This is a genomic window from Actinomycetospora chiangmaiensis DSM 45062 (assembly GCF_000379625.1).
GTDB classification, from domain to species: domain Bacteria; phylum Actinomycetota; class Actinomycetes; order Mycobacteriales; family Pseudonocardiaceae; genus Actinomycetospora; species Actinomycetospora chiangmaiensis.
Genome location: NZ_KB903225.1, coordinates 1 through 97,290, shown reverse-complemented (window position 1 = coordinate 97,290; position 97,290 = coordinate 1). Strand labels below are relative to the sequence as shown.

The window sequence follows — 97,290 nt, the reverse complement described above, 5'->3', positions numbered from 1 at the left end:
TGGCCCTGCTGATGCGGGCCGAGCTCGCGCAGCCGGGTCTGCAGATCCTGTCGGTCGAGCAGTACAACCAGCTGTTCACCATGCACGGCACGATCATGCTGCTGCTGTACGCGACGCCGATCCTCTTCGGCTTCGCGAACTACATCGTGCCGCTGCAGATCGGCGCGCCGGACGTGGCGTTCCCCCGGCTCAACTCGTTCTCGTACTGGCTGTTCCTCTTCGGCGGCACGATGGTCGTCTCCGGGTTCTTCACCCCGGGCGGCGCCGCCAGCTTCGGCTGGTTCGCGTACTCGCCGCTGTCGGACTCCCTCTACACCCCGGGCTACGGCGCCGACCTGTGGATCGTGGGCCTCGCGGTCTCCGGTCTCGGCACCATCCTCGGCGGCGTCAACTTCGTGACGACGATCGTCTGCATGCGCGCCCCGGGCATGACCATGTTCCGGATGCCGATCTTCACCTGGAACATCCTGGTGACGGTCGTGCTCGTGCTGCTGGCCTTCCCGATCCTCACCGCGGCCCTCTTCGGCCTGCTGGCGGACCGGCACCTCGGCGCCCACATCTTCGACCCGGCCAACGGCGGGGTCATCCTGTGGCAGCACCTCTTCTGGTTCTTCGGGCACCCCGAGGTCTACATCGTGGCACTGCCCTTCTTCGGCATCGTCTCGGAGATCTTCCCGGTCTTCAGCCGCAAGCCGATCTTCGGCTACAAGACGCTGATCTACGCGACGCTGTCGATCGCGGCCCTCTCGGTCGCGGTGTGGGCGCACCACATGTACGCCACCGGCGCCGTGCTGCTGCCCTTCTTCTCCTTCACCACGTTCCTCATCGCCGTGCCGACCGGGATCAAGTTCTTCAACTGGATCGGCACCATGTGGAAGGGGCAGCTGACCTTCGAGACGCCGATGCTGTTCTCGATCGGATTCCTCGTCACGTTCCTCTTCGGTGGCCTCACCGGCGTCCTGCTGGCCTCGCCGCCGCTGGACTTCCACGTCTCGGACTCGTACTTCGTGGTGGCGCACTTCCACTACGTGCTGTTCGGGACGATCGTGTTCGCCACCTACGCCGGCATCTACTTCTGGTTCCCGAAGATGACCGGCCGCATGATGAACGAGCGCCTGGGCAAGTTCCACTTCTGGGCGACCTTCGTCGGCTTCCACACGACGTTCCTCGTGCAGCACTGGCTGGGCAACGAGGGCATGCCGCGGCGCTACGCGGACTACCTGCCCTCGGACGGCTTCACCACGCTGAACACGATCTCGACGGTCGGCGCGTTCATCCTCGGCGCCTCGACGCTGCCGTTCATCTGGAACGTCTTCTCCAGCTACCGCTACGGGCGTCCGGTCGAGGTGGACGATCCCTGGGGCCACGGCAACTCGCTGGAGTGGGCCACGTCGTGCCCGCCGCCGCGGCACAACTTCACCGAGCTGCCCCGGATCCGTTCGGAGCGGCCGGCGTTCGAGCTGCACTACCCGCACCTCACGGAGCGGATCCGGCTCGAGGCGCACATCGGTGGCGGCCACAGCATCGGTGAGGCGGTCACCGGCAAGGTCGGTCAGGAGAACCTCCCCGGCAGCGACCCCCGGAACAAGTGAGCCGTCCGTCGGGGGACGGTCACGCGCTCGACGCCGCCGGGGCGGACCACGTGTCCGCCCCGGCGGTGGCGCGTACGACGCTCCTCGTCACGGTCACCGGCCCGGACTTCCCGGGCGTCTCGGCGACGCTGTTCACGGTCCTCGCCGAGCACGGCGCCGAGATGCTGGACGTCCAGCAGGCGACGATCCACGGCCACCTCACGCTGTCCGCGCTGGTCGGCGTCACCGGTGACCCGAACCGGCTCGCCCGCAGCCTGGACGTCGCGATCCCCGCTCTCGGTCTCGCGGTCACGGTCGAGACCGGGGGCGACGCGTCCTCGGTGCACCCCTACTCCACCCACGTGGTGTCGGTCCTCGGGCGGCCGATCACGGCCGCGGACTTCGCCGAGGTGGCCCGCACCCTCGCGTCGCTGCGCGTCAACATCGACCGGGTGCGGCGGGTCGCCGACTACCCGGTCACCGGGCTGGAGCTGCGCATCTCCGTGCCCGGCGTCTCCCCACCGACCGACGCGGCGCTGCGGCAGGCCCTCGTCGGCGCCTCGCAGCGGGCGGGTGTCGACGTCGCGGTCCAGCGGGTGGGCATCGCCCAGCGGGCCAAGCGGCTGATCGTGTTCGACGTCGACTCCACCCTGGTGCAGGGCGAGGTCATCGAGATGCTCGCCGCCCACGCGGGGCGGGAGGCCGAGGTCCGCGCCGTCACCGAGGCGGCGATGCGCGGGGAGATCGACTTCGCGGCGTCCCTGCACCGGCGGGTGGCGACCCTGAAGGGCCTGCCCGCGTCGTGTCTCGACGACGTCGCGGCGCAGATCCGGCTGACGCCGGGGGCGCGCACCACCATCCGCACCCTCAAGCGGCTCGGCTACCGCTGCGGCGTGGTGTCCGGCGGGTTCACGCACGTCATCGACTACCTCGTGGCCGACCTCGGGCTCGACTACGCCGCGGCCAACGAGCTGGAGATCGTCGACGGGTACCTGACCGGGCGCGTCGTCGGCGAGGTGGTCGACCGGGCCGGCAAGGCGCGCTCGCTGCTCGACTTCGCGGCGCGCTACGAGGTGCCGATCGAGCAGACGGTCGCCGTCGGGGACGGCGCCAACGACCTCGACATGCTCGCGGCCGCCGGGCTCGGGATCGCCTTCAACGCGAAGCCGGTGGTGGCGGCCGCCGCCGACACGGCGCTGTCCTCCCCGTTCCTCGACGCCGTCCTCTTCGTCCTCGGCGTGACCCGCGACGAGATCGAGGTCGCGGACGCCGCGGAGGGCCTGCTGCGCCGTGTCCCACTCTGATCTGACCGCGCTCGCGCCCCTGGCGGCGCGGGTGTGCCCGTGGGCGACGGACACGCCGGCGCCCGAGGTCGACGAGGACCCGGACGGTCCGGTCCGCGCGATGCCGGTGATCCTGCGCCTCGAGAAGCAGGACCCCCCGACACCGACGGCCCTGCTGGAGGCCGCTGCCGCGGCCGCGCTCGCGCTGTGTCTGGACGAACGCTCCGCGCCGGGCGGGGAGTGGTTCGACGCGGTCGCCGCGTGGTGCGGGGCCGGGCGCATCCGCAAGCTGGCCCGTCGGGCGCGGACCTCGCACTGGCGGGCGGTGCAGGACGTCCCCGGCGTCACCGTGTCCGAGCTGGTCCGGGCGCTCGTGCCGGGTCCGGTGGACGACGTCCCGCACGAGGTTCGGCGACTGCAGATCGGTGGGACCGACCTGCCGGACGACGAACCCGGGCCCGTCGAGCCCGGCCGCCCCGTGATCTGGCTGAACCCGCGGGTCGAGCAGTCCACCGGCAAGGCGGCCGCCCAGGTCGGGCACGCCAGCATGATCCTCGCGACGGTCCTGGCCTGGACCGGCGGCGACCCGGTCCAGGTCGCCGCACCCGCCGTCCGGACCGCCCCGACGTCGGACTGGGACGTCTGGTGCGCGGCGTCGGACGACGCGCGGGCGGCCTGGGAACGGTACGGCGTGGCCGCGGTCCGGGACGCGGGGTTCACCGAGGTGGCTCCCGGCACGGTCACCTGCATCGGGCAGGTGGCGGCGGGCGGCTGATGGTTGGGCGGGCGCGGCGACGGGGACGATGATCACGTGGCCGCCACCGTGATCGTCGCCAGCACCCGGGTGCGTTCCGAGCGCATCGACGCGGAGAACCAGCCGTTGGTCGCCGCGCTGGCCGACCGTGGGGTGCAGGCCCGGGTGGAGCCGTGGGACACCCCGGACGACGTGGCGGGCTGGTCGGCGGCCGACCTGGTGGCGGTGCGCACGACGTGGGACTACACGGGGCGGCGGGACGAGTTCCTGGCCTGGGCGCGCTCGGTGGCGTCGCGGACGGTGCTGCAGAACCCGCTCGAGGTCCTGGAGTGGAACTCCCACAAGCGCTACCTCGTGGAGCTCTCCGAGGCCGGGGTGCCGGTGGTGCCGACGCGGCTCGTGCCGGCCGGGTCGACGCCGGAGCCGCTCGGACCGTCGCGGGTCGTCGTCAAGCCCGCGGTGTCGGCCGGCGGCCGGGAGACGTTCCGCGGGACCGGCCCGGAGCTCGAGGGGACCCTCGCGGGGCTCGCCGCCGCCGTGGACGTACTGGTGCAGCCCGCCGTCGAGTCGATCGCCTCCGAGGGGGAGGTGTCGCTGATCCGGCTGGGCGACCGGTGGTCGCACGCGGTGCGGAAGTACCCGGCGGCCGACGGGTTCCTCGTGCACGAGCGCCACGGCGGACGGCTGGAGGACCACGAGCCGACCCTGCGGGAGCTCGCCGTCGCCGAGCGGGCCCTCGCGCACGCCCCGGCCCCGGTGCACGCGGCCCGGGTGGACCTGGTGCGCATCGACGGCGAGCCGGTGGTGATGGAGCTCGAGCTGATCGAGCCGGAGCTCTTCCTGCGCCGGGCGCCCGCCGCGGCCGGAGAACTCGCGGACGCGCTGCTGGCGACGCTGTAGGGCCGGTCAGTCGCCCCGGAGGCGCTCGAGGGCCCCGCGGACGACGGCCGGGTCGCTCGTCGTCCAGAACGGCGGCAGGGAGCCGCGCAGGAAACCGCCGTACTGCTTCGTCGCGACCCGGGAGTCGAGGATCGCGACCACCCCGCGGTCGCCGGTGCCGCGCAGGAGCCGCCCGGCGCCCTGGGCCAGGAGCAGCGCCGCATGTGTGGCGGAGACGGTGAGGAAGCCGTTCCCGCCGCGGGCGTCGACCGCGCGCTGTCGGGCGGCGACGAGCGGGTCGTCCGGGCGCGGGAACGGGATGCGGTCGATCATCACGAGCTGCAGCGACTCGCCCGGGACGTCCACGCCCTGCCAGAGCGAGATCGTGCCGAAGAGCACGCTGCCGGTCTCGGCGGCGAACTTCTGCACCAGCGTGTTCGTCGAGTCCTCGCCCTGGCACAGGACGGTGCCGTCCCAGCGGCCGCGGAGGTCCTCGGTCGCCTGCTTCGCGGCCCGCATCGACGAGAACAGCCCGAGCGCCCGGCCGCCGGCGGCGCGCACGAGGCCGTCGATCTCGTCGAGCACCGCGGGGGAGAGGCCGTCGCGTCCCGGGGGCGGCAGGTGCCGGGCGACGTAGAGGATCCCGGCCTTGGCGTGGGCGAACGGCGAGCCGACGTCGAGGCCGTGCCACACGAGATTGGTGGCCGGGTCGTTGCCGTGGCCGGACCCGTCGTCGGGAAGGTCGCTCTTCTTGTCGACCGGCAGGCCCCACTGACGGGCGAGGGCGTCGAAGGAGCCGCCGAGCACGAGGGTCGCGCTGGTGAGGACCACGGTCGACTGCCCGAAGAGGCGGCTCGCGAGCAGACCCGCGACCGACAGGGGTGCGACGTGCAACGCCCGCACCGTGCTCGACCCGAGCTCGCGCTCGGAGAGCCACACGACGTCCGGCCGGGTCGCCGGGTCCTCGCGGTCGAAGGCCGTGAGCAGCCGGCCCGCGACGTCGTGGACCTCCTCGACCATCGCGGTGGCGAAGCGGCGGTTGGCCGCGTCGGTGTCGTTCTCCTTCGGCCCCTTCTCCCGCTCCGGGCCGAGCGCCTGCTTGCACGCCCACGCCGCGTTGCGGATCGCCGCCAGCATCCGACCCACGGGCTCCGGGAGGTTCTCCCAGCGGCCGACCGGCGTGTCCAGCAACACCGCGTCGAGGCCCTCACCGGCGTCGACGAGCTGGTCGGCCAGCGCCTGGTCGATCAGCTTCGCGCAGCGGCGGGCGGCGGCGGTGGCGCTCGAGCCGGTGAGCTCGCCGGTCGCCACCGAGGTGACGCGGTCGACCAGGTTGTGGGCCTCGTCGACCACCACGACGTCGTGCTCGGGCAGCACCGCGCGCCCCTCGATCGCGTCGATCGCGAGCAGCGCGTGGTTGGTGACGACGACGTCGGCGGCGCCCGCCCGGTGCCGGGCGAGCTCGGAGAAGCAGTCCTCGGCGACCGGGCACCGGGACGCGCCGAGGCACTCGCGGGCGGTGACGCTGACCTGGCGCCACGCGCGGTCGGGCACGCCGGGGACGAGTTCGTCGCGGTCGCCGGTCGTCGTCTGCTCGGCCCACTCGTGCAGCCGGGTGACCTGCCGGCCCAGCGCCGAGACCTGGAACGGGTCGAAGAGCTGCTCGTCGCCCGGGTCCTCGGCCTGCGCCCCGGACTCGATCTTGTGGCGGCAGAGGTAGTTCCCGCGTCCCTTGAGGATCGCGAACGTCGGCTTCCGCCCGAGGACGGGCTCGAGGGCCTTCGTCAGCCGCGGCAGGTCGCGGTCGACCAGCTGGGCCTGCAGCGCGATCGTCGCGGTGGACACGACCACCGCCTGGTCGGCCTCCAGCGCGTGCCGGATCGACGGGACGAGGTAGGCCAGCGACTTCCCGGTGCCCGTGCCGGCCTGCACCGCGAGGTGCTCACCCGTGCGGAGGGCCCGCTCGACGGCGGCCGCCATCTCCTGCTGGCCCGTCCGCTCGGTCCCGCCCAGCGCCTCGACCGCGGCGGCGAGCAGGTCCGCCACCGGCGCGGTGTCCGTGACCGACTCCGTCAGCTGCGCCATGCCCGCACCCCCTTCGCGGGCTCAGACTACGGACGCGCCCGATCGGTTCCCGGCACCGCCACGATTGCTCCGGTGGGGTGATCCGTGGATCCGGCGCAGGCCCGCGCGAGTTGGTGGAGGTGAAGGCACCTCACCGGCTCGGGAGTCCGCATGCGCCGTCTGCTCGTCATCGTCATCGTCCTCGTCGCCGGGGCCGTGCTCGTGACGGAGGGGTCGGCCGCAGCCGCTCCACGGCTCGCCGCGTCGGAGGACTGCGGCGTTCGCGTCAACCGACCGCACTTCAGCCGGGCGTACGACGAGGTCCACACCCGTATCGAGAGCTTCTGCCGCACGATGCCGGTCGTCACGAACACCGTCTCGGGTGCGACGTACCGGTCGCGCTTCTGGGGCTGGGAGCTGGTCGCGGAGCTCCCCGCGACCTCCACGAAGGGACCGGCCGTGTTCGCGCAGGACCACCGGGAGACGGTCGCCGCACGCTGCGAGCCCGGTTCCCTCCACCGCTGCCGCACCGAGGTCCATGGGACCGTGACGTTCCCGCACGGCACCTTCTCGGCCTCCGCCTACGAAGAGAACGACCAGGAGATCCTCTGTGGACGACCCTGAGCCCGGAACCGCGGCCCGTGCGACACCTCGTCGACCCGACGCGGCGCTGGTGGGGCGCCTGCTCGCGAGCGTCGTCGCCGCGCCGATCGGGGCGTTCCGGGCGACGGCGGACTACGAGACCGTGCAGGGACCGCCGCCCGGCGAGCTACCGCGCCGGTTCTCGCCCTTCCGTGAGGCGGGGCCGCCCCCCACCGGGAACGCACACGACGAGTGCGTCATCGTGCTCGAGGACCGGGACCGCTGGCGGGTCACCACGTCCGGCGGTGGGGAGTACGGCCGGGCGGGAGACGTCCTCACCGTGCAGTACCCGGGTCACGCCGCCCACGAGATGGATGTCGAGAACGTCCGCGCACCGTCGACCGACTGGCCCTACTACGCCGGGCACTGGGCGGAGGAGCTCGTCCTGCCGCACCGGTTCCTGGGTCTGCTCGACGAACTCGTGGTCGTCGACGACCGACCGGCCCGACCGAGGTTCGGGGCCGCCGTGTCCCTCCGGCAGCCGGAGGCCTACCAGGGGATCGCCGGTGCGGAGGTGCTCGAGGTGGAGTTCACCGTGGACGTGGCCCTCGCCGTGATCGTCGAGGCCGTCGCGACGACCTGGGACCGGCGGGTGTCCACCTACGCGCTGGAGGTGCTCGGCTGACTCACGCGCGCAGCGGCGCGGACACCTCGTGGAGGTGGCGCAGCACCTGGCGGTAGGAGTCCAGCGCGCCGACGCGGGTGTACGGCAGGCCGTGCTCGAGGCAGAAGGCCTCGACCAGTACCTGCCCACGCGCGAGGTTCGGCCGCGGCATGCGGGGGAAGAGGTGGTGGGTGACCTGGTGCTCCAGGCCGCCGAGCAGGTAGCCCAGGACCCGCCCGCCGCGTACGTCGCGCGAGGTGAGGACCTGCTTGTGCAGGTGGTCGAGCTGCGTGCCCCGGGGGAGCACCGGCATCCCCTTGTGGTTCGGGGCGAACGCGAGGCCCATCGCCACTCCCCACACAGCCTGGTGCACGAGGACGAAGGCGACGGCCTGCCACGGCGTGAGCACGAGCAGGACGGCCGCGAGGTAGCCGAGCACGTGCGCCGTGAGCAGCGCGATCTCCAGCCTCGGTCGCGGCACCCGCCGGCGGAGCGCCTCCTGGAACGCGACCAGGTGCAGGTTCCAGCCCTCGAGGAGCAGGAGCGGGAGGAACAGGAACGCCTGGTGGGCGACGGCCCACCGCGCGAAGCCGCGCCGATCGGCGGCCTGCTCGACGCTGAACGCGAGGACCGGGATGTCGATGTCCGGGTCGGCGTCCGCGTGGTTCGGCGACGCGTGGTGGGTGTTGTGCTTCACCACCCAGGCCCCGAAGCTCATGCCGACCAGCGCACCGTGCAGGTGGCCGACGACGTCGTTCGCGCGTCGGCCGGCGAAGATCTGGCGGTGGCCCGCGTCGTGGCCGACGAAGGCGAGCTGGGTGGTCACGACGCCGAGGACCGCGGCGGTGACGAGCTGCCACCACGACGGGCCCAGCAGCACGAAGGCCGTGACGGTGCCGGCGAGCAGCAGCACGTTCGTGCCGAGCACCGTCGCGTAGACGCCCGGCCGGCGTCGCAGGAGGCCGGCGGCCTTGATGCGGGCCGTGAGCTCGGCGAAGGTCGGCTCGGTGCGCGAGCCACTGCTGCGGACGGTCATCGGTCCTCGATCCGGTCGCCGCCGCGGCGGTGCCGCCACGGTCGTTCCTGGTCGTCGAGGAGGCCGACGGCCTCTCGCGCGGGGCCCGACGAGGTACTCCCCACGGTGATGCCCGGACGGGCCGGGACCCACCCGGCGAGACGGAGATCACCGCCGACCGGGCCGGACCCGTCGTCGGGAAGGGTCAGGCCGCGCGGGCGAGCACGACCCCCGCCTCGCGCATCGTGCTGCAGGCCGCCTCCGTCGTCTCCGGGGTGACGCCCGCGGTCAGGTCGAGGAGCACCGTCGTCGCGAATCCCGCGGTGGCCGCGTCGACCGCGGTCGCCCGGACGCAGTGGTCGGTGGCGATGCCGACGACCTCGACGAGGTCGACACCGCGGTTGCGCAGCCAGTCCACGAGCCGCTCGCCGGACTCCGACGTGCCCTCGAACGCGGAGTACGCGGCGGTGTGCCGGCCCTTCGAGAAGACCTCCTCGATGCGCGACACGTCGAGCTCGGGGTGGAACGCCGCCCCGGCCTCGCCGACGCGGCAGTGCGCAGGCCAGCTGTCGACGAAGTCGGGCTGCTCGGAGAAGTGCGCGCCCGGGTCCTCGTGGTAGTCGCGACTGGCGACCACGTGGGCGTAGCGGCCGTGCTCGGCCGCGAGGAAGCGCGTGATCGCGGCAGCCGTCGCCGCCCCACCGGCGACCCCCATCGAGCCGCCCTCGCAGAAGTCGAGCTGGACGTCCACCACGATCAGCGCGCGCGCCATGGCTTCAGCCTATCGGGTGACGGCACCCCCGGGTCGCCGTCCCGGCGCCGTTGCCGCGCACCGCGGAGCGTGATCTCCTCGCCCCGTGTCGCGTCTCGCCGTCAGCGCATGGCTGAACACCACCTGGTCGACGACGGACGTCGTGGCCGTCGCGCACGAGGCGGAGGCCGCGGGCTACGACGGCCTCTGGGTCGCCGACCACTTCATGGGCAACACCGGGACCGAGGAACGGTCCGACGTCGCGCTCCGGGACTGCTTCTCGGTGCTCGCGGGACTCGCCACCGCCGTGCCGCGCGTGCGGCTCGGCAGCCTGGTCGCGGGCATCACCTACCGGCACCCCGCGGTCCTGGCCAACATCGCCGCGACGACGTCGGACCTGTCCGGCGGCCGCCTCGTCCTCGGGGTCGGGGCCGGGTGGCAACTCAACGAGCACGCCGCCTACGGCATCCCGCTGGGGCCGGTCCGGGAGCGGATCGACCGCTTCGAGGAGAGCCTGGCCGTCCTCCACGGCCTGCTGCGCACGCCCCGGACCTCCGTGTCGGGCCGGCACTATGCCGTGACGGACGCCCCGCAGGTGCCGGCCGCAGACCGGATCCCGCTGCTCATCGGCGCCTCCGGCGAGCAGCGGATGCTCGGCGTCGTCGCGCGGTGGGCCGACGAGTGGAACACCTGGTCCACGCCCGAGGTGTTCGCCCGCAAGACCGCGGTGCTGGACGAGCACTGTGACCGGATCGGCCGCGACCCGGGGGAGATCCGGCGCTCCACCCAGGCGATCCTCGCCATCGACCGGAAGCCCGAGGACGTCCGGGCGCCGGTCGCGGTCGCCGGGTCCGTGGCGCAGATCGTGGACACCATCGGGCGGTGGCGGGAGGCCGGGCTGGACGAGCTGATCGTCCCGACGATCCGGGGTGACGTCGCGGAGGGCCGCGAGCTGCTCGGCCGGTTCGCCACGGAGATCCGCCCGCAGCTCGACGACTAGGTCAGGGCACGAACGTCGTCGGGATCGCGGGTTCGCCCCGGGAGAGCTTGAGGCCCTCCCACGGGATCGCGACGAGGTTGCGGCGCAGGTGCTCGCGCGCGTCGGCGAGCGAGGGCAGGCCCGCCACCGGCTCGCCGGACTTGACCAGGTCGACCGGCACCACGCGGTCGTGCTCGCCGACCTCGACGGTGTGGTCGAGCCGGTGCACGACCTCCTCGACCGCGGTGCCCGTCGGACGGTGCCGACGCACCGCGGACTTGGCGCCGCCGCGGGACTCCTTCGACGACGAGCGCTTCGCCACCGGTCGGCCCTCGACCTCGACGAGCTTGTAGACCATGCCCGCGGTCGGCGCGCCGGACCCGGTGACGACGGAGGTGCCGACGCCGTACGCGTCGACCGGCTCGGCCCGCAGGCCGGCGATCGCGTGCTCGTCCAGGTCGCCGGAGAGCACGACGCGGGTGCTCGTGGCGCCGAGCGAGTCGAGCTGCTGGCGCGCCCGCTGCGCCATCACGCCGAGGTCACCCGAGTCGATCCGGACGGCGCCGAGCTCCGGCCCGGCGACGCGCACCGCGGTCTCGATGCCCTCGGTGATGTCGTAGGTGTCGACCAGCAGCGTCGTCCCGACGCCGAGTGCGGCGACCTGGGCGCGGAAGGCCTCCTCCTCGGTGTCGTGCAGGAGGGTGAAGGCGTGCGCCGAGGTCCCCGTCGTCGGGACCCCGTAGCGGGCCGCGGCCTCGAGGTTCGAGGTGGCGTCGAAGCCCGCCAGGTAGGCCGCCCGGGCGGCCGCGACGGCCGCCTCCTCGTGCGTGCGGCGCGAGCCCATCTCGATGAGACGGCGACCGGCCGCCGCCGTCGTCATGCGGGCGGCGGCCGAGGCGATGGCGCAGTCGTGGTTGAGGATCGAGAGCACGAGGGTCTCGAGCAGCACGCACTCGGCGAACGTCCCGGAGACGGTGAGCACCGGTGATCCCGGGAAGTACAGCTCGCCCTCCGGGTAGCCGACGACGTCGCCGGCGAAGCGGAAGCTCGCGAGATGGTCCAGCACTCGCGCGGAGAGTGCCCCCGTCGCGTGCAGCGCCGCGAGCTCCTCGTCCCCGTAGGAGAAGCGCGCGAGCGACTCGAGCACCCGCGCGGTGCCCGCGACGACGCCGTAGCGGCGGCCGTGCGGCAGCGAGCGCGCGAAGACCTCGAAGCTCGCCCGGCGGCCGGCGGTGCCGTCGGCCAGGGCCGCGTCGAGCATCGTCAGCTCGTACTGGTCGGTCATGAGCGCGGTGCCGCCCGTCATCGGCTCAGCCTAGATGCAGCACCCGTCGTGCAACTGAGACGATGGGGACATGCGCCGTGCCATGGGGTCGAGCTCCGCTGCGCTGCGTCCCCCTGTGCTCTCGGCGCCGGTGGAGCCGGCGCCCACGGTGGAGGAGCTGCCCGACGAGCTCGTCGGCGCGGACACCCCGTGGCAGACCATCGTGTGGAACGACCCGATCAACCTGATGTCCTACGTGACCTACGTGTTCCAGAAGATCTTCGGCTACGACAAGCAGAAGGCCACCGCCCTGATGATGGACGTGCACCAGAAGGGACGGGCGACCGTGTCGTCGGGCAGCCGCGAGAAGGTCGAGGGCGACGTCGCGAAGCTCCACGCGGCGGGGCTGTGGGCGACGATGCAGCGGTCGTCGTAGCCGGTGCGCGCCTGGAAACGGCACGGGCGGGGCGAGCGCGCCCGCTACGTCGCGGTGCTCGACCCCGCCGAGGCCTCGGTACTGCGCGGGCTCGTCGGGCAGGTCGACGACATGCTCTCCGGGCGCGCGGACGCCGGCCCGCAGGACGAGCTCGCGGAGCTCACCGGCATCCGGACCGGCCCGTCCACCGCCCCGGACGACCCCGTCCTGGCGCGGCTGCTGCCGGACTTCCACCGTCCCGACGCCGAGGGCGGCGCGGGCGCGGACGGGGTGGCCCTGTCGGCGGCCATGCGCTCGGTCAACGAGCCCGAGCTGATCGCGGCCAAGCGCGACGCCATCGCCACGTTGCTCGCCTCCTGCCCCGGGGGCGGCGGGCGCGTCGAGCTGACGGTGCCGCAGGCCGAGGCGTGGCTGACCGCGGTCAACGACGTCCGGCTCGCGCTCGGCACCGCCCTCGAGGTGACCGAGGACATGCCCGAGCGGCTCCCGCCGGACGACCCGCGGACCGACCACCTGCCCGTCTACCACTGGCTGACGTGGTTGCAGGACTCCTTGCTCACGGTGCTGCTGCCCTGAGCGCCCCGTAAGGTGGTCGCCGTGCTCGTGATCCGCCGGGACCTCGTCGAGGAGATGGTCGCGCACGCCCGCCGCGACCACCCGCGCGAGGCGTGCGGTCAGCTGCTGGGCCCGGAGGAGAGCGACCGGCCCGAGCGCTACGTGCCGATGACGAACGCCGACGACGCCGGCGCCCAGGGCAGCGACTACCGCTTCGACTCCCGCGAGCAGTTCGCCGTCTACAAGGACGCCGCCACGCGCGACGAGGAGACCGTGGTGGTCTTCCACTCCCACACCCGCGTCCCGCGCCGCCCGCTGACCGACAGCGGGCTCCCCGAGGCCTACCCCTCGGTCAAGGACATCGAGTTCATGGGCCTGCAGCCCGGCGTCCACTTCGCGATCGTCGCCATCACCGGGCCCGACTCGTCCTACGACCTGCGCTCGTTCCTGCTCGACGACGCCGGTGAGGTCGTCGAGGACGAGGTCCAGGTCGTGGAGAACTACATGTTCTCCCACACCGGGCCCAACGACATCCCTCCCGTCGCTCCGCTGGGCTGAGAAGACGTGCCGGACCGTCCCCGACGGTCCCGGAACAACCCGGCGTCGTGCGACGCTGTCCCCTGCAAGTCCGACCCCGTTCTCCTGGAGGAAAGCCGTGTCCGCCACCGTCTCGATCCCGACGATCCTGCGCACCCACACCGGTGGGGAGAAGCAGGTCAAGGCCGAGGGGTCGACGCTGCAGGAGGTCATCTCCGACCTCGAGGCCAACCACCCCGGCATCAAGGACCGGCTGGTGACCGACGGCGCGCTGCACCGCTTCGTCAACGTCTACGTCAACGACGAGGACGTCCGCTTCGCCGGTGGCCTCGACGCGCAGGTCCCCGACAACGGCACCGTGACGATCCTGCCCGCGGTCGCCGGCGGCCGCTGAGCCCCGTTCCCCGGGCCGCCCAGGCCCGGGGGCCGTCTCTTCTCTGGAGCACCCGATGGCGCGGTACGACTCGCTGATCCACGCCCTGGGCGACACCCCTGTCGTGGGGCTGCCGTCGTTCTCGCCGGCGCCGCACGTGCGGCTGTGGGCCAAGCTCGAGGACCGCAACCCGACCGGTTCCATCAAGGACCGCCCGGCCCTGCGCATGATCACCAAGGCCGAGGAGGACGGGCTGCTCACGCCCGGCTGCACGATCCTCGAGCCGACCTCGGGCAACACCGGGATCTCGCTGGCGATGGCGGCCAAGCTCAAGGGCTACTCACTGGTGTGCGTCATGCCGGAGAACACCTCGGCCGAGCGGCGGCAGCTGCTCGAGATGTACGGCGCGCGGATCATCTTCTCGCCGGCCGCGGGCGGCTCGAACCAGGCCGTGGCGACGGCCAAGGAGATCGCGGCCCAGAACCCGGACTGGGTCATGCTCTACCAGTACGGCAACCCGGCGAACCCGCTGTCGCACTACGAGGGGACGGGTCCGGAGATCCTCCGCGACGTCCCGACGATCACGCACTTCGTCGCGGGCCTGGGCACCACCGGCACGCTCGTCGGCACCGGGCGCTACCTGCGCGAGCACAAGCCGGACTGCCAGATCATCGCCGCCGAGCCCCGCTACGGCGAGCTCGTCTACGGGCTGCGCAACATGGACGAGGGCTTCGTCCCGGAGCTCTACGACCCCGACGTCCTCACCGGCCGCTACTCGGTCGGCGCGCAGGACGCGCTGCGGCGGACCCGCCAGCTCGTCGAGCAGGAGGGCATCTTCGCCGGCATCTCGACGGGCGGCATCCTGCACGCGGCGCTGGCCCAGGCCGAGAAGGCGGCCGGGAGCGACGACGAGGCCGACATCGTCATGATCGTCTGCGACGGCGGGTGGAAGTACCTGTCCACCGGGGCCTACGCCGGCACGCTGGAGGAGGCCGCGGAGGGGCTCGAGGGCCAGCTCTGGGCCTGATTCTCAGCTTCCGTCGCTATCGTCGGAACGGTGAGCAGTCCGACGGTCCCCGCGAAACCCCGCATCGTCCCGGCGCACCCGGCGCGGGCCGCCGTCGGGATGATCCTCTTCCTCGCCGTGCTCTGGGTGATCGAGGCGTTCGACCAGTTCGTCTTCCACGGCGCGCTCGACCGGGACGGCATCGTGCCGCGCTCGGTCGACGGGCTCTCCGGCATCCTCTGGGCGCCGCTGCTGCACTACGGCTGGCCGCACCTGATCGCCAACTCGCTCCCGTTCCTGGTGCTCGGCTTCCTCGCGCTGGCCGGCGGGCTCGGCCAGTTCATCGCGGTGACGGCGCTGGTGTGGCTCCTCGGCGGGTTCCTCACGTGGCTGACCGGCTTCGGCGTCACGGTCGGGGCGTCCGGGGTGATCTTCGGGTGGCTCGCGTTCCTGCTCTTCCGCGGCTTCTTCGCCCGCTCCGGCCGCCAGATCGTGCTCGCCGTCGTCCTCCTCCTGGTCTACGGCGGCGTGCTCTGGGGAGTCCTGCCGGGCACCCCGGGTGTCTCCTGGCAGGCTCACCTGTTCGGGGCACTGGCCGGAATCCTCGCCGCGCGACTCGTGGCGACCGCCGATCGGCGGGGATCTCGGGGAAGCCGTCCGTCCGACGGAGTGTCGCCCTCTCCGATCGGCCCGTAGGGTGCCCGCGTGGAACTGATCGTCCTGGGGTGTTCCGGCAGCGGGGCCGGACCCACCTCGCCCGCGTCCGGGTATCTCGTGCGCACCCGCTCCACGACCCTGGCGCTCGACCTGGGCAACGGCACGTTCGGCACGCTGCAGCGCCACATGGACCCGTTCGATCTCGACGCGGTGGTCCTCTCGCACCTGCACCCCGACCACTGTGCCGACGTCTCCGGGCTGATCGTCCACCGTCGTTACCACCCGGACGGTCCCGGCAAGGTGCTGCCGCTGCACGGGCCGAGCGAGTCCGAGGTACGCCTCGCGGTGGCCTACGCACCGTCGTCGGACGAGCGGGTCGCCACCGATCTCACCGACGTCTTCGACTACCACGTGTTCGCCGACGGCCCGGCGGGCGTGGGCGACATCGCGCTGTCGAGTGCCCCGGTCGACCACCCCTGCGAGGCCTACGGCGTGCGCCTCGAGCACGAGGGGCGGACGCTCGTCTACTCCGGCGACACGGGACCGTGCGACACGCTCGTCGAGCTCGCCCACGGCGCGGACGTGCTGCTGTGCGAGGCGACGTGGACCGACTCGCCGGACCGTCCGCCCGGCGTGCACCTCTCGGGCAAGCAGGCCGGTGAGGTCGCCCGCGAGGCCGGGGTGAAGCGGCTGCTGATCACGCACGTGCCCGCCTGGTACGACGGCGAGGAACTGCTCGCCGAGGCCCGGGCGGAGTACTCCGGACCGACCGAGCTGGTCCGCCCGGACGGGCACTACACGGTCTGATCTCCGGCCGGCTCAGCGCGCCGGTGCCCCGTCGGCCGGTTCGTCGACGAGCTCGGCGGGGGACGCCTGCGTCGTCGGGCGGATTCGCGGGAGCAGCAGCGCGACGAGCCCGGCGACCATGACGACCACGGCCGCCACCGCGAACGCCCGCGTGGTGCCGGCCGTCGACGCCGCGGCCGGGGAGGCGCCCGCCGCGAGGAGTCCGTCGGCGCGGGACGTGGCGAGGGTGGACAGCACGGCGAGGCCGATCGCCCCGCCGACCTGACGGGAGGTGTTGAGCAGCCCGGACGCGAGGCCCGCCTGCGTGCGGTCGACCCCCGAGGTGGCGGCGCCCGCGAGCGGCGTCAGGGCGATGCCCATGCCCAGCCCGACGGCGATACCCGGACCGAGCACCCCGCCCACCCACGTCGACTGCGGGGTGAGCTGTGCGAACCACGCGAAGCCGGCCGCCGTCAGGAAGGCACCCCCGACGAGCAGCGGGCGGGCACCGATCCGGCCGAGCATGCGTGAGGGGAACTGCGAGCCGAGCACGATCGAGCCGGACTGCGGCAGGAACGCGAGCCCGGCGGTGAGCGCGTCGAAGCCCAGGACGCCCTGCATGTGGATCGAGACGAAATACCACATGGCGAACATCGCCGAGGCGATCAGCGCCATGGTGCCGTTCGCGACGCTGACGGGCCGGATGCGGAAGATGCCGAGCGGGACGAGCGGCGAGGCGATCCGGGTCTCGAGGACCACGAAGCCGGTGAGCAGCACCGCGGCGACGACGAAGCTGCCCCAGCTCAGCGGTGCGCCCCAGCCGGCGGTCTCGCTGGTGACCACGCCGTGGACGAAGGCGACCAGCCCTCCGGTGACGAGCAGCGCGCCGCCCGCGTCGAGGCGGGGTCGGTCGTCCGCGCGGGTCTCGGACACCGCGATCCGGGCCAGCACCGCGGTGAGCACGACGACCGGCACGTTGACCAGGAAGATCCAGCGCCAGCTCAGGAAGTGCACGAGCACCCCGCCCGCGATGCCCCCGACCGCGCCACCGACCCCGCCGATCGCGGCCCACGCGCCCAGCGCGCGCGACCGGGCGGCGCCCTCGGTGAACGTCGTCGTGAGGATCGTCAGGGTGGCGGGGGAGAGGACCGCGCCGCCGAGGCCCTGCGCGGCGCGGGCGGCGAGGACGAGCCCCTGGGAGTCGGCGAGCCCGCCCACCAGGGACGCCGCCCCGAACAGCACGAGCCCGGCCAGGAACATGCGGCGTCGACCGAACAGGTCCGCCGCGCGGCCGCCGAGGAGCAGGAAGCCGGCGAAGGCGAGCGTGTAGGCGCTGACCACCCACTGCAGCCCGACCGCCGAGAAGCCCAGCGCCTCCCGCATCGCGGGCAGCGCGACGTTCACGATCGACACGTCGAGCACGACCATGAACTGCGCGAGGCAGGCGACGAGGAGAACGAGACGGTCCCGGGGCACGTGCTGCACGCTAACGAAGGGGTCCGACGACGTCGCCCCGGAGCGGCGCCTCCTAGGGTGGGTGACCGTGGCACGCAGTGACGGCAGGTCCGACGACGAACTCCGCCCCATCGAGATCCGTCGGGGGTTCCAGCAGCACCCCGCCGGGTCCGTGCTGGTGTCCTTCGGCAACACCCGCGTGCTCTGCGCGGCGAGCGTGACCGAGGGCGTCCCGCGCTGGCGGCGCGACTCGGGGCTCGGCTGGCTCACCGCCGAGTACGCGATGCTGCCCTCGGCCACGCACACCCGCTCCGACCGCGAGTCGGTCAAGGGCCGGGTCGGCGGGCGCACGCACGAGATCAGCCGGCTCGTCGGCCGGTCGCTGCGCGCGGCGATCGACCTGAAGGCCCTGGGCGAGAACACGATCCAGCTCGACTGCGACGTGCTCCAGGCCGACGGTGGGACGCGGACGGCCGCCATCACCGGCGCCTACGTCGCGCTCGCCGACGCCGTGACGTGGCTCGGGGCGAAGAAGAAGCTGGCCGACCCGAACCCGCTCTCGTGCTCGATCGCAGCGGTCTCGGTCGGGGTCGTCGACGGCCGGGTGCGCCTCGACCTGCCGTACGAGGAGGACAGCCGGGCGGAGGTCGACATGAACGTCGTCGCGACCGACGCGGGCACCCTCGTCGAGGTCCAGGGCACCGGCGAGGGCGCCACGTACACCCGCGACACGCTCGACAAGATGCTCGACTCGGCCCTGGCCGGCATCGCGCGCCTCACGGAGATCCAGGCCGCCGCGCTCGCCGAGCCGTACCCGGGGGAGCTGCCCTGATGCAGGTCCTCCTCGCCACCCGCAACGACGCCAAGCTCGTCGAGCTCCGGCGCATCGTCTCGGACCTCGGGGTCGAGGTGATCGGTCTCGACGAGGTGCCCGCGTTCCCCGAGGCGCCCGAGACCGGCGCGACGTTCGCGGAGAACTCGCTGGCGAAGGCCCGGGACGCGTGCGCGGCGACCGGGATGCTGGCCGTCGCCGACGACTCCGGGCTCGCCGTCGACGCCCTCAACGGGATGCCCGGGGTGCTCTCGGCGCGGTGGTCGGGCTCGTCCGGCGACCGCCGGGAGAAGGACGCGAAGAACCTCGCCCTCGTGCTCGACCAGATGGCCGACGTCCCCGAGGAACGTCGCGGCGCGGCCTTCGTCTGCGCGGCTGCGGCCGTGCACCCGGACGGGCGCGAGGTCGTCGTCACCGAGCGCTGGCCGGGGCGGCTGATCCGCACACCCCGCGGGGTGAACGGCTTCGGCTACGACCCGGCCTTCGTTCCCGACGGCGGGTCGCTCACCTCCGCCGAGATGTCCCCGGAGGAGAAGAACGCGGTCTCGCACCGGGCCCGGGCGTTCCGGGCACTGGCGCCGGAGCTGCGGACGCTCGTCGGGGACGCCCCGTCGTCGTGAATGAGCAGTACTTCGCCGAGGAGCCGACCACGCCGTCGGCGCCGGAACCGGCGCGCCTCGACGTCCGGGGCCTGTCGTTGCAGGTGACGACCGACTCCGGGGTGTTCGCCCGCGGGCGGCTCGACAAGGGCACGCGGGTACTGCTCGAGCACGCCCCGGAGCCCGAGCGGGGCGGCGACCTGCTCGACCTCGGCTGCGGCTGGGGCCCGATCTCGCTGTGGCTCGCGTCGATCCGGCGGCGCTCGACGGTGTGGGCGGTGGACGTCAACACGCGGGCGCTCGGGCTCGTCGAGCAGAACGCGCGCGCCGCGGGGCTGGGCAACGTGCGGGCGTGCCGTCCGGACGAGGTCCCGGACGACGTCCGCTTCGCCGGCATGTGGTCCAACCCGCCGATCCGCGGCGGCAAGGAGGCGTTGCACGACCTGCTCCTGCAGTGGCTGCCGCGGGTGGACGGACCCAGCCACCTCGTCGTCGCGAAGAACCTCGGATCCGACTCGCTCGCGCGATGGCTGGGCGGTCAGGGGTACAGGGTGTCGAGACTGTCGTCGAACGCGGGGTTCCGCGTGCTGGAGGTCGTCGTCGATGCTGGCGGTGGAACGGAGCGGTAGCGGGGCCCCGGTGCTGTGCCTGCACGGGTGGCCGGGCGGGGCGTCGGACTACCGCCTGCTGACACCGCTGCTGGTGGACGTCGCGGACGTGGTCGTGCCGCACCTGCCCGGGTTCGGGCGCTCGTTCGCCCCGGGCGACGAGCTCCGCCCGCCGTCGGACTTCGACCGGGCGCACCTGGTGTCGGCGCTCGGGGAGCTGGACCTCGGCCCCGCCGTCGTCGTGGGCTACGACGTCGGCATCACGACGGCGGTCGCGTACGCGCGGGAGTATCCCGACCGCGTGCGCGCCCTCGTCCTCGGCAACACGCTCGCGCCGTCGGTGACGGTGGAGGCGGTGCTGTCGGACGAGTACCGCCCGGAGTTCTGGTACCAGGACTTCCACCAGCTGGAGCTGGCCCGTCAGCTGATCGACGGCAACCCGGCCGCCGTGCGGACGTACCTGGAGCACTTCTGGTCGCACTGGGGCGCGCGGCCCGAGGCCGTGGTGGACGAGCAGCTGGTCGAGGACTACTCGCGGCCGGGAGCGTTCACGGCGTCGGTGAACTGGTACCGGTCGGGCTCGTCGTCGCTGTACACGGCGCTGGGGCTGCGCGGCGTGACGGAGTTCCCGCCGCCGCTGGACGTGCCGGCCACCGTCATCTGGGGCGCGCAGGACCCGATCTTCCCGGCCGCGTTCGCGTCCGCCGTCCCGGACCTGCTGCCCCGCGCGGACGTGCGTGTGCTCGACGACGTCGGCCACTTCACGCCGGTCGAGGCGGCGCCGGAGATGGCGGAGGCGATCCGGTCCTACCTCTGATCAGGGGTCGGGGGACCACTCGGACTTGTGTGGCGTGTCGTCGCCCTTCTTGCGCGCGTCGCCACACAAGTTCGGTGGGCGACCCGACATCGCTAGAGTGACCGCATCCGCCGTCCGGAACGAGTAGTCCGAATGGCAGGCCGGCGTACTCCAAGTGGCAGAGAGGGCGATTTTAGGGGTCGCACAGTGTGGGTTCGAATCCCATCGCCGGCACCACCTACAGCTTCAGATCACGCAGCAACCGGCCCACGTGGCCGGTGGCCTTCACCCCGTACTGGGCGACCTCGACCTTGCCCTCGGCGTCGACGACGAAGGTCGAGCGGATCACGCCCGTCGAGGTGCGTCCGTACATCGTCTTCTCGCCCCACGCGCCCCAGGCGGGCATGACCGTCTTCTCCGCGTCCGACAGCAGCGGGAACGTCAGGCCCTGGTCGGCGCGGAACTTCGCGAGCTTCGCCGGCTTGTCGGGGGAGATGCCGACGACGTCGATCCCGGCGTCGTTCAGGGTGCCGAGGTTCTCGGTGAAGTCGCAGGCCTCCTTGGTGCAGCCCGGGGTGTTCGCGGCCGGGTAGAAGTAGACGACGACCCGTCGGCCGCGGTAGTCGGCCAGGGACACCGTCTCGCCCGTGTCGGAGGGCAGTGAGAAGTCCGGAGCGACGTCACCGGGGGTCAGACGGTTATCGGCAGCCACGGCCGGGCACGATACCGCTCACATGTCGTGGGCCACCGTGCGGCGCGTCGTCCCAGGACTCGGCGCGCGGGGGCGACACGATGCCGCCACGATGGCGGCACCCGAGGTGCTGCGGCACGTACCGAGAAGGACGAGGGAGGCTCCGTGGCACGCGACCCGGACACCATCGAGCGAGAGATCGAGCAGGCCCGCGAGGCGCTCGCCGGGGCGCTGGACGAGCTGTCCGAGCGGGCGAACCCGCAGCGACTCGCCGACCAGGGCAAGGAGATCGCCGCCGAGAAGTGGGCGGACCCGAAGATCAAGTACGCCGTGATCGCGGCGGGGACGTTGATCGGGCTGCTGGTGCTGCGCAAGCTGCTGAAGTAGTTCTCGTACGGCTGTGGGCGGGTGCCGCGAGGTGATAGGAACCTCGCAGCGCCCGCCCGTCGTCGTTCCTGGAGGTCCTCGTCGTGTCGTCGTCGTCACTGACTCCCGCCGCGCAGGCGTTCCGCGCCGCGCGCGACCTGCTCGTCGAACGACAGACCGACTACGACGCCGCCCGCCGCGACTTCTCCTGGCCCGAGCTCGAGGAGTTCAACTGGGCGCTGGAGCACTTCGACGCGATCGCGCGTGACCCGTCGTCGGCCGACCGCGCCGCGCTGTGGATCGTCGAGCAGGACGGGTCCGAGGCGAAGTACTCGTTCGCGACGATGACCGAGCGCTCCAACCGCACCGCGAACTGGCTGCGCTCCCTCGGCGTCCGCCGGGGTGACCGGGTCATCCTCATGCTCGCCAACCAGGTCGAGCTGTGGGACACGATCCTCGCGGCGATGAAGCTGGGCGCGGTGCTGATCCCGTCGACGCCGATGCTCGGCGCGGCCGACCTGCGCGACCGCATCGACCGCGGCGCGGCCGGCCACGTCGTGGTGCGCGACGCCGACGTCGACAAGTTCGCCGACGTGCCCGGCGACTACACGCGGATCGCCGTCGGGTCCGCCGTGCCGGAAGGGTGGCAGGACTTCGCCTCGGCCGCCTCCGAGTCCGCGGACTTCGAGCCCGACGGCCCGACGAAGGCCGACGACACGCTGCTCCTCTACTTCACCTCGGGGACGACCTCGAAGCCGAAGCTGGTGCAGCACACGCACGTGTCCTACCCCGTGGGGCACCTGTCGACGATGTACTGGATCGGCCTGCAACCGGGCGACGTGCACTGCAACGTGGCCTCGCCGGGGTGGGCGAAGCACGCCTGGTCGAACGTGTTCGCGCCGTGGTGCGCCGAGGCGACGATCTTCATCTACAACTACGCGCGCTTCGACGCGGACACGATGCTGAAGACGCTGGTGGACCACGGCGTCACCACGTTCTGTGCGCCGCCGACCGTCTGGCGGATGCTCATCCAGGCCGACCTCGCGGCGTGGAAGGTGCCGATGCGCGAGCTCGTCGGCGCCGGCGAGCCGCTCAACGCGGAGGTCATCGAGCAGGTTCGCGAAGCGTGGGGCCTGACGATCCGCGACGGCTTCGGCCAGACCGAGTCGTCCCTGCAGATCGCCAACACCCCCGGCCAGAGGGTGAAGGACGGGTCCATGGGCCGTCCGCTGCCGGGTTTCGAGATCGCGCTGGTCGACCCCATCTCCGGGCAGGTCGGCGACGAGGGCGAGATCTGCGTCGACCTGTCGAAGCGGCCCGTCGGCCTCATGGTCGGGTACGCCGACGACGAGGAGCGCAACGCCGAGGTCATGCGCGGCGGCTTCTACCACACCGGTGACGTCGGCTCCCGCGACGCGGACGGCTACATCACCTACGTCGGACGCTCCGACGACGTGTTCAAGGCCTCCGACTACCGCATCTCGCCGTTCGAGCTCGAGAGCGTGCTGATCGAGCACGACGCGGTGGCCGAGGCGGCGGTCGTGCCATCGCCGGACCCGCTCCGCCTCGCCGTCCCGAAGGCCTACGTGGTGCTGGCGCGCGGTTTCTCGCCGGACGCGGACACGGCCCGGTCGATCCTCGAGTACTGCCGTGCGAACCTGCCCGCCTACAAGCGGGTGCGGCGCCTCGAGTTCGCGGAACTGCCGAAGACGATCTCCGGGAAGATTCGCCGGGTCGAACTGCGGGGTCGGGAGAACGAGCTGCGCCCCGGTGGGGAGGGGACTCCCGAGGGCGAGTTCTCCGACGAATCGCTCGGGCTCCGTTCGTGAGCTTCGCGTTCCCGGTCGTGCCCCGGTACGCCGAGATCGACCAGCAGGGCGTGGTGTTCTTCGGCCACTACCTGACCTGGTGCGACGAGGCGTTCACGGCCTTCCAGGCGTCGATCGGCTATCCCTATCCGGAGATGATCGCCGACGGGGTGGACATCCAGATCGTGCACGCCTCCCTCGACTACGGGTCGTCGGTGCGGTGGGGCGACGACGTGTCGCTGGTCGTCGAGAACGAGAAGGTCGGGACGACATCGGTGTCCTCGCGGGTGGTCGTCCGTCGTCGGGTGGGCTCCCAGGACTGGGAGGACGCGGTGACCGTGCAGCTGGTGCACGTGTGCGTCGACGCGACCGCGTTCACGAAGGTGCCCGTGCCGGCGCGCCTGGCGGACGGGCTCGCGGCCGCGCGAGGCTGAAGTCTGCCGTGTCCGACGGACACGGTTCGGGACGTTCTGTCTCGTTCGGCCCCGCTCGGGCGGGTCGTCCGGCTAGCGTGCTCGACGTGACCACGCCCTGGCCGCCGGAGCCGCCCGTCCAGGCGTCCGACCCAGCACGCCTGTGGAACGGCCAGCTCGTGCAGCGGCCGGTCGTGGCGATGCCGACCGGGGGCTCCTTCACAGTCGACCTCGACCGGGCTCCCGACGCGGTGCGGGAGTTGGAGACCGCGCGGGACGAGTTGCGGTTCCTGATGCTCGAGGCGAAACGCCTGGGTCGTGTCGACCCGGGCACGACGGACCAGGTGAGCCTGGATGCGGCTGCTGTGTTCGGCGCGGTGGCGGATGGTGGCACCGGTTCACTGGTTCGCGCGCTCGAGGCCGGTGCGCAACGCCTGGATCTCCTCATCGACTCGATCGAGGCTGAACTCCGCAGCTACCGACTCGCGGACGGGGACGCCTCGGCCGCATTCCTCGACATGGACGCGTGACGTGGGCTCGCACGCGGTGCGAGTCGCTCTGACGTTCGCGACGTGTGTCGGTCTCTGGTTCGTAGCAGGTTGTGCTGGTGGTGCTCCGGTGCCGGCGGAGCCCTCGCCGATCTCGGAGCGTTTCGGCGCGCCGACCGTGCACTCGCCGGTGGATGTCGCCGCCCAGGCAGCGGACCCGTGCCGGACGCTCCTGACGGACAGCGAGCTCCTAGCCCTCGGACTCCCGACCACGGGGAGACCGCGGTCCTATCTCGGGGTCCAGGAGTGTTCATGGACGGCGGAGGACGGACAGAGTCTCGCTCTCGCAGCAGATCACGATCGGGATCTGCTCGCTGACGCGTACCGCGCGCGGCGACGTGGAGTCTTCCGTGCGATCACCGTGGCGGGTTTCCCGGCGGTCCTCGAGAAGACCGGTACTGGCGACCTGAATTCATGCACCGTGACCACCGGGCTGGGCCCCGGTCAGGCACTGACGGCCCAGTGGTTCGGCAAGGAACCTCTCGCTTCCAATCCGGATGCGTGTCAGCTCGCGGAGCGGGCCACGGCCACGGTGGTCCGCAAGCTCCCGCCTGCTTGAGCTCGCTCGGCTGGAAGAAGATCCTGCCGCGCCGCGCGAAGTGATCGCTCAGCGAACGCTTCGCGCGGCGGGCGAGGATCTTGGGTAGCGGCCAGGGCCCTCCGACAGGTCGATCGGCGTCGGCACCGCTAACGTCACGGTCTCGTGGACCTGACGACGCTCACCCGGGCCGTCGTCATGTTCGTCGCCACGAACGTCGACGACCTCCTGCTGCTGTCGCTCTTCTTCGCCCGCGCGCGGCGTCGGGGTGCCGCGACGCGCATCGTCGTCGGGCAGTACCTCGGGTTCGGCGCGATCCTGGCGCTGTCGGTCGCGGGGGCTCTGGGCGCCGAACTGCTCCCGCACAGCGTGATCCCCTTCCTCGGGCTCGTCCCACTCGCCCTCGGGCTCCGGGCGGCGTGGCAGGCGTGGCGTGGCGACACCGACGACGAGGAGGTCGGCCCGACCGCCCCCGGCGTGGTGGCCGTCGCCGGGGTCACCCTCGCGAACGGCGGCGACAACCTCGGCGTCTACGTCCCCGTCTTCACGACGACGGGTCGGGCCGGGCTGGCCCTCTACGTCGCGGTCTTCCTCGTGCTCGTCGGCGTGTGGTGCGCCCTCGGGCGGTTCCTCGCCACCCGGGCTCCCGTCGCCCGGGCGCTCGCCCGCTACGGGCACGTCGTCCTGCCGGTCGTCCTGATCGGGGTCGGGCTGCTGATCCTCCTCGGCACCTGACGTCTCCCGAACCGCCCCTGCTCTCCTGGTGTACGGCGACGAGGGCGACGCGGTGGTCGCGGGTCCCGGTCGACCACACAGTTGATCAGCGACGGGAGCGCACGGCCGCGTCCTGTCGCGGGCAGTCGGCCCGCCGGACCACCTTGTCGTTGTGAATCAGAACGACAAGGTGCGACCCGACGTCAGGAGCCCGCGACACGGCCTCGCGACCGGCGCGAGACGTCACCCATCAGCCCGAGTGACGTCCCGGCCGAACAGCCTCAGTGGCGCACCGCGAACGGCAGGATCGACCCGCGCAGCAGCGCCTCGGCGTCCATGGAGGTCAGGGACGGGAAGCGCGACAGCCGCGAGGAGGCCAGGGACACCGGGTCCTCGACCGTGTCACGGCGACCCGTCAGGTAGGCCCACTCGTGCTCGTCGGAGCAGTAGGGGAGCACCGTCGGGAAGACCGACGAGAACCGCTCCGACATGCGCCTGAGCGTGTCGTTGCGCCACACGGTCGGACAGCCGGCCTGCGTGCAGACCACGCCACCGTCGGCGAGGACCGAGGCGCACCGCTCCAGGAACGGGGTGCCGTAGAGGCGGGCGTGCTGGGCGGGGTCGTCGACCTCGACCGGCTCGTCGGGCAGGTCGACGATGACGACGTCGTAGCGGTCACCCCGCTCGGCGGCCGCGGCGAGGAACTCCCAGCCGTCGGCGTAGTGCACGCGCACCGGACCGTCCCCCGCCTCCGCGGCGGCGAGTTCGGACGGCGAGTACCCGTAGGGCAGCAGCTCGGCACAGCGGCGGACGCACTCGGTGTCGATGTCGACGTGGTCGACCAGGCTCGCCCCGGCCGTCACGGCGAGCTGGGAGACGACCCCCTCGGACGAGCCGACGACCAGCACCCGGTCCAGCTTGTCGGCGAGCAGCAGCGGGGGCACGGCGAGGGCCTCGTGGTAGACGAGCTGGGTCTGCTCGGTCGACTGCCGCTCGCCGTCGCAGAACAGCGAGATGCCCTGCGCGGTCCGCGCGATGATCATGTCCTGCCACGCCGTGCGGCCACGGAACAGCACCTCGTCGATGCGCCAGCGGCGTCGCATCCCGGCCGCGAGCGGCTCGTCGACCTCCCGCTGCCCGACGACGTCGGGGGCGAGCCCGGCGCCGCGGGCCACGATCTGCGCCCGTACCTCGACGGCGCCGACCTCGCGGCCGAGCACCTCCACGATCCGCTCCGGGTCGGCGTGCTCGCCGCACGTGAACACGTCCACGAACGCCGCGCCCGCCTCGGGATAGGCATGGACCGAGGCGTGGGACTCGGCGAGGAGCGCGAGCACCGTGGTGCCCTGCGGCTCGAACCGGTGCGCGACGACGTCGAGGACGGTTGCACCGCCCGCGTCGAGGGCGGTCCGCAGCGCACGCGTGACGGCGGCGTCGTCACCGAGCAGCGCGGCGGACACCCCGCGCAGCTCGGCGAGCACGTGACGCCCCGCGAAGGACGGAGCGGGAGCGGTCGGGGTGACGGCGGAGGTCGTCAATCAGGGGTCCTCTCAGGGGTAGGAGGGTTCACGATCACGGTCGGCAGCGGAGGGAGTCCGTTGAAGCCGACCGAGGCATAACTGGACGTATAGGCGCCGGCGCCGAGGAACTCGACGACGTCGCCCGGGACCAGATCGAGGGGCAGGCGCACGTCGGCCCGCCGGTACAGCACGTCGTCGCCGTCGCAGGTCGGCCCGGCCAGCACGACGGGCCCCCGCGGCGCGTCCTCGGGATGCCCGGGGGTGCGCAGCCGGTAGACGATCATCTCGCCCTCGGTCTCGGCGAGGCCCTGGTAACGCCCGACGTCGAGGTAGACCCAGCGTCGCCCGGCCCGCTCGGTCACGAGCACCACCTCGGCGACCAGCACCCCGGCGTCCGCCACCAGCGCCCGCCCGGGTTCGGCTACGAGGTGCGGCCGCCAGTCGCCCAGCTCGGCGTCGACGGCGTCCGCGATCTCCCGCAGCGCCGGCACCCGGCCGGCGCCGTGCCTCGTCGGGAAGCCGCCGCCGAGGTTGAGCTCCTCGACGGCGAGGCCGGACAGCTCGGCCGCGCGGCGGGCGGAGGCGATGCCCCGGCGCCACGACGACGGGTCGGTCTGCTGTGACCCGGGGTGGAAGCCGAGCCCGTGGGCGCGGAGACCCACGTCGCAGGCGCGCCGCAGCAGGGCCGCGGCCTCCTCGGGCGGTACGCCGAACTTGCCGGCGAACGGCGTGGCGGACCCGTCGTCGTCCACCGCCAGGCGCACCGTGACCGCTGCTCCCGGTGCCTCGCGGGCGAGCAGGTCGACGTCCGCGGCGGAGTCGGTGGTGAAGCGGGTGACACCCGCGGCGACCGCGGCCGAGACGTCGGAGGCCTTCTTGACGGGGTTGCCCCAGGTCATCCGCCGCGGTTGCACCCCCGCGAGGAGGCACGCGTCGAGCTCGCCGACGCTCGCGAGGTCGGCGCTCGCACCCAACTCCGCCAGCAGTGCGAGCACCTCGGGGTGCGGGTTCGCCTTGATGGCGTAAGCGGGCTCGACGTGCGGGAACGCGTCGCGGAAGGTGAGAAAGGAGGCGCGAACGACCCGGAGATCCAGCTCCAGAAGAGGGCTCGTGCTGGCCCGATCGGATGACGGGTGCGGCGGGGTCGGTGCACGTTCGTGCGCCTGCACCGTGCGCTGTGCATCCACGCGCCCCATCGTGCCCGGAACCGCCTGCGGGCGACGCACGAAACGGCTGACGTGAGACCTATCGGACGCGTACTGTCCGAGATCTCCCGATCTGACGGGATCGGGAGTGGTGGTCGGGGAGAAAGCGGGAGACGTATGCCTTCGGGCTCCCAGGGTGGGTGGGAGACGGGCCGGCGGCGCCAGCAGCGGAGGTGGCCGCGCTGGTCGGCCCGCAGCACGGCCGTCACGGGATTGTTCGCGGTGGCGGTCACGGCGGCGGTCCTCGGGGTCGGCCGGACGGTCGTGGCACCGCCCGGGGCCGGCGAGCAGGCGGCGGGGACGTCCGCCAGCTCGCGCACGCTCGTGCCCGAGCCGACCAGCGACGACGACGGCTACGGAGCCGGCACGCGCGCCTCGTCGGCCCCGCGGCAGACGCAGGCTCCCGGCCTCGGCGTCCCCGGCGCGTCCGATCCCGACGATTCCCTCGCCCCGCCCCTCACCCCCATCCCGCTGCCCGGGGCACGGCCGCAGGGCAGCGCTCCGGCTCCCGCGACGAGCACGCCCGCGGGCTGGGACCCACCGCTCGCGCCGATCGTGCCCGGCGGGGCGTCCTCACGGGCACCCGCGAGCACTGCGCCGCCGGCGACCACGGCACCTCCGGCCGCTCCGCTGATACCCGCCCCCGTGCCGGGAGCGCCGGCCCCGGGAGCGCCGACCCCGGGAGCGGCGTCCTCGAGCGCGGCGTCCTCCGGCGCGGCGGGTCCGGTGGCGCCCGCGAGCCCCGCGCCGGCGGCCACCCCGGACCGTCCCGGCGTCCTCGACCTGCCCGATCGGGTGCTCGGTGGCGGCGGCGAGCCTCCGCCGACCCGCGACCGGGACGAGACCCGGGCGCGCACACCCCGGGGCGACGGCGCGGCCCCGGCCGACACGGCCCCGACGGAGCCGAAGACACCGAAGGTCGAGCAGAAGGCCCCCGACGAGGCCGCCCCGACCGGTCGTCAGGACGCGCCCCGCACCGCGGCCCTCCCGGCGGTCGCCCCGGCCGGCTGGCCGATCCCGATGCTCGGCCCGAGCAGCTCCGACGGACCGTCGTCCTCGGCAACCACCGCCGACCTGCCCGGCGAGGCCACCTCGACCGGCACCGGATCGACGCTGACGCCGACCCGCACCCCGGCGGGCACCGTGGCGGGCGGAGCGCTGCCCGACGGCTGGCCCGTCCCCACCCTCGGCTCGGCGGCCACCGACGCGCCGCCCGGATCGTCGGACGCCGTCACCACGACGACGGGTCCCGGCACCCGAGCGGGCACCGACACCACCGGGACCGCGCCGAGCGCCACCCGCGCCCCCGGCAGCAGGACCACCGCGAACGACGAACCGACGGCCACGCGGCGCCAGGTCCCGGGCACCGGGCCGACGACCACGCCGTCGGCCGCCGACGAGCCGGAGACCACGGCGACCGACCCGACGACGGGCGTGACCACCACGCGGAGCCGCAGCGTCGACCCGGGCACCGGCGCGGTGACCACGCGCTCCACGCAGACCGACCCGACCAGCCGGTCGCGCACCGTGCAGACCACGACGCGGTCGGCGGACGCGACGAGCGTCGAGGTCACCACCACCCGCGAGTCTACCGACGACGGGGACGCGACGACCACGAAGGCACCGTCGTCGAGAGCACCGTCGTCGAAAGCGTCGTCGTCGAAGCCGTCGTCGTCGAAGCCGTCCACCTCGAAGCCCACGTCGCGGTCGTCGAGCTCGTCGGTCAGGTCGAGCACCTCGAAGGGCTCCGACGGCTCGACGGTGAAGGAGACGACCACGTCCGACGGCGACGGCAACAGCGTGACCAGGCGCAGCGTCACCTCGTCGAGCGGGGAGGAGAAGACGGTGTACTCCGCCCGGTCGTCCGACGGCCAGAGCTTCGAGTACGAGACGTCGAGCGCGGTCACCGACACGTCCGGCACGGAGAGCTGGTGGTCGCGACTCTGGCCGTGGTGACCGGCGACGGTGATCGGGTACAGGGCCGGGATGCCACTGCCGCCTCCCGGTCCCGACACCCACGTCCTCGTCACCGGCGCCTCGTCCGGGATCGGCGCCGAGACGGCGCGCGCCCTCGCAGCGCGGGGCTACCCCACGATCCTGGTGGCCCGCCGTGAGGACGCCCTGACCGAACTCGCGGCGGAACTCCGGGAGAAGAGCGGTCTGCCGAGCGAGGTCCACACCGCCGACCTCGGTGACGACACCGCCCGCGCCGGCGTCCGCGACCTGATCCGGCGCGACGACCGCGTCGTCGGCCTCGTCAACGCCGCCGGGTTCGGGGTGACGGGGCGGGTCGTCGACGTCGAGCCGGACGCGCTCGACGGCCTCATCCGGGTCAACGTCCTCGCGCTCCACGACCTGTCCGTCGCCGCCGTCGACGCGTTCGTCCGCCGCACCCGCGGGACCGGCCGGCCCGGCGCGATCCTCAACGTCTCGTCGATCACCGCGTTCCAGCCGCTGCCCGGCGTCGCCAGCTACGCGGCGAGCAAGGCGTTCGTGCAGTCGTTCTCCGAGGCGGTCCACACCGAGCTCGCGGGCACCGGGGTCACGCTGACCACCCTGAGCCCGGGCCTGACGCGCACCGGGTTCGCCGACGCCGCCGGTACCGAGGCCTTCGATCGCGCACCGGGGTTCACCGTCGGCGAGGCCGCGGACGTCGCGGAGGCCGGGGTCGCGGCGATGGTGGCCGGGCACCGCAGCGTCGTCCCCGGGCTGGTCAACCAGCTGAGCGCGCTCTCCGGGCGGCTCACCCCGCGCAGCGTGCTGCTGCCCGTCGTCCACCAGGCGATGGACTGGTTCGGCGGGCGGGGATGATCATCGTATGACCGTCACCCCGGCCGACCTGCACGCTCGCGGCGAGGAGTTCGCGGAGTTCTGGCGGGAGTACCACCTCTGCACCCTGACGACGTTGCGCCGCGACGGCAGCCCCCACGTCGTGCCGGTGGGGTGCACGCTCGACCTCGACACCGCGACCGCCCGCATCATCACCTCCGGCCCCAGCCGGAAGGCCGCGCACGTGCGCCTCGGAGGCGAGGCCGGCGCCCCGGTGGCGGTGAGCCAGGTCGACCGCGGCCGGTGGTCGACGCTCGAGGGCCTCGCCGTCGTCCGGGACGACCCGGCGTCCGTCGCCGACGCCGAGGCCCGCTACGCCGCCCGTTACCGCACCCCGCGCGAGAACCCGCTCCGCGTGGTCCTCGAGATCACGCTGACCCGGGTCCTCGGCTCCCGCTGAGGCCGCGAGCGGTGATCAACGGCCCCCTGGCGGGGTCCGGCGGGCCCACGGAGCCCGCTGCGGGTCCGGTGATCACGTCCCGACGGCAGGTGTCGTCAGGTCGTACACGGTGGTCCCGCCGACGGTCGTCGCCCTGTAGTGCTGCTTCACCCAGCGCGTGATCTGCACGGTCGCGTCGGAGCCGCCGGTGTCGGGCACCGAGGAGAGGCCCTCGCCGAGGAAGTAGTGCACCTTCCCGGCGGCGACGAGCTGCTGGAAGGCGGCCAGGGTGGGGGAGGGGTCGGTGCCGTTGAAGCCGCCGAGCGGCATCACCGGGTCACCGCTCGCGAGCTGGTAGCCGGCCGCGGGCATGGACCCGACCGTCGCCGCCACCCAGGTGTAGCCGCCCGCCCCCGCCTGCAGGAACGACGTCAGCTGCGCCGACGGGTCCGACGCCCGCAGCAGCTGCATGGCGCCGCCGGGACCGCCGCGCCCGGTCCCGGCGGGGCCGCCCCTCCCACGTGACAGCGACGGGTCGTTGCCGCCACCGGGAGGGCGACCGAGAGCGCCCCGACCGGGGCCGCCGGGCCCACCCGTGCCGCCGGGCCCACCCGGACCACCCCGTCCGCCGAAACCGCCGAAGCCGGACGAGGGACCCGCCGTCGGGATGATCTCGGTGTGCGCGGTGGCGGCCGTGACGCCGGCGTACGCGGCGGGCGCGCCGAGCCCCGCGACGAGAGCGGCGGTGAGGACGCCGAGCGTGAGGCCGCGGCGGCCCGCACGCCCCGCGAGCAGGACGCCGAGGACCGCGACCGCCCCGGCCACGAGCACGACCACGCGCAGCCACGGCAGGAAGGTCGGGGTCTCGTCGAGGAGGTACCAGCACCAGACGGTGGTGACCGCGACCGCCGCGGCGAGCGTCCACCGCGCCCGGGCACGCCACGCCTCGACCACGCCGACGGCCGCGACCGCCGCGATCCACGGGGCCAGCGCCACCGCGTAGTAGGGGTGGATGATGCCGGCCGCGAGGCTGAAGACCCCGCCCGTGACCAGCAGCGACCCGCCCCAGAGGAGGACCGCGGCCCGACGGCGGTCGGTGCGCGCCGCGCGCCCGATCCACACGAGCAGCGCGACGCCCAGGATCAGCGCGAGCGGCAGCAGCCAGGACACCTGGTTCGCCATCGAGCCGGTGAACAGCGCCGACCAGGAGTCGGTCGAGGTGGCCCCGCCCATGCCGCGGCCGCCGCCCATCCCGCCGCCGCCGAACCCGCCGCCCCCGCCGAGCTGTCCGGTCTCGTCGCCGGTGAGGCGCCCGACCCCGTTGTAGCCGAAGGCGAGCGACAGCACGCTGTCGTCCTGCGAGCCGCCGACGTAGGGCCGGGACGACACGGGCCACAGTTCGACCACCGCGACCCACCAACCGGCGGCGAGCAGCAGCGCTCCGGTCGCGGGGAGGAGCGCCACCAGCCGACGACGCCAGGTGCCCGGACCGGCCACCAGGTGGACGGCCGCGAGGGCGGGCAGGACGAGGAAGGCCTGCAGCGACTTCGTCAGGAACCCCGTTCCCACGCAGGCCGCCGCCAGCACCAGCCACCACGTCGACGCGCGCAGCGTGGCCGCGTCGACCGACCGCACCGTCGCGTAGGTGGCGGCCACGAGGAGCAGGCAGAGCAGGGCGTCGGGGTTGTCGAAGCGGAACATCAGCACCGCGACCGGAGTCAGTGCGAACGCCAGCCCCGCGAGCAGCCCGGCCACCGGACCCGACCAGCGGCGCACGCCCGCCGTCAGGAGCCCGACCGCGGCGACCCCCATGAGCGCCTGCGGCACGAGCACCGACCACGACGACAGCCCGAACAGCCGCACCGACAGCCCCAGCACCCACAGCGAGGCGGGCGGCTTGTCCACCATGATCGACGCAGGGGCGTCCGAGGCGCCGAAGAACCAGGCCTTCCACGACTGCCCGCCCGCCTGCGCGGCCGCCGCGTAGAAGGCGTTGCCCCACCCGCTGGCCGACAGTCCGACCAGGTACAGCGCCGCCGTGCCCACGAGCAGGGCCGCGAGGAGCGCCGGGTACCAGCGACCCCCGGCGGCGCGGACGGCGCGGTCGTCGCCTCCCGCTGCACGAACGCGTCGTTCGTTCCGGTCAGCGGCGAGCAGGCTCATGACGACGAGCCTGCGGCCGCGGGTTGATCAGGGCGTATGTCCGACCTGTGCAGGGTCTGTGCGGCTCAGGTCTGGAGCGGGACGAGCTCCGCGGCGAACCCGTCGAGGAAGTCGTCCCAGGTCCGCGGTGCGGTCGCCGGGCGCACGACGAACTTGGTGATCCCGGCGTCGACGAACTCGCCGACCAGCCGCCTCGCCTCGTTCCAGTCGGCGGCGATCAGCTTCCCGGGGTCCTCGGTGTCGAGCCGCCGACGGGCGGTCGCGGCGCGGGCGTGAGCGAGCTCGTCGTCCGTCGCCCCCTCGGGCAGGACGAGCAGGTTGGTGCCGTAGTGGTCGTCCTCCACGGCGCGGCCGGCCGCGTCGGCGGCCTCGGCGATGGCGCGGCGGGCGGCCGCGGCCTCGTCGGGGGTCACGAACGACGCGAGCCAGCCGTCCCCGAGGCGTCCCACCCGGCGCAGCGCGTCGGGGACGAGTCCGCCGAGCCACAGGTCGAGCGGCTTCGCGGGACGGGGCTCGACGACGGCCTCGTCGAGGTGGAAGAACCGGCCGTGGTGGGTGACGACGGGCTCGGAGAGCAGACGCCGCACGACGACGAGCGCCTCCTCGAAGACGTCGGCCCGCCGGCCGGCCACCGGGTACATCGTCCGCTCGGCCGGCGTCGCGGGCTGCAGCCCGAACACCGGGAGGATGCGCCGCGGTGCGAGGGCGGCGAGCGAGGCGAGCTGGTGGGCGACGACGGCGGGGTTCCGCCCCGGGAGCACGACGACGCCGGTGCCGAGCTTGAGGTGCTCGGTCCGCCCCGCCGCCCACGCCAGGGCCGTGAGGGGCTCGATCGCGGGGGCGGCGATGCGGTCGGGGAACCACACGGAGTCGATCCCGCGACGCTCGCAGCCGTCGACGAGGTCGCGGGTGGCCATGGCCGGTTCGTCGTCGGTCACGGCCGACCCGATACCGAGACGAACGCTCATGCCCGCACCTCCGCCGTCGTCGGGAACCCGGAGTCGAGCCCGGAGTCGAGCCCGGAGTCGGGCCCGGGGACGAGCCCGGCCCGCACCCCGAAGTCGTCGAACAGCCGCCACGATCGCACCCGCGAGGACTCCGCGCGCTCCGCGACCTCCGCGCGCAGCCCCGCCGTCGTGATCCCGAGCTCGTCGAAGCGGTCCTCGAGCGGCGTGCCGGTCCAGCGGCCGGCCCAGATCTCGAACTCGTCCGGGGTGATCTCGGGGTGGAACTGCACGCCGAGGTGGCGGTCGAGGCGGAACGCCTGGTCGCACCGCTCGGAGCGGGCGAGCACCTCGGCGGTGGGCGGGGCGGTGAAGGAGTCGAAGTGGAACTCCATCCACGGCCCGTCGTCGATGGCGTCGCAGAACGTCGTGATGGTGCGGAAGCCGTTCTCGTGCCGCCCGTCGGCCGGATTGGCGCTGCCGCCGAGGACGCGGGCGAGGAGCTGCCCCCCGAAGCAGATACCGAGCACCGGCACGTCGGCCGCCATCGCGCGCTGCAGGTAGGCGATCTCGGAGGCCAGCCAGGGCACCGAGTCGTCCCAGGCCCCCTGCACCGAGCCGAGCACCGCGACCGCGTCGACCTCCGACGGGTCCGGCAGCTCGGTGCCCGCCACTGCGGGGACCACGGTGAGGCCGTGGGCGCGGGCCCACCCGGCGAGCGTGCCGGACTGCACCAGCACCGTCTCGGGGGACGCGTCGTGACCGATGACGAGCAGGGTCGGGGGAGAGGCACGCATACCCGGTGCAACGCGCCCGGGGCCCATGACCATCCTGGACGCGTGCCGAAACCGTGTGCCTTCTGCGCGATCGTGTCCGGCGACGCTCCCGCCCACGAGGTCCACCGCGACGACGACACCGTCGCCTTCCTCGACGTGAAGCCGATCTTCCCCGGGCACGTGCTCCTCGTGCCGACGCGGCACGTGACGACCCTCGCCGAGCTCCCGGCCGACGCGGTGCCGGGCTTCTTCGCCCTCGCGCAACGGCTCGAGCGCGCGGTGGAGTCGACGATGGACGCGCCGGGCTCGCTCGTGCTGATCAACAACGTGGTGAGCCAGTCGGTGCCGCACCTGCACCTGCACGTCATCCCCCGCCGGCCGAAGGACGGGCTGCGCTTCTTCCTGGGGCCCCGTCACCCCTACGGGAGCCCCGACGAGGCCGGATCGGTCGCACGCCGATCGGCGAGGCGCTGGTCAAGGGCCCCGACGACGGGTCCGCTTGAGCCGTCCGGGGAGGTATCGGCTCGGCATACGGCCTTCTGAGCAGGTCTGAACGGGGCCCAGCGGTCGCTACGACGCGCTCAGCGGTCTCAGGTTGTGCGTCCGTTCGAGTGGATTGCGCCCGTGCTCACCGGTTGTACTGCCATAGTCACCGTGCGCGGACGGGCGGCTGGAGCGAGCGGTCGGTCACCCTCCGCGACGGTCGGGTATCGACGGCAGCACACGGGAGGTGGAGATGACGGTCCTGAGCTGGGTCGCCGTTCTCGTCGGGGTGTGGTGCGCCGTCTCGGTCCTGGCGGCCCTCGGGCTGGGCGCGCTGCTGCGTCGCGGGGCCGCGGTCGACGGGGAGCTCGCCGAGCAGGGCCGCGAGCGTGACCTGCGGGGCGCGATGGCCATGTGGCTCGCGGAGATCCCGCGGGTGCCGGACACCCCCGCCGCCCTGATCGACGACGTGCCGGCGCCGCGCCGGCCCCGCGACGTCGACTCGGGCATGAACGAGGTGCCGTCCGTCCGCTGACGGTCGGTGCGCCCGTGCGAGCGGCGCCCTGCCGACGTCAGGTGGCAGGGATCCGCCGTTGCGGGCGCGCCCGGGCCGACCCGCCCCGTCGTCGGGAAGGGGTCAGCGGATCCCGATGGCGTGGCGCACCGAGCGCAGCACCCGGCCCGCCCGCTCGCGGGCGATCTCGCCGCCCGCGGCGAGGGCGTCGTCGAGCTCGCTCCCCGGCTCCATCAGCTCCTCGTAGCGCTCCCGCATCGGGGCGAGGCGCTCCTCGAGCACGTCGGCCAGCTGGTTCTTCAGCTCGCCCCACCCGACACCGCCCGCCTCCAGCCGCGCGCGGGTCTCGGCGACGGCGTCGTCCGGGGCGAACTGCGCGAGGATCTGGAAGACCGACGACGCGTCCGGGTCCTTCGGGTCCTCGACGGGCGTCGAGTCGGTCGGGATCCGCCGCACGAGCTTGCGCAGCTTCGACGCCGGCAGGAACAGCGGGATGTAGTTGTCGTAGGACTTCGACATCTTGCGCCCGTCGAGCCCGGGCAGCGTGTGGCCCGTCGTCTCGGGCGGGATGACGGCCGCGGGGATCGGGAAGCGGTAGCCGCGGTGGCCGTAGAGGTGGTTGTAGCTGCCCGCGATGTCGGCGGCGATCTCGACGTGCTGCTGCTGGTCGCGCCCGACCGGCACCAGGTCCGCCTCCATGATCAGAATGTCGACGGCCATGAGGATCGGGTAGTTGTAGAGCCCCATGTTGATCCCGGCGTCGGGGTCCTCGCCCGCGGCGACGTTCGCGTCGCGTGCCGCCTTGTAGGCGTGCGCCCGGTTCATCAGCCCCTTGCCCGTGATGCAGGAGAAGATCCAGGAGAGCTCGAACGTCTCCGGCACGTCGGACTGGCGGTAGAACACGGTGCGCTTCGGGTCGAGGCCGGCGGCGAGCCAGGTGGCGGCGACCGAGCGGGTCCACTGCGCGAGCAGCTCGGGATCCCGGGCCGTGGTCAGCGCGTGGTAGTCGGCGATGAAGTACAGCGACTCGTAGTCCCCCGCGGCCATCTCGATCGCCGGCTCGATCGCGCCGACGAGGTTGCCGAGGTGGGGCTCCCCGGTCGGCTTGATGCCGGTCAGGGAGGTCTTCTGCGAGGTCGCCTGCGCTCCGTCTCCTGTACTGCTCACGGTGATCGAGCCTATCCCTCCTCCCCGCGGCCCCGACCCGTCGCTCCGCCCGCCACGGTTAGGGTCCCGCCCCGTGGAGCTGCTCGCGGACATGTCGGCCGAGGACCGTCGCCAGGTGCTCGCCAGCGGTCGGCGCCGCCGGTTCTCGCCGCGCGAGGTCGTCTTCCACGAGGGCGACCCGGCCGACACGTTCCTACTGCTCGACTCGGGTCGGGTGGCGGTGCGCGCGTCGACGCCGATGGGCGACACGGTGACGTTCGCGGTGGTCGGGCCGGGTGAGACGGTCGGCGAGCTGGCCCTGATCGACTCCGGGGCCCGCCGGTCGGCGTCGGTGGTGGCGTTGGAGGCGACCGAGGCCTGGTCGTTCGGGGCCGAGACCTTCCACCGGCTGCGCCGCACCAACGCCGGGGCCGACGCGTTCGTCCTGCAGACCCTCGCCGGGCAGGTGCGCCGGCTGTCCGGCCTGCTCGTGGAGGCCCTGCACCTGCCGGTAGAGACCCGGGTGCTGCGCCGCCTCGCCGACCTCGAGCGCCAGTACCGGGGCGCGTCGACGCCCACGCTCATCCCGCTCACCCAGGAGGAGCTCGCGTCGTTGGCGGGCGCGAGCCGGGCGACGGTGAACAAGGTGCTGCGCACCGTCGCTGCCGAGGGGCTGCTGGAACTGCGCCGCGGCCGCGTGGCGGTGCTCGACCCGGCGGGGCTGGAGCGTGCGGGTTCCTGACGGTTCCCGGTGCAAGCAGTGCGTCGTTGCTGTCATCCAGTGGCAGGAAGGCCACATCGTCGCCGGAGCGCTGTGTCGGATCCCTGACACAACGACCGTCACGGTGTGGACGGACGGCCCACCGCGGGCCGGGCAGGGTTCTCTCCAGCACGACCGAACCGTCCCAGGAGGCCCCGGCGATGCCCGTCAGCACGGACCCGATCTACTCCGCCACCGGCCTCATGACGACCCCCCGCCGGACCCGCACCGTCCCCCGCGCCCCGCAGGAGCAGCCGATGGACGCCCACGCGCTCGCCGAGGCCGTGTTCGGTCGGCGGCTGGCGGCCGACGAGCGGGCCGAGCTCGACCGGTTCTGGCGCACCGACTGGTCCACGCACCGCCTGTCGCTGGGCGACGCGGGCGACCGGTCCGTCGCCGCGACGGCGGTCGCCTTCGGCACGCCCGTCTTCCACGGGTCCGGCGCCGGCTACGCGCTGACCTTCCACCCCGACGCCGAGGTGGTCGCCGCCGTGCGCCGCGGCCTCGGGCGGCCCGCCTCCTGGCGCCCGGCCCTGCTCACGACCCGCGCCCGCGTGATGGACCTCGTCGACGCCGAGGCGCTGCACCCGTCCCCCGAGGAGTTCCTCGCCGCCCTCGACGAGCGCCTGGCCCGTGGACCGGTCGCGCTCACCGTGCCCGCCGCCGCCGACGTGCCCGCGCACCTCACCGCCCGGTGCGACGGCGTCGCGACGGTCGAGGTGGTCGTGCCCGGCACTTCCTGCCCGTCGACCGCCTTCGTCGAGGCCGCGCTCGCCCGCACCGGAGTCGGCCACCTCGCCACCACCCGGCCCTACGTCACGTCCACCGTCACGGGCGCCCGCGGCCCGGTCCTCGACCGCATCGCCGCGATCCAGCGGGAGTTCGGCCGCATGCGCCCGGGCGCGGTCATGCTCGCCCACCGCAGCTGGTGGCGGAGCCTCGTGAGTACTTTTCCGGGCTCCAGCACGGATTAGTACTCACGGGCGCGGAGCGCACCTCACGGCCCCGGGAACCACGTCTTGAACGCCCGGGCGCCGTCGTCGACCGTGACCGCCGGGTCGTCCGCGCCCGTCCGGCCGAGGGCGAAGCGGAGCACCGCGGTGTCCGACGTCCCCCGCACGGACACCGTCGGCGGCAGGTCCACGGCCTGCCACGCCCCGTCGGCGACCCCGAACCGCAGGTCCACGGTCGGCCCGGTCAGCCCCACCACGGTGCCCGTCGCGGGGACCGACGCGGCCAGGGCCGGGAGCACCGCCGAGAGCACCACGGCGGTCGCGGTCACGACGTCGGCCCCGAACGGCTCGTCGGTCCCGAGGGCGCTGAGCGCGTCGTCGGCGTGCACCCCGGCCTCCATCGTGAAGACCTGGAGCGCGAACGGCGCCGGGATCGCCCCGAACGGGATCGTCACGGTGTCCCCGAGCTCGGCCGCCCGGTCCAGCTCCGACACCAGCGCCGCGACCGAGGACCGCAGTGCGGGCAGCACCTCGTCGCGGTCACCGGACGGCTCGACCCCGAGCCCGCTGCCCGGCTCCCCGAGCCGTGAGCGCCGCAGCGCGTCCGCCTCCATGGACGTGCCCCACGCCCCGTGCCGGGCGAGGTCCAGCAGCGTCCACCCGGCGCACCGCGTCGGCCGCTCCCACGCGTCGTCGGGAAGGGCGTCGAGCACGGCACCCCAGCAGCGGGCGACGGCCTCGCGGGCCTGCACGGCGGTCAGCATGCGGGACGTCCTTCCTGACGGAGCTCGGTGCGGGTCGCGTCCGCGGCGCGCACGGCGCCGGAGGACTCGTCGAGGGCGACGGCGGCGCGGAACAGCGGCTCGGCGTCGTGCCCCGCGGCCCGGGCGGCGAGGCCGCGGAAGTGGTCGACCGCGCCCAGACACAGCGCCCCCGACCCGACGACCACGACCAGCCCGGCCCACGGCGCGAGCCGCCGGACCAGCGTCGCGCCCGCGGCGGCGTCCCCGAGCCGCGCGGCGACCTCGGCGCACTCCGCCAGCACGAAGGCGCTGGCGCCGTCGTCCCCCGCGACCGTGAAGTCGTCCGCCGCCAGGTACCGCAGCAGGGTCGCGGCCTCGTCGTCCCGGCCGGCGCGGGCGGCCGCGACCGCCACGTGCGCCCAGGTCCGCCCGCCGACGACCTCCGCGACGCGGCGCAGCGTCGGCAGCGCCAGTTCCGGGGTGCCGAGAGCGGTGTGCAGGGTCAGGAGCTGGACGGAGTGGACCTGGCCGGCGTCGCCGTAGTGCCAGCGCTCGCCCTCGACGCGGAAGTGCTCCACCGCCTCGGCCGCGGCGTCGAGCCCGCCGTGGTGGAGCAGCATCGTCGCCCGCCACATCGCGGGGTACCAGAGGTACAGCGGGCGCCCGAGCCGTACCGCGAGCGCGGACGCCTCCTCGACCAGCTCGACCGCCTCCGTCGTCGCGCCGAGTTCGAGCAGGTCCACCATGCGCAGGCGCAGCGCCTCGAACTCGCGCTCGCCGTCGCCGGCCGCGCGGGCGGCCCGGAGCAGCTCGGAGTCGGAGGCCAGCCGGGCCTGCAGGGCGGCCGGGGCGGCGAGGGTGGGTCGCCGGGCGAGGAGGGCGTAGGCGAGGGCGCCCGGGTCGTCGGCGCGGCGGGCGAGCGCGACGGCCTCGTCGCCGAGGGCACCCGCCGTCGGGACGTCGCCGCCGTAGCCGTGGGCACGGGCGGACGCGGCGAGCAGCCGGGCCCGCAGCCCCGCCTCGCCGCTCGGGGTGAGGGCGAGGGCCTCCTCGAGCAGGTCGAACGCCCGGGCGCCCCACGCGGCGCGGGGGAGGCGGCTGTCGAAGAGCGCGTCCTCGTAGCCGAGCGCGGCGGCCGCCCGGGTGGCGTGCGTGCCCGGCGCCGCGGTCGCGGTGACGGTGGCGAAGGCCGTCATCGCCTCGGGCAGCCGACCGCCGCGGCGCAGCGCCTCCGCCCGATGCAGCCGGCGTCGGGCCTGCTCCTCCGACGGGCGGGGGTCGGCGGCCGTGCCCAGGTCGTACGCCCGGGCGAACAGCTGCGCCGCGTGCAGCGGCTCGGTCGCCAGCGCGGCCTCGCCGGCCGCCGTCAGCGCCGTGGCGGCACGACCAGCGAGCGCGAACCGGTCCAGCCGGCTCCCGAGCGCGGGCGCCTCGGCGTAGGCGTCGGCCAGGTGGCGGCCGACGAGCTCGACGCGGCCCCCGCGGCGGTCCAGCCAGCGCGCGAACCGCTCGTGCAGCTCGGCGCGGCGCGCGCGGGGCAGCGTCGCGTAGGCCGTGTCCCGCAGCAGGCGGTGCCGGTAGGTGTACGACGACGGGTCCATGACGCCCGCGTGGGGGCCGGTCAGCAGCCCGGTCCCGGTCAGTTCGGCGAGCGGGACGTCGGGCTCGGTCACGCCGAGGTCGGGCAGGGCGGAGGCGGGCAGCGTGCGCCCCGCGACCGAGCCCTGCCCGAGCAGCGTCCGTGACGGCGACGGCAGGGCGTCGAGCTGGCCGAGGTAGATCGCCCGGACCGTGCTCGGCACCACCGCCTCGCCCGACACCCCGGTCTGCTCCCAGGCGCGCAGCAGTTCCACGACGAACAACGGGTTGCCGCCGGCCGCGCGCCGCACCTGCTCGACGACGGGCGCGGCGAGGTCGGGGGCGCGGTCGGCGACCAGCGCGGTGATCTCCTCGTCCGGCAGCGGGTCGAGCACCAGCACCTCACCGGCGGGGACCTCGCTGCCGGGGCGGGCGGTGGTGACGACGAGCCGGGTCGCGCGGTGGGGGGCGGCCGTGGCGTGGTCGAGGAAGGCGTGCAGGTCGGGGCCGGCGAGGTGGACGTCGTCGAGCACCCACACCGGGGTCGGGCCGCCGGGGTCGCCGTGCGCGTCGAGGACGGCCGTCCACGAGGCCCACAGCTCCCGAGGGTCCCCGTCGAGCGGCTCCCCGGCGAGCAGGGCCGCCGTGTGCCGGGCGGACACCGCGGCGCGGGGGCCGGTGTGGCCGTGGCGTGCGAGGCGGTCGGCGAGGTCCGCCCCGACCACCTTCGCGGCGCGCAACAGCGCCGCGACCGGGGCGTACACCGGCTCGTCGCGCCCCACGCGCACGAGCCACACCGGGCCGTCCGTCCGGTCGCGGAACTCCTCGACGAGCCGGGTGCGCCCCACGCCGGGCGGGGCGAGCACGGTCAGCCGTTCCGCGCCCCGGGCGGCGCGGTGGGCGGCCCGCAGCCGGGCGAGGTCGGCGTCGCGGCCGCGGAGCCGGTCCCGGTCGCGCGGGGCCACGACCCGCCGGCCGGCCACCCGGTAGGCGGCCACCCGCTCGGCCTTGCCCTTCAGCGCGACCTCACCCAGCGGGTCGAGCGCCACGACCGTCCCGACCGCGAGCGCGGTCTCCGGCCCGACGACGACGGTGCCCGGCTCCGCCGCCGCCTGCAGCCGGGCGGCGGTGTTGACGACGTCGCCGGAGAGCCGCCAGGACCCGTCCGCCGCCCAGGTGACCACCACCTCGCCGGTGTGCACCCCCACCCGCGCGGCGAGCGTGCCGGCCGGCAGGCCGAGGTCGGTCTCGACGCCGGCGAGCGAGTCGATGATCGCGAGACCGGCGCGGACCGCCCCCACCCCGTCGTCGGGACCGAGGACCGGCAGGCCGAACGTGGCCAGCACGGCGTCGCCGATGTACTTCTCGACCTGCCCGCCCGCCGCGGCCACCAGCCGCGCGACCTGCGCGAAGTAGTGCTCCTGCAGCAGTGCGACGTCCTCGGCGTCGAGCTCCTCGACGAGACTCGTGAAGCCGACGAGGTCGACGAAGAGGACGTGGACGAGGCGACGCTCCGGGAGGCGCGCGGTCGTCACGTTCCACATTCAACACGGCGAGATCCCGCCGCGCACCGTCCCTCGGTCGGACTACGCGAGGAGGCCCCGCCGATACGCGGAGCGTTCGAACCACAGCGTCGTCAGGGGCGGGATGCTCGCCAGGAGCCCGATGATCGTCGTGCTCCACCGCCAGCGGAACGTGCGGGCGGCGAGCAGCGTGGTCACGACGTAGCCGATGAACAGCACCCCGTGGATCGGCCCGAAGATCTTCACGCCGATGTCGTCGAACACGACGAGGTACTTGAACACCATCCCGATCAGCAGGCCCGTCCACGAGCACGCCTCGGCGATCGCGACGGCGCGGAACAGGGTGGCCAGGGGCGCGATCGTGCGGGTCACGGGTGCGCATCCTTCCCGACGACGGGTCGGTGCCGGTGTGAAGGCGGCCGTGATGTCAGCGGTGGCACACGGCTGACGTCCGGTGGCAGCCGTGGGCCACGGCTGACCGGCGGGTCATTCCTGTTCGTCGGTGCTGTCGACGATCCGGCGCACGCTGTTGCGGTGGTAGCCGGTGAGCTCGGCGACCTCGGTGACGGTGACCCCGGCGGCCAGGGCCTGGCGCATCGCCTCGCGGAACTCGGCCTCGGCGGCGTCGGCGGCCTTGCGGGCGGCCTCGCGTTCCCGGAGGGCGGCGTCGAGACGCGCGCGCACTTCCCTCGGGTCCACCACAGCACCGTGACGTGCACCAGTTGTAGTGCATGACGCCGGAATGCCTGTGCACCAGGTATGGTGCACAGTATGAGCCCGCGCTGGCACCTTCACGCCCGACTGTTCCGCGGGACGCTCGACGCGCCGGTGCGCAACGAGCTCCGGACCGCCGAGGGGGACGACCGGGAGGCGCTCGAGCTGCTCGCGGACGACCTGCGGGAGCGGGGCTGGCGGGTGTGGCTCTACGAGCGGCACCCGGCCCGGCCGGGGAGTCTCGAGGTGGCGGGCCGGCAGGAGCGGTCGTGCGTGGTGCGGGAGTGGCGTCCGCTCTGAGATCAGCGCAGCGACGTGGCGGCCGCGTGCAGCGCGTGCAGCTCGTGGCGGGCGAGCTCCCCGTAGGACGCGCCGTCGCCGTCCGACCAGTGCTCGAAGGCCCGGTGGAACGCCTCGACGCCGAGCTCGGCGGCGACCGCCGCCGTCGCCTCGTCCACGCCGCGCTCGCGCAGGGTCGTCGTGAGCACGTCGGTGAGGTGTGCGCGCTTGAAGGCGGCGCGTTCGCGGAGCTCGTCGTGGGCCGCGACGACGTCGCGCAGGCGCGGTGCGAACTCCCGCTGCTCCGGGGTGAAGGCGGCCGTGGCGTGGTCGAGGGCGGCCGCCACCACCTCGAGCGGCGTCGCGTCGGCGGCGGCCTGCGCGGCGCCGGCGGCGAGCAGGGCGCCGTGCTCGGCCTGGCCGGCGAAGAGCGGTTCCCGCTTGTCGGGGAAGTGGCGGAAGAACGTGGCCTTCGTCAGGCCCGCCCGCTCGGCCACCTGGGTCACCGTCGTCGTCTCGTAGCCCTGCTCGGCGTACAGGTCGATCGCCGCACGCACGAGCCGCATGCGGGCGTCCGGTTCCCATCGCGCCACGAGGTGAGCGTAGCGATGAGACAGAGTCTCGTCACGGTGCTACGGTGATGAGACACGGTCTCATCGACAGAGGAGTTCGACATGCACGTGTTCGTCACCGGCGGCACCGGGACCATCGGCTCGGCGGTCGTCGCCGAGCTGCTCGACGCCGGCCACACCGTCCTCGGGCTCGCCCGTACGGACCGCTCCGTGCAGGCCCTCACGGCGGCGGGCGCGGACGTGCTGCGGGGTGGGCTCGCCGACCTCGACGTGCTGCGCAAGGGCGCGGCCGCGGCCGACGGCGTGATCTCCCTGGCCTTCGACCACGGCAGCGAGACCTCCGACGCCGCGGCCCTCGACCGGTCCATCGCGGAGGAGGCCGCCGCGACGGACGCCCTGGGGCAGGCGCTCGTGGCCAGCGGCCGGCCGATGGTCGTCGTCTCGGGCACGCCGTGGGTGCCCGGCCGCGCGTCCACCGAGGACGACCCGTTGCCGATGGAGGGTCCGGTGGCCGGCCGCGCCCGGTCGGTGACCGCGCTGCTGGCGCTGGCCGACCGGGGCGTGCGCACCTCGGCCGTGCGCATCCCGCGCACGGCGCACGACGAGGGGAAGGGCGGCTTCGCGGGGCTGCTGACCGACCAGGCCCGCCGCACCGGTGTCGCCGGCTACCCCGGGGACGGCGACCAGCGCTGGCCCGCCGTGCACGCGCGCGACGCGGCCGTGCTGTTCCGGCTCGCCCTCGAGCAGGCGCCGGCGGGCACCGTGTGGCACGCGGTCGCCGACGAGGGCGACGCCGTCCGCGACATCGCGGCGGTGATCGGGCGCCGCCTCGGGCTGCCGGTCCGGGCCGTCCCGACGGAGGACTTCGGTCCGTTCGGGCCGATCTTCGCCATGGACCAGCCCGCCTCCAGCGCCCACACCCGCGCGGCGCTCGGTTGGGAGCCGGCCCACCCGTCGCTGCTCGAGGACCTGGAGCTGCTCGAGCCCTGATCCGTCAGGCCTGCCGGGCGGGTGACCAGCTGGACGTGTCCTGCGGCGGGGTCACGGTGGCCCAGCGTTCGGCGATCCGGTCGCCCTCGAAGCGCCAGAGGACGAAGCCCTGGAAGGAGCGTGGCGTCCCGCCGGCCGGGTCGGTGAAGCGCCAGATGTTGCGGCACACGACCTTGTCGCCCTCGGCGATCAGGTCCTCGACGCTGACCGTGAGATCGGGCATGGCCTCGTACATCCGGATCATCATGGCCTCGTCGCCGTCGGCATCGGTGGGGAGACCGCCGGGCCCGTCGTGGTCGTGGAAGTCGGCCGTCATGTTCTGACGGATCACCGCGGCCCGCCTCCGGTTGACGAAGTCCTCGAAGTGGGCGCGCACCCGATCCTTCATCTCGTCGGGCGTGAGCGTCGTCGGCATGGTGCTCCTGCTCCTCGTGGGGACTCGGCCCGGCCATCGTCGCGCTCGGCGCGGGGGTCCGTCAGGGGTCGAGGGGCCCTGGCGGGAGTCCCGGGCGCGCGGCGAGCAGCGCCCGGGTGAGGGCGGCCGCCGCGGGGCTCGTCGCCCCGCGCGATCGGGCGAGCACCAGGCGGGCGCGGACCTCGGGCGTGTCGAGGGGCACCGCCACCAGGTCCTCGCGGCGCAGCGCCGACAGCGAGGCGGGGAGGATCGCGACGCCGAGACCGCGGGCGGCGAGGCGGGCGAGGACGGTGGGGTCGCTGGCCGTGCAGGTCACGCGGACGGCGACCGTCGCGCACGCCCGGTCGAACGCCTCCCGCAGCGCGTTGCCCTCGGTCGGGGCGACCACGTCGCGGTCCGCGAGGTCGGACGGGCTCACCGCCGAGGCCGCCGCGAGGGGGTCGCCCGGCGGGACCGCGACGACGAGCGTCTCCTCGGTGACCGTGTCGACGACGAGGTCGTCGGCGACGCGATCGCCGGCCCCTCCGCCGGCCCCTCCGCCGGCCCCGATCAGGGCGACGTCGAGGCGGCCCTCCCGCAGGAGCGACACCAGGCGCGTCGACCCGGCCTCGACCAGCGAGCACCGGACCTGCGGGTGGGCGGCGGCGAAGTCGGCGAGCACGCCGGGGACGTCGAGGAACGGGCCGCTGGTCACCATCCCGACGCGGGCCTCGCCCCGCAGCAGCCCGTCGAGGTCGGCCACGACGCGCCGCACTCCGGCGACGGGGTCGAGGGCGGCCCGCGCGGCCGCCACGACCTCGACGCCGACGGCCGTCGGTCGGACGCGGTGCCCCGACCGGTCGAGCAGCTCGTGGCCCAGTTCCCGCTCCAGCTTCCGGACCTGGGCACTCACGCCGGGCTGGGCGACCCGCAGCCGGTCCGCGGCGCGGGTGAAGCCGCCCTCGTCCGCGACGGCGACCAGGTATTCGAGCTGATGGAGCTGCACACCATCACCGTTGCTTCTGACCGGGCTCACGAGCAAGTCTTGGACTTCTGCCCGACCGGCGCCGAGGCTCGTCGTCATGACCGTCGTCCTCATCCCCGGGGCCTGCCACGGCGCCTGGTGGTACGCACCCGTCGTCGAGACCCTGAGCGCGCGGGGCCGCGCGGCCCTCCCGCTGACCCTCCCCGGCCTGTGCGAGCGGGCCGAGGAGCCGGGCGTGACCCTCGCCGCGCACGTCGCGGACGTCGTCGCGACCGTCGCCGCGCTTGACGGGCCCGTCGTCCTCGTCGGCCACAGCTACGGCGGGATGGTGGTCGCCGGCGTGGCGGATGCACTGCCGGAGAAGGTCGTCGGGCTGCTGTCGGTGGACGGGTTCGCGCCGGAGGACGGCGACTCGTGCTGGACGTCGGTCGACGACGCGATGCGCGCCTGGTACGTCGAGGCGGCGGGCCGGTCGGGCACCGGCGTCGACCCGATGCCCCAGTTCGACCCGCGCACCACGCCGCACCCGGTGGCGTCGCTGCTGCAACGGATCCGTCTCACCGGCGCCTACTGCGGAGTCCGGCACTATGCGCTGGCCGCCGACCCGGCGTGGGCCGCGGTCTCGCCGTTCCCGGCCGTCGCCGACCGCCTGCGCACCGATCCCGCCTGGACCGTCACCGATCTCCCGGCCACGCACAACGTGCTCCGCGGCGGCCCGGACGCGCTCGTCACCGCGATCGAGGCGCTCCTGGCGGAGGTCGACCAGGCAGGATGACCCGCCGTGGCAGCACCCGCCGATTCCTTCCCCCGCCGCCAGGCCGCGACCCGGCGCTTCACCCTCGGCGCCCCGCGCGGCGTGACGATCGCCCCCGACGGGTCGCGCGTGGTCTTCCTGCGCAGCCGCGGCGGGGACGACCCGGTGACCTGCCTGTGGGTGCTCGACGTCGCGACCGGCGAGGAGCACCTGCTCGTCGACCCGCTCGCGCTGGACGTGCCGGGCGAGGAGGACCTGCCGCCGGAGGAGAAGGCGCGCCGCGAGCGGGTGCGCGAACAGTCGGGCGGTGTCGTGGACTACGCGACGGACCGGGGAGTCGACCTTGCGGCGTTCGTGCTCTCCGGGCGCGGGTTCACCGTCGCGCTGCACCCCGGTGCGTCGCCGCAGCCGCTGCCCGTCGAGGGCCCGGTCGTCGACCCGCGTCCATCGCCCGCCGGCGACGCGGTGGCGTTCGTCCGGGGCGGGGCGCTGCACGTGCTCGTCGACGGCACTGGGCGGACCCTCGCGACGCCCGAGGCCGAGCACGTCACCTACGGCCTCGCCGAGTTCGTGGCCGCGGAGGAGATGAACCGCTTCCGCGGGTACTGGTGGGCGCCCGACGGCTCCGCGCTCGCGGTCGCCCGCGTCGACGACAGCGCGGTCACCCGCTGGCACATCGCCGACCCCGCCAACCCCGACCGCGAGCCGGGCGTCGTCGGCTACCCGGCCGCCGGGACGACGAACGCGACGGTGACGCTGCACCTGCTCGGCCTCGACGGGTCCCGGGTCGACGTCCCGCAGCCCGACGAGTACCTCGCCGACGTCACGTGGGACGCCCACGACCTGCTGCTCACCACCTCCACCCGCGACCAGAAGGCCGTGACGCTGCGCCGGGTGGACCCGTCGTCGGGAACGGCGGAGGTGGTGGTCACCGAGACGGACCCGGCGTGGGTCGACCTCGTGCCCGGGGTCCCCGCCCATCTCGACGACGGGTCGCTGGTCACCTGCGCGGACGCGGACGACGCGCGGCGGCTGGTGGTCGACGGCGAGCCGGTCACCGGGCCGGAGTGGCAGGTGCGCGGTGTCGCGGGCGTCGACGGCGCGACGGTGCTGGTCACCGCCTCCCGGACCGGGACGCCGACCTCGACGGTGCTGGCCGTGTGGTCGCGCGAGGCGGGTGTCTCGGTGGTCAGCGCCGAGCGCGGCATGGCGTCCGGTCGGCTCGCAGGCGGGACGCTCGTCGTCGCGCAGGCCTCGCTCGAGCACGACGGGTCGGTGACGACGGTGCGCGGCCCGGGGTCCTCGGCGGTGATCCGCTCGTTCGCGGAGTCGCCGAACCTGGAGCCGCGGGTGCACCTGTTCGCGGCGGGGGAGCGGGGGCTCGCGACCGCCGTGCTCCTGCCCCGCCACCACATCCCCGGCTCGGAGAAGCTCCCGGTGCTGCTCGACCCGTACGGCGGGCCGCACGCCCAGCGCGTCCTCGACGCCCGGGGTGCCTTCCTGACGAGCCAGTGGTTCGCCGACCGGGGCTTCGCGGTCGTCGTCGCGGACGGCCGCGGGACCCCGGGGCGCGGGCCGGCGTTCGAGCGGGCGGTCGACGGGGACCTCGCCGCACCCGTGCTCGACGACCAGCTCGCCGCACTCGAGGGCGCCGCGCGTGAGGTGGAGGACCTCGACCTCACGCGGGTGGCGATCCGGGGCTGGTCGTTCGGCGGGTACCTCGCCGCGCTCGCGGTGCTGCGCCGACCCGACGCGGTGCACGCCGCGATCGCCGGGGCGCCCGTCACCGACTGGGCGCTCTACGACACCCACTACACCGAGCGCTACCTCGGGACGCCCCGGGACCGGCCGGACGCCTACGAGCGGTCGTCGATCATCACCGACGGCGAGCGACCCGCGACCGCGACCGCGCCGAACCGCCCGCTGCTGCTCATCCACGGCCTCGCCGACGACAACGTGGTGGCCGCCCACACGCTGCGCCTGTCCTCGGCGCTGCTCGCCGCCGGGCGCCCGCACCAGGTGCTGCCGCTCTCCGGGGTCACGCACATGACGCCGCAGGAGGTCGTCGCCGAGAACCTGCTGCGCCTGCAGGTGGCGTTCCTCAAGGAGTCGCTCCGCTCCTAGTGGCAGGAAAGCGTCGTTGCTGTCATTTAGTGGCAGGAACGCCACATCGTGGAGCCGCCCTGGCAGAACCGGCCCCACGACTTTCTCCAAACGGCACCCACGCGCCGCGTCGGCCGCCGACCCTGAGATCCGGTTCGGGGTCACGGCGGACGGTGGAGGACTCGGGTGGGCGCGGCGGACGTGCGGCTGGAGGTGGTGCGCACCCTCGGCGGAGCGGTGGTGCTCGCCGACGGGCGGCCCCTGCCCGTGCCCACGGGCGGTGACCCCCGCGCGGTGGCGCTCGAGGCCGCGCGTCGACACGCGGTGCGGCGCGGTCGCGTCCTGCGCGTCGACCTCGTCGACGGTGGCGTCACCCGGCTCGCGGTGGGCCCCTCCGGTCCTGTCGAGGCCTTCCCGACGACGGGTCCGCTCACCCCGGGTCCGGCAGCTCCAACGCCGGTCCGGGTGGACGCGCCGACCCCCGCCGTACGCGTGTCCCACTGGCGTCCGGTCGTCGCGCCGGCCCGCGAGCGGCGTCCGCTCGGCTCGCTGGTCGCGGCCGCGCTGGTGGCGGTCGCCGTGCTGGTCGGCGCCGTCGGCACTGGGGTGGCCACGCTGGCGTCGTCCCAGGCGCTCCCCGACTCCTGCCGTCCCGTGACGCTCTACGCGGTCGGCGGGGCGGGTGGCGGGTCCGACGTGCTCACGGCGGTCACCGACCCGCTCGCGCAGCGGTTCGGGGAGAAGGTCTCGGTGGTCACGGTGCCGCCGCCCGTGACCGGCGGGTCGTACGCCGCCGCCGAGTCGGCGGCGGTCGGCGCGCTGTCCGACGCCGTGGGCGATCACGTCGAGGGCTGCCCCACCGGCTCGATCATGCTGTTCGGCTATTCCGCAGGCGCTCAGGTCGCGGGGGACCTGGCGTCGCGCATCGGCACCGGCCTCGAGCCGCGCATCCCCGTCGAGCTGGTCCGCGCCGTCGGTCTGTTCGGGGACCCGGCCCGCAGCCCCGCCACCCGCGCCGTCCCCGAGGGCACCACCGGGCAGGGCGTGCTCCCGCCGCGCGCCGTCGGGTTCGGCACCCTCGACGCCCGGACCATCCAGATCTGCGCGCCCGGCGACCCGGTCTGCGACAGCCCGGCGACCGCCGGCAACGCCTCGCTCGAGCAGGCCCTGACCTCGCCGACCCACGCCACCTACGCGCAACTCCCCGTCGCACAGGGCACCTCGGCCCCGCAGTGGGCGGCCGCGTCGCTCGGCACGGTGGTGGCGGCGGTGCCGACCGACGCCGGCCCGGCGCCGAGCACGACCACCACGCCGTCGGTCCCGACGACCCCCGGGACCGGTGGGGCGGTCGGCTCGGCGACCCCCGCGCCCGGGTCGGAGTACGAGGAGGAGTCCGGGGCCACGACGGCGACGGGGGCGCCCGGCGATCCGAGCGTCACGGAGACTCCCATCCGCGTGCCCGGCGATGTCACCGCGACGCGCACGCCGGACACCGGGACCGGCGTGACGACTCGTGCACCCGGCGCCGACGCCGGCGTGACCGCCACCCGCGCGCCGGGCTCGGCGGACCCCCGTGTGACGACGACCCGTGCGCCGGGCTCGGCGGACCCCGGTGTGACGACGACCCGTGCGCCGGGCTCGGCGGACACCGGCGTGACCACCACCCGCGCCCCGGGCAGCGGGGCCGGCGGCGTCACCGCCACGCGGGCACCCGGTGCGAGCGACCGACGAGTCGCCACCACCACCCGTGCCCCGGGCGCCGGCTCCTCGGGCGACGGCGCGGGGCGGAGCACCACGACCCGGCGTACGGCGAACCCCGGGGAGGGCACGGGCGTCGGGGACGACCCGTCGTCGGGCGGGGCGGGCACGCCGGGTCGCGCGACCGGAGCCGACTTCGCGCTCACCGAGGGGCTGGCGGGCTTCAAGTCGACGCCGTGGAACAACCAGAACGCGACGGACCCGTCGGACGCCGCGTCGCCGAATGTGCCGGGCCGCGAGGCGGTGAAGTTCGAGATGCCCGGCGGGGGCAAGCGCACCGAGGCCGAGCCCGACATCCCCGAGTTCCAGGACGGCGAGACGGCGTTCGTCGGCTACTCCGGGTTCTTCGACCAGGGCTTCCCGACCGACACGGGCACGTGGCAGCTCATCATGCAGTTCAAGCAGCCGGGGACGGGGAGCCCGCCGCTGGCGGTCGAGGTCGGGAACGGGCAGCTGCGGCTGGCCAACAACGGCGGGAACCAGAAGGACTTCTGCCCCGTCGGCCCCGGAGCGTTCTCCTTCCAGCTCGGCATCACCTTCGGCGGCACGATCGACGCCTACTGCAACGGGCAGCAGACACTCTCGGGCTACCGCACGCCCGAGTCGAACGTGAAGGGCAGCGCCTATCTCAAGACCGGCATCTACCGGGACGAGTCGATCGGCCAGGTCAGCGTCCTGTTCCTCAACGACCTCAAGATCGGGGACGACCTCGCCGCCGTCTCCGGGCTCGCCGGCGCGCCGGGCAGCTCGGGCGGCGGTTCGGGCGCCGCCGGGACGACGAGCCGGGCCGGTGGCGACGGACCCGCCGCCCTCTCGACCTCCGCCCGGCGGACGGCGGGTGCGGCCCCGGCGGCCGCCCCGACCAGCTCGCGGCCGGCCGAGACGGCGAACGTCCGGGGGAAGCAGGTCTGCGACACGTTCGGGTCCACCGAGATCGCCGGCGGCGCGTTCCTGGTCCAGAACAACGAGTGGGGCGCGGCGGACGGACAGTGCATCACGGCCACCACCCGGGGGTTCACCGTCGACTCCGGCGTCCACGACAAGAACGACGCGCCGGCGTCCTACCCGTCGATCATGTCCGGGTGCTGGATGGGCACGTGCACCGAGGGCACCACGCTGCCGCGGCGGATCAGCGATCTCGGTCCGATCAGCTCCAGCATCGCGGGCGAGATCCCGGCGGGCACGACGTCCAACCTGGCGTACGACATCTGGGCGGACCACACCCCGAGGAGGAACGGCCACAACGACGCCGTCGAGCTCATGATCTGGCTGAAGGAGACCGGCGGCATCAAGCCGATCGGGCAGCAGTCGGGGACCGCGACCCTCGGTGGCGCCACCTGGGACGTCTGGACGGGGCAGAACGGCGGGGTGAACGTCATCTCCTACGTCCGCCAGGGCTACGTCGACAGCGCCGACGACCTGCCCCTCACCGACTTCGTGCAGGACGCCGTGGCCCGGGGCTCGGTGGAGGCGACCGACTTCCTCACCAACATCCAGGCCGGATTCGAGCCGTGGACGGGTGGGCCGGGCCTGGCCCTGACCCGGTTCGAGGTCCGCGACGACGGGGGTGGGTGAGCGAACCCCGACACCGGGTACAGCTCCGGGCGTCGACGACCGAAGGAGCGTGACGTGAGGGCGAGCGATCTGTTCGTGCGGTGTCTGGAGGCCGAGGGTGTCGAGTACATCTTCGGGGTGCCCGGCGAGGAGAACGCCGACCTCCTCATGTCGATGCGCGACTCCGCCATCCGCTTCGTCCCCACCCACCACGAGTCGGGCGCGGCCTTCATGGCCGACGTCTACGGCCGGCTCTCCGGGCAGCCGGGCGTGTGCCTGTCGACCCTCGGGCCGGGTGCGTCGAACCTGGTGACGGGCGTCGCGAACGCAAACATGGACAACTCCCCGGTCGTCGCGATCACCGGGCAGGGCGCCACGACGCGGCTCCACAAGGAGTCGCACCAGGCCATGAACGTGGTCGAGATGTTCACGCCGATCACGAAGTGGACCACCTCGCTGCGGGACGAGACGACGATCCCCGAGGTGATCCGCAAGGCGTTCAAGCTCGCGGTCGCCGAGAAGCCGGGCGCCACGCACGTCGAGCTGCCCGAGGACATCGCCAAGCACGAGGTCGAGAGCGCGCCGATCGTCCCGCCGGAGAAGGTTCGCCGTCCGATCCCCGACGGGAAGTCGATCCAGGCCGCCCTCGACCTCATCGCGCGCGCCGAGCGCCCGGTGCTGCTGGTCGGGCAGGGGTGCGTCCGCACCCGGGTGAGCCGCCAGCTGCAGCGGTTCGTCGAGGAGACCGGCATCTACGCCGGCATGACGTTCATGGGGAAGGGAGCGCTCTCCGACCGCCACGAGCGCAGCCTCTACGCCGTCGGCCTCGGGTCCCGCGACTACGTCACCGAGGTCTTCGAGGCCGCCGACCTGGTGATCGCCGTCGGCTACGACATGGTCGAGTGGCCGCCGTCGCGGTGGAACATCGGCCGCACCAAGCGGCTGCTGCACATCGACTTCGACCCGGCCGAGGTCGACGGCGCCTACCGCCCGACCGTCGAGATCGTCGGTGACATCGCGGCGACGCTGTGGGCGATCAACGAGGGGCTGACCGAGGAGCACCGCTTCCCCGACATCGAGGCCCACGCCCGCGCCCGCGCGCACCTCACCGAGGAGATCACCGAGGGCGGCGCGTCGTCGGAGGCCGAGACCGGCGACTTCCCGATGAAGCCGCAGCGCATCCTCGCCGACCTGCGCGCCGAGATGGACGACGAGGACATCCTGATCTCGGACGTCGGGGCCCACAAGATGTGGATCGCGCGGCACTACCCGACGTACACGCCCAACAGCTGCATCATCTCCAACGGGTTCTGCTCGATGGGTATCGCCGTCCCGGGCGGGGTGTCGGCGTCGCTGGTGCACCCCGACCTGCGGGTGGTCGCGATCTCCGGTGACGGCGGCTTCCTCATGAACGGTCCGGAGCTCGCGACCGCGGTGCGCCTCGGCGTCGCCCCGGTCAACCTCGTGTGGGAGGACAACGGCTACGGCCTGATCTCCTGGAAGCAGGAGGTCGAGTTCGGCCGGCACTTCGGCACCGACTTCCCCTCCCCGGACCTGGTCAAGATCTCCGAGGGCCTCGGCTGCCACGCGCGGCGGCTGGAGAGCGCTGACGAGCTGCGCCCGGCGCTCAAGGAGGCGTTCGACCAGCGCGACCGCCCGTCGGTGATCGTCGTGCCCGTCGACTACCGGGAGAACGTCAAGCTGACCAAGCGCCTGGGCCAGCTCATCGCGCGGTGAGCCGCACGGGTCAGGTCCGCTCCACCCGGCGGACCTGACCACCCGGGCGCCACGACTCGACGACCAACCGGTCGCCCGCCTCGTTCAGGTGCGTGAGCACCACCTCGGCGACGTCGACCGCGAACGAGGCCCCCTGCTCGATGGGCGCCCCGGGCACGGCGTGGCCGGACACCTTGGCCTCGCCGGCCCACGCCGACGGATCGTCCGGCGGGTCGACCGAGGGGGAGTGCAGCGCCACCCGCGGGTCGCGCCGCACGTCGGCGAGCTTCACCGAGCCCGGCATCATGCCGAACGTCAGCGCGCCGTCGGCGAACTCGGTCTCGATCCCGCTGATCCGCGGTGAGCCGTCCGCGCGCAGCGTCGCCATCGTCTTGTGCTTGCCCCGGTCGAAGCACGCCCGCACCGCGGCGGCCAGCTCGGGCGCCGCTGCCTCGACCTCGCTCCACGTCGTCATGGCCCAGGTCTAGCAGCGACCCCCGACAACGTCGCCGACGATGCCGAATTTCCTGGCACTGGGTGCAAGCAGTGACGCATTGCTTGCACCCACAGGGTGCTCAGCGGTCGGCGACCGACCCCGGCCGGTGCGGCACCGCGTCCAGCACCTCGTCCATCGAGCCGTACGTGCCGTCGGGCAGCGCGGCGAGGGCGGTGAGCGTCTTCTCGTCCACGTCGCGGTCCGTGGCGTAGGCGACCAGCTCGTTCCGGTCGGCCGGGAAGTCCTTGCCCTGGAGGGCCTTGCGGACCCGGGCGTCGTCGCGTTCGGTCATCGGCCGGGCTGCCCGACCCGCGTCGTTCTTCACACCCGATGTCCTTTCGCGGGCGAACCATCCAGACTGGGCACACGTGACCACCGCCGCCCGGCAACGCTCCGCCGCGACCCTCGGTACCCCGCTCCTCGTGGCGGCGATCGTGCTCGTCGCGCTCAACCTGCGCGGCCCGATCGTCGCGGTGAGCCCGGTCGTCGACGCGGTCCGCGCCGACCTCGGCGTGTCCGCCGGCGTCGCCGGGCTGCTGACGAGCCTGCCCGTGCTGGCGTTCGCCCTCGCCTCGCCGCCCGCGTCGTGGCTGATCGGCCGGATCGGGGCCGAGCGGGCGATGCTCGTCGGGCTGGCGGTCCTCGCGGCCGGGGTCGTGCTCCGGTCCGCCGACGGGGTCGCGGGCGCGCTGGTCGGCACCGCGCTCATCGGCGCCGGCATCACGGTCGGCAACATCGTGGTGCCGGTGGTCATCGGTCGCGACTTCCCGCACCGCTCCGGGCCCCTGCTCGGCGTCTACACGGCCACGATGAACGTCGGCTCGATGATCACGCTCTCGCTGACCGTCCCGATCGCGGCCGGCACGGGCTGGCGGCTCGCCCTCTGCGCCTACCTGGTGCTCACGGTCGCGGCGGCTGTCGTCTGGAGCCTCGCCACCCGCCGTCGGGAAGCCCCGGTGGACACCCCCGACGACGGGTCGACGCCCGCCCGGGCTCCCTGGGGCCGCCCCGTGGGGTGGCTGCTGCTGCTCGCGTTCGCCGGGCAGTCGTTCTCCTACTACGGCCTCACCGCGTGGCTGCCGGAGATCCTGCGGGACCTGCGGGGCCTCGACACGGCGAGCGCCGGCGTCGCCTCGTCGTTGTTCCAGATCCTCGCGGTGGTCGGCGCGCTCGTGACGCCGCTGGTCGCGCGGCGGACGAGTCTCCGGCTGGCCTTCCTCCCGGTCGCGGCCGGGTTCCTGGCGCTGCCCGGCGGGCTGCTGGTGGCCCCCGCGCTGTGGCCGCTGTGGTGCTCGCTGGCGGGTGCCGCGCAGGGCGGCGGGTTCACCGTCATCTTCTCGGCGTGCCTCGCCGCGAGCCGCGACGCCACCGAGAACCGCCGCATGGCCGCGTTCGTCCAGGGCGGCGGCTACCTGCTCGGAGCGCTCGGGCCGTGGCTGCTCGGCGCCGTGCACGAGTCCGTCGCCCCGCCCGCGTGGGACGTCCCGCTCGCCGTCGTGCTCGGCGCGCTGGTCGTCCTCGCGGTGGCGGGGGCGGCGGCGGTGACGCGGGTCCGGAGTCAGTAGCTGCGCGGCATGCCCAGCACGTGCTGGCCGACGTAGGCGAGCACGAGGTTGTTGTTCACCGGCGCCACCTGGTAGAGCCGCGTCTCCCGGAACTTGCGTTCCACGTCCCAGGTGTCGACGAAGCCGTAGCCGCCGTGGGTGTCCAGGCACGCGTTGCCGGCCTGCCAGCTCGCCTCGCTCGCCAGGAACTTGGCGAGGTTCGCCTGCTCGCCGCACTTCTCACCGGCGTCGAACAGCGCAGCGGCGCGGTAGCGCATGAGGTCGGCCGCCCCGACCTGCGCGTACGCCCGTGCGAGCGGGAACTGCACGCCCTGGTTCGCGCCGATCGGCTTCCCGAACACCTGGCGCTCGTTCGCGTACGCGGTGGCCCGGTCGATGAACCAGTAGCCGTCGCCGACCGCCTCGGCCGCGAGCAGGATCCGCTCGGCGTTCCACCCGTCGAGCACGTAGCGGAACCCCTGCCCCTCCTCCCCGATCAGGGCGCTCGCGGGCACCCGCATGTCGTTGTAGCGCACCTCGTTAGTGGCGTAATTGAACATCGTGCGCACCGGCTCGACCTTGAGCGTGTCGGGCTCGTCGCGACGCACGTCGCGCAGGTCGACCAGGAACAGACTGATGCCCTTCGTGCGGTCCTTCAGGTCCTCGGCCCGCGGCGAGGTCCGCGCGAGGACGAGCGCGAGGTCGGACTGCTCGATGCGGCTCGTCCAGTTCTTGTGCCCGGAGATGACGTAGTCGTCGCCGTCGCGGATCGCCGTGGTGCGGATGTCGGTGGTGTTCGACCCGGCCTCGGGCTCGGTGATCGAGAACGCCTGCAGCCGAATCGAACCGTCCGCGATCCCGGGCAGGTACGCCTTCTTCTGCTGCTCCGAGCCGTGCTTGAGCAGCGCGCCCATCGTGTACATCTGGGCGTGGCAGCCCGCGGAGTGCCCGCCGGAGCGGTTGATCTCCTCGAGCACGATCGAGCCCTCGGTGATCCCCAGGCCGCTTCCGCCGTACTCGGTGGGGATCAGCACGGCGAGGTAGCCGGCCGCGGTCAACGCGTCGACGAAGGCGTCGGGGTACTCGCGGTTGCGGTCCCGCTCGCGCCAGTACTCGTCGGGGAACCGCGCGCAGAGCTCCCGCACCCGCCCGCGCAGTTCCTCCTGCGCCTCGGTGGTGACGCCGACGGGAGTCGGGGTGCTGGGCATCGGTGTGCTCCTCGGGCCGGTCTCTCCGCGGACGAAGACCATCTTCCCTTCCCGACGGCGGGTGCGCTCGGGCTGCTCGTGCCCGCTCCCCGGGCGCCGCGTCCGGCCCGCCGCTGGTCGCGTCGGAAGGGCGGGCCGTCGGTGACCACTGGTGCGGTCGACCTCGTCCCTGTAGGCACAGCGGGTGACGACGACCGCCGAGGCGCCGCCCGCCGACTCCGCGCCGACTCGATCTGCACGTAGATCGGACACTGCGGTCGCAGTGGCGGTGCCGACCGTCCTCGTCGCCGCCCACCTGTGGGTCTACGGGCGGTGGATCGTCGACGACGCCGGGATCACGATGGCCTACGCCCGGTCCATCTCCAGTGGGCTGGGACCCGTGCTCCAGCCGGGCGCACCGATCTCGGAGGGCTGGTCCGATCCGGCGTGGCTCGCCCTCTTCGTCGTCGCGCGCTGGCTCGGACTGCTCGACCACGGTTCCTGGTTCGGCGTCTCCGACCTCGTCGCGTTCCCGAAGGTCGTCGCCGTTCTCTGCTGCGCCGGCATGTTCCTGGCGTTCCACCGCGTGGCGGTGAGGGTCTCGCCCAATCCGCTGACGACCACGATGGTGGCCGGGACGATCACCGCGGCGATCCCGTCGTTCGTCGTCTGGATCGGAAGCGGGCTGGAGAACCCGCTGCTCGCGCTCGCGGTGGTCCTCCTCGGGGCCCGGCTCGCGACCGCCGCGGTCGACGGGGACCTGCTGTCGACGCAGGTGGCCCTGCAGTGCGCCGGACTTGCGGCCCTGGCCTCGCTCACCCGCCCGGACGGCGCGGTGTACCTCGCCGCGTACCCGCTTGCCGTCGCGGTGCTGGCCACCGGCGCCGCTCGTTGGCGACGAGCCGGGCTCTCCGTCGCCGTCGGGGTCGTCCCGGCGCTGGTCTACGAGGTCTGGCGGATCGCGACCTTCGGCGAGCTCGTCCCGACGACGGCGTTGGCCAAGGGGCAGGGTTTTCTGTCCTCGCTGAACCTCGCCCGCCCGGCGGATCTGATCGCCCTGGCCGGATGGCCCGCGGTGCTGCTGGCGATCGGCGCACTCGCGGTGATCATGGTCCGGCGTCGAGCGGGCACGAAGCTGCTCGTCCGGGCCATTCTCCCGCTCCTCGTGACACTCGGACTCGCCGTGCTGGCCTTCGCCCTGCTCCATGGCGATTGGATGGCGCTGGCCAGATTCGCGACAGCGGTGTGGCCACTAGCCGCGCTGGTCGCGGTTCTCGTGCTCGGACCCGTGCTCGAGGGCCTCGGCCCGAGCATGCGACGACCGGTCGTGGCGGGCGTCGCGGTCGCGGTCGTCGTCAGCCTGGTGACCTGGGTACAGGCGGCGTCGGGATTCCGGGCGAACCCGACGGTGTCGCTCTGCGGCGTCACCCGAACCAACGGTCTCGTCGTCGACGCCGACGCGGACGCCCTGGGTATTCGAGATGGCTCGTTCCTCGGCGTCGACGCGGGCGGCGTGGCGCTGACGAGCCGCCTGCGCTTCGTGGACCTGGCCGGTCTGACCGATCCGACGATCGCCGGCTTCTGGAGCACCGGGGACATGGGCCAGCTTCGCGACCACGTCCTCGAGGTCGCCCGACCGACGTTCATGCGGCTGGTTCGAGGTACGGACATCGCCGACGCCACGGGTCTGCTGGATGACCGACGCACGGCTCGTGACTACGTCGTGCTCTGGTCGGATGGGCGGGGCGCTGCAACGCTGGTCCGGCGCGACGCCGTGCGCGACGAGACGGCGCTCCGGTCGGCGGCGGTCGCGTCGGCCAACCTGATGAATGCGGTGGTCGCGTCGTTCGACGCGAACAACCCCACGAGCTGGACCTGTAGCGACACGCTGCGGCCGCCGCCCATCGGGGCAGCGGCCGCAGCATCGGTCGGATCGGAGCGCTGAATCAGGCGGGACGAACGTCCGTGAGGTTCGCGTAGACGATCACGTTGGCCTCGTAGCTCTTGGCCGCCGGGTCGAAGACGCCGCCGCAGGTGATGAGGCGGAGCTGCGAGTCCGGGGTGTCGGCATAGACCTGATCGGCGGGGAAGGCCGCCTTCGGCACGGTGTCGATGTTCGACACCGTGAAGACGGCGGTCTGCCCGTCCTGGCGCTTGACCAGGACCTGGTCACCTGCCTTGACGTCCTTGAGCCGGTAGAAGATGCCGGCCTTACCGTCACCGTTCACGTGTCCGAGGATCACGGCGGGGCCGATGGTGCCTGGCGACGGGCTCTTGTCGTACCAGCTCGCCTGCATCGGGTTGGACAGCGCCGGCACCTGGAGCGAACCGTCCGGGTTCTGCCCGGTCTCGATCAGCGAGGACTCCGCCCCGATCGACGGCACGGACACCGACGTCGGGGTGGAGGCCGCCAGGAGCTGCACCCCCGAGTTCCCGGAGGAGCCCGAGGACTTGGAGCCGGACGTGCCGGCGACCACCAGACCGATGAGCGCCACGACGACGATCAGACCGATCCCGATCTTGCCCGTGACGCCGTCGACCCGGGACGGCTCCCGGGTCGGCGGGGTCTCGGTCTCGGTCTCCGAGCTCACTGGAACGAGCCGTCCCCGGTGTTGACGCCGCCCTTGGGCACGGACGAGACCTGGGTCGCGGCGACGTAGGTCGGGGTGTAGGTCGGCGCTGCGTAGCGGTCGCAGCCGCAGCCGTGGTCGTAGTAGCGGCCATAGTAGCGGTGGCCGTAGTCGCCGAAGACCGGGTACGGGTACGGCGAGTAGATGACCACGGTGTTGGCGCCGCTGGTCGACGACGTCGAGCTGGTCGACGCGGTCGAGCTCGAGGTGGAGACCGTGCTCAGCACGCTTGAGACGCCCAGGACCGTGCCCACGCTCGACACGTTGCTACCAAGGGCGGTCCCGGAGCTGCTGGTCGACGAGGACGTCGAGCTCGAGGTGGAGGAAGAAGTCGAGCTCGAAGTGGAGGACGAGGTCGAGCTCGAGGTGGAGGACGAGGTCGAGAGACTGCTCGACACGTCCGACACCGCCTGGAACAGCCGCGGCTGCGGAGCTGCTGTGTTCACCTGCGCCGTTGCGACGCCCTGCCAGACCATGCCCACGAGCATCATCCCGGCTGCGACCGCGACCATGCGTTTGACGGTCGTACGCCGTCCTGGACTCATCCCGACCTCTCTTCCCTCGAATTGATCAAGAAACTGTCCGTCGCCGATACACCGTTTCGTCGGTGTACATGCCGGTGGCGTTACATGTAACGACGTGTCTAGCGCGCGGTTCCGTCACGGTTCGGACACAACTGGCTCACGCGGCTCCTCGGATGCCGCCTCGGGTGTCACCGCCCGTCGAGACCGCCACCGGTCCCGGAGACGCAGGACGGTCCGCTCGGTCCAGTCGGGGGAGAGGAACACGAGGTAGAGGACCCACATCCCGATGCTGAAGAAGCCGACCATGATGAACACCTCGATGCCGAGGTGGAGCAGCGCGCCGGCCGCGAGCACCCACGGCCGGAGTCGTCGGTTCCACACGAGGATGCCGACCGACAGTTCGATGAGCAGCGTCCCGAAGGTCAGCCACTCGGTGAGCAGTCCGGACCCGGCGATCAGTTCGGGCGACGGAGCCCGCAACTGGTCGAGCATGCGCAGGGCGAAGGAGACCGCCGTGCCGTTGCGCCACTGGTCGCCCTGCAGTTTCGCCCAGATCGCGGCGAAGTAGATGATCGATACCTGGACCTGCAGCATGCGCATCGCCCAGGGAGCGCGCCGCGGGAACTCCCAGAAGCGTGCGCGGTCCCGACGCCAGCGGTCCCAGGACAACGACTCCCCGGACGGTGCGAACACCAGGTACACCGCCATGACGCGGAGCAGGATGTCGCCGGAGTTCAGCACGTAAGGGTTGCGCCGCTCGAGGGCGATGAGACCGATCAGGACCACGAGCGCAGCGATCCGGGGCGAGACACCGACGGTCAGCGCCATCCCCGCCACCAGCGTGGCCAGGAAGACGACCGCCACCATGAGCACGGAGTTGGAGGTGGTCAGCAGGCCCCACTGCCACGGCCCGATGGCCGGCGGCTGGGGCAGGACCCCGTCCGGCCCGTAGAAGGTGAAGAGGTTGGGCAGTTGCGTGGCCGTCCAGAGCGTGACGACGAGACCGAAGGCGATCCGGAACACCGCGAGTGGCGCGGTTGACGTCGGGGTGAAGAAGAAGCGCTCCCACCCGGCCCAGGCCGCGAGAGCGAGCCGGCGCACACGGGTCACGAGCCCACCCCGATCGAGAAGAACTGCCGCGCCGCCCATGGCGTGCGGGGCGTCGCGTCGCTCGGCGGCTGGGACTCGGCGGAGATGTTCCACAGGCTGACGATGACCGGGTGGCGTCCCTCGGCCCGCTGCCCGTCCGCGATCCAGCGCGCGTACGGCCCCCAGCGGGGGACGTTGTCGGGCCCGTTGAGCAGCGTGTCCGCGTAGCGCTGCCAGCGGTAGTCCCAGTACTCCGAGAGGCCCGACGTGATGGGCGCCGGCAGCACGGTGGTCGTCCCGTCCCGGTCGAGAACACGCGCTTCCAGGTAGGTCGACAGCCGCCGTGGGGCTGGGGCGTACACCGCCCATCCCTGGTCGAGCCCGACCAGATTCGCCATCCGGCCCGCCACGGGTACCAGCGCGTTCTTGGTGAGGGAGTCCGGCATGTTGACGATCGCGACGATCCCGAGCAGCACGACGATCAGGACGCTGATCGCGGCCCGTCCGGCCGTCGAGGACTCCAACCGCTGCTGGAGGTCCTGCTCGTCGGCCTCGGTGTCCTGCGTGCTCATCGGACTGCTCTCCGCGACGCTCGTCACAGGGGGAGGGACCGCGCGACAGTAGCGGACGTGACTACCCGCCAGTACCTGGGCTCCGGCTGGGACAGCGACGCGTGGCTGGTCGACGGGGAGTGGGTGGAGCGCACGGCGAGGCGCCCGGACGTCGAACCGTGGCTGCGGACGGAGACGACGCTGCTGCCGTGGCTCGCGCCGCAGCTCCCGCTGGAGGTGCCCCGACCCGTCGTCGGGAAGGAGTCCCCGCTGACGGTGCGGCACCGGCTGGTCCCCGGTCGACCCGCGGGTCCCGACGACGGGCCCGGGCTCGGCACCGCGGTGGGGGAGTTCCTCGTGGCGCTGCACGCCGTCGACCTCGCGGCGGCGGTCCGCCGGGGGCTCCCGTCGCCGGAGCGCACGTCGGCCCTGCGCGACGCGCATGTCGACCGTTTCGAGAGCGAGGTCGTGCCGCGCCTGCCGCCCACGACGGGAAACTGGCTCGGAGAACGCCTCGCGGTCATCCGCGATGCACCCGCCTCCGTCCTGGTGCACGGTGACCTGTCAGCGGACCACGTCCTGATCGACGACGGACGCGTCTCCGGGGTCATCGACTGGGGCGACGCCCGGGCCGGCGACCCGGCGAAGGACCTGGTCTGGCCGCTCCTGCAGGCGGGCCCGCGGGTCGCCCGTGAGGTGACCGCGGCCTACGGCGTGACCGGGGAACTCGCCGCCCGGGCGCGGACCTGGCTCGACGTCGGGCCCTGCTACGCGGTCGTCCACGGCGACGACGTGGGTGATCACGGCCTGGTCGCCGAGGCGCTCTCCTGGTTTCCCGTGATCTGACCCACGGGTAACTCATCCCGGATCGTCGAGGATCGGAGAGTCCCATGCGGTGGAGCCCCCCGGGCTGGAACGCGATGGTGGGCTTCGGCCTCGCGAACGTGGGACGGGCGACCGTCGGGGTCACGGGCCTGCGGCACCGCTCCGTCGGGGCGGCCGAGGAGGTCACGGACCCCGGGCGCGGTCCGGTCGTCCTGCTCGGCGGCATGTGCGAGACGGGGCCGTGCCTCGAGCCGATGGGCCGGTGGCTCACCCGCCTCGGCTACGACGTCCACCCCTTCACGCTCGGCGCCGGCCTGGGCTGTGCGCAGCGCACCGTCGACTCGCTGACCCGGCGGGTCCGCACGATCGCCGACGAGGCGGGGGAACCGGTCCGCCTCGTCGGGCACAGCCGCGGGGGCCAGTTCGGGCGGGCGGTGGGCGCGGCGGCTCCGGAGTCGGTCGCCCAGCTGATCACCATCGGCACGCCCTTCGACCGCTGGGGCCTCACACCGTCCATGACGCTCGTGGCGTGGGGGATGGCCGCCGCGGGCACCGCCGGCGTCCCCGGCCTGTTCGGGCTCGGGTGCATGGCCGGCCGCTGCTGCGCGGGCTTCCGCGACACGCTCCGCGCGCCGTGGCCCGCGGCCGTGCCGTTCACCAGCATCTACAGCCGCACCGACGGCGCGGTGCCGTGGCGGTCGAGCCACGACCCGTACGCGCACAACGTCGTCGTCGAGGGCGGCCACATCGCGCAGCTGACCTCGGCCGCCGTCCAGCGGGCCGTCGCGCTCGAACTGGCCGCCCTTCAGTCGACCGGGCCGGTCCGCGCGATCGCCTGACCGGCTCCTACGGCACGCCCGGCGCCAGGTGCCGGGCGAAGAAGTCGAGGATGATCTCGGCCCGCTGCACCCGGCGTCGCGGCGAGCCGCTGCGTGAGAGCTCGTGGCCCTCGTCCGGGAACCGCCAGTACTCGACCTCGCGCCCGAGCAGCCGCAGCGCCAGATAGAGCTGGTCGGCCTGGTCCGGCGGGCACCGCAGGTCGTCGTCGGCGTGCAGGATCAGCAGCGGGGTGTGGATGTGCTCGACGTACGACGTCGGGGACATGCGGCGGTACACGTCCGCGCGCGCGAGGTGGTCGACCCCCATCTCGAAGCGGAAGTACCCGGCGAGGTCCGACCCGCCCCACTCCAACGACAGCAGGTTGTTCGCCGCCCGCTCCGAGCACGCGGCCGCGAAGCGGTCGCAGTGGCCGACCAGCCACGTCGTCATGAACCCGCCGTAGGAGCCGCCGAGGATCCCGACGCGGTCGGGGTCCAGCGACGTGTCGTGGGCGAGGGCGGCGTCGAGGGCGGCGAGGACGTCGTCGGCGTCCACCCCGCCCCACCCGGTCCCCGGGACCTCCGTCGACTCCGGCGTGCGGATGGAGCGCAGCGCGGCCTCGGTGTCGCCGGTCGATCCGTGCGGGTTGCACCAGAGGACGGCGTAGCCCGCGCCCGACCACATCGCGAACTCGTCGAACCAGGCCGTCGGGTACTGCGTCATCGGCCCGCCGTGGACCGAGAGCAGCAGCGGCAGCCGCCCGTCGGTGCCGGCCAGCGCGGCGGAGCGGGGCCGGAGCAGCCACGCGTCGATCTCGCCCCCGCCGGACGACGGCACGCGGAGGTGCTCGGGGGCGTCGAGCGGCAGGTCGCGGTGGAAGGCCGCGGAGAACGACGACAGCGTCGTCTCCTTCCCGTCGCGGACGACGGCGAGCTCCGGGCGGGAGGTCGGACCCGTCGTCAAGACGGCGAGCGTGCCGCCCGCCGCGTCGTACCCGACGATCACGCGTGGGCCGCCGAGGAGCTCCGTGGGTTCGCTCGACCCGTCGGCCGGCACGCGGTAGAGCGGCTGCGTGCCGTGGTCCTCGACGGCGAGGACGAGGTCGGTGCCGTGCCACAGCGGCGGCCGGCCGCCGACGAACGGGGCGGCCTGGCGGTCGAGGCCGGCCGTGAGCACCGTCGGCTCCCCGCCCGCCGTCGGGACCAGGGCGACCCGGCCGAACGACGGCATCAGGGCGACGTCCTCGGTGAGCACGGCGATCGAGGTGCCGTCGGGGGCCCAGGCCGGCCGGGTGACCGAGAGGGTGGGCGACGACGTGAGCGGGCGCAGCTCGCCGGACGCGACGTCGACGGCGTGCAGCGCCTCGACCATCCGGAGGTCGGCGTCGGGCTCGTCGCGGACCGTCGTCACGGCGAGCTCGCGGCCGTCCGGCGACCACGCCGGCCCACTGATGTCGTAGCGGTGGTGCGCGAGGAGCTGCGCGGCCGCGGGCGTGTCGGTCGCGACCACGAACACCGCGCGCGGCCGGTCGACGATCCAGCCCTCGCCGTCGAGCTTCGGCAGCAGCCGGTCGATGCGGCGGGGCACGGTCGTCCGGTCGGGGGTCCCGACGACGGTGAACGGGGGTGCGTCCGGCCGCGGCTCCCGGGAGGTGAAGGCGATCGCGGACCCGTCGGGCGACCACGCGGGCTCGCCGATCGGGGCACCGCGGTCAACGAGCGTCACGGCCTCGCCGGGGCCGTCGACGGGCAGCACGAGCAGCTGGTGCCGGCCGCCGGGGCCCGGGGTGGAGCGCGTGAACGCGATCCGGGTGCCGTCGGGCGACCAGCGGGGGTTCGCGTCGCCGTCGCCGGTGGTCAGCGGCCGGGGCCGGCCGTCGACCGGAGCGATCCACAGCGAGGTGCGGTAGCGGTCGGCGTCGAGGTCGACCCGGCTGACGACGAGTGCGACCCGACGCCCGTCGGGGGAGACCCGCGGGTCGCCGGGGGAGACGAGTCGGGCGATGTCGGCCGGCTGCATGCCCGGCACGCTAACCGGCCCGGACGCGGCGGGCCGGGAATTGCGGCGTCAGCGGTCGGTGCGCTCGCTCGGGTAGCGCTGCGTGCCGCTCTGGTAGGGGTCGTGACGGAACTGCTGCGGCCCGTACTGGCCGGCCTGGCTCGGCCCGGGGACCGTCCGGCCGGGGACGCTGGTCTCCTTGCGCACCTGCCGGAGCGCACCGTCGATCTGGCGGCGGAACTTGCCGTTCGTGCGCTGGTCGATGAAGGCGGCCGCCTGGTCGGCGTAGCGGTTGACCTTCTCGGGATTCTGGCGGGCGTACTGGCGGGCCGCGGCCACGGCGGCACCGAGCGCGGCCACGCGACGCATGAGAGCCATGAGCTGCACCTCGTCGGATCGGGGACTGGCGGGGAGGCTGCCCGGGCCGGCGACGGGGCGCCGACGCCCGGGGCATCCATCATCGTGGATACCACGACGGGCGGCTGATCGACCGGGCCACGATCCGAGGGGACGTTCGTAGCCGGGCAGCACACCTCCGGGTCTGGGGGGGGTGACCCGGATTTCGTCGGGGGGAGACGTTGCTGCCCGGCTACGCGCGTCACGTTAATCGCTCCGGAGGTCCACAACAAGGCGCCCCTATCACGAATCGTCGCCTTTCTCGAAACCGGGCGGACGGTCTTGTCCGTTCCGCCACGACCGGGTGAACGCCCAGCTCACAGCGGTGAAGCGGCGGTGGGTCCATCACCCCGGAAATGGCCGGAGAAGTCGATCGACGGTGCGCGATCATTCGCGGAGTGCGGGACCCGGGGTCCCTGGTGCCCGTATTACGGGCGGTTCTCGTCCCCTTCCCGACGACGGGTCGGGTCGGTCCGGGCCCGGTCACGACCGGGGGGTCGCGTGGGGGAAGCCGAGGTGGTGCTGCGGTACCTCGGGGGACGCCGTGTCGAGCGGGATCGCCGGCGAACGGACGAGCCCGAGCTGGGCGCTCTGGCGGGGCTGGACGGCCTCGATGACCCAGTCGACCGCCGTGCGGAGCCGGTTGCCGGGCATCGCGGCGAGGTGGTAGCCGCGGGCCACCACCTTCGCGGGCAGTCCGGTCAGCGGGATGTTCAGGGGTGCCGCCGCGGCCTGCAGCCCGCCCAGGTCGACGACGAAGCCCAGGTCGCGGTGACGGTAGGGCCGCACCGTGCCGTACCCGAGGGACGCGGCGATGTTGCGGCCGGCCAGCGTGCCCTGGCGCACGGCGTGCTGCGCGGTCATCGGGGTGGCCTCCCCGGGGCGGCTCGGGTCGGGGACCGCGGCCGCGTCACCGCACGCGTAGAGCTCGGGGCGGCCCGGCACCTGCAGCGTCGGCTCCACCACGACCCGCCCGTCGTCGATCTCGATGGGGAGGTCCTCGATCAACGGGTCGACCCGGACGCCGACGCACCACAGCAGCGTGCGGGTCGGGATGCGCTCACCCGTCGACAGCAGCACGCCGTCCTCGGCGGCCTCGTCCATCGTCGTGTCCGTGTGCACCTCGACCCCGCGGCGGCGCAGCACGGCGTCGGCGGTGCGGGAGAGGTGCTCGTCGAGCCCGGCGAGGACGCGGCCGCGGCTCACGAGCACCCATCGCATGGTGTCCGGGTCGAGGCCGCGGCTGCGCGCCAGGGCGCGGGTGAACAGCTGACCCTGCGCGGCGAGCTCGGTCCCCGTGTACCCGGCGCCCACCACGACGAAGGTGCACCGCGCGGCGACCTCGGCGGGGTCGTCGCTCATCGCCGCCAGGTCGATCTGCCGCACGAGGTGGTCACGCAGGTAGAACGCCTCCGGGACGCCCCGGAAGCCGACCGCGTACTCGCTGACGCCGGGCACCGGCATCACCTTGTGCACGCTGCCCGCGGCGAGCACCAGCCGGTCGTAGCCCGTGCGGTGCGCGACGCCCTCCGGGTCGAGCCAGCCGATCTCGCGGGCCTCGAGGTCGATCGCGTCGACCTCGCCCGGGGCGTGGCGCACGCACGACGGCAGGGTGTCGGAGAGCGCGACCGCGATCCGGCGGGGTTCGAGGATGCCGCCCGCGACCTCGGGGAGCAGCGGCAGGTAGAGGAAGTAGTTGGTGGGGCTGACGACGACGATGTCGATCTCGCCGCGCGTGCGGCGGGCCAGGGACTTCGCGGTGTGGTAGCCGGCGAACCCGCTGCCGACGATCACCACCCGGGGCCGCGTGCCGTCGGTGCCGTCCGCCCGGGGTGTCATGCCCGCCGAGCGTGCCGCACCGGGCGCGGCGGGCGGAACCGGTCGTGTGACCGCGGTGTGTCGTTCCCGTGACGGCTCACGCCTCCTGCAGGCGCGCCAGGTGCCGCAGGCTGTGGGCCGGCGCGTCGGGGGCGATGGCGTTCGCGATGCCCTCGGCCGCACCGCGGGCGGCCACCTCGCTGCGCGGGAACATCAGGTCCTCGTACGCGGCGATCCCCTCCGGTCCGTGCTCGACGAGGGCCAGGGCGAGGTCGGATCCGTCGAGCATCGCGAGGTTCGCGCCCAGGCCCGAGAACGGGCTCATCAGGTGGGCGGCGTCGCCGAGCAGCGTGACCCCGGGGACGTGCTCCCAGACGTGCGGCACGTCCAGCGCCATGATCGGGCGCACGACGAACCCGTCGTCGGCGGCGCGGACGAGGTCGGTGAGCGCGTCGTCGTAGTCGGCGAAGTGCGCCAGCAGCGTCGTGCGGTCGTCGAGTCCCGGGGTGCCGAGCGGGCAGCGCAGGGCGGCGTACCCGCGGACGACGCCCCGGGCGTTGCGCTGGGCGATGAGCGACCGGTTCGCGTACGGGGCCGACATCGAGCCGCGGCCGACGAGCGCGGCGAGGTCCGGACGGCGGACGTCGATCCCGGGCAGGCGGAACTCGACGAACGTGACCCCCGAGTAGGCGGGCTGCGCGGGGGAGAGCAGCGGCCGGACCCGCGACCAGGCGCCGTCCGCCCCGACCACGACGTCGGCGGCCAGCCGCGACCCGTCGTCGAGCACGAGGTCCCCGTCCACGCGGTCGAGCCGCGCGTTCCACCGCACCGTGCCGGGACGCAGCGAGTCGAGCAGGAGGGCCCGCAGGTCACCACGGTCGATCTCCGGGTTGGCGGTGTCGTCCGGGGCCGCGACGAGCTCGACCAGCGCCTCGCCGGTGTGGGCGAGCAGGCGCATGTCCTGACCCTCGGGACGGGCGACGGCGTGGAAGACGTCGAGCAGACCGGCGCGCTCGAGCGCGGTCTGGCCGGACCCGACGTGCATGTCGAGGGTGCCGCCCTGCGGGCGGTCGTCGGGCCCGCGGTCGCGGTCGAGGACGACGACGTCGAAGGGGGCGTCGAGACGCTGCACGACGCGGGCGAGCGTGAGGCCGGCGGGGCCGGCGCCGATGACGGCGAGGGTGGTCATGCCGTCGAACAGTAGGCGCAGTGAGTACGAAAGTGAAGCGGCTCAACTTGCGGTGCGGCTACGATGCTCCCGTGACCTCACCTCCGGGCCGCCGGGAACGGAAGAAGGCGGCGACGCGCGCCGCCATCGCGGACGCCGCGCTCGCGCTGTTCCTGGAGCGCGGGTTCGACGCGGTGACGGTGAAGGAGGTGGCCGACGCCGCGGACGTCTCGCTGACGACGCTCTTCAACCACTTCCCGAGCAAGGAGTCGCTGGTCTTCGACGAGGAGGCCGAGCGGGAGGCCCGGCTGCTCGGCGCCGTCCGGGGGCGCCCCGACGACGTCGACGTGCTCACCGCGCTGCAGCGCTTTGCCCGGTCGGCGGCCGACCGGCGGGCCGAGCCGGGGTACGAGGGCTTCGTCGCGATGGTCGGGGCGGCGCCGTCGTTGCTGGCGTACTCGCGGCGCATGTGGGAGGGCTACGAGTCGTCGCTGGCGGCGGCGGTCGCGGACGACGCCGGGCTGGAACCGGCCGATCCGCGCGCGCGGGCGTTGGCGCACGTGGTCGTCGCGACGATCGGGTCGGACCCGCCGCAGGTCGACGCGGTCTTCGACCTCCTGCGACACGGGTGGACGGTGTGAGCGGCGTCGCGCTGTGACCTGGCCCCGGGCTGGATCGATCCCGTCCGGGACGCGGGTAAGCCTGGACTCGTGACTGCCTCGCTCGTGACGCTCGGCGATCAGCGCTTCGTGTCCCTCACGACCTTCCGCCGCTCCGGTGACCCGGTGGCGACGCCGGTCTGGGTGGCTCGCGACGGTGACGGGCTCGTCGTCTACACCACCGCCGAGAGCGGCAAGGTCAAACGGCTCCGCCACGACCAGCAGGTCGAGCTCCGGGCCTGCGACCGTCGCGGTCGCGTCGCCCCGGGCACCCCCACGGTGCGGGCGACGGCCGTCGTGGACGACGCCGACGGCGCGGTCGACGACGCGGAGAACCTGCTCAGGGCCAAGTACGGCTGGGAGTTCGGCGGAATCCGCCTGCTCCAGGCCGCCGAGCGCGCCTTCCGGCGGGGCGGCCCGCCGCGCGAGCGCGTGGTGCTGCGCCTGACGGTGGACTGACGGCCTCACGGGTCATCCTGGTCCGGTGACGATCTCCGCGACCCGGGTCCGGCCGGTCGCCCTCGGACGCGTCGGCGCGGTCGGAGCCCTCGCCGTCGTGGCCGTCGTCGGGCTGATGCACGTCCTCGAACCCTGGTCGCGGCACGACCCGGTGCGGCGCACCATCAGCGAGTACGCCGTCGGACCCGGCGGGTGGCTGTTCGACGTCGCCGTGCTGGGGCTGGTCGCCGCGACGATCGCGGTGGTGGCCGGTCTGCTGGCCCGCGGGCTCGTCCCGACGTCGGCCGTGGTCCTGGTCGGCGTCTGGTGCGTCGGGCTCGTGCTGGTCGTCGTGTTCGAGAAGACGAACTGGTCGGTCGGGCCGAGTCTCTCCGGGACCGTCCACCGCGACGCCAGCCTCGCGGCGTTCGTCGCGCTCCCCGCGGCCGGGCTGCTGACGGCCCGGGGCCACCGGGGGGAACGGTGGGCCCGCACGGTGGCGGCCCTCTCGGTGCTCGCGTGGGCGTCGTTCCTGCCGATCGTCGGGGCGATCGCGCTGGCCCCGCTCCTCGCCACACCCTGGTACCAGGCCGTGCCGCTGGGGCTGATCGAGCGGGTCCTGTCGCTCGCGGAGGTGCTGGTGATCGTGGTGCTGGGCTTCCGGGCGGGGCGGTCTGCGGACCCCGGGCGCACGGCACTCCCGCGCACGTAGCCGCTGCGAACGGCCCGTCGGCGCACGTCGTCGGCGTCCCAGCGGCGGGATTTCCGCGGGAAGATCGGGTAGCCAGGAGGCCGTGCCGGACCTGGAATTCTTCTTCGACCCGATCTGCCCGTTCTGCTGGGTGACCTCCCGCTGGGTGGTGGAGGTGCAGTCGCAGCGCGCCCTGCGCGTCGAGTGGCGCCCGCTCTCGCTGGCGCTGCTCAACGAGGAGATCTCGTACGAGGAGCGGAAGAAGGCATCGCCGGAGTACCCGGACTCCCACGTGCGGGGGCTGGAGATGCTCCGGGTGGTCCATGCAGCCCGTCAGGCGCACGGCTCGGAGGTCGTCGGCGACCTCTACACCGCGCTCGGCGAGCTGGTGTGGGACGCCGACCCGGTCGAGGGCACCTTCGAGGCCGTCATGCACGAGATGGCGCGGAAGCGGGACCTCACCCCGGCGCTCCGGGAGTGCGGCCTGCCCGTCTCCCTCGCCGACGTCGCCGCGGACACGTCGCGTGACGCGGCGCTGCGCGACGAGACGTTCGAGGCCGTCGACCGGTGCGGTGGCGGCGTCGGGACGCCGGTCCTGTCGTTCGACGGCAAGACCGCGCTGTTCGGCCCGGTCATCGACGAGCCGCCGTCGGGCGAGGAGGCCGAGGACCTCTACGACGCCGTCGAGAAGCTGGGGCGCTGGCCGGGGTTCGCCGAGCTCAAGCGCTCGGCCCGGTCGTTCCCGGTGACCCGGCTGTCCGCGAACCTCGCGCGCACGGATACCTGGGTGCGCTGACCGGGAACTCCTCCGCGCATGGCGAAGGAGATCCTGGTCAGTTACGGAGTCGACATCGATGCGGTCGGGGGGTGGCTCGGCTCCTACGGCGGCGAGAACTCGCCCGGGGACATCTCCCGCGGGCTGTTCGCCGGCGACGTCGGGGTGCCGCGGGTGCTCGAGCTGTTCCGCCGGTACGGGCTGCGGCAGACGTTCTTCTGGCCGGGGCACTCCATCGAGACGTTCCCGGAGCAGTTCGACGCCTGCGTCGCGGCGGGCCACGAGATCGGGGTGCACGGCTACAGCCACGAGAACCCGATCGCGATGTCGCGGCAGCAGGAGTCCGACGTCCTCGACCACTGCATCTCGCTGATCGAGACCCGCTCCGGCACGCGGCCCACCGGCTACGTCGCGCCCTGGTGGGAGTTCTCCGAGATCACCAACGAGCTCGTGCTCGACCGCGGGCTGCGCTACGACCACTCGCTCATGCACGACGACTTCACGCCCTACTACGTCCGCGTCGGCGACTCCTGGACGAGGATCGACCTGGAGCGGGAGGCGGCGGACTGGATGAAGCCGCTGGTGCGCGGCGAGGAGACCGACCTGGTCGAGCTCCCCGCGAACTGGTACCTCGACGACCTGCCGCCGATGATGTTCATCAAGGGCAGCCCGAACTCGCACGGCTTCGTCAACCCGCGCGACATCGAGCAGCTGTGGCGCGACCAGTTCGACTGGGTCTACCGCGAGATGGACTACGCGGTCTTCACCATGACGATCCACCCGGACGTCTCGGGGCGGCCGCAGGTCCTGCTCGCGCACGAGCGGCTCATCGAGTACATCTCGGGCCACGAGGGCGTGCGCTGGCTGACCTTCGACGAGATCGCGCAGGACTTCCAGCGACGCTCACCGCGCCGGTCATAGAATCTTCAACGAGACTCTTGCGGCCCGACGTCGGGACGTCGCAGGATTCCGGTCCATGGTGACCACCGACGTCGTCGTCGTAGGGAGCGGTCCGGCGGGGGCGTCGATGGCGCTCGCACTCGCCCGGCTGGGCGTGGACCACATCGTGGTCACCCGCTACGAGACGCTGGCCGCGGAGCCCCGCGCGCACATCACGAACCAGCGCACGATGGAGGTCCTGCGCGACCTCGGGGTGGCGCACGAGGTCGAGGCGCTGGCCGCGCCGCAGCACGTCATGGGCACGACGACGTTCTGCACCTCGCTGGCGGGCGAGGAGCTCGGCCGGGTGCGCTCGTGGGGCACCGACCCGCGCAGCCGCGCGGCCCACGAGCTCGCCAGCCCGGCCCGCACCTGCGACATGCCGCAGAACCTCATGGAGCCGATGCTCGCGTCGGCGGCGCAGGCGCAGGGCTCGCGGATCCGGTTCTCCACCGAGTACCTGTCGCATGCGGTCGACGACGACGGGGTGACGGTCACCGTCCGGGACCGCCTGCGGGGCGACGAGTACGAGATCCGGGCGAAGTACCTCTACGGCGCGGACGGCGGGCGCTCGCGGGTCGCGGAGGACGCCGGGCTGCCGATGCGCGGCGAGATGGGCGTGGCGGGGTCGCTCAACATCGTCTTCCGCGCCGACCTCTCGCCGTGGGTCGCGCACCGGCCGAGCGTCCTCTACTGGGTGCTGCAGCCCGGCTCCGACGTCGGCGGCATCGGCATGGGCCTGGTGCGGATGGTCCGACCCTGGAACGAGTGGCTGATCGTCTGGGGCTACGACGCGGCGGAGGGCCCGCCCGAGCTCTCCGACGAGTACACCCGCGGCGTGGTGCGCGAGCTCGTCGGCGTCGACGACCTCGAGGTCGAGATCGTCGGCAGCTCGGCGTGGACCGTCAACCACATGGCCGCCGAGCACTACGGCTCCGGGCGCGTGTTCTGCGGCGGCGACGCGGTGCACCGGCACCCGCCGTCGAACGGGCTCGGCTCGAACACCTCGATGCAGGACTCGTTCAACCTCGCGTGGAAGCTCGCCTACGTCCTGCGCGGCTGGGCCGATGAGTCGCTGCTCGACTCCTACAGCGACGAGCGGGCGCCGATCGGCCGCCAGGTCGTCGACCGGGCCAACCAGTCCATCGGGGAGACCGGTCGCATCTTCGACGCGCTCGGCGTGAGCGGCACCGACGACCCCGCGGTGATGCGTCAGAACATGGCCCGTCGTCGCGAACCCGGCGCCGAGAAGCAGCGCCGCGCGCTGCGCGAGGCGATCGCGTTCAAGGCCTACGAGTTCGATGCGCACGGCGTCGAACTGAACCAGCGCTACGTCTCCTCGGCCGTCGTCGCGGACGACCTCGCCGCGGACCCGCTGCGCACGGTGGAGGACCCGGAGCTCACCTACGTCGCGACGACGACGCCGGGCGCCCGCGTGCCGCACGCATGGCTCGCGGCGCGGGGCGGCGACGTCTCCACGATCGACCTCGCGGGCCACGGGCGCTTCACGCTGTTCACCGGGCCGGGCGGGGAGGCGTGGCCGGCCTCGGAACAGGTCCGCGTGGTCGTCGTCGGGCCCGGTCACGAGGTCGAGGACCCCTACGGCGACTGGGCGCGGCTGCTCGAGGCCGAGGGGATCGGCGACTCGGGCGGCCTGCTGGTGCGCCCCGACCACCACGTCGCGGCGCGGTTCGCCGCGCTGCCCGACGACCCCGCGGGGACCCTCACCGCGACGCTGCGCCGAATCCTGGGGAGCTGACGTGGACTTCAGTGAGACCGACTCGGTCGACGCCGTCGTCGCGAGCTTCGCCGACACCCCGGACCCCCGGCTCCGCGAGGTCATGACGAGCCTCGTGACCCACCTGCACGGGTTCCTGCGCGACGCCCGGCCCTCGCTCGCGGAGTGGGAGGCGGCGATCGACTTCCTCACCGCGATCGGGCAGAAGTGCGACGAGCACCGGCAGGAGTTCATCCTGTTCTCCGACGTGCTCGGGGCGTCGATGCTGGTCGAGACGATGGAGGCCTCCCGGCAGGCGGGCGGGGCGAGCGCAGCGACGGGGGAGGGGCTCGACGCCACCTCCTCGACGGTGCTCGGGCCGTTCCACGTGGTGGCGAGCCCCGAGCGGGCGCTCGGGGACACGATCTCGCTGGTCGACGGCGGCGAGCCGTGCCTGATCACCGGCCGGGTCACGGCGCCCGACGGCACGCCGGTCCCGGGGGCGCAGCTCGACGTCTGGCAGGCCGACGAGAAGGGCTTCTACGACGTCCAGGTGCCCGACGCCCAGCCACTCGGCAACGGGCGGGGACTGTTCACCGCCGACGACGACGGCCGCTACCACTTCCGCAGCATCGTCCCGGCGCACTACCCGATCCCGACCGACGGTCCGGTCGGGCAGCTGCTGACGGCGACGAGGCGCCACCCGTACCGCCCGGCGCACGTGCACTTCATCGTGCAGGCCGAGGGCTACGTGCCGGTGACCACGCACGTGTTCGTCGCCGGCAGCCCGTACCTCGACTCGGACGCCGTGTTCGCCGTGAAGCAGGCGCTGGTGCGCGACTTCGCCCCCGTGGACGACGCGGACACCGCCGCCCGCCTCGGGCTGCCGAACCCCTTCCGCCGGGCGGAGTTCGACGTGGTGCTGCAGCCCGTGGCGTGACCGGTCGGGTCCCCGGACGTCAGGCGGCCGCCCGCTCGGCGTCCGGGCGCCGGCGGAGCCGGGGCTGCGCGAGGGCCGGCGTCCCGTAGGCGTGCGGCAGCGGGCTGACGTCCGTGCCCGGGGGCACGATCTCGTCGATCCGGTCGAGGACCTCGTCGTCGAGGGAGACCTCGGCCCCCGCGAGGACGTCGTCGAGGTGGGCCATCGTGCGCGGGCCGATGATCGCGCTGGTGACGCCCGGGTGCGCGACCACGAAGGCCATCGCGAGGTGGGTGAGCGACAGGCCCGCCTTGTCGGCGAGGGCGAGCAGCTCCTCGACGGCGTCGAGGCGGCGCTCGTCGCGCATGTGCGCGAAGCCGTACTGCGCCCGCCGGGTGTCCGGTTCCTGGCCCTTGCGGTAGCGGCCGGTGAGCATGCCGCCGGACAGCGGGCTCCACACCAGGGCGCCCATGCCGTAGCGCTCGATCGCCGGCAGCACGTCGCGCTCGATCCCGCGGTCGAGGATCGAGTACGGCGGCTGCTCGGTGCGGAAGCGCTCCAGGTTCCGTCGCTCGGCGACCCACTGCGCCTCGACGATCTGCGCGGCTGGGAAGGTCGACGAGCCGATGGCGCGCACCTTGCCGCTGTGGACGAGGTCCGACAGGGCCGAGAGCGTCTCCTCGACGTCGGTGTCCGGGTCGGGGCGGTGGACCTGGAAGAGGTCGATGTGGTCGGTGCCGAGGCGGCGCAGCGAGTCCTCCACGGCGCGGACCAGCCAGCGGCGGGAGCTGCCGCGCATGTTCGGGTCGTCGCCCATCGGGTTGAAGGCCTTCGTCGCGAGCACGACGTCGTCGCGGCGGGTGGGCGGGAGCTGGCCCAGCGCCTTCCCGACGATCTCCTCGGACTCGCCCTGCGAGTACATGTCCGCCGTGTCCACGACGTTGATCCCGGCGTCGAGCGCGCGGTGGATGATCCGGATCGACTCGTCGTGGTCCGGATTGCCCATGGCGCCGAACATCATCGCGCCGAGGCAGTAGGGGCTGACCTGGATACCGGTCCGGCCGAGCGTGCGGTAGTGCACGGGTTCCTCCTGGGCTAGTCTCCGCGGAAGCGGAACGTGCTTCCGGAACACTAGACGGAACGTGGTTCCGCTTGCAAGGGGAGGGTGCCGTGTCGACCCCACGACGGGTCCGGGCCGACGCGCGGCGCAACTCCGACGCGCTGCTCGAGGCCGCGACCGAGGTCTTCGCGACGGCGGGGGTGGACGCCCCGGTGCGCGACGTGGCGGCCCGGGCCGGGGTCGGGGTGGGCACCGTGTACCGGCACTACCCGAAGCGGTCCGACCTGGTCGCGGCGGTGTTCCGCCACCAGGTCGACGCGTGCGCGGACGCGGCCCCGCCGCTCGCAGCCGCGTACGGGCCGGCGGAGGCGCTCGACCGGTGGCTCGCGCGCTTCGTCGACTTCCTCGCGACCAAGCGCGGACTCGCAGCGGCCCTGCACTCGGGCGATCCCGCCTTCGACGCCCTGCCCGCCTACTTCGACGCCCGCTTCCGTCCTGCGCTGACGACGCTGCTGGACGCCGCCGTCGCGGCGGGCGAGGTGCGTGACGACGTGTCGGCGACCGACCTGCTGCACGCGGTCGCCCACCTCTGCCTGCCCGCGGACGGCGTGGGCCCCGACCACGCCCGCCGGATGGCCGCCGTGCTGGTGGACGGGCTCCGCAGGTGAGCACTAAGAGGGGCTATAGCCCCACTTAGTGCTCACGAGGCGCAGCCACCTTCGCGGCGTTCCGGATGCCCTCGTAGCCGGTGCAGCGGCACAGGTTCGAGGCGAGCAGGGCGTCGAGGCGCCCGTCGTCGTCGACCACGGTCGGGTCCTCGTCGAGGGCGCCGCGGAGCAGCATGAGGAAGCCCGGCGTGCAGAACCCGCACTGCAGCGCGTGGTGCTCGGCGAACGCGCCCGGCAGCGGGTCGTCCTCGGCGAGGCCCTCGACGGTGCGGACCTCGTGACCCACCGCCTGCACCGCGAGCACCAGGCACGAGCGCACCGGCTCGCCGTCGAGCAGCACCGTGCACGTGCCGCACACGCCGTGCTCGCAGCCCAGGTGGGTGCCGGTCAGGCCGAGGTCGTCGCGGAGCACGTCGGCGAGGGCGCGGCGCGGTTCGGCGGTCACCTCGTGGCGCGCGCCGTTGACGTCGAGTTCCATCAGGCGGCCTCCTGCAGCGCGCGGCGGACGAGCACGCCCGCGACGTGCCGGGTGTAGGGGATCGACGCGTGCGGGTGCTCGCGCGGGTCGGCGTCGTGCTCCGCCGCGGCGGCGCCGGGGTCCTCGCCCCGGGCGAGCGCGGCCTCGGCGGCGTGCGCCCGGGTGCCGGTCGGCGCGGCGCCCGCCAGGCCGAGCCGCGACCCGCCGTCGGGAACGCGGGCGGCGACGGCGGCGACGTGGGCGTAGCTGGCGTGCGTGCGGCGGGACTCCACGACCCCGACGCGGGTGCCGTCGGGGAGGGTCGGGACGAGGACGGCGGTCGCGAGCTCGTCGGCGGCGGCGGTGGTGGCGAAGGAGTCGCGCAGGAACTCCGCGACCGGGACCTCGCGGCGGCCGCGCACGGAGACGAGCTCCACCGCCGCGTCGAGCCCGGCGGCCAGCCCGCACCACTCCGACGACGGGTGCGCGAAGCACAGGCTCCCGACCATCGTCCCGCGGCTGCGCACCGGCGGGTGCGCGATCCAACCGGCGGTCGCGGCGAGCAGCCGGCCGAGCGGCCCACCGACCGCCCCGCGCTCCAGGTCGACGTGGCGCACCCGCGCGCCGATCCGCACCCGGGCGCCGTCGTCGTGCACGCCCCGGAGCTCGTCGATCCGTGCGAGATCGACCAGCACCGACGCCGACGTCCGGCGCCACCGGAGGTCCTGCAGGAGGCTCTGCCCGCCCGCGATCACGCGCGCGCCGGGGGTGGCGAGCAGCGCGATCGCCTCGTCGAGCGTCGTCGGGGTGGCGTACTCGAACGGCGCCGGCTTCACCCGCGTCCCTCCCCGTCGCTGCGCTCGCCCCCGAGCGCCTCCCAGACCACCTGCGGCGTCAGCGGCATCCGAAGTCGGGCGGGGTCGCCACCGAGCGGCCGGATCGCGTCCGCGACTGCGTTCACGACGGCGGGGGGCACGCCGATGCAGCCCGCCTCGCCGGCGCCCTTGACGCCCAACGGGTTGTCGGGCGCGGGCACCGCGGTCTCGTCGACGCGCAGGTCGCGCGGCATCTCGGCGGCCGTGGGCAGCAGGTAGTCGAGGAGGCCGTCGGGCATGACCGTCGCGCCCTCGTCGTCGAGCACGACGCCCTCGATGAGCACCTGCCCGAGGCCCTGCGCGATCGAGCCGAGGGTCTGGCCGTGCGTGGCGGTGTGGTCGAGGACCGTGCCGTAGTCGTCGACGGCGACCAGCCGCAGCAGGTGCACGGCGCCGAGCTCCGGGTCGATCTCGACGACGGCCCCGTAGCTGCCGTACGGGAACGCGGGCGGGGAGGTGAAGCGGTGCTCGGCGTGCAGCGGCGCGAGCTCGGCCACCGGCAGCTCGCGGGTGCCGGCGCGGAGCACGCCCTTGTCCCAGGCGACGTCGTCGGCGGTGAGGCCCCAGCGGTCCGCGGCCTGCGCACGGGCCTCGTCGACCAGGGCGTCGGCCGCCCCCGCGAGAGCGGCCCCGCCCATCTGCGTGCTGCGGCTGGCGAACGTGCCGTGACCCTCGGGGACCTCGCCGGTGTCGCCCTCGACGAGGTCCACGGTGTCGGCGGGGACGCCGAGCCGGTCGGCGACGAGCTGCGCGAACACGGTGTGGTGGGGCTGGCCGGTCGACGAGGTGCCGACCCGGGCGGTGAAGCCCGACGGGTCCACGGTGACGGACCCGTACTCCTCGAGGATCCCGGGCTCGCCGCCGCTGCGCTCGACGTAGCAGGCGATGCCGACACCGGTCGGCCGCTCCCGGGCGCCGCGCCACCGGTCGGGTTCGAGCAGCTCGAGGCACCGGTCGAGGCAGGCGGCGTAGTCCCCGCTGTCGTAGCGGCGGCCGGTCGGGGTGTCGTAGGGGAACTCGCGGACGAAGTTCCGGCGCCGCAGCTCGGCGGGGTCCAGGTGCAGCGCCGCGGCCAGCTCGTCGACCGCCCGCTCGACCGCGTAGGCCGCCTCCGGCCGACCGGCCCCGCGGTAGGCGTAGGTGGGAGCCGTCGTCGTGAACCAGGAGCGGAACGTCGCGTGCACCTCTCCGACGGCGTACGCCTCGGACGCGGCGAGGGCGGTCTGGCCGGGGAGGGCCGCCCCGAGCGGGTGGGCGCCGATGTCGGCGTCGACCTGCAGGTCGATCGCGAGGATGCGCCCGTCGGCGTCGGCCGCGAGGCGGACGTGCTGGTCCTGGCCGCGACCGCGGCTCGCCGACGTGAGCGCCTCCGTCCGGTCCTCGATCCAGCGGACGGGCCGCTGCAGTCGCCGCGCCGCCGCGACGACGGCGAGGTACTCGGGGTAGGTCGGGCTCTTCGACCCGAAGGCGCCGCCGGCGTCGGGGACGATCACCCGCACGTCGTCCTCGGCGAGCCCGAAGGCGCCCGCGATCCCGGTGCGCAGGCCGTGGGGGTACTGGTGGGAGCAGTGGACGGTGAGTAAGGCGCCGGGCTCCACGAGGATCGCGCGCGCCTCGAGCGAGGTGGGCGCGAGGAGCTGCTGGCGGTAGCGGGAGTCGATGACGATGTGGGCGTTCGTCCAGGTCGCGTCGGCGACCGGCGGGCCGAACTCCTTCTCGAGGGCGAGGTCGTCGTGGTCCGGGTAGAGGCGGTCGGTGCGCCCCGCGCGGCCGGGCGCGGCGTGGCCGGGGCGGCGGCGGAGGTCGAGGCGGACCGCGGCGGCGGCGTCCTCGGCGCGGTACCGGTCGTCGGCGACCACCATCGCGACCGCCTCGCCCTCGTGCCGCACCCGGTCGGCGGCTAGCGGGCGCCACGGCGGGGAGTCGTCGGTGCCGAACATGGTGGGGACGTCGCCGACGTCGGTGAGGTCGTCGGCGGTGAGGACCGCCGCGACGCCCGGCATGTCCCGGGCGGCGGTCGTGTCGATCCCGAGCAGGTCCGCGTGCGGGACCGGGCTGCGGACGAACGCGGCCTCGAGGCACCCGTCGACGTGCAGGTCGGCGGTGTAGCGCCCACGTCCCCGCGTCAGCCTGTCGTCTCCGCGCACCGGCGGGGATGCCTCGTGCGGCGGGATCTCAACCCGCGCGAGTGTGCTCGCTGCGCTCGCTCGTGAGCACTACGTGGGGCTATAGGCCCAGTTAGTGCTCACCTGGCGGAGCCACATTCTGCACATGCTGGAACCCGAACCGGCCCTTGATGCACAGGTGCCCGTGGGTCACGGCGTGGTCGTGCGGGGAGGTCACGTTGACGATGGTGTTGTCCTGGACGTGCAGCTCGAGGGTGCAGCCGACCCCGCAGAACGAGCAGATCGTCGACGTCACCGTCTCGCCCTCGGGATCCCAGGTCCCGGCCTCGCGCCGTTCGTGCTCGGCCACCGACTTCAGCGCGCCGGTCGGGCAGACGCCGATGCAGTTGCCGCAGTACACGCAGGCGGAGTCGGGGAGGGGGACGGCGAACTCCGTGGAGATCGTCGCGTCGAACCCGCGGCCGGCGACGGCGATCGCGAAGGTGTTCTGCGCGTCGGTGCCGCACGCCTCGACGCACTTGTAGCAGAGGATGCAGCGGGCGTAGTCGCGCACGTAGAGGTCGTTGTCGACGGTGACCGGCTGCGCGACCGTCGCCCGCGTCTCGCCGTCGGGAAGGCCGTGGTGCCCGGGGTGCCGGTTGCCGCGCTCACCCGCGGCGGCGGGTGGTCCGGGCGGGCCGTAGCGCTCGGGGTCGGCGCCGTACTCGATCTGCCAGCGGGCGACGTCGTCGCCGGCCTCCGACAGGTCGTTGGCGCTCGCGAGCAGTTCCAGCACCATTTTCCGGCTGTGCGCCACGCGCTCGGTGTCGGTGCGGACGACCATGCCGTCCTCGACCTTCCGCGCGCAGGACGGCACGAGCGGGCGCGAGCCCTCGACCTCCACCACGCACACCCGGCAGGCGTTGACGGGCGTGAGGTTGGGGGCCTGGCAGAGCCGCGGGGTGTCGGCGCCGGCGTCGTCGAGGACGTCCATGATCGTGGCGCCCTCGGGCACGCGGTGCTCGACGTCGTCGACGGTGACGCTCACCAGCCGCCGGATGGTGCCGAGGTCGACCACGGTCATGACGATCCCCCCACGAGACCGAGGGCCAGGGCCGAGCGCACCGCGGAGGCCGCGGTCTGGCCGAGGCCGCAGATGGACGCGTCGGTCATGACGCGGTCGACGTCGCGCAGCAGCTGCAGCTCGACGGTGCGCCCGCCGATCTCGCGACCGCGCACGATCCGGGCGAGTGCCTCCTCCTGACGGACGGTGCCGACCCGGCACGGCACGCACTGCCCGCACGACTCGTCGCGGAAGAACCCCGCGATCCGCCGCAGCACGGCGGCGAAGTCCGTCGAGGAGTCGAAGCACAGCACCACCCCGGAGCCGAGGGTCGCGCCGATCTCGCGGGTGCCCTCGAGGGTGAGCGGGACGTCGAGCTGGTCGGGGGTCACGAACGAGCCCGCGGCGCCGCCGAGGAGGATCGCCCGCAGGTCCGGCGGCACCCCGCCCGCGAGCTCGAGCAGTTCCCGCAGCGTCGTTCCCATCGGGACCTCGTAGACGCCGGGCCGTGCCACGACGCCCGAGAGGCAGAAGAGCTTCGTGCCCGTGGACCGGCCGGAGCCGACCGACGCGAAGGCGGGGCCGCCCTCCGCCACGATCCGCAGGACGTTGACCAGCGTCTCGACGTTGTTGATGACCGTCGGCTTCCCGAACAGTCCGGCCACGGTGGGGAACGGCGGTTTCGCCCGGGGCTCGCCGCGGCGGCCCTCGAGCGAGTTCATCAGAGCGGTCTCCTCGCCGCAGATGTACGCGCCGGCGCCCCGGCGGAGCTCGACGTCGAACGTCCGGCCCGAGCCCATGACGTCGTCGCCGAGGAAGCCGTGCCGTCGGGCCTCGTCGACCGCCCTGACCAGGGCCCGCTCCGCCGCCGGGTACTCACCGCGCACGTAGAGGTAGCCGGTGCGTGCCCCCACGGCGATCCCGGCGACGGTCATCGCCTCGACCAGCGCGAACGGGTCGGCCTCCATGAGCACCCGGTCCTTGAAGGTGCCGGGCTCGGACTCGTCGGCGTTGCAGACGAGGTACTTCTCCGGTTCGGGGGAGCCGGCGACGGCGGCCCACTTCGTGCCGGTGGGGAACGCGGCGCCGCCCCGGCCGGTCAGCGACGCGACCGTGATCTCGTCGACCACCCGGGCGGGCCCGACGGCGAGGGCCCGCCGCAGCCCGGCGTACCCGCCCGCCGCGCGGTAGGAGTCGAGGTCGCCGGGGTCCACCACCCCCACGCGCGACAGCAGCTCGAGGTCCGGCGCCCCGGCCTGCGGGGTGCTGACGACGGGGTCGGGCCCGGGGACGTCGTCGCCGTGCAGGGCCCGGACGACGGCGTCGGCGGTCGCGGGGGCGATCTGGGCGTGGCCGCCAGGACCGTGGGCGTCGTCGTGAGGGGAGGATTCGAGCGCTCTGGTGGCGTCAGGGCTCCCCTCGCGCTCGGAGGGCGGGGTGGCGAGCTGCAGGAACACGGCCGGCGCGCGTTCGCACAGGCCGAGGCAGGGGCTGCGGGTCCAGGTGACCTCGTCGCCCGAGCCCGCGGGGCCGAGCCGTTCCTCCATCGCGGCGCACAGGTCCTCGCCGCCGAACGCCGCGCACCCGACGTCGTCGCAGACGTGCGCGGTCCGCGGCGCGCGCGGGGTCACCGAGAACAGCGCGTAGAACGTCGCGACCCCGTACGCCTCGGCCGGCGGGACGTGCAGCCGGTCGCAGACGTAGGACAGCGCGCCCCGGCTGATCCACCCGACCGCGTCCATCACGGCGTGCAGGGCCGGCAGCAGGAGGTCCCGCCGCGGCTGCGCCGGGGCGCCGACGACGCCGTCCACGGCGGCCCGTTCGGCGTCGGTCGACGCGTCCGGGAGCAGGACCAGATCCACGCGGAGACCTCCTACGCGCCGGCCACCGGGACGCGGGCCCCGACGGCGAGCTTCTCGATGCGGATCGCGGTCGCCTTGAACTCCGAGGTCCCCGACTGCGGGTCCCACGCCTCGTTGGTGATGAGGTTGACGTCGACCTGCTCGGAGAAGTGCGGCGTGATGAAGGCGAGCCCGGGGCGGGCGGCGTCGTCGAAGCGGACGGGCGCCTCGACCGCGCCGCGGCGCGAGACCACCCGCACCCGCTCGCCGTCGTGCACCCCGAGGGCCCGCCCGTCGCTCGCGTCCAGGCAGAGCGCCTCGTCGCGCCGCAGCGGCGAGGTGTAGCCGCCGGTCTGGACGCCGGAGTTGTAGGAGTCGAGGCGGCGGACCGTGGTGAGCCGCAGCGGGAACTCCGCGGACAGCTCGTCGAGCGGCCCGGCGTGCACCACCGGGGCGAACGGCGCGGGCTTCCCGCGCCGCGCGGGGTCGCGCTCCCAGAGCCGGGTGTGCATCGTCGGGGTGCCCGGGTGGTCGAGCGAGGGGCACGGCCACTGCAGGCCGCCCTCGGCCTCGAGGCGGGCGTAGGACATCCCGGCGTGCCAGTCGAGGGAGAGCGAACGCAGCTCGTCCCAGACCTCCTCCGGCGAGGGCGTGCCCCAGTCGTGCCCGAGCCGGCGGGCCAGATCGCACAGGATCTCGGTGTCGGGGCGGGCCAGCCCGGGCGGCTCGATCGCCTTGCGCACCCGCTGGACCCGTCGTTCCGACGAGGTGACGGTGCCCTCGTACTCGCACCAGTCGGCGCAGCTGGGCAGCACCACGTCGGCGAGCTCGGCGGTCGCGGTGCGGAAGATGTCCTGCACGACGAGGTGGTCGAGCCCGGAGAGCAGGGCGCGGGCGTGCGCGACGTCGGCCTCGGACTCGGCCGGGTTCTCGCCGACGACGTAGACCGCCCGCAGCTCCCGGCGCTCCATCGCCTCGAACATCTGGGAGAGGTGCAGACCCCGGGCCGCCGGGATCGAGCTGCCCCAGGCGGCGTCGAAGCGGGCGCGGTGCGTGTCGTCGGTGACGTCGTACCCGCCGGGCAGCCGGTTCGGGATGGCGCCCATGTCGCCGCCGCCCTGCACGTTGTTCTGCCCGCGCAACGGGACGAGCCCCGAGCCCCAGCGCCCGACGTGGCCGGTGAGCAGGGCGAGGTCGATCAGGGCGCGCACGTTGTCGACGGCGTTGTGGTGCTCGGTGATGCCGAGCGTCCAGCACAGTTGGGCGCGGTCGGCGCACGCATAGGCCAGCGCGGTCTCGCGGACCAGCCCGGCGTCGACGCCCGTGACCTCGGCGGTCTTCTCCAGGGTCCACGGCTCCACCGCGCGCACGTACTCGTCGAACCCGGTGGTGGCGCGCTCGATGAAGGCGCGGTTCTCCAGCCCGGCGTCGAGGATGGCGCGTCCCATCCCGTGGGCGAGCGCGATGTCGGTCCCGACGTCGAGCGGCAGGTGGCCCCGGGCCCACCGGGCCGTCGAGGTCCGCCGCGGGTCGACGACGTACATCGCGGCACCGCGGCGCAGACCCGTCAGGACGTGGTGGAAGTAGATCGGGTGGGTCTCGCGCGCGTTGGAGCCCCAGAGCAGGACGAGGTCGGTGTCCTCGACCTCGGAGTAGGCGCTGGTGCCGCCACCGGCGCCGAACACCGCCGTCAGACCGACGACGCTGGGAGCGTGTCAAGTGCGGTTGCAGGAGTCCACGTTGTTGGACCCCATCACCACCCGCGCGAACTTCTGGGCCATGAAGTTCAGCTCGTTGGTGGCCTTCGAGCAGGAGAACATCCCGTACGCGTCGCCCGGCACGCCGCGGAAGCCGGCGGCGGCCCGGTCGAGCGCCTCCTCCCAGCTCGCCTCCCGCAGGACGCCGCCGTCGCGGACGAGCGGGGTGGTCAGGCGGACGTGGCGCGGTGCACGCATCTCGGGCCTCCGAGCGGGAACGACTGTGCTCCCGGTCACGCTAAACGTCGGCGTGATCGAATGCGACCCACGTCACCGATCAGTCGGTCGGGTCCGGGCGGACCACCGCGGCGAGCAGGCCGCCGAGCCCGTCGACGTCGGGGTCCAGGCGCATGGCGAGGATGCGCTCCGCCACCGAGATGAGCGGCAGGGCGCCGGTGTTCGCGAGGTGGGCCACCAGCGCGGCCGCGGCCCCGTGCGGGAGCTCGGTCGCGTCGGCGAGGACGTCGACGGCCCGCACCAGGAACCGGTCGTGCTCCCGGCCCGGGTCGAGGGTCCAGGGCGCGGCGGTGGTCGGGTCGGGGATCGTGAACGGCACCGTCGGGGGACCGGCCGCGCTCGCCGGGGACGGTGCCTGCGGTGGCCGGGCCGAGGCGCCGGCGGCGCGGGCCGTCGACGGCGAGGGCTGGTGGGTCGCGAGGTGCACGAGGTAGCCGTGCAGCAGCAGGCTCGGTGACCGGGAGGCGACGGGGTAGCCGATCGCGCCCACCTCGTGGATCTCGCCGGTCACGGACACGATGCGGTGCCGGTGGGTGTACGCCAGTCGGTTGCTGCAGGCGTCGGCCAGGACGTGCTCCACCTGCGCCCGGTCGGCCGGGTGCTTGTGGGCGATGACCAGCGCGCGGCTGGGCCGGACCTGGCCGGGGACGTAGCCGAGCAGGTGGAACATGGTGTCGTTCCACTCCCAGTGGTCGACGCCGGGGCTCCAGGTGTACTCCCCGACCCGGTCCATCCCACCCCCGCAAGGCAATCTGATTGGACGTCACCGAAGGGTAACGACCCGGGCACGATCGGGGGAAGGACCCGTTTCAACCAATCGGACGAGCGCACCCGGCCCAGCGCGCTCAGCTCTTCCAGAACTGCCACCACGGGTGCGGCGTCGCGATCGACGGCACCCCCGTCGTGATCAGCAGCCGCTCGACCTGCGCCGGCCGGGTCGCCGCCACCACCAGCACGTGGTCGCCGCCCGCGCCGGCGGGGACGGCCCCGGGGACCGAGTTCGGCGCGAAGCGCCCCGGCACGACGACGAGGCAGTAGCGCGGGATCGGGTCGCCCGCGGCGTCGGTGGGCGGCGGGACCGGCGGCGGGCCGGCGGGCTTCGGGGCCTTCGTCGTCGGCAGCGTCGTCGGCACCCCCGCGGCCAGCGTCAGCGCGCCGATGTCCTCCACCGTCACCGGCCGGATGATCTCCGGGGCGCCGCCGCCCGGCACGGCGGTGCGGGAGAGACCGATGACCGACGCGCACTTCCCGACGGCGTTGTGCGCGCCCGCGCCGCCGCCCGGGGCGGCGCACCCCGTCAGGCAGGACGCGAGGACGACCCCGCCGAGGAGGGCGGCCGCCCGGCGGCGCCGCGCGGTCACGCCGCCACCGCCGGGGAGTCGGGGTCGGACGCGACCGCGGTCGAGACGGGGGGAGTCCCCGTCCGACGGCGCACGGCCGCCCGCAGCCCCAGCCACGCGAGGGCCCCGAGCGGGATGCACATCCAGTAGGCGATGAGCCGGTAGAGCAGCACGGCGGCCAGCGAGGTGTTCTCCGAACTGCCGAACGCCACGAGGGCCAGGGTCAGGCTGCCCTCGACGACGCCGAGCCCGCCCGGGGTCACCGGCATGGCGGCGGCGACCTGCCCGGCACAGTAGGCGAGGAGCAGCCCGAGCCACGGCGGGGAGGAGCCGACCGACTCGTAGGCGATCCCCAGCACTGCGATGTCGGACAGCCAGCTCAGCAGCATCATCGCGAAGGCGGCCGTGAGCAGGGCGGGGGGCACGCGGATCGTCCGGAGCACGCCGACGTGCTCGCGCGTGCGGCGGCGCAGGTTCAGCAGCACGCGGCCGACCGGCCCGGGGGTGGGGAGGGCGCCGGCCTCCAGCGCGGCGTCGCGTCGGGCCGACCTCACCGACGCGGCGCGGCGCCGGATCCGCAGCCGGCGGGCGAGGCCCACCAGGGGGCCGCGCCGCAGGGCGACGAAGCCCAGCCCGAGGACGCCGAGGACGACGATGAGGATGAGGGCCGCCTCCTGGAGCCCCGGGACGGGGTCCTCGCCGCCGGCGATCTCGACCGCGCCGATGGTCAGCACGCACATCGCGCCCAGGTAGAGCAGCGTCGACACCGCGAACATCCACCCGGCGACCGTCGGGTCGACCGACCGGCGGCGGAGCACGCGGAACATCACCACGCCGGAGGCCGCGAACCCGAACGGCAGGCAGTACGCGGCCGCGTCGCCCGCGAGCGTCCCGGCGCCGAGGACGACGTAGCCGGGGCGCCCCCGGCCGTCCGGCACGACCCCCGGTGCCTGCCGCAGCAGGATGCTCTGCCCCACGCCACGGGTCGCGTACGACATCACCTCGAGGACGAGCGCGACCGCCACCCATCCCCATTCGAGGTGGGTGAGGGTGTCGGCGGCGCCGAGCAGCTCGTCGCTGTTGTCGAGCAGGACCTTGGCCGCGATCACCACGGCCACCACGACGACCAGGCCGAGCACCACGCGGCGCGGCCGCAGGGCCTGCCGCAGCCGCCCGGTCACCGGTGCGCCACGGGGCCGGCCGCGGCGGCGCCGGACGTCGCGAGCGGCAGCGTGACGACGAAGTCCGACCCGCCCGGCACGGCGCGGTAGACGAGGTCGCCGCCGTGGGCACGGACGAGCGCCCGCGCGATCGAGAGCCCGAGGCCCGCCCCGCCGGCGTCGCCCGCCCGCGCCTCGTCGAGCCGGACCAGCCGGTCGAAGACCCGGTCCCGGTCCTCCTCGGCGATGACCTCGCCGTCGTTGTGCACCACGATGCGTCCCCTCGGCTCTCCGCCGTCCCCGACGTCTCGGTCGGCCGATACCCCGACGCTGATCACTCCATCCGCGCCCACGTGACGTCGGGCGTTGTCGAGCAGGTTGACCAGGACACGCCGCACCTTCTGGGCATCGATCGCCGCGACGACGGGTCCGTCGGTCTCGATCTGCAGGTCGAGCGCGGGGCTCACCAGGCGGACGTGGTCGACCTGTTCGCGGGCCAGCCGCGCGAGGTCGACCTCCTCCCGGTCGAGTTCCTGGCCGCCCTCGATGCGGGCGAGGTCGAGCATGTCCGAGACGAGCGCCGAGGCCCGCGAGGTCTCGCGGACGAGGGCGATGGCGAGCTCCTCGCGCACCTCCCGGTCCTCGTCGGAGTCGCGGACCAGCGTCTCGGCGAGGGTCTGCATCCCGGCCAGGGGCGTCCGCAGCTCGTGGGCGGCGTCGGAGAGGAAGCGGCGAGTCGTCGCCTCGGAGCGCCGGGCCTCCTCGGCGGCACCACGCTCGCGGCGCGCGGCCTCGTCGGAGCGGCCCTGGGCGGCGTCCAGGGCGTCGAGCATCTCGTCGAACGCGGCGGCGGTCCGCCCGATCTCGGTGCCGGTGTTCGCCGGCCGCAGCCGTTGCCCGCGGTCGCCGGTGGTGATGGCGCGCGCCACCCGGGTCATGCCGTCCAACGGGCGCAGCGCGGCGGTGACCCCGCTGAACAGCAGGAGGGCCGAGCCCACGACCCCGACCACCCCCACCCCGACCATGACGCCCCGGAGCCGGTAGACCACGGCATCGACCTCGCCGGGGTCGGCCGAGAGCACGATGGCCGTGCCGTCGGGGAGGGTCTTCGTGACGATCAGCGCCTGCCCCGCGTGCACCGGGCGCGGGCCGGGCGGGCGACCGGCCGGTCCGGGCGGCCCGCCGCCGGGCGGGGTGGGCGGCTGGGGGACGCCCTGGAGCACCGCGCCCCCGGCCGCCACCCGCACGGCCCGCACCCCCTGGCCGTCGAGCAGGGCCACCATCTCGTCGGCCGGCACCTGCTGGACGACCAGCTGGTCGACCCGTTGCGCCCGCTCCGTCAGCCGGCTCTGCTGGTCGCGCTCCAGGGCGGCGGAGAGCACGAGGTCCACGACGATCCCGGCCACGAGCAGCGTCACCACCATGACCGCGACGACCGTGGCGGTGACCCGGAACCGCAGGGAGCGCGCGGGGACCGCCGTGGGGCGGTCGCGACGCACCGGACGCCACCTCACGACGGCGCTCCCGCCGCGTCGGTGGGCCGCAGTGTGTAGCCCAGGCCGCGGCTGGTGTGGACGATGCGCGGCCCGTGCGCCTCGAGCTTGCGGCGCAGCGCGGACAGGTGGACCTCGACCAGGTTCGGGTCGTAGGCGTCGTAGCCCCACACCTGCGTGAGGATCTGGTTCTTGCTCACCGTGCGGCCCCGCTGCTCGGCGAGGTAGCGCAGCAACCGCAGCTCGGTCGCCGTCAGCTTGAGCGGCACGCCCGCGCGGGTCGCGACGCCGGCCTCCTCGTCGATGACCAGGTCCCCGACGACGAGCGCGGTCGGGGTCCGGCCCCGGCGCCGCAGCACGGCCCGGACCCGGCTCGCGAGCTCCTCGAGCAGGAACGGCTTGACGACGTAGTCGTCCGCCCCGGTGTCGAGGCCGCGGAGCCGGTCGTCGAGGGCGTCGCGCGCGGTGACCATGACGATGCCCGCGTCGGTCCGGTCCCGGACGACCGTGAGCAGGTCGAACCCGTCGCGGCCCGGCAGCATCACGTCGAGGATCACGAGATCGGGCCGGAAGCCGTCGAGCGTCTCCTCGAGCGACCCGCCGTCGGGAAGCCCGAGGGCGACGTGGCCCGAGCGGTTCAGCGCCCGGACGATCGACTCGCGCACGGTCGCCTCGTCCTCGACGACCAGGACGCGCGGCGCGTTCGGATCCGCGTGGACACCCATGGCGAGCCATCCCACCAGGCGCGACTGAAGTCCGCCTGAAGTCGCTGAAGCTCCGCTGAGGAACCCGGACCGCCCCCTCGACCTCAGGGTGGCTTCAGGTCCGCTCCCCATCGTCGATCACGAGCCCGCGGAGACGCGGGACGAACGAGACGGGAAGGACTTCCGATGAGCGATTTCGACCCCGAGACCTCGCCGGTGGAGCCGGTGCCGCAGCGGTCGCGCTGGGGGCGGTTCCGGGACTCGACGCGGGGAGGACGTCCGCGCGGCCGGGTGATCGGCATCCTCGGGACGGTCGGCGCCTTCGTGCTCGGCCTGGTGGTGGCGGGCGTGGTGCTCCTCGCGACGCCGCTCGGCACCTCGTTGTCGGGCCCCGGCGGCATCGGTGACGTCGGCACGGTCACGATGGCCTCGCAGCAGGGTCCCGACGGCGGGCCCGGCGGCCCGGGTGGGCCCGGTGGCCCGGGTGCTCACGGCCCCGGTGCACACGGTCCACGCGGCCAGCACGGTGGGCCGGGTGGGCCGGCCGGCGGCCCGGGCCGCTGCGCCCCGATGCCGCCCGCGCCGCCGAACGGCCAGGCCCCGGCGGCGCCGAACGGGCAGGCTCCCGCGGCGCCGAACGGGCAGCGTCCGGCCGCGCCGCAGGCCCCGGCGGCGCCGAACGGGCGGGCTCCGGCCGCCCCGCAGGCCCCGGCGGCGCCGAACGGGCAGGCTCCGGCCGCGCCGCAGGCTCCGGCGGCGCCGAACGGCCAGGCTCCGGCCGCGCCGCAGGCTCCGGCGGCCCCGAACGGGCAGGCCCCGGCCGCCCCGGCTCCCGCGGGCTGAGCCGCCGCCACCACACCGCCCCGGCCGTGCTCCCTGCGGCCGGGGCGGTGTCGTGCGCCCTCGGATCACGGCCCGGTCGGCCGGTGGGTCGATGGCCCCTCCGACGCGTCCCGTGACACCGGTGGGCCGTCGATGAGCAACGCCCGCCAGACGCCGGTCTCCGCCGTCAGGTCGACTCGAGGATCCGCTTCAGGGTCGCCAGGTCCGCGGCGACCGCCTCGACGTCCGCCGCCACGTCCGCGTCCGTCATGCCGGCCCGCGCGCGGACGGTGAACACGACCTCCGCGTCCCCGTCCCACGGGACGACGCGCATCGGGTTGAGCACCTCGGTGCCGTCGGGCAGCCGCACGACGTGGTCGAGCACGCCGAACCCGTTCCGCGCGCAGAACCGCACGCCGACGGTGCCCATCGGGGAGTCGGCGGCCCACCAGTCGTCGTCGCCGGGCACGAGCGCGGCGGAGGACAGCCCGGCCGCCCAGTGGGGGAGGTTCGCGGGGTCGGCGGCGTAGTCGTAGACCTGCTGCCAGGAGCGGGCGACGACGGTGGACACGTGCGGCACCGCGCCATGACACCACGGGTGACCGCCCGTCCCCCGACAGCGCGTCGGGTCACCACGGCGCGGCGGTGCCGAAGGTGCTGGTCAACGGGTCGAGAGCCCCGGCACCACGATCGCCGGGCCGCCCGTCGTCGGGACCCTTCCCGACGGCGGGTCCGCGCGGCCCGGGCCCTCGGCTCCCGGCGCGTGCTGCGCGCCCCGCACGTCCACCGGTGGCGCCTCGCGGCACCGCACGGAGGTGTCCATCGCCACGGCGTCGGTCGCGGTCGCGTCCCGCCAGCCGGCGTCGGGCTGCAGGTAGCCCGCCCGGCACGACGGCGGGTCGTCGACGTCGAGCACGAGCCCGAAGTGCAGCCGCCCGTCCCCGGGCAGCACCGCAGGGCCGACCGCCCCGGCGGCCCACGGCCCCACGACGAGGAACTGCTCGAGGCCGGCGGTCCGCGGCTCCAGGATCCGCGCCGTCACCAGCAGGTTCGCGAGCGTGCGCCCCAGGTCGGGCCCGCTCTCCCGCACGAGGGCGGTCACCTCGTCGGCCGCCCGCGGGGTCGCCGCGACCGTCGCCCGCACGTCGCCGTCGCGGCGGCGCAGGGTGTCGGTGAACGCCGCGAGGTCGCGCGCGAAGGCCCGGAACTGCCCGCCGAGGGCCACCTGCGTGTCGAGCACGGTGCGCCCGTCGCGCAGCAGCCCCGTCGTCGCGGGGAGGGACCGGCGCGCATCGGCGACGAGCAGCTGCGAGGAGTCGAGCAGCCGGCCGAGGTCGGGGCCGGTGCGGTCGAAGGCGACGGCCAGCTCGTCGACGGTGCGGCGCAGGTCGCCCACCGGGACCGAGCGCGCGAGCCGGTCCAGGGCCCCGAGCCCGACGACCGATCCCACCGGCAACCGCGTCCGCCCGACGGGGATCACCGACCCGTCGCCCAGCACGGGACCGTCGGCCGACGGCGGCTGCAGGTCCACGTAGACCTCGCCGATCGCCGAGCGGTTCGTCACCACCGCGACCGCCGACGCCGGCACGGCCGGGGCGCCCGGCCGGAGGCGGATCACCGCCTCCACCCCCGTCGTCGTGAAGCCCAGGCGATCGACGTCCCCGACCGGGACGCCGCGGTAGGTCACCTCGTTCTGGACGGTGAGGCCGCCGGAGTCGGCGAGGTCGAGGCGGACCTCCGGCGGCCGGATCCCGACCAGCGGGCCGAGCCCGGCGTAACGGAACGCCACGAAGACGACGCCGACCACGGTGAGCGCCGTGAACAGCCAGAGCTTCGCCCGCACGGGTCGGTCAACGACGCCCGGACGGGTGGGACGCGCAGTCCCAGGAAGCCTGTTCCCCTCGCAGGGTCCGGTCGGGCGCGGCAGCCTGGGGCCATGTCCATCACCACGGAACTGCCCGGCGGCACCTACCAGCTCGGCGACCTCGAGGTCACCCGCGTCGGCTACGGGGCGATGCAGCTCGCGGGCCCGCACGTCTTCGGCCCGCCCGCCGACCGGGACGCCGCGATCGCGGTCCTGCGTGAGGTCGTCGCGCTCGGCATCAACCACATCGACACGTCGGACTTCTACGGCCCGCACGTCACGAACGAGATCCTCCGCGAGGCGCTCGCGCCCTACCCGGACGACCTGCGCATCGTCACGAAGGTCGGGGCGTTCCGTGACGAGCAGGGCGGCTGGCCGCAGGCGCTCGAGCCGCACCAGCTGCGTCAGGCGGTCGACGACAACCTGCAGCGGCTCGGGCTGGAGACCCTCGACGTCGTCAACCTGCGCATGCCCGGCGGCGCCGACACGATGACGCCGCAGCCGCAGGAGCCGATCGAGGAGCGCTTCGGCACCCTGGCCGAGCTGCAGCAGCAGGGCAAGATCCGCCACCTCGGGCTCTCGACGGTGAACGCCGACCAGATCGCGGCCGCGCAGCGCATCGCGCCGGTCGTGTGCGTGCAGAACCCGTACAACCTCGCCCGCCGCGACGACGACGCCCTGATCGACTCGCTCGCCGCGCAGGACATCGCCTACGTGCCCTACTTCCCGCTCGGCGGCTTCTCGCCCCTGCAGTCGTCCGAGCTGGACGCGGTCGCCGCGCGGCTGGGGGCCTCGCGCCTGGCCGTCGCGCTCGCGTGGCTGCTGCAGCGCTCGCCGAACATCCTGCTCATCCCCGGCACGTCGTCGGTCGAGCACCTGCGGGAGAACGTCGCCGGCGCGGGCCTCGAGCTGCCCGCGGACGCGGTGGCCGAACTGGACGCCATCGGGTCGTGACCTGATCCGTGGCGATCCCGCCGCCCGCCGACCGGGCGGGCGGCGTGGGCCGCGCGGCGGACCCGGCTCGCTCGGCCGCGTCGTGCGGCGCGTCGCTACGGGTCGGTGACGGCGAGGCGCTCGGCCGGTGCCGACGACGGTTCGGGCGCCGGCTCGAGCACCTTCCCCTGCTCGCCGATCACCTCCGCGTCGCCCTCGACCGACCAGGTCCGTCCGGCCGCCTCCACCTCGGCGCCGTCGGCCGGGGCCGGATCGTCGAGGCGGCCCGCGTAGCGGAACTCGTCGTCCTCGAGCAGCCACGCGTCGTCGGGCCGGCCGACGGAGTCACCCGCCGTCGGGCTGCCACCCTGCGGGCGGTACTGCCGGGGGGTGTCGGGCTGCGGCCGGACCCGGCCCTGCTCGGTCATCTCGGTCTCCCTCTCACGCTCTCGCGGCGGGAATTCCCTCCTCAGGGCAGGTGTACGCCGACCGCCTCGCGGCGGGCGCGGATGACCTCGTCGATCCCGGTGGCCGCCGCGAGCCCAGCGCCCTGCTCCATCGCGTCGAGCCACACCCGCTCCCGGTCCTCGACCGCCTGCGTCAGGCGCACGACCTCCTCGACGTGCTCCCGCGGCACGACGACGAGCCCGCTCGCGTCGCCGCGCACCACGTCACCGGGGCGCACCGCGACCCCGCCGAGCACGACGTCGACGTTGATGGCGCCCGGACCCTCGTTGGACGCCGTCGTCGGGTAGACCCCGCGGGCGAAGACCGGCAGGCCGATCTCGTCGATGCCGTCGGCGTCGCGGATGACGCCGTCGATGGCGATGCCCACGGCACCGATCCGGGCGAGGGCGCCGCTCATGATGTCGCCGAGGATCGCGGCGTCGGTGCGACCGCCGCCGTCGACGACGAGCACGTCACCGGCGCGGGCCAGGTCGGGGGCCTTGAGCAGGAAGAGGATGTCGCCCGGCTTCGTCCACACCGTGACCGCCGGCCCGCAGAAGTCGCGGCCGCCCGCCTGGCGCACGATGCCCGGCCCGACCACCGACACCGGGCTGCCGGAGTCGGCGATCTGCGTCGTCGGGAAGGCCGCCAGGGCCGCGACCGCCGCGGGGTCGGGACGATGGTCGTCGTCGTGGATCGTCCACTGCTGCGGGTGCGCCTTGCTCACGACGGCGAGCCTTCCGCAGTGGCCGCCCGCTCGCACTCCACCGTCGGGGAAACGCCGGTGGCCGTGCCCTGTCGTCCGCCGACCGCATCGCCGCGGGCGGGCGCATGACGCGGACGGACCACTGGCTATCCCGCGACCGAGTGAGACGTCCGCATCGATCCCTTCGGGAGGGGCTGCTGGTGTCATCGAAAGGACGAGTCATGGACGCCGTCGAGTTCGAGCGCGTGGCGTACAGCGCCGACGTCGACCAGGGTCCGCGCATCCGGGACGACCTGCGGCAGTGGCTGCGCTCCTCCGCCGTGCCGGCCCTCGTCGCCGACGGGATGGTCCTCGCCGCGAGCGAGGCGATCGACAACGTCGTGCTGCACGCCTACGACGAGTCGCACCGCCGGGACGGGGTGGCCCGCATCGACCTGACGGTGATGCTGGACGCCGGGGAGGTGCTGGTGACCGTCGCCGACGGCGGCCACTGGCGGGAGCCCGCGAGTGCGGACCTCGAGCACGACGTGGTGGGGCGGCCGGCGCTGCACGGCCGCGGGATCACGTTGATGAACTCGCAGGTCGACGAGGTCGCGATCCACCACGACGCGCGGGGGACGACGGTGCTGCTGCGCTCGCGCTACCGGGACGAGGCGCCCGACGCCGGGTGAGTGCTCGCCGACGGCGTGGCCCACCGCGGCGGGCGCTTCTCCGCGAACGCGGCGAGGCCCTCGGCGCGCTCGGGCCCGTCGACGACGGCGGCGACCGCGGCGTCGGTGTCGGCCCAGCCCCGGGCGTCGGCCTCGAGCACGGCGGAGTCGACCGCGGCGAGGGTCGCGGCCACGGCGGCGGGGGAGCGCTCGGCGATGCGCTGCGCGACCCGGCGGGCCGTCGCCTCGGCGTCGCCCGGGTCGGTCAGGTCGGTGACCAGGCCCAGCTCGTGGGCCCGCGCGGCGTCGATCGGGTCGCCCGTCAGCAGCAGCCGCTTCGCGACGGCGGGGGTGAGGGCCCGCGGGGTGCGGAACAGCGCGCCGCAGTTCGCGACCAGCCCGAGCCCGACCTCCGGCAGCCCGAACAGGGCACTCGTCGAGGCCACGACGAGGTCGCACGCGAGCGCCAGCTCGAACCCGCCGCCCAACGCGATGCCCTCCACCGCGGCGATCAGCGGCGTCCGGCGGCGGCGCGCGACGACGCCGTAGTTCCCGCCGCGCGGGGTGGGCGCCCCGGGCCCGACCGCCACGTCCGTCCCCGCGCAGAACGCCTTCAGCCCGCCGAGGAGGACACCGCAGCGCAGGGCGGGGTCGTCGTCGAGGCGGTTCAGGGCGACGTCGAGACCCCGGGTCATCGCGGCGTCGATCGCGTTGTGCTTCTCCGGCCGCGTCATCCGGATCAGCAGGACCGTGCCGTCCTGCTCCGTCCGCACCCGCGCGGCGACCTCCTCGGCGGTCGGCACGGGTTGGTCGGGCCACGGGTAGGTCATGCGCGCGACCCTAGGGCGACGGCCGAGATCCCGTCCCGCCGCGCGATGTGGTCGGCACGCGAACGCTTCTGTTGTCGCCGGGTCTCGTCGTTCGGACCTGCCCCGCCGCTCGCCGAGGGTGACGGTCAGGCAGAGGCGGATGCCTCGGAGGATGCCTGGTGTACCACTCGCGCCCCCGCGTCGACCGGGGCGAGCAGCTCCGTCTCCTCGGTGCGTCCGCGCAGGGTGCGGTAGCC

101 protein-coding genes and 1 tRNA gene are annotated in these 97,290 nt (G+C 74.1%); 53 read left to right on the top strand and 49 right to left on the bottom strand.

The features are described from left to right. The 4 genes from ctaD to A3CO_RS0112170 form a co-directional block, all read left to right on the top strand. Positions 1-1,592 (top strand): aa3-type cytochrome oxidase subunit I (gene ctaD / locus A3CO_RS31725; protein WP_018332529.1); only part of this gene is annotated, 1,592 nt, incomplete at its 5' end. A 65-nt stretch (positions 1,593-1,657) separates the two neighbouring features. After that, positions 1,658-2,875: a phosphoserine phosphatase SerB gene (gene serB, locus A3CO_RS0112180; RefSeq protein ID WP_026204534.1), complete on the top strand. Its 1,218-nt coding sequence runs from the start codon at positions 1,658-1,660 to the stop codon at positions 2,873-2,875. After that, positions 2,862-3,629, top strand: a complete 768-nt coding sequence (locus tag A3CO_RS0112175) for a hypothetical protein (RefSeq protein WP_018332527.1) — start codon at positions 2,862-2,864, stop codon at positions 3,627-3,629. Before serB ends, A3CO_RS0112175 begins: the two co-directional genes overlap by 14 nt. A 36-nt stretch (positions 3,630-3,665) precedes the next feature. Further along, a complete protein-coding gene (locus A3CO_RS0112170; RefSeq protein ID WP_018332526.1) occupies positions 3,666-4,508 on the top strand; it encodes an ATP-grasp domain-containing protein in 843 nt (280 codons plus the stop codon). Between the two features lie 6 nt (positions 4,509-4,514). Here A3CO_RS0112170 and A3CO_RS0112165 read toward each other — a convergent pair whose 3' ends face one another. After that, positions 4,515-6,572: an ATP-dependent DNA helicase gene (locus A3CO_RS0112165; RefSeq protein WP_018332525.1), complete on the bottom strand. Its 2,058-nt coding sequence runs from the start codon at positions 6,570-6,572 to the stop codon at positions 4,515-4,517. A 150-nt stretch (positions 6,573-6,722) separates the two neighbouring features. Between A3CO_RS0112165 and A3CO_RS0112160 the strand changes: the two genes are divergently transcribed. Together A3CO_RS0112160 and A3CO_RS0112155 are read left to right on the top strand one after the other, a co-directional pair. Beyond that, positions 6,723-7,175, top strand: a complete 453-nt coding sequence (locus A3CO_RS0112160) for a hypothetical protein (protein WP_018332524.1) — start codon at positions 6,723-6,725, stop codon at positions 7,173-7,175. Then, complete coding sequence (locus A3CO_RS0112155) at positions 7,162-7,818, top strand: hypothetical protein (protein ID WP_157647461.1); 657 nt, start codon at positions 7,162-7,164, stop codon at positions 7,816-7,818. Before A3CO_RS0112160 ends, A3CO_RS0112155 begins: the two co-directional genes overlap by 14 nt. A gap of 1 nt (position 7,819) precedes the next feature. On the opposite strand, the gene A3CO_RS0112150 is transcribed toward A3CO_RS0112155, so the two are convergent. Both A3CO_RS0112150 and A3CO_RS0112145 read right to left on the bottom strand, forming a co-directional pair. Further along, positions 7,820-8,833, bottom strand: coding sequence for a fatty acid desaturase family protein (locus A3CO_RS0112150; protein ID WP_018332522.1), 1,014 nt, complete (start codon positions 8,831-8,833; stop codon positions 7,820-7,822). A 184-nt stretch (positions 8,834-9,017) separates the two neighbouring features. Further along, the gene (locus tag A3CO_RS0112145) at positions 9,018-9,584 is read right to left on the bottom strand and encodes an isochorismatase family protein (protein WP_018332521.1); all 567 of its coding nucleotides are present in this window, start codon (positions 9,582-9,584) and stop codon (positions 9,018-9,020) included. An 85-nt stretch (positions 9,585-9,669) separates the two neighbouring features. On the opposite strand from A3CO_RS0112145, the gene A3CO_RS0112140 reads away from it, so the two are divergent. Next, positions 9,670-10,563: an LLM class flavin-dependent oxidoreductase gene (locus tag A3CO_RS0112140; RefSeq protein ID WP_018332520.1), complete on the top strand. Its 894-nt coding sequence runs from the start codon at positions 9,670-9,672 to the stop codon at positions 10,561-10,563. A 1-nt stretch (position 10,564) separates the two neighbouring features. On the opposite strand, the gene A3CO_RS0112135 is transcribed toward A3CO_RS0112140, so the two are convergent. Then, positions 10,565-11,848: a nicotinate phosphoribosyltransferase gene (locus tag A3CO_RS0112135; RefSeq protein WP_018332519.1), complete on the bottom strand. Its 1,284-nt coding sequence runs from the start codon at positions 11,846-11,848 to the stop codon at positions 10,565-10,567. Between the two features lie 49 nt (positions 11,849-11,897). On the opposite strand from A3CO_RS0112135, the gene clpS reads away from it, so the two are divergent. The 7 genes from clpS (at position 11,898) to A3CO_RS0112100 (ending at position 16,177) form a co-directional block, all read left to right on the top strand. Beyond that, positions 11,898-12,242, top strand: a complete 345-nt coding sequence (gene clpS, locus A3CO_RS0112130) for an ATP-dependent Clp protease adapter ClpS (RefSeq protein WP_245561490.1) — start codon at positions 11,898-11,900, stop codon at positions 12,240-12,242. Positions 12,243-12,245: 3 nt separating this feature from the next. Continuing rightward, positions 12,246-12,818, top strand: coding sequence for a DUF2017 domain-containing protein (locus A3CO_RS0112125; RefSeq protein ID WP_018332517.1), 573 nt, complete (start codon positions 12,246-12,248; stop codon positions 12,816-12,818). 21 nt (positions 12,819-12,839) lie between these two features. Beyond that, positions 12,840-13,355, top strand: coding sequence for a M67 family metallopeptidase (locus A3CO_RS0112120; RefSeq protein ID WP_033414338.1), 516 nt, complete (start codon positions 12,840-12,842; stop codon positions 13,353-13,355). Positions 13,356-13,452: 97 nt separating this feature from the next. Continuing rightward, on the top strand, positions 13,453-13,728 hold the full coding sequence (locus A3CO_RS0112115; RefSeq protein ID WP_018332515.1) for a MoaD/ThiS family protein: 276 nt from the start codon (positions 13,453-13,455) through the stop codon (positions 13,726-13,728). 55 nt (positions 13,729-13,783) lie between these two features. Then, the gene (locus A3CO_RS0112110) at positions 13,784-14,734 is read left to right on the top strand and encodes a PLP-dependent cysteine synthase family protein (protein WP_018332514.1); all 951 of its coding nucleotides are present in this window, start codon (positions 13,784-13,786) and stop codon (positions 14,732-14,734) included. A 30-nt stretch (positions 14,735-14,764) separates the two neighbouring features. Beyond that, positions 14,765-15,409 carry a rhomboid family intramembrane serine protease gene (locus A3CO_RS0112105; RefSeq protein ID WP_018332513.1) on the top strand — a complete coding sequence of 215 codons (645 nt, stop codon included), beginning with the start codon at positions 14,765-14,767 and terminating at the stop codon, positions 15,407-15,409. 9 nt (positions 15,410-15,418) lie between these two features. Beyond that, complete coding sequence (locus tag A3CO_RS0112100) at positions 15,419-16,177, top strand: MBL fold metallo-hydrolase (RefSeq protein WP_026204530.1); 759 nt, start codon at positions 15,419-15,421, stop codon at positions 16,175-16,177. Between the two features lie 12 nt (positions 16,178-16,189). Here the strand turns inward: A3CO_RS0112100 and A3CO_RS0112095 are convergent, their stop codons facing one another. Further along, entirely contained in the window at positions 16,190-17,632 is a 1,443-nt protein-coding gene (locus tag A3CO_RS0112095) for a DHA2 family efflux MFS transporter permease subunit (RefSeq protein ID WP_157647459.1), read from the bottom strand. 67 nt (positions 17,633-17,699) lie between these two features. Between A3CO_RS0112095 and rph the strand changes: the two genes are divergently transcribed. The 5 genes from rph (at position 17,700) to A3CO_RS0112070 (ending at position 20,683) form a co-directional block, all read left to right on the top strand. Next, complete coding sequence (gene rph / locus A3CO_RS0112090; RefSeq protein ID WP_026204529.1) at positions 17,700-18,443, top strand: ribonuclease PH; 744 nt, start codon at positions 17,700-17,702, stop codon at positions 18,441-18,443. Continuing rightward, the gene (rdgB, locus tag A3CO_RS0112085) at positions 18,443-19,063 is read left to right on the top strand and encodes an RdgB/HAM1 family non-canonical purine NTP pyrophosphatase (RefSeq protein WP_018332509.1); all 621 of its coding nucleotides are present in this window, start codon (positions 18,443-18,445) and stop codon (positions 19,061-19,063) included. The genes rph and rdgB overlap by 1 nt, the downstream gene beginning before the upstream one ends. Beyond that, positions 19,060-19,671 carry a class I SAM-dependent methyltransferase gene (locus tag A3CO_RS0112080; RefSeq protein WP_018332508.1) on the top strand — a complete coding sequence of 204 codons (612 nt, stop codon included), beginning with the start codon at positions 19,060-19,062 and terminating at the stop codon, positions 19,669-19,671. Before rdgB ends, A3CO_RS0112080 begins: the two co-directional genes overlap by 4 nt. Beyond that, complete coding sequence (locus tag A3CO_RS0112075; protein WP_018332507.1) at positions 19,646-20,467, top strand: alpha/beta fold hydrolase; 822 nt, start codon at positions 19,646-19,648, stop codon at positions 20,465-20,467. Before A3CO_RS0112080 ends, A3CO_RS0112075 begins: the two co-directional genes overlap by 26 nt. A gap of 139 nt (positions 20,468-20,606) precedes the next feature. Beyond that, positions 20,607-20,683 (top strand) — tRNA-Leu (locus tag A3CO_RS0112070). A gap of 1 nt (position 20,684) precedes the next feature. Here the strand turns inward: A3CO_RS0112070 and bcp are convergent. Further along, complete coding sequence (gene bcp, locus A3CO_RS0112065) at positions 20,685-21,158, bottom strand: thioredoxin-dependent thiol peroxidase (protein WP_018332506.1); 474 nt, start codon at positions 21,156-21,158, stop codon at positions 20,685-20,687. 144 nt (positions 21,159-21,302) lie between these two features. On the opposite strand from bcp, the gene A3CO_RS0112060 reads away from it, so the two are divergent. The 6 genes from A3CO_RS0112060 (at position 21,303) to A3CO_RS0112035 (ending at position 25,545) form a co-directional block, all read left to right on the top strand. Continuing rightward, on the top strand, positions 21,303-21,524 hold the full coding sequence (locus A3CO_RS0112060; protein WP_018332505.1) for a DUF3618 domain-containing protein: 222 nt from the start codon (positions 21,303-21,305) through the stop codon (positions 21,522-21,524). An 83-nt stretch (positions 21,525-21,607) separates the two neighbouring features. Beyond that, entirely contained in the window at positions 21,608-23,332 is a 1,725-nt protein-coding gene (locus A3CO_RS0112055; RefSeq protein WP_018332504.1) for an AMP-binding protein, read from the top strand. Continuing rightward, positions 23,329-23,745, top strand: coding sequence for an acyl-CoA thioesterase (locus A3CO_RS0112050; protein ID WP_018332503.1), 417 nt, complete (start codon positions 23,329-23,331; stop codon positions 23,743-23,745). The genes A3CO_RS0112055 and A3CO_RS0112050 overlap by 4 nt, the downstream gene beginning before the upstream one ends. Before the next feature lie 86 nt (positions 23,746-23,831). Next, a complete protein-coding gene (locus A3CO_RS0112045) occupies positions 23,832-24,254 on the top strand; it encodes a hypothetical protein (protein WP_245561489.1) in 423 nt (140 codons plus the stop codon). After that, positions 24,148-24,831 (top strand): DUF3558 domain-containing protein, encoded by a 684-nt coding sequence (locus tag A3CO_RS40370; RefSeq protein WP_084681753.1) that lies wholly within the window; start codon positions 24,148-24,150, stop codon positions 24,829-24,831. The genes A3CO_RS0112045 and A3CO_RS40370 overlap by 107 nt, the downstream gene beginning before the upstream one ends. A 144-nt stretch (positions 24,832-24,975) precedes the next feature. Then, on the top strand, positions 24,976-25,545 hold the full coding sequence (locus A3CO_RS0112035; protein WP_018332500.1) for a cadmium resistance transporter: 570 nt from the start codon (positions 24,976-24,978) through the stop codon (positions 25,543-25,545). Positions 25,546-25,805: 260 nt separating this feature from the next. On the opposite strand, the gene speD is transcribed toward A3CO_RS0112035, so the two are convergent. The 4 genes from speD to A3CO_RS0112015 all read right to left on the bottom strand — a co-directional run bounded on the left by speD (position 25,806) and on the right by A3CO_RS0112015 (position 30,264). After that, entirely contained in the window at positions 25,806-27,062 is a 1,257-nt protein-coding gene (speD, locus tag A3CO_RS0112030) for an adenosylmethionine decarboxylase (protein ID WP_018332499.1), read from the bottom strand. Further along, positions 27,059-28,231 carry a type III PLP-dependent enzyme gene (locus A3CO_RS31720; protein WP_018332498.1) on the bottom strand — a complete coding sequence of 391 codons (1,173 nt, stop codon included), beginning with the start codon at positions 28,229-28,231 and terminating at the stop codon, positions 27,059-27,061. The genes speD and A3CO_RS31720 overlap by 4 nt, the downstream gene beginning before the upstream one ends. Positions 28,232-28,602: 371 nt before the next feature. Continuing rightward, positions 28,603-29,007: a hypothetical protein gene (locus A3CO_RS0112020; protein ID WP_018332497.1), complete on the bottom strand. Its 405-nt coding sequence runs from the start codon at positions 29,005-29,007 to the stop codon at positions 28,603-28,605. A gap of 201 nt (positions 29,008-29,208) precedes the next feature. Further along, positions 29,209-30,264: a hypothetical protein gene (locus A3CO_RS0112015; RefSeq protein ID WP_018332496.1), complete on the bottom strand. Its 1,056-nt coding sequence runs from the start codon at positions 30,262-30,264 to the stop codon at positions 29,209-29,211. Here A3CO_RS0112015 and A3CO_RS0112010 point away from each other — a divergent pair. Further along, complete coding sequence (locus tag A3CO_RS0112010; protein WP_018332495.1) at positions 30,236-31,060, top strand: SDR family NAD(P)-dependent oxidoreductase; 825 nt, start codon at positions 30,236-30,238, stop codon at positions 31,058-31,060. The genes A3CO_RS0112015 and A3CO_RS0112010 overlap by 29 nt on opposite strands. A 7-nt stretch (positions 31,061-31,067) precedes the next feature. Then, positions 31,068-31,478 (top strand): pyridoxamine 5'-phosphate oxidase family protein, encoded by a 411-nt coding sequence (locus A3CO_RS0112005; protein ID WP_018332494.1) that lies wholly within the window; start codon positions 31,068-31,070, stop codon positions 31,476-31,478. 72 nt (positions 31,479-31,550) lie between these two features. Here the strand turns inward: A3CO_RS0112005 and A3CO_RS0112000 are convergent, their stop codons facing one another. From A3CO_RS0112000 to A3CO_RS31715, 3 genes are all read right to left on the bottom strand, one after another. Further along, complete coding sequence (locus A3CO_RS0112000) at positions 31,551-33,620, bottom strand: glycosyltransferase family 39 protein (protein WP_018332493.1); 2,070 nt, start codon at positions 33,618-33,620, stop codon at positions 31,551-31,553. Between the two features lie 65 nt (positions 33,621-33,685). After that, a complete protein-coding gene (locus A3CO_RS0111995; RefSeq protein WP_018332492.1) occupies positions 33,686-34,588 on the bottom strand; it encodes a TIGR03854 family LLM class F420-dependent oxidoreductase in 903 nt (300 codons plus the stop codon). Then, on the bottom strand, positions 34,585-35,361 hold the full coding sequence (locus A3CO_RS31715) for a type 1 glutamine amidotransferase (RefSeq protein ID WP_018332491.1): 777 nt from the start codon (positions 35,359-35,361) through the stop codon (positions 34,585-34,587). Before A3CO_RS31715 ends, A3CO_RS0111995 begins: the two co-directional genes overlap by 4 nt. Positions 35,362-35,403: 42 nt before the next feature. Here A3CO_RS31715 and A3CO_RS31710 point away from each other — a divergent pair, with 42 nt between their 5' ends. Further along, positions 35,404-35,883 (top strand): HIT family protein, encoded by a 480-nt coding sequence (locus A3CO_RS31710; RefSeq protein ID WP_084681749.1) that lies wholly within the window; start codon positions 35,404-35,406, stop codon positions 35,881-35,883. Between the two features lie 193 nt (positions 35,884-36,076). Continuing rightward, entirely contained in the window at positions 36,077-36,358 is a 282-nt protein-coding gene (locus A3CO_RS0111980; protein ID WP_157647457.1) for a hypothetical protein, read from the top strand. Positions 36,359-36,460: 102 nt separating this feature from the next. On the opposite strand, the gene A3CO_RS0111975 is transcribed toward A3CO_RS0111980, so the two are convergent. After that, positions 36,461-37,504 carry a tryptophan--tRNA ligase gene (locus A3CO_RS0111975; protein WP_018332488.1) on the bottom strand — a complete coding sequence of 348 codons (1,044 nt, stop codon included), beginning with the start codon at positions 37,502-37,504 and terminating at the stop codon, positions 36,461-36,463. A 73-nt stretch (positions 37,505-37,577) separates the two neighbouring features. Here A3CO_RS0111975 and A3CO_RS0111970 point away from each other — a divergent pair, with 73 nt between their 5' ends. Further along, entirely contained in the window at positions 37,578-38,225 is a 648-nt protein-coding gene (locus tag A3CO_RS0111970; protein ID WP_018332487.1) for a Crp/Fnr family transcriptional regulator, read from the top strand. 179 nt (positions 38,226-38,404) lie between these two features. Continuing rightward, the gene (locus A3CO_RS35745) at positions 38,405-39,217 is read left to right on the top strand and encodes a hypothetical protein (protein ID WP_018332486.1); all 813 of its coding nucleotides are present in this window, start codon (positions 38,405-38,407) and stop codon (positions 39,215-39,217) included. A gap of 23 nt (positions 39,218-39,240) precedes the next feature. On the opposite strand, the gene A3CO_RS0111960 is transcribed toward A3CO_RS35745, so the two are convergent. The 4 genes from A3CO_RS0111960 to A3CO_RS0111945 form a co-directional block, all read right to left on the bottom strand. Next, positions 39,241-39,960 carry a maleylpyruvate isomerase family mycothiol-dependent enzyme gene (locus A3CO_RS0111960; RefSeq protein WP_018332485.1) on the bottom strand — a complete coding sequence of 240 codons (720 nt, stop codon included), beginning with the start codon at positions 39,958-39,960 and terminating at the stop codon, positions 39,241-39,243. Further along, on the bottom strand, positions 39,954-43,052 hold the full coding sequence (locus A3CO_RS0111955) for an adenylate/guanylate cyclase domain-containing protein (protein ID WP_169510938.1): 3,099 nt from the start codon (positions 43,050-43,052) through the stop codon (positions 39,954-39,956). Before A3CO_RS0111955 ends, A3CO_RS0111960 begins: the two co-directional genes overlap by 7 nt. Before the next feature lie 51 nt (positions 43,053-43,103). Next, the gene (locus tag A3CO_RS0111950) at positions 43,104-43,412 is read right to left on the bottom strand and encodes a DUF3817 domain-containing protein (protein ID WP_018332483.1); all 309 of its coding nucleotides are present in this window, start codon (positions 43,410-43,412) and stop codon (positions 43,104-43,106) included. A 114-nt stretch (positions 43,413-43,526) separates the two neighbouring features. Then, on the bottom strand, positions 43,527-43,739 hold the full coding sequence (locus A3CO_RS0111945; RefSeq protein ID WP_245561488.1) for a hypothetical protein: 213 nt from the start codon (positions 43,737-43,739) through the stop codon (positions 43,527-43,529). Positions 43,740-43,811: 72 nt separating this feature from the next. Between A3CO_RS0111945 and A3CO_RS0111940 the strand changes: the two genes are divergently transcribed. After that, the gene (locus A3CO_RS0111940) at positions 43,812-44,054 is read left to right on the top strand and encodes a hypothetical protein (protein ID WP_018332481.1); all 243 of its coding nucleotides are present in this window, start codon (positions 43,812-43,814) and stop codon (positions 44,052-44,054) included. Between the two features lie 2 nt (positions 44,055-44,056). Here A3CO_RS0111940 and A3CO_RS0111935 read toward each other — a convergent pair whose 3' ends face one another. Beyond that, positions 44,057-44,626: a TetR/AcrR family transcriptional regulator gene (locus A3CO_RS0111935; RefSeq protein ID WP_018332480.1), complete on the bottom strand. Its 570-nt coding sequence runs from the start codon at positions 44,624-44,626 to the stop codon at positions 44,057-44,059. 81 nt (positions 44,627-44,707) lie between these two features. On the opposite strand from A3CO_RS0111935, the gene A3CO_RS0111930 reads away from it, so the two are divergent. Then, a complete protein-coding gene (locus tag A3CO_RS0111930; protein WP_018332479.1) occupies positions 44,708-45,595 on the top strand; it encodes an SDR family oxidoreductase in 888 nt (295 codons plus the stop codon). A 4-nt stretch (positions 45,596-45,599) separates the two neighbouring features. On the opposite strand, the gene A3CO_RS35740 is transcribed toward A3CO_RS0111930, so the two are convergent. Beyond that, positions 45,600-46,010 carry an ester cyclase gene (locus tag A3CO_RS35740; RefSeq protein WP_018332478.1) on the bottom strand — a complete coding sequence of 137 codons (411 nt, stop codon included), beginning with the start codon at positions 46,008-46,010 and terminating at the stop codon, positions 45,600-45,602. A 61-nt stretch (positions 46,011-46,071) separates the two neighbouring features. Continuing rightward, positions 46,072-46,995 carry a LysR family transcriptional regulator gene (locus A3CO_RS0111920; RefSeq protein WP_018332477.1) on the bottom strand — a complete coding sequence of 308 codons (924 nt, stop codon included), beginning with the start codon at positions 46,993-46,995 and terminating at the stop codon, positions 46,072-46,074. Positions 46,996-47,071: 76 nt separating this feature from the next. Here A3CO_RS0111920 and A3CO_RS0111915 point away from each other — a divergent pair, with 76 nt between their 5' ends. The 4 genes from A3CO_RS0111915 to A3CO_RS0111900 all read left to right on the top strand — a co-directional run bounded on the left by A3CO_RS0111915 (position 47,072) and on the right by A3CO_RS0111900 (position 54,880). Next, on the top strand, positions 47,072-47,749 hold the full coding sequence (locus tag A3CO_RS0111915; RefSeq protein WP_018332476.1) for an alpha/beta fold hydrolase: 678 nt from the start codon (positions 47,072-47,074) through the stop codon (positions 47,747-47,749). A gap of 6 nt (positions 47,750-47,755) precedes the next feature. Next, positions 47,756-49,852, top strand: coding sequence for a S9 family peptidase (locus tag A3CO_RS0111910; protein ID WP_018332475.1), 2,097 nt, complete (start codon positions 47,756-47,758; stop codon positions 49,850-49,852). A 165-nt stretch (positions 49,853-50,017) separates the two neighbouring features. Further along, entirely contained in the window at positions 50,018-53,164 is a 3,147-nt protein-coding gene (locus A3CO_RS35735) for a GH12 family glycosyl hydrolase domain-containing protein (protein ID WP_018332474.1), read from the top strand. Positions 53,165-53,218: 54 nt separating this feature from the next. Continuing rightward, positions 53,219-54,880: an acetolactate synthase large subunit gene (locus A3CO_RS0111900; protein WP_018332473.1), complete on the top strand. Its 1,662-nt coding sequence runs from the start codon at positions 53,219-53,221 to the stop codon at positions 54,878-54,880. Between the two features lie 10 nt (positions 54,881-54,890). Here the strand turns inward: A3CO_RS0111900 and A3CO_RS0111895 are convergent, their stop codons facing one another. Continuing rightward, positions 54,891-55,334, bottom strand: a complete 444-nt coding sequence (locus A3CO_RS0111895; protein WP_018332472.1) for a pyridoxamine 5'-phosphate oxidase family protein — start codon at positions 55,332-55,334, stop codon at positions 54,891-54,893. A gap of 100 nt (positions 55,335-55,434) precedes the next feature. Further along, positions 55,435-55,647 (bottom strand): DUF2795 domain-containing protein, encoded by a 213-nt coding sequence (locus tag A3CO_RS0111890; RefSeq protein WP_033414319.1) that lies wholly within the window; start codon positions 55,645-55,647, stop codon positions 55,435-55,437. Between the two features lie 76 nt (positions 55,648-55,723). Here A3CO_RS0111890 and A3CO_RS0111885 point away from each other — a divergent pair, with 76 nt between their 5' ends. Then, positions 55,724-56,920: an MFS transporter gene (locus A3CO_RS0111885; RefSeq protein ID WP_018332470.1), complete on the top strand. Its 1,197-nt coding sequence runs from the start codon at positions 55,724-55,726 to the stop codon at positions 56,918-56,920. Here A3CO_RS0111885 and A3CO_RS0111880 read toward each other — a convergent pair. Beyond that, positions 56,914-58,107, bottom strand: a complete 1,194-nt coding sequence (locus tag A3CO_RS0111880; protein WP_018332469.1) for an acyl-CoA dehydrogenase family protein — start codon at positions 58,105-58,107, stop codon at positions 56,914-56,916. The two genes, A3CO_RS0111885 and A3CO_RS0111880, sit on opposite strands and share 7 nt — an antisense overlap. Positions 58,108-58,369: 262 nt before the next feature. Here A3CO_RS0111880 and A3CO_RS31690 point away from each other — a divergent pair, with 262 nt between their 5' ends. Beyond that, positions 58,370-60,031: a hypothetical protein gene (locus A3CO_RS31690; protein WP_018332468.1), complete on the top strand. Its 1,662-nt coding sequence runs from the start codon at positions 58,370-58,372 to the stop codon at positions 60,029-60,031. A 1-nt stretch (position 60,032) separates the two neighbouring features. On the opposite strand, the gene A3CO_RS0111870 is transcribed toward A3CO_RS31690, so the two are convergent. Next, positions 60,033-60,677 carry a class F sortase gene (locus tag A3CO_RS0111870; protein ID WP_018332467.1) on the bottom strand — a complete coding sequence of 215 codons (645 nt, stop codon included), beginning with the start codon at positions 60,675-60,677 and terminating at the stop codon, positions 60,033-60,035. Further along, the gene (locus A3CO_RS0111865) at positions 60,674-60,868 is read right to left on the bottom strand and encodes a hypothetical protein (RefSeq protein ID WP_018332466.1); all 195 of its coding nucleotides are present in this window, start codon (positions 60,866-60,868) and stop codon (positions 60,674-60,676) included. The genes A3CO_RS0111870 and A3CO_RS0111865 overlap by 4 nt, the downstream gene beginning before the upstream one ends. Here A3CO_RS0111865 and A3CO_RS31685 point away from each other — a divergent pair. Further along, positions 60,861-61,286: a hypothetical protein gene (locus A3CO_RS31685; RefSeq protein ID WP_018332465.1), complete on the top strand. Its 426-nt coding sequence runs from the start codon at positions 60,861-60,863 to the stop codon at positions 61,284-61,286. The two genes, A3CO_RS0111865 and A3CO_RS31685, sit on opposite strands and share 8 nt — an antisense overlap. Positions 61,287-61,375: 89 nt before the next feature. Here A3CO_RS31685 and A3CO_RS31680 read toward each other — a convergent pair whose 3' ends face one another. Beyond that, on the bottom strand, positions 61,376-62,350 hold the full coding sequence (locus tag A3CO_RS31680; RefSeq protein ID WP_018332464.1) for an HTTM domain-containing protein: 975 nt from the start codon (positions 62,348-62,350) through the stop codon (positions 61,376-61,378). Beyond that, entirely contained in the window at positions 62,347-62,901 is a 555-nt protein-coding gene (locus tag A3CO_RS38035; RefSeq protein ID WP_018332463.1) for a hypothetical protein, read from the bottom strand. The genes A3CO_RS31680 and A3CO_RS38035 overlap by 4 nt, the downstream gene beginning before the upstream one ends. Positions 62,902-62,958: 57 nt before the next feature. On the opposite strand from A3CO_RS38035, the gene A3CO_RS0111845 reads away from it, so the two are divergent. Both A3CO_RS0111845 and A3CO_RS0111840 read left to right on the top strand, forming a co-directional pair. After that, entirely contained in the window at positions 62,959-63,726 is a 768-nt protein-coding gene (locus A3CO_RS0111845; RefSeq protein ID WP_018332462.1) for a phosphotransferase, read from the top strand. Positions 63,727-63,770: 44 nt separating this feature from the next. Beyond that, positions 63,771-64,544: an esterase/lipase family protein gene (locus A3CO_RS0111840; protein WP_018332461.1), complete on the top strand. Its 774-nt coding sequence runs from the start codon at positions 63,771-63,773 to the stop codon at positions 64,542-64,544. Between the two features lie 7 nt (positions 64,545-64,551). Here A3CO_RS0111840 and A3CO_RS0111835 read toward each other — a convergent pair whose 3' ends face one another. The 4 genes from A3CO_RS0111835 to A3CO_RS0111820 form a co-directional block, all read right to left on the bottom strand. Next, the gene (locus tag A3CO_RS0111835; protein WP_018332460.1) at positions 64,552-66,543 is read right to left on the bottom strand and encodes a S9 family peptidase; all 1,992 of its coding nucleotides are present in this window, start codon (positions 66,541-66,543) and stop codon (positions 64,552-64,554) included. 48 nt (positions 66,544-66,591) lie between these two features. Then, positions 66,592-66,900: an Rv0909 family putative TA system antitoxin gene (locus A3CO_RS40210; RefSeq protein WP_084681757.1), complete on the bottom strand. Its 309-nt coding sequence runs from the start codon at positions 66,898-66,900 to the stop codon at positions 66,592-66,594. Between the two features lie 501 nt (positions 66,901-67,401). Beyond that, positions 67,402-68,757 carry an NAD(P)/FAD-dependent oxidoreductase gene (locus tag A3CO_RS0111825; RefSeq protein ID WP_018332458.1) on the bottom strand — a complete coding sequence of 452 codons (1,356 nt, stop codon included), beginning with the start codon at positions 68,755-68,757 and terminating at the stop codon, positions 67,402-67,404. A gap of 76 nt (positions 68,758-68,833) precedes the next feature. Further along, positions 68,834-69,925 (bottom strand): FAD-dependent oxidoreductase, encoded by a 1,092-nt coding sequence (locus A3CO_RS0111820; RefSeq protein ID WP_018332457.1) that lies wholly within the window; start codon positions 69,923-69,925, stop codon positions 68,834-68,836. A 71-nt stretch (positions 69,926-69,996) separates the two neighbouring features. Between A3CO_RS0111820 and A3CO_RS0111815 the strand changes: the two genes are divergently transcribed. From A3CO_RS0111815 to A3CO_RS0111785, 7 genes are all read left to right on the top strand, one after another. After that, positions 69,997-70,545 carry a TetR/AcrR family transcriptional regulator gene (locus A3CO_RS0111815; RefSeq protein WP_018332456.1) on the top strand — a complete coding sequence of 183 codons (549 nt, stop codon included), beginning with the start codon at positions 69,997-69,999 and terminating at the stop codon, positions 70,543-70,545. A gap of 69 nt (positions 70,546-70,614) precedes the next feature. After that, on the top strand, positions 70,615-71,022 hold the full coding sequence (locus tag A3CO_RS0111810) for a PPOX class F420-dependent oxidoreductase (protein WP_018332455.1): 408 nt from the start codon (positions 70,615-70,617) through the stop codon (positions 71,020-71,022). Positions 71,023-71,047: 25 nt separating this feature from the next. Then, entirely contained in the window at positions 71,048-71,713 is a 666-nt protein-coding gene (locus A3CO_RS31670) for a DUF998 domain-containing protein (protein ID WP_018332454.1), read from the top strand. 82 nt (positions 71,714-71,795) lie between these two features. Further along, positions 71,796-72,488 (top strand): mycothiol-dependent nitroreductase Rv2466c family protein, encoded by a 693-nt coding sequence (locus A3CO_RS0111800; protein WP_018332453.1) that lies wholly within the window; start codon positions 71,796-71,798, stop codon positions 72,486-72,488. 18 nt (positions 72,489-72,506) lie between these two features. Further along, positions 72,507-73,388 carry a polysaccharide deacetylase family protein gene (locus tag A3CO_RS0111795; protein WP_018332452.1) on the top strand — a complete coding sequence of 294 codons (882 nt, stop codon included), beginning with the start codon at positions 72,507-72,509 and terminating at the stop codon, positions 73,386-73,388. Positions 73,389-73,443: 55 nt separating this feature from the next. Continuing rightward, a complete protein-coding gene (locus A3CO_RS0111790; protein ID WP_018332451.1) occupies positions 73,444-75,165 on the top strand; it encodes an FAD-dependent oxidoreductase in 1,722 nt (573 codons plus the stop codon). Between the two features lies 1 nt (position 75,166). Further along, entirely contained in the window at positions 75,167-76,063 is an 897-nt protein-coding gene (locus tag A3CO_RS0111785; protein WP_018332450.1) for a dioxygenase family protein, read from the top strand. 19 nt (positions 76,064-76,082) lie between these two features. Here A3CO_RS0111785 and A3CO_RS0111780 read toward each other — a convergent pair whose 3' ends face one another. Next, positions 76,083-77,123 (bottom strand): aldo/keto reductase, encoded by a 1,041-nt coding sequence (locus A3CO_RS0111780; protein ID WP_018332449.1) that lies wholly within the window; start codon positions 77,121-77,123, stop codon positions 76,083-76,085. Positions 77,124-77,212: 89 nt separating this feature from the next. Here A3CO_RS0111780 and A3CO_RS0111775 point away from each other — a divergent pair, with 89 nt between their 5' ends. Continuing rightward, a complete protein-coding gene (locus tag A3CO_RS0111775; protein ID WP_018332448.1) occupies positions 77,213-77,770 on the top strand; it encodes a TetR/AcrR family transcriptional regulator in 558 nt (185 codons plus the stop codon). A gap of 25 nt (positions 77,771-77,795) precedes the next feature. Here A3CO_RS0111775 and A3CO_RS0111770 read toward each other — a convergent pair whose 3' ends face one another. The 11 genes from A3CO_RS0111770 to A3CO_RS0111720 all read right to left on the bottom strand — a co-directional run bounded on the left by A3CO_RS0111770 (position 77,796) and on the right by A3CO_RS0111720 (position 90,823). Then, positions 77,796-78,248: a (2Fe-2S)-binding protein gene (locus A3CO_RS0111770; protein ID WP_018332447.1), complete on the bottom strand. Its 453-nt coding sequence runs from the start codon at positions 78,246-78,248 to the stop codon at positions 77,796-77,798. Next, entirely contained in the window at positions 78,248-79,063 is an 816-nt protein-coding gene (locus A3CO_RS0111765; protein ID WP_018332446.1) for an FAD binding domain-containing protein, read from the bottom strand. Before A3CO_RS0111765 ends, A3CO_RS0111770 begins: the two co-directional genes overlap by 1 nt. After that, entirely contained in the window at positions 79,060-81,249 is a 2,190-nt protein-coding gene (locus A3CO_RS0111760) for a xanthine dehydrogenase family protein molybdopterin-binding subunit (RefSeq protein WP_018332445.1), read from the bottom strand. Before A3CO_RS0111760 ends, A3CO_RS0111765 begins: the two co-directional genes overlap by 4 nt. A 91-nt stretch (positions 81,250-81,340) precedes the next feature. Continuing rightward, positions 81,341-82,291, bottom strand: coding sequence for a 2Fe-2S iron-sulfur cluster-binding protein (locus tag A3CO_RS0111755; protein WP_018332444.1), 951 nt, complete (start codon positions 82,289-82,291; stop codon positions 81,341-81,343). After that, positions 82,288-84,132 (bottom strand): NAD(P)H-dependent oxidoreductase subunit E, encoded by a 1,845-nt coding sequence (locus A3CO_RS0111750; protein ID WP_018332443.1) that lies wholly within the window; start codon positions 84,130-84,132, stop codon positions 82,288-82,290. The genes A3CO_RS0111755 and A3CO_RS0111750 overlap by 4 nt, the downstream gene beginning before the upstream one ends. Positions 84,133-84,143: 11 nt before the next feature. Further along, positions 84,144-86,066, bottom strand: coding sequence for a molybdopterin oxidoreductase family protein (locus A3CO_RS34960; RefSeq protein WP_084681743.1), 1,923 nt, complete (start codon positions 86,064-86,066; stop codon positions 84,144-84,146). Positions 86,067-86,145: 79 nt separating this feature from the next. Beyond that, on the bottom strand, positions 86,146-86,838 hold the full coding sequence (locus tag A3CO_RS35730) for a PAS domain-containing protein (protein ID WP_018332440.1): 693 nt from the start codon (positions 86,836-86,838) through the stop codon (positions 86,146-86,148). Between the two features lie 112 nt (positions 86,839-86,950). Further along, positions 86,951-87,466 carry a hypothetical protein gene (locus A3CO_RS0111735; protein ID WP_018332439.1) on the bottom strand — a complete coding sequence of 172 codons (516 nt, stop codon included), beginning with the start codon at positions 87,464-87,466 and terminating at the stop codon, positions 86,951-86,953. Further along, positions 87,463-88,626, bottom strand: a complete 1,164-nt coding sequence (locus tag A3CO_RS35725) for a lysylphosphatidylglycerol synthase transmembrane domain-containing protein (RefSeq protein ID WP_018332438.1) — start codon at positions 88,624-88,626, stop codon at positions 87,463-87,465. The genes A3CO_RS0111735 and A3CO_RS35725 overlap by 4 nt, the downstream gene beginning before the upstream one ends. Further along, positions 88,623-90,104, bottom strand: a complete 1,482-nt coding sequence (locus A3CO_RS31650) for a sensor histidine kinase (RefSeq protein WP_018332437.1) — start codon at positions 90,102-90,104, stop codon at positions 88,623-88,625. Before A3CO_RS31650 ends, A3CO_RS35725 begins: the two co-directional genes overlap by 4 nt. A gap of 11 nt (positions 90,105-90,115) precedes the next feature. Then, the gene (locus A3CO_RS0111720) at positions 90,116-90,823 is read right to left on the bottom strand and encodes a response regulator transcription factor (RefSeq protein WP_018332436.1); all 708 of its coding nucleotides are present in this window, start codon (positions 90,821-90,823) and stop codon (positions 90,116-90,118) included. A 165-nt stretch (positions 90,824-90,988) separates the two neighbouring features. Between A3CO_RS0111720 and A3CO_RS37495 the strand changes: the two genes are divergently transcribed. Continuing rightward, on the top strand, positions 90,989-91,645 hold the full coding sequence (locus A3CO_RS37495) for a hypothetical protein (RefSeq protein WP_051085923.1): 657 nt from the start codon (positions 90,989-90,991) through the stop codon (positions 91,643-91,645). Positions 91,646-91,811: 166 nt separating this feature from the next. Here the strand turns inward: A3CO_RS37495 and A3CO_RS0111705 are convergent, their stop codons facing one another. Both A3CO_RS0111705 and A3CO_RS31640 read right to left on the bottom strand, forming a co-directional pair. Continuing rightward, positions 91,812-92,195, bottom strand: a complete 384-nt coding sequence (locus tag A3CO_RS0111705; RefSeq protein ID WP_211214454.1) for an SRPBCC family protein — start codon at positions 92,193-92,195, stop codon at positions 91,812-91,814. Between the two features lie 90 nt (positions 92,196-92,285). Continuing rightward, positions 92,286-93,467 (bottom strand): MCE family protein, encoded by a 1,182-nt coding sequence (locus A3CO_RS31640; RefSeq protein WP_018332434.1) that lies wholly within the window; start codon positions 93,465-93,467, stop codon positions 92,286-92,288. Positions 93,468-93,560: 93 nt separating this feature from the next. Here A3CO_RS31640 and A3CO_RS0111695 point away from each other — a divergent pair, with 93 nt between their 5' ends. Further along, the gene (locus tag A3CO_RS0111695; protein ID WP_018332433.1) at positions 93,561-94,442 is read left to right on the top strand and encodes an oxidoreductase; all 882 of its coding nucleotides are present in this window, start codon (positions 93,561-93,563) and stop codon (positions 94,440-94,442) included. A gap of 95 nt (positions 94,443-94,537) precedes the next feature. Here A3CO_RS0111695 and A3CO_RS0111690 read toward each other — a convergent pair whose 3' ends face one another. Together A3CO_RS0111690 and A3CO_RS0111685 are read right to left on the bottom strand one after the other, a co-directional pair. Then, positions 94,538-94,849 carry a hypothetical protein gene (locus A3CO_RS0111690; RefSeq protein ID WP_018332432.1) on the bottom strand — a complete coding sequence of 104 codons (312 nt, stop codon included), beginning with the start codon at positions 94,847-94,849 and terminating at the stop codon, positions 94,538-94,540. Positions 94,850-94,890: 41 nt separating this feature from the next. Continuing rightward, positions 94,891-95,595, bottom strand: a complete 705-nt coding sequence (locus A3CO_RS0111685; protein WP_018332431.1) for an RraA family protein — start codon at positions 95,593-95,595, stop codon at positions 94,891-94,893. Between the two features lie 200 nt (positions 95,596-95,795). Between A3CO_RS0111685 and A3CO_RS0111680 the strand changes: the two genes are divergently transcribed. Beyond that, positions 95,796-96,245, top strand: a complete 450-nt coding sequence (locus A3CO_RS0111680) for an ATP-binding protein (RefSeq protein ID WP_018332430.1) — start codon at positions 95,796-95,798, stop codon at positions 96,243-96,245. Here the strand turns inward: A3CO_RS0111680 and A3CO_RS0111675 are convergent. After that, the gene (locus tag A3CO_RS0111675; RefSeq protein ID WP_018332429.1) at positions 96,215-97,054 is read right to left on the bottom strand and encodes an enoyl-CoA hydratase-related protein; all 840 of its coding nucleotides are present in this window, start codon (positions 97,052-97,054) and stop codon (positions 96,215-96,217) included. The genes A3CO_RS0111680 and A3CO_RS0111675 overlap by 31 nt on opposite strands. Positions 97,055-97,290 lie beyond the last annotated feature (236 nt).

Coding starts and splice junctions, on each gene's coding strand:
- A3CO_RS0112165 (WP_018332525.1), bottom strand. CDS start 6,572: ATGGCGCAGCTGACGGAGTCGGTCACGGACACCGCGCCGGTGGCGGAC.
- A3CO_RS0111880 (WP_018332469.1), bottom strand. CDS start 58,107: ATGCCCAGCACCCCGACTCCCGTCGGCGTCACCACCGAGGCGCAGGAG.
- A3CO_RS38035 (WP_018332463.1), bottom strand. CDS start 62,901: ATGAGCACGCAGGACACCGAGGCCGACGAGCAGGACCTCCAGCAGCGG.
- A3CO_RS0111790 (WP_018332451.1), top strand. CDS start 73,444: ATGGTGACCACCGACGTCGTCGTCGTAGGGAGCGGTCCGGCGGGGGCG.
- A3CO_RS0111825 (WP_018332458.1), bottom strand. CDS start 68,757: ATGACACCCCGGGCGGACGGCACCGACGGCACGCGGCCCCGGGTGGTG.
- A3CO_RS0111835 (WP_018332460.1), bottom strand. CDS start 66,543: ATGCAGCCGGCCGACATCGCCCGACTCGTCTCCCCCGGCGACCCGCGG.
- A3CO_RS0112150 (WP_018332522.1), bottom strand. CDS start 8,833: ATGACCGTCCGCAGCAGTGGCTCGCGCACCGAGCCGACCTTCGCCGAG.
- A3CO_RS35730 (WP_018332440.1), bottom strand. CDS start 86,838: ATGGACCGGGTCGGGGAGTACACCTGGAGCCCCGGCGTCGACCACTGG.
- A3CO_RS0112000 (WP_018332493.1), bottom strand. CDS start 33,620: ATGAGCCTGCTCGCCGCTGACCGGAACGAACGACGCGTTCGTGCAGCG.
- A3CO_RS0111795 (WP_018332452.1), top strand. CDS start 72,507: ATGGCGAAGGAGATCCTGGTCAGTTACGGAGTCGACATCGATGCGGTC.
- A3CO_RS0111690 (WP_018332432.1), bottom strand. CDS start 94,849: ATGACCGAGCAGGGCCGGGTCCGGCCGCAGCCCGACACCCCCCGGCAG.
- A3CO_RS0111960 (WP_018332485.1), bottom strand. CDS start 39,960: ATGCTGACCGCCGTGCAGGCCCGCGAGGCCGTCGCCCGCTGCTGGGGT.
- A3CO_RS0111720 (WP_018332436.1), bottom strand. CDS start 90,823: ATGGGTGTCCACGCGGATCCGAACGCGCCGCGCGTCCTGGTCGTCGAG.
- A3CO_RS0112145 (WP_018332521.1), bottom strand. CDS start 9,584: ATGGCGCGCGCGCTGATCGTGGTGGACGTCCAGCTCGACTTCTGCGAG.
- A3CO_RS31715 (WP_018332491.1), bottom strand. CDS start 35,361: ATGCGTGCCTCTCCCCCGACCCTGCTCGTCATCGGTCACGACGCGTCC.
- A3CO_RS0111695 (WP_018332433.1), top strand. CDS start 93,561: ATGTCCATCACCACGGAACTGCCCGGCGGCACCTACCAGCTCGGCGAC.
- clpS (WP_245561490.1), top strand. CDS start 11,898: ATGCGCCGTGCCATGGGGTCGAGCTCCGCTGCGCTGCGTCCCCCTGTG.
- A3CO_RS0111890 (WP_033414319.1), bottom strand. CDS start 55,647: ATGACCGAACGCGACGACGCCCGGGTCCGCAAGGCCCTCCAGGGCAAG.
- A3CO_RS0112075 (WP_018332507.1), top strand. CDS start 19,646: ATGCTGGCGGTGGAACGGAGCGGTAGCGGGGCCCCGGTGCTGTGCCTG.
- A3CO_RS0112110 (WP_018332514.1), top strand. CDS start 13,784: ATGGCGCGGTACGACTCGCTGATCCACGCCCTGGGCGACACCCCTGTC.
- A3CO_RS40210 (WP_084681757.1), bottom strand. CDS start 66,900: ATGGCTCTCATGCGTCGCGTGGCCGCGCTCGGTGCCGCCGTGGCCGCG.
- A3CO_RS0111895 (WP_018332472.1), bottom strand. CDS start 55,334: ATGACGACGTGGAGCGAGGTCGAGGCAGCGGCGCCCGAGCTGGCCGCC.
- A3CO_RS35740 (WP_018332478.1), bottom strand. CDS start 46,010: ATGCCGACGACGCTCACGCCCGACGAGATGAAGGATCGGGTGCGCGCC.
- A3CO_RS0111675 (WP_018332429.1), bottom strand. CDS start 97,054: ATGACCTACCCGTGGCCCGACCAACCCGTGCCGACCGCCGAGGAGGTC.
- A3CO_RS37495 (WP_051085923.1), top strand. CDS start 90,989: ATGAGCGATTTCGACCCCGAGACCTCGCCGGTGGAGCCGGTGCCGCAG.
- A3CO_RS0111980 (WP_157647457.1), top strand. CDS start 36,077: ATGACGGTCCTGAGCTGGGTCGCCGTTCTCGTCGGGGTGTGGTGCGCC.
- A3CO_RS0112005 (WP_018332494.1), top strand. CDS start 31,068: ATGACCGTCACCCCGGCCGACCTGCACGCTCGCGGCGAGGAGTTCGCG.
- A3CO_RS0111840 (WP_018332461.1), top strand. CDS start 63,771: ATGCGGTGGAGCCCCCCGGGCTGGAACGCGATGGTGGGCTTCGGCCTC.
- A3CO_RS0111940 (WP_018332481.1), top strand. CDS start 43,812: ATGAGCCCGCGCTGGCACCTTCACGCCCGACTGTTCCGCGGGACGCTC.
- A3CO_RS35745 (WP_018332486.1), top strand. CDS start 38,405: ATGCCCGTCAGCACGGACCCGATCTACTCCGCCACCGGCCTCATGACG.
- A3CO_RS0111930 (WP_018332479.1), top strand. CDS start 44,708: ATGCACGTGTTCGTCACCGGCGGCACCGGGACCATCGGCTCGGCGGTC.
- A3CO_RS0111915 (WP_018332476.1), top strand. CDS start 47,072: ATGACCGTCGTCCTCATCCCCGGGGCCTGCCACGGCGCCTGGTGGTAC.
- A3CO_RS0112135 (WP_018332519.1), bottom strand. CDS start 11,848: ATGACGGGCGGCACCGCGCTCATGACCGACCAGTACGAGCTGACGATG.
- A3CO_RS0111770 (WP_018332447.1), bottom strand. CDS start 78,248: ATGGAACTCGACGTCAACGGCGCGCGCCACGAGGTGACCGCCGAACCG.
- A3CO_RS0111820 (WP_018332457.1), bottom strand. CDS start 69,925: ATGACCACCCTCGCCGTCATCGGCGCCGGCCCCGCCGGCCTCACGCTC.
- A3CO_RS0112160 (WP_018332524.1), top strand. CDS start 6,723: ATGCGCCGTCTGCTCGTCATCGTCATCGTCCTCGTCGCCGGGGCCGTG.
- A3CO_RS0112010 (WP_018332495.1), top strand. CDS start 30,236: ATGCCACTGCCGCCTCCCGGTCCCGACACCCACGTCCTCGTCACCGGC.
- A3CO_RS0111755 (WP_018332444.1), bottom strand. CDS start 82,291: ATGACCGTGGTCGACCTCGGCACCATCCGGCGGCTGGTGAGCGTCACC.
- rdgB (WP_018332509.1), top strand. CDS start 18,443: ATGCAGGTCCTCCTCGCCACCCGCAACGACGCCAAGCTCGTCGAGCTC.
- A3CO_RS0111995 (WP_018332492.1), bottom strand. CDS start 34,588: ATGAGCGTTCGTCTCGGTATCGGGTCGGCCGTGACCGACGACGAACCG.
- A3CO_RS31685 (WP_018332465.1), top strand. CDS start 60,861: ATGACCACGGTGTTGGCGCCGCTGGTCGACGACGTCGAGCTGGTCGAC.
- A3CO_RS0111680 (WP_018332430.1), top strand. CDS start 95,796: ATGGACGCCGTCGAGTTCGAGCGCGTGGCGTACAGCGCCGACGTCGAC.